The 115343-nt window shown below is 69.9% G+C and carries 90 protein-coding genes, 4 tRNA genes and 1 pseudogene (2 of these 95 running past the window's edge); 75 read left to right on the top strand and 20 right to left on the bottom strand.

What is annotated here, in order from left to right; all coding sequences use genetic code 11:
- Positions 1–560, top strand: partial view of a histidine phosphatase family protein gene (locus tag ACFYWI_RS20105; RefSeq protein ID WP_389233895.1) — the 3' portion only. The gene continues 112 nt to the left of window position 1, outside the view; the window shows 560 of its 672 coding nt (coding positions 113–672); its start codon lies off the left edge, out of view; the stop codon is at positions 558–560.
- Here the strand turns inward: ACFYWI_RS20105 and ACFYWI_RS20100 are convergent.
- Complete coding sequence (locus ACFYWI_RS20100) at positions 484–1917, bottom strand: amino acid permease (protein ID WP_389233892.1); 1434 nt, start codon at positions 1915–1917, stop codon at positions 484–486. The genes ACFYWI_RS20105 and ACFYWI_RS20100 overlap by 77 nt on opposite strands.
- Positions 1918–2054: 137 nt before the next feature.
- A pseudogene (locus tag ACFYWI_RS20095) lies at positions 2055–2441 on the bottom strand (amino acid transporter); the annotation flags it as partial.
- A gap of 327 nt (positions 2442–2768) precedes the next feature.
- Here ACFYWI_RS20095 and ACFYWI_RS20090 point away from each other — a divergent pair.
- Entirely contained in the window at positions 2769–3362 is a 594-nt protein-coding gene (locus ACFYWI_RS20090) for a biotin transporter BioY (RefSeq protein ID WP_389233889.1), read from the top strand.
- A 100-nt stretch (positions 3363–3462) separates the two neighbouring features.
- Here the strand turns inward: ACFYWI_RS20090 and ACFYWI_RS20085 are convergent, their stop codons facing one another.
- Positions 3463–4899 carry an amino acid permease gene (locus ACFYWI_RS20085; protein ID WP_389233886.1) on the bottom strand — a complete coding sequence of 479 codons (1437 nt, stop codon included), beginning with the start codon at positions 4897–4899 and terminating at the stop codon, positions 3463–3465.
- A 195-nt stretch (positions 4900–5094) separates the two neighbouring features.
- Between ACFYWI_RS20085 and ACFYWI_RS20080 the strand changes: the two genes are divergently transcribed.
- Together ACFYWI_RS20080 and ACFYWI_RS20075 are read left to right on the top strand one after the other, a co-directional pair.
- Positions 5095–5580 carry a ribose-5-phosphate isomerase gene (locus ACFYWI_RS20080; RefSeq protein ID WP_389233882.1) on the top strand — a complete coding sequence of 162 codons (486 nt, stop codon included), beginning with the start codon at positions 5095–5097 and terminating at the stop codon, positions 5578–5580.
- A gap of 68 nt (positions 5581–5648) precedes the next feature.
- Complete coding sequence (locus ACFYWI_RS20075; protein WP_389233879.1) at positions 5649–6464, top strand: Fpg/Nei family DNA glycosylase; 816 nt, start codon at positions 5649–5651, stop codon at positions 6462–6464.
- 81 nt (positions 6465–6545) lie between these two features.
- Here ACFYWI_RS20075 and ACFYWI_RS20070 read toward each other — a convergent pair whose 3' ends face one another.
- Together ACFYWI_RS20070 and ACFYWI_RS20065 are read right to left on the bottom strand one after the other, a co-directional pair.
- Positions 6546–8276, bottom strand: coding sequence for a right-handed parallel beta-helix repeat-containing protein (locus ACFYWI_RS20070; protein WP_389233876.1), 1731 nt, complete (start codon positions 8274–8276; stop codon positions 6546–6548).
- A gap of 759 nt (positions 8277–9035) precedes the next feature.
- Entirely contained in the window at positions 9036–10265 is a 1230-nt protein-coding gene (locus ACFYWI_RS20065) for a GNAT family N-acetyltransferase (RefSeq protein ID WP_389233873.1), read from the bottom strand.
- 107 nt (positions 10266–10372) lie between these two features.
- On the opposite strand from ACFYWI_RS20065, the gene ACFYWI_RS20060 reads away from it, so the two are divergent.
- Positions 10373–11518, top strand: a complete 1146-nt coding sequence (locus ACFYWI_RS20060) for a PP2C family protein-serine/threonine phosphatase (protein ID WP_389233870.1) — start codon at positions 10373–10375, stop codon at positions 11516–11518.
- 132 nt (positions 11519–11650) lie between these two features.
- A complete protein-coding gene (locus tag ACFYWI_RS20055) occupies positions 11651–12124 on the top strand; it encodes an HD domain-containing protein (protein WP_389233867.1) in 474 nt (157 codons plus the stop codon).
- Positions 12125–12364: 240 nt separating this feature from the next.
- Here ACFYWI_RS20055 and ACFYWI_RS20050 read toward each other — a convergent pair whose 3' ends face one another.
- A complete protein-coding gene (locus tag ACFYWI_RS20050) occupies positions 12365–13612 on the bottom strand; it encodes an acyltransferase family protein (protein WP_389234131.1) in 1248 nt (415 codons plus the stop codon).
- A gap of 425 nt (positions 13613–14037) precedes the next feature.
- On the opposite strand from ACFYWI_RS20050, the gene ACFYWI_RS20045 reads away from it, so the two are divergent.
- The 3 genes from ACFYWI_RS20045 to ACFYWI_RS20035 all read left to right on the top strand — a co-directional run bounded on the left by ACFYWI_RS20045 (position 14038) and on the right by ACFYWI_RS20035 (position 16935).
- A complete protein-coding gene (locus tag ACFYWI_RS20045) occupies positions 14038–14232 on the top strand; it encodes a hypothetical protein (RefSeq protein WP_389233864.1) in 195 nt (64 codons plus the stop codon).
- A 343-nt stretch (positions 14233–14575) separates the two neighbouring features.
- The gene (locus ACFYWI_RS20040; protein ID WP_389233861.1) at positions 14576–14980 is read left to right on the top strand and encodes a DUF732 domain-containing protein; all 405 of its coding nucleotides are present in this window, start codon (positions 14576–14578) and stop codon (positions 14978–14980) included.
- Positions 14981–15231: 251 nt separating this feature from the next.
- Positions 15232–16935, top strand: coding sequence for a right-handed parallel beta-helix repeat-containing protein (locus tag ACFYWI_RS20035; protein WP_389233858.1), 1704 nt, complete (start codon positions 15232–15234; stop codon positions 16933–16935).
- Positions 16936–17631: 696 nt separating this feature from the next.
- On the opposite strand, the gene ACFYWI_RS20030 is transcribed toward ACFYWI_RS20035, so the two are convergent.
- Together ACFYWI_RS20030 and ACFYWI_RS20025 are read right to left on the bottom strand one after the other, a co-directional pair.
- On the bottom strand, positions 17632–18867 hold the full coding sequence (locus ACFYWI_RS20030; protein ID WP_389233855.1) for a helix-turn-helix domain-containing protein: 1236 nt from the start codon (positions 18865–18867) through the stop codon (positions 17632–17634).
- Entirely contained in the window at positions 18860–19183 is a 324-nt protein-coding gene (locus tag ACFYWI_RS20025; protein ID WP_389233852.1) for a putative quinol monooxygenase, read from the bottom strand. The genes ACFYWI_RS20030 and ACFYWI_RS20025 overlap by 8 nt, the downstream gene beginning before the upstream one ends.
- A gap of 260 nt (positions 19184–19443) precedes the next feature.
- Here ACFYWI_RS20025 and ACFYWI_RS20020 point away from each other — a divergent pair, with 260 nt between their 5' ends.
- Genes ACFYWI_RS20020 through ACFYWI_RS20005 form a run of 4 tightly spaced genes read left to right on the top strand, consistent with a single transcriptional unit; the run spans position 19444 to position 22644 of the window.
- Positions 19444–19872, top strand: a complete 429-nt coding sequence (locus ACFYWI_RS20020) for a hypothetical protein (RefSeq protein WP_389233849.1) — start codon at positions 19444–19446, stop codon at positions 19870–19872.
- A 2-nt stretch (positions 19873–19874) separates the two neighbouring features.
- Positions 19875–21302, top strand: a complete 1428-nt coding sequence (gene repSA / locus ACFYWI_RS20015; protein ID WP_389233846.1) for a replication initiator protein RepSA — start codon at positions 19875–19877, stop codon at positions 21300–21302.
- Positions 21296–21505, top strand: coding sequence for an excisionase family DNA-binding protein (locus ACFYWI_RS20010; protein WP_389233843.1), 210 nt, complete (start codon positions 21296–21298; stop codon positions 21503–21505). Before repSA ends, ACFYWI_RS20010 begins: the two co-directional genes overlap by 7 nt.
- Entirely contained in the window at positions 21505–22644 is a 1140-nt protein-coding gene (locus tag ACFYWI_RS20005) for a tyrosine-type recombinase/integrase (RefSeq protein WP_389233840.1), read from the top strand. Before ACFYWI_RS20010 ends, ACFYWI_RS20005 begins: the two co-directional genes overlap by 1 nt.
- Positions 22645–22715: 71 nt before the next feature.
- Here the strand turns inward: ACFYWI_RS20005 and ACFYWI_RS20000 are convergent.
- A tRNA-Gly gene (locus ACFYWI_RS20000) sits at positions 22716–22789 on the bottom strand.
- 142 nt (positions 22790–22931) lie between these two features.
- Between ACFYWI_RS20000 and ACFYWI_RS19995 the strand changes: the two genes are divergently transcribed.
- The 5 genes from ACFYWI_RS19995 to clpX all read left to right on the top strand — a co-directional run bounded on the left by ACFYWI_RS19995 (position 22932) and on the right by clpX (position 27636).
- Positions 22932–23008: transfer RNA gene (locus tag ACFYWI_RS19995), tRNA-Pro, on the top strand.
- A gap of 147 nt (positions 23009–23155) precedes the next feature.
- Positions 23156–24544, top strand: a complete 1389-nt coding sequence (gene tig, locus ACFYWI_RS19990; RefSeq protein ID WP_389233837.1) for a trigger factor — start codon at positions 23156–23158, stop codon at positions 24542–24544.
- Positions 24545–24850: 306 nt separating this feature from the next.
- Complete coding sequence (locus tag ACFYWI_RS19985) at positions 24851–25456, top strand: ATP-dependent Clp protease proteolytic subunit (RefSeq protein WP_389234128.1); 606 nt, start codon at positions 24851–24853, stop codon at positions 25454–25456.
- Between the two features lie 60 nt (positions 25457–25516).
- Complete coding sequence (locus tag ACFYWI_RS19980) at positions 25517–26206, top strand: ATP-dependent Clp protease proteolytic subunit (RefSeq protein ID WP_389233834.1); 690 nt, start codon at positions 25517–25519, stop codon at positions 26204–26206.
- A gap of 146 nt (positions 26207–26352) precedes the next feature.
- A complete protein-coding gene (gene clpX / locus ACFYWI_RS19975) occupies positions 26353–27636 on the top strand; it encodes an ATP-dependent Clp protease ATP-binding subunit ClpX (RefSeq protein ID WP_389233831.1) in 1284 nt (427 codons plus the stop codon).
- A gap of 63 nt (positions 27637–27699) precedes the next feature.
- Here clpX and ACFYWI_RS19970 read toward each other — a convergent pair whose 3' ends face one another.
- Both ACFYWI_RS19970 and ACFYWI_RS19965 read right to left on the bottom strand, forming a co-directional pair.
- Entirely contained in the window at positions 27700–28653 is a 954-nt protein-coding gene (locus tag ACFYWI_RS19970; RefSeq protein ID WP_389233828.1) for a hypothetical protein, read from the bottom strand.
- Between the two features lie 152 nt (positions 28654–28805).
- Positions 28806–29729 carry a hypothetical protein gene (locus tag ACFYWI_RS19965; protein ID WP_389233825.1) on the bottom strand — a complete coding sequence of 308 codons (924 nt, stop codon included), beginning with the start codon at positions 29727–29729 and terminating at the stop codon, positions 28806–28808.
- Between the two features lie 138 nt (positions 29730–29867).
- On the opposite strand from ACFYWI_RS19965, the gene ACFYWI_RS19960 reads away from it, so the two are divergent.
- From ACFYWI_RS19960 to ACFYWI_RS19840, 25 genes are all read left to right on the top strand, one after another.
- Complete coding sequence (locus ACFYWI_RS19960; protein ID WP_389233822.1) at positions 29868–32504, top strand: valine--tRNA ligase; 2637 nt, start codon at positions 29868–29870, stop codon at positions 32502–32504.
- 86 nt (positions 32505–32590) lie between these two features.
- Positions 32591–34081: a bifunctional folylpolyglutamate synthase/dihydrofolate synthase gene (locus tag ACFYWI_RS19955; RefSeq protein WP_389233818.1), complete on the top strand. Its 1491-nt coding sequence runs from the start codon at positions 32591–32593 to the stop codon at positions 34079–34081.
- A gap of 4 nt (positions 34082–34085) precedes the next feature.
- A complete protein-coding gene (locus tag ACFYWI_RS19950) occupies positions 34086–34433 on the top strand; it encodes a DUF4233 domain-containing protein (protein ID WP_389233815.1) in 348 nt (115 codons plus the stop codon).
- Between the two features lie 86 nt (positions 34434–34519).
- Complete coding sequence (ndk, locus tag ACFYWI_RS19945) at positions 34520–34933, top strand: nucleoside-diphosphate kinase (protein ID WP_389233812.1); 414 nt, start codon at positions 34520–34522, stop codon at positions 34931–34933.
- Positions 34934–35187: 254 nt separating this feature from the next.
- The gene (locus ACFYWI_RS19940) at positions 35188–36207 is read left to right on the top strand and encodes a rod shape-determining protein (RefSeq protein ID WP_389234125.1); all 1020 of its coding nucleotides are present in this window, start codon (positions 35188–35190) and stop codon (positions 36205–36207) included.
- Between the two features lie 136 nt (positions 36208–36343).
- Complete coding sequence (gene mreC / locus ACFYWI_RS19935; RefSeq protein WP_389233809.1) at positions 36344–37384, top strand: rod shape-determining protein MreC; 1041 nt, start codon at positions 36344–36346, stop codon at positions 37382–37384.
- Between the two features lie 11 nt (positions 37385–37395).
- Positions 37396–38064: a rod shape-determining protein MreD gene (gene mreD, locus ACFYWI_RS19930; protein WP_389233806.1), complete on the top strand. Its 669-nt coding sequence runs from the start codon at positions 37396–37398 to the stop codon at positions 38062–38064.
- Positions 38065–38080: 16 nt separating this feature from the next.
- Positions 38081–40246 carry a penicillin-binding protein 2 gene (gene mrdA / locus ACFYWI_RS19925; RefSeq protein WP_389233803.1) on the top strand — a complete coding sequence of 722 codons (2166 nt, stop codon included), beginning with the start codon at positions 38081–38083 and terminating at the stop codon, positions 40244–40246.
- A gap of 3 nt (positions 40247–40249) precedes the next feature.
- Positions 40250–41452 carry a rod shape-determining protein RodA gene (gene rodA / locus ACFYWI_RS19920; RefSeq protein WP_389233800.1) on the top strand — a complete coding sequence of 401 codons (1203 nt, stop codon included), beginning with the start codon at positions 40250–40252 and terminating at the stop codon, positions 41450–41452.
- Positions 41453–41532: 80 nt separating this feature from the next.
- On the top strand, positions 41533–43137 hold the full coding sequence (locus ACFYWI_RS19915; RefSeq protein ID WP_389233797.1) for a CHAD domain-containing protein: 1605 nt from the start codon (positions 41533–41535) through the stop codon (positions 43135–43137).
- A 194-nt stretch (positions 43138–43331) separates the two neighbouring features.
- Positions 43332–45254 carry a TIGR03960 family B12-binding radical SAM protein gene (locus ACFYWI_RS19910; protein WP_389233794.1) on the top strand — a complete coding sequence of 641 codons (1923 nt, stop codon included), beginning with the start codon at positions 43332–43334 and terminating at the stop codon, positions 45252–45254.
- 87 nt (positions 45255–45341) lie between these two features.
- Positions 45342–46562: a hypothetical protein gene (locus ACFYWI_RS19905; RefSeq protein ID WP_389233791.1), complete on the top strand. Its 1221-nt coding sequence runs from the start codon at positions 45342–45344 to the stop codon at positions 46560–46562.
- A 126-nt stretch (positions 46563–46688) separates the two neighbouring features.
- Positions 46689–47468, top strand: coding sequence for a TIGR03936 family radical SAM-associated protein (locus ACFYWI_RS19900; RefSeq protein ID WP_389233788.1), 780 nt, complete (start codon positions 46689–46691; stop codon positions 47466–47468).
- Positions 47469–47701: 233 nt separating this feature from the next.
- Positions 47702–51802, top strand: a complete 4101-nt coding sequence (locus ACFYWI_RS19895; protein WP_389233785.1) for an Rne/Rng family ribonuclease — start codon at positions 47702–47704, stop codon at positions 51800–51802.
- 382 nt (positions 51803–52184) lie between these two features.
- Complete coding sequence (rplU, locus tag ACFYWI_RS19890; protein ID WP_030013082.1) at positions 52185–52505, top strand: 50S ribosomal protein L21; 321 nt, start codon at positions 52185–52187, stop codon at positions 52503–52505.
- Between the two features lie 14 nt (positions 52506–52519).
- Positions 52520–52774 (top strand): 50S ribosomal protein L27, encoded by a 255-nt coding sequence (rpmA, locus tag ACFYWI_RS19885; RefSeq protein ID WP_389233781.1) that lies wholly within the window; start codon positions 52520–52522, stop codon positions 52772–52774.
- A 124-nt stretch (positions 52775–52898) separates the two neighbouring features.
- Positions 52899–54335, top strand: coding sequence for a GTPase ObgE (gene obgE / locus ACFYWI_RS19880; protein WP_389233778.1), 1437 nt, complete (start codon positions 52899–52901; stop codon positions 54333–54335).
- 371 nt (positions 54336–54706) lie between these two features.
- Positions 54707–56734, top strand: a complete 2028-nt coding sequence (locus ACFYWI_RS19875) for a glycosyltransferase family 4 protein (RefSeq protein ID WP_389233775.1) — start codon at positions 54707–54709, stop codon at positions 56732–56734.
- Positions 56735–56946: 212 nt separating this feature from the next.
- On the top strand, positions 56947–58446 hold the full coding sequence (locus tag ACFYWI_RS19870) for a D-ribitol-5-phosphate cytidylyltransferase (protein WP_389233771.1): 1500 nt from the start codon (positions 56947–56949) through the stop codon (positions 58444–58446).
- 156 nt (positions 58447–58602) lie between these two features.
- Positions 58603–60663: a hypothetical protein gene (locus tag ACFYWI_RS19865; RefSeq protein WP_389233768.1), complete on the top strand. Its 2061-nt coding sequence runs from the start codon at positions 58603–58605 to the stop codon at positions 60661–60663.
- 154 nt (positions 60664–60817) lie between these two features.
- Positions 60818–62026, top strand: a complete 1209-nt coding sequence (locus ACFYWI_RS19860; RefSeq protein ID WP_389233765.1) for a glycosyltransferase family 2 protein — start codon at positions 60818–60820, stop codon at positions 62024–62026.
- A 106-nt stretch (positions 62027–62132) separates the two neighbouring features.
- A complete protein-coding gene (locus tag ACFYWI_RS19855; RefSeq protein ID WP_389233762.1) occupies positions 62133–63200 on the top strand; it encodes a glucose-1-phosphate thymidylyltransferase in 1068 nt (355 codons plus the stop codon).
- Positions 63197–64183 (top strand): dTDP-glucose 4,6-dehydratase, encoded by a 987-nt coding sequence (gene rfbB, locus ACFYWI_RS19850; RefSeq protein WP_389233759.1) that lies wholly within the window; start codon positions 63197–63199, stop codon positions 64181–64183. The genes ACFYWI_RS19855 and rfbB overlap by 4 nt, the downstream gene beginning before the upstream one ends.
- 29 nt (positions 64184–64212) lie before the next feature.
- Entirely contained in the window at positions 64213–65079 is an 867-nt protein-coding gene (rfbD, locus tag ACFYWI_RS19845) for a dTDP-4-dehydrorhamnose reductase (protein WP_389234122.1), read from the top strand.
- Between the two features lie 77 nt (positions 65080–65156).
- On the top strand, positions 65157–65951 hold the full coding sequence (locus ACFYWI_RS19840; RefSeq protein ID WP_389233756.1) for a class I SAM-dependent methyltransferase: 795 nt from the start codon (positions 65157–65159) through the stop codon (positions 65949–65951).
- 158 nt (positions 65952–66109) lie between these two features.
- Here the strand turns inward: ACFYWI_RS19840 and rfbC are convergent, their stop codons facing one another.
- Both rfbC and ACFYWI_RS19830 read right to left on the bottom strand, forming a co-directional pair.
- The gene (rfbC, locus tag ACFYWI_RS19835; protein ID WP_389233753.1) at positions 66110–66709 is read right to left on the bottom strand and encodes a dTDP-4-dehydrorhamnose 3,5-epimerase; all 600 of its coding nucleotides are present in this window, start codon (positions 66707–66709) and stop codon (positions 66110–66112) included.
- A gap of 49 nt (positions 66710–66758) precedes the next feature.
- The gene (locus ACFYWI_RS19830; protein WP_389233750.1) at positions 66759–68852 is read right to left on the bottom strand and encodes a glycosyltransferase; all 2094 of its coding nucleotides are present in this window, start codon (positions 68850–68852) and stop codon (positions 66759–66761) included.
- Positions 68853–69353: 501 nt separating this feature from the next.
- On the opposite strand from ACFYWI_RS19830, the gene proB reads away from it, so the two are divergent.
- From proB to ACFYWI_RS19805, 5 genes are all read left to right on the top strand, one after another.
- Positions 69354–70481 (top strand): glutamate 5-kinase, encoded by a 1128-nt coding sequence (gene proB, locus ACFYWI_RS19825; protein WP_389233747.1) that lies wholly within the window; start codon positions 69354–69356, stop codon positions 70479–70481.
- 143 nt (positions 70482–70624) lie between these two features.
- Positions 70625–71173 (top strand): hypothetical protein, encoded by a 549-nt coding sequence (locus ACFYWI_RS19820; protein ID WP_389233744.1) that lies wholly within the window; start codon positions 70625–70627, stop codon positions 71171–71173.
- 64 nt (positions 71174–71237) lie between these two features.
- Positions 71238–72530 carry a glutamate-5-semialdehyde dehydrogenase gene (locus ACFYWI_RS19815; protein ID WP_389233741.1) on the top strand — a complete coding sequence of 431 codons (1293 nt, stop codon included), beginning with the start codon at positions 71238–71240 and terminating at the stop codon, positions 72528–72530.
- Positions 72531–72620: 90 nt separating this feature from the next.
- Positions 72621–73220, top strand: a complete 600-nt coding sequence (locus ACFYWI_RS19810; RefSeq protein WP_389233738.1) for a hypothetical protein — start codon at positions 72621–72623, stop codon at positions 73218–73220.
- Positions 73221–73371: 151 nt separating this feature from the next.
- A complete protein-coding gene (locus ACFYWI_RS19805) occupies positions 73372–74520 on the top strand; it encodes a hypothetical protein (protein ID WP_389233735.1) in 1149 nt (382 codons plus the stop codon).
- On the opposite strand, the gene ACFYWI_RS19800 is transcribed toward ACFYWI_RS19805, so the two are convergent.
- A complete protein-coding gene (locus ACFYWI_RS19800; RefSeq protein WP_389233732.1) occupies positions 74505–75623 on the bottom strand; it encodes a M48 family metallopeptidase in 1119 nt (372 codons plus the stop codon). The genes ACFYWI_RS19805 and ACFYWI_RS19800 overlap by 16 nt on opposite strands.
- A 267-nt stretch (positions 75624–75890) precedes the next feature.
- Between ACFYWI_RS19800 and ACFYWI_RS19795 the strand changes: the two genes are divergently transcribed.
- From ACFYWI_RS19795 to ACFYWI_RS19755, 9 genes are all read left to right on the top strand, one after another.
- Entirely contained in the window at positions 75891–76052 is a 162-nt protein-coding gene (locus tag ACFYWI_RS19795) for a hypothetical protein (protein ID WP_389233729.1), read from the top strand.
- A gap of 33 nt (positions 76053–76085) precedes the next feature.
- Positions 76086–76709 carry a nicotinate-nucleotide adenylyltransferase gene (gene nadD, locus ACFYWI_RS19790; RefSeq protein ID WP_389233726.1) on the top strand — a complete coding sequence of 208 codons (624 nt, stop codon included), beginning with the start codon at positions 76086–76088 and terminating at the stop codon, positions 76707–76709.
- Positions 76710–76728: 19 nt separating this feature from the next.
- Entirely contained in the window at positions 76729–78423 is a 1695-nt protein-coding gene (locus tag ACFYWI_RS19785) for an LCP family protein (RefSeq protein WP_389233723.1), read from the top strand.
- Positions 78424–78515: 92 nt separating this feature from the next.
- Positions 78516–78950: a ribosome silencing factor gene (gene rsfS / locus ACFYWI_RS19780; protein WP_389233720.1), complete on the top strand. Its 435-nt coding sequence runs from the start codon at positions 78516–78518 to the stop codon at positions 78948–78950.
- 116 nt (positions 78951–79066) lie between these two features.
- Positions 79067–79684: a histidine phosphatase family protein gene (locus ACFYWI_RS19775; protein ID WP_389233717.1), complete on the top strand. Its 618-nt coding sequence runs from the start codon at positions 79067–79069 to the stop codon at positions 79682–79684.
- 116 nt (positions 79685–79800) lie between these two features.
- Positions 79801–79873, top strand: a tRNA-Ala gene (locus tag ACFYWI_RS19770).
- 233 nt (positions 79874–80106) lie between these two features.
- Positions 80107–80601 (top strand): hypothetical protein, encoded by a 495-nt coding sequence (locus tag ACFYWI_RS19765; protein WP_389233714.1) that lies wholly within the window; start codon positions 80107–80109, stop codon positions 80599–80601.
- Between the two features lie 239 nt (positions 80602–80840).
- Complete coding sequence (locus tag ACFYWI_RS19760) at positions 80841–81074, top strand: hypothetical protein (protein ID WP_040916346.1); 234 nt, start codon at positions 80841–80843, stop codon at positions 81072–81074.
- Between the two features lie 135 nt (positions 81075–81209).
- A tRNA-Ala gene (locus ACFYWI_RS19755) sits at positions 81210–81282 on the top strand.
- 200 nt (positions 81283–81482) lie between these two features.
- Here the strand turns inward: ACFYWI_RS19755 and ACFYWI_RS19750 are convergent.
- Positions 81483–83078, bottom strand: coding sequence for a ferredoxin (locus tag ACFYWI_RS19750; protein ID WP_389233711.1), 1596 nt, complete (start codon positions 83076–83078; stop codon positions 81483–81485).
- Positions 83075–84739: a hypothetical protein gene (locus ACFYWI_RS19745; protein WP_389233708.1), complete on the bottom strand. Its 1665-nt coding sequence runs from the start codon at positions 84737–84739 to the stop codon at positions 83075–83077. Before ACFYWI_RS19745 ends, ACFYWI_RS19750 begins: the two co-directional genes overlap by 4 nt.
- Before the next feature lie 538 nt (positions 84740–85277).
- Between ACFYWI_RS19745 and leuS the strand changes: the two genes are divergently transcribed.
- The 8 genes from leuS to holA all read left to right on the top strand — a co-directional run bounded on the left by leuS (position 85278) and on the right by holA (position 96195).
- Positions 85278–88130 carry a leucine--tRNA ligase gene (gene leuS, locus ACFYWI_RS19740; RefSeq protein ID WP_389233705.1) on the top strand — a complete coding sequence of 951 codons (2853 nt, stop codon included), beginning with the start codon at positions 85278–85280 and terminating at the stop codon, positions 88128–88130.
- A 158-nt stretch (positions 88131–88288) separates the two neighbouring features.
- Complete coding sequence (locus ACFYWI_RS19735; RefSeq protein WP_389233701.1) at positions 88289–89104, top strand: hypothetical protein; 816 nt, start codon at positions 88289–88291, stop codon at positions 89102–89104.
- An 80-nt stretch (positions 89105–89184) separates the two neighbouring features.
- Positions 89185–90030: a DegV family protein gene (locus ACFYWI_RS19730; protein WP_389233698.1), complete on the top strand. Its 846-nt coding sequence runs from the start codon at positions 89185–89187 to the stop codon at positions 90028–90030.
- Between the two features lie 517 nt (positions 90031–90547).
- Positions 90548–91309 carry a helix-hairpin-helix domain-containing protein gene (locus ACFYWI_RS19725; RefSeq protein WP_389233695.1) on the top strand — a complete coding sequence of 254 codons (762 nt, stop codon included), beginning with the start codon at positions 90548–90550 and terminating at the stop codon, positions 91307–91309.
- On the top strand, positions 91306–93864 hold the full coding sequence (locus ACFYWI_RS19720; protein WP_389233686.1) for a ComEC/Rec2 family competence protein: 2559 nt from the start codon (positions 91306–91308) through the stop codon (positions 93862–93864). The genes ACFYWI_RS19725 and ACFYWI_RS19720 overlap by 4 nt, the downstream gene beginning before the upstream one ends.
- A gap of 194 nt (positions 93865–94058) precedes the next feature.
- Positions 94059–94889 carry an arylamine N-acetyltransferase gene (locus ACFYWI_RS19715; protein ID WP_389233683.1) on the top strand — a complete coding sequence of 277 codons (831 nt, stop codon included), beginning with the start codon at positions 94059–94061 and terminating at the stop codon, positions 94887–94889.
- A 19-nt stretch (positions 94890–94908) separates the two neighbouring features.
- Positions 94909–95154, top strand: a complete 246-nt coding sequence (locus ACFYWI_RS19710; protein WP_389233680.1) for a hypothetical protein — start codon at positions 94909–94911, stop codon at positions 95152–95154.
- Positions 95155–95199: 45 nt separating this feature from the next.
- Positions 95200–96195 carry a DNA polymerase III subunit delta gene (holA, locus tag ACFYWI_RS19705; protein ID WP_389233677.1) on the top strand — a complete coding sequence of 332 codons (996 nt, stop codon included), beginning with the start codon at positions 95200–95202 and terminating at the stop codon, positions 96193–96195.
- A 261-nt stretch (positions 96196–96456) separates the two neighbouring features.
- Here holA and rpsT read toward each other — a convergent pair whose 3' ends face one another.
- Positions 96457–96723 carry a 30S ribosomal protein S20 gene (rpsT, locus tag ACFYWI_RS19700; RefSeq protein ID WP_389233674.1) on the bottom strand — a complete coding sequence of 89 codons (267 nt, stop codon included), beginning with the start codon at positions 96721–96723 and terminating at the stop codon, positions 96457–96459.
- A 213-nt stretch (positions 96724–96936) separates the two neighbouring features.
- Here rpsT and lepA point away from each other — a divergent pair, with 213 nt between their 5' ends.
- The 4 genes from lepA to hemW all read left to right on the top strand — a co-directional run bounded on the left by lepA (position 96937) and on the right by hemW (position 104681).
- Positions 96937–98802 (top strand): translation elongation factor 4, encoded by a 1866-nt coding sequence (gene lepA, locus ACFYWI_RS19695; protein WP_389233671.1) that lies wholly within the window; start codon positions 96937–96939, stop codon positions 98800–98802.
- A gap of 298 nt (positions 98803–99100) precedes the next feature.
- Positions 99101–100990, top strand: a complete 1890-nt coding sequence (locus ACFYWI_RS19690; protein WP_389233668.1) for an AMP-dependent synthetase/ligase — start codon at positions 99101–99103, stop codon at positions 100988–100990.
- 193 nt (positions 100991–101183) lie between these two features.
- Positions 101184–103157, top strand: coding sequence for a SpoIIE family protein phosphatase (locus ACFYWI_RS19685; RefSeq protein WP_389234119.1), 1974 nt, complete (start codon positions 101184–101186; stop codon positions 103155–103157).
- 291 nt (positions 103158–103448) lie between these two features.
- Positions 103449–104681, top strand: a complete 1233-nt coding sequence (gene hemW, locus ACFYWI_RS19680) for a radical SAM family heme chaperone HemW (protein ID WP_389233665.1) — start codon at positions 103449–103451, stop codon at positions 104679–104681.
- 90 nt (positions 104682–104771) lie between these two features.
- Here hemW and ACFYWI_RS19675 read toward each other — a convergent pair whose 3' ends face one another.
- Both ACFYWI_RS19675 and ACFYWI_RS19670 read right to left on the bottom strand, forming a co-directional pair.
- The gene (locus tag ACFYWI_RS19675; protein WP_389233662.1) at positions 104772–105578 is read right to left on the bottom strand and encodes a DUF3097 domain-containing protein; all 807 of its coding nucleotides are present in this window, start codon (positions 105576–105578) and stop codon (positions 104772–104774) included.
- 10 nt (positions 105579–105588) lie between these two features.
- The gene (locus ACFYWI_RS19670) at positions 105589–106311 is read right to left on the bottom strand and encodes an MBL fold metallo-hydrolase (RefSeq protein WP_389233659.1); all 723 of its coding nucleotides are present in this window, start codon (positions 106309–106311) and stop codon (positions 105589–105591) included.
- Positions 106312–106476: 165 nt separating this feature from the next.
- Here ACFYWI_RS19670 and hrcA point away from each other — a divergent pair, with 165 nt between their 5' ends.
- The 4 genes from hrcA to ACFYWI_RS19650 all read left to right on the top strand — a co-directional run bounded on the left by hrcA (position 106477) and on the right by ACFYWI_RS19650 (position 110664).
- Complete coding sequence (hrcA, locus tag ACFYWI_RS19665) at positions 106477–107502, top strand: heat-inducible transcriptional repressor HrcA (protein WP_389233656.1); 1026 nt, start codon at positions 106477–106479, stop codon at positions 107500–107502.
- A complete protein-coding gene (gene dnaJ, locus ACFYWI_RS19660) occupies positions 107503–108639 on the top strand; it encodes a molecular chaperone DnaJ (protein ID WP_389233653.1) in 1137 nt (378 codons plus the stop codon).
- Positions 108640–108850: 211 nt separating this feature from the next.
- Complete coding sequence (locus ACFYWI_RS19655; protein ID WP_389233650.1) at positions 108851–109921, top strand: nitronate monooxygenase; 1071 nt, start codon at positions 108851–108853, stop codon at positions 109919–109921.
- Positions 109921–110664: a 16S rRNA (uracil(1498)-N(3))-methyltransferase gene (locus tag ACFYWI_RS19650; protein WP_389233647.1), complete on the top strand. Its 744-nt coding sequence runs from the start codon at positions 109921–109923 to the stop codon at positions 110662–110664. The genes ACFYWI_RS19655 and ACFYWI_RS19650 overlap by 1 nt, the downstream gene beginning before the upstream one ends.
- Positions 110665–111037: 373 nt before the next feature.
- On the opposite strand, the gene ACFYWI_RS19645 is transcribed toward ACFYWI_RS19650, so the two are convergent.
- Positions 111038–111451 (bottom strand): hypothetical protein, encoded by a 414-nt coding sequence (locus ACFYWI_RS19645; protein WP_389233644.1) that lies wholly within the window; start codon positions 111449–111451, stop codon positions 111038–111040.
- A gap of 84 nt (positions 111452–111535) precedes the next feature.
- Between ACFYWI_RS19645 and ACFYWI_RS19640 the strand changes: the two genes are divergently transcribed.
- Both ACFYWI_RS19640 and ACFYWI_RS19635 read left to right on the top strand, forming a co-directional pair.
- Positions 111536–112102, top strand: a complete 567-nt coding sequence (locus ACFYWI_RS19640; protein ID WP_389233641.1) for a hypothetical protein — start codon at positions 111536–111538, stop codon at positions 112100–112102.
- 59 nt (positions 112103–112161) lie between these two features.
- Positions 112162–115343: the 5' portion of a S41 family peptidase gene (locus tag ACFYWI_RS19635; RefSeq protein ID WP_389233638.1), read on the top strand. 31 nt of this gene lie beyond the right edge of the window; the window shows 3182 of its 3213 coding nt (coding positions 1–3182); it begins with the start codon at positions 112162–112164; its stop codon lies off the right edge, out of view.

Here is a 115343-nt window from a genome sequence, read left to right as displayed (position 1 = left end):
CGCAGCTCGGCGACTGGGCCGCGCGGCACCCGGTCGACGCCATCTGGACGTCGACCCTCTCCCGGGCGATCGAGACCGCAGATCCGGCCTGCCGGGCACTCGGCCTTGTCCCGCACTGCGAACACGAGCTGAGGGAATGCGACTTCGGGGTGCTCGAGGGACGCACCCTCGCCGAGTTCGAGGCCGAACGGCCCGACGCGGCGCAGGCGTTCCGTGCCGACCCGGTGGCGAACCCCTTCCCGGACGCGGAGGACCCCCGGGCCGCGGCGGTCCGGGGGTCCGATGCACTGCGCCGTATCGCCCGCGCACACGAGGGGCAGCGGGTGCTGGTGGTCGCCCACAACACACTGCTGCGGCTGGTGCTGTGCGAGCTGCTGTCCGTCCCGCTCGAGAACTACCGAAGAGTCTTCCCTCGGCTGCACAACACCGCGGTGAGCGAGCTGCGCTTCAGCGACGACGGGCGGCAGGCGGCACTGCTGTCGCTCAATCTGCCGTGCGCTCAGGAGCCGTCGCCGCCGCCTGTGCCTTCCCACGGCTCTTCTGCAGGGCGAAACCGGTGACGGCCAGCACCAGCGTCATCACACCGGTGGCGAGCAGCTGGTCGCGGGTGTCGGGCTGGCGGAGCATGAGGGCGAAGATGCCGACCATGCCCGCGATGGCGACCCAGGTCAGCACCGGGTACAGCCACATGCGTACGACGAGCTTCTCGGGACTCCCGCGCTCGATACGGCGGCGCAGCACCAGCTGGGAGACGGCTACGAAGAGCCAGACGACGAGGATCACCGCGCCGATCATGTTCAGCAGCCACGGGAAGATGTCGTCGGGACGCCAGTAGCTGAGCAGCACGCACAGGAATCCGAAGACCGAGGAGACCAGTACGGCGATCCGCGGCACACCGCCGGAGATCTTGCCGATCGCCTTCGGGCCCTGGCCGCGGGCGACCAGCGAGTACGCCATGCGAGAGGCGCCGTAGATGTTGGCGTTCATCGCGGACAGCAGCGCGACCAGCACGACGACCTGCATCACGATGCCCGCGCCCGGGATGTCGAGGTGGTCCAGGGCAGTGACGTAGGGGCCCTTGTCGGGGTTGGCGACGTCCGGGTCGTTCCACGGGACCAGCGTGACGATGACCGCCATGGAGCCGATGTAGAAGAGCGCGATACGCCACATCGCCGTACGCACCGCCTTGGCGACACCCTGGACGGGGTGCTCGGACTCGGCGGCCGCGATGGTCACCGTCTCCAGGCCGCCGTACGCGAACACGGACGCGAGCAGACCGATGACCAGCCCCTCGGAGCCGTTCGGCAGGAAGCCGCCGTCGCCGGTGAGGTTGGCGGTGCCGGGAGCGTCCGTGCCGGGCAGAAGGCCGAGGATCGCGAGGCCGCCCAGGATCAGGAAGAGCGTGATCGCGCCGACCTTGAGGGCGGCGAACCAGAACTCGAACTCGCCGAAGTTCTTCACCGCGGCCAGGTTCGTTCCGCAGAACACCAGCATGAACAGGGCGACCCAGGCCCACTCGGGGGTGCCGGGGAGCCAGCCGCTGACGATCTTCGCCGCACCGATGCCCTCCAGGCCGACTGCGACGGACAGCAGCACCCAGAAGGACCAGCCGGCCGTGAAGCCCGCCCACGGTCCGATGGCCCGCTCGGCGTGCACCGAGAAGGAGCCGGACGCGGGATTCGCCGCCGACATCTCGCCCAGCATGCGCATCACGAGCATGACGAGCAGACCGGAGACGGTGTAGGCGAGGACGATCGAGGGTCCGGCAGCGGCGATGCCCGCGCCGGAGCCGACGAACAGGCCGGCGCCGATCACACCGCCGAGGGCGATCATCGACAGGTGGCGTTGCTTGAGTCCGTGCGAGAGCGGAGTGCCGGCCTTCTGGTCGACAGGCGCGGGCGCGGAGGTCTGTGACATGGGCGTGCCCTGTTCATTGGCTGAGACGGGGGAGCGGACGCAAGTGTGGTCACGACGCCGGTCACAAGGAACGATTGTCCGCTATACGGTCACTATGCCTACACAAGGTCAACACGCGCACACAGCGCGCCCGTACCTCACCGACGTCCGGTCCGCACCTCGTGCACGGCCGAGACCAGGATCACCGCGCCTGTCGCACCAGCGGACCACAGCACCTGCCCGCGGGTCGAACCATCGGCAAGCATCAGCGCCGACACGCCGGCCATGGCCGCCGGCGCCAGCCAGGTGAGCCAGGGGAAGCCCCACATCCGCAAGGCCGGCGTCGCGGGGGCCTCGCGCTCGATCCTGCGCCGCAGCCGCAGTTGGGAGACGGTGATCGGTCTCCAGACGAACAGCAGCACCGCACCAGCCGAGTTGAGCATGGAGAGGAACACCGAATCCGGCCACCGCAGATTGAGCAGTACGGAGAGGAAGCCGAAGGCGACCGAGCCGAGCACGGCCCGGTGCGGAACCCCGCCCCCGCTGTCCGTGTTCGAGGGGCTCGCTCTCGGTGGCCGGGGGTGTGGGCGTGGGCGGCGCATCGTGCATGGCGCGCGGAACTCCCGGCTTACTCGGAAGGAGTTATGGGGAACCTACAGTCACGCTCGGCCTTCCTCCGCCATGCAAAACCCATCCTTACGCCCCCGGACCTGAGTGATGAGTGTCACGTGATCGCGGGTATGGAGTCTGCTCTTTGTCCGAAACCTACCAAGGCGTCAAGCGCCCCTTTGTGGACGGCTGATGGTGAGCGAGTGATCCTTCCTGGGCTACGGTCACTCTGTTCCGAACTGCCCTCACCCTGCGGAGTCCCGATGAGCACTGCTGCCGCCCCCATCCGATCCGGTGCGGTCCTGGCCGACCTGCTGCCCGCCGCCCGTGCCCGGTACGCAGTGGACGCCGCACTGGTGGCCGGCGGCGCAACCCTCACCGGAATCGCGGCCCAGATCGCCGTCCCGGTCCCCGGCTCCCCGGTCCCGGTCTCCGGCCAGACCTTCGCCGCCCTCCTGGTGGGCACAGCGCTCGGCGCCCGCCGCGGCTTTCTGTCTCTCGCGCTGTACGCGGTGGCGGGCATGGCCGGCATGCCGTGGTTCGCGCAGGGAGCGTCCGGCTATGCCATGCCGTCCTTCGGCTACATCCTCGGCATGCTGCTCGCCGCCACCGTCGTCGGTCACCTAGCCCGCCGCGGCGCCGACCGTTCGGTGCTGCGCACCGCGGGCTCGATGGCCGTCGGCTCCGTGATCATCTACGCGGTCGGTGTCCCGTATCTGGCCCTCGCCACCGGCATGTCGCTGTCCGCCGCCGTCTCGGTGGGCCTGGTCCCCTTCCTCATCGGTGACGCGCTCAAGGCCGCCCTGGCGGTGGGCGTGCTGCCCACCGCATGGAAGGCCGTCGGCCGCCGCGGCTAGTCCGCGCTGGCGCACGCCTCACCCTTCCCTTACGAACGCCGTAGCCCCGGTCCGCACGAAGCGGACCGGGGCTACGGCGTTCACGTGCCTGTGCGGTGGGCTAGCCGGCGGTGACCGATGACTTCCGCACGCGCTCGAGGACCACGCCGATGATCACCACGACTGCCGCGACCAGCAGCGACAGCAGCACGACCTCGCGGTTGGCGTCGTCGAAGAGCATGTAGCCCAGCACGAAGGTGATCATCCCGGCGGTCGCCCAGGTGAGATACGGGAAGAGCCACATCTTCACCGTCACCTTCTCCGGTGCCTCGCGCATCAGGATCCCGCGCATCCGCAGCTGGGTGAGACAGATCACCAGCCAGACGAACAGCGCCACCGCACCCGAGGAGTTCAGCAGGAACAGGAAGACCGTGTCCTTGAACGCGTAGTTGAAGTAGACGGCGGCGAAGCCGAAGACCACGGAGGCAAGGATGGCAGCGGTCGGCACACCCTTGGCGTTGACCTTGGCGAACGCCTTCGGCGCGTCGCCGCGCTCGCCCAGCGAGAAGGCCATACGGGAGGCGGTGTAGAGACCGGAGTTGAGGCAGGACAGAACGGCCGTGAGCACGATGACGTTCATGATCTCGCCGGCGTGCGCGATGCCGATGGAGTCCAGGGCGGCGACATAGGAGCCCTTGTCCACGATCGACTTGTCGTTCCACGGCAGCAGGGTGATGACGACGAAGATCGAGCCCAGGTAGAAGACGGCGATCCGCCAGATCACGCTGTTGGTGGCCTTGGTGACCGCGCGGCGCGGGTTCTCGGACTCGCCGGCGGCCAGGGTGACGATCTCGCTGCCCATGAAGGAGAAGACGACCATCAGCACACCGGTGAGGATGGCGCCCGCCCCGTTCGGCAGGAATCCTCCGGCGTCGGTGAGGTGGGCGAAGCCCGCTCCCGGGTTGTCGGAGCCGGGCAGCACGCCGAAGACGGCGAGCAGGCCGATGACCACGAAGGCGCCGATCGCGACGACCTTGATACCCGCGAACCAGAACTCGAACTCGCCGTACGAGGCGACGGAGGCGAGGTTGGTGGCCGTCAGCACGGCCATCACGATGAGCGCCCAGCCCCACTGCGGGACGGCCGGGACCCAGCCCTCGAGGATCACCGCACCCGCGGTGGCCTCCACGGCCAGGACGACGACCCAGAAGAACCAGTAAAGCCATCCGATCGAGAAACCGGCCCAGCGGCCGAGCGCGCGGTCGGCGTACGCCGAGAACGACCCGGAGTTCGGGCTGGCTGCGGCCATCTCGCCCAGCATCCGCATCACGAAGACGACCAGCACGCCGACGAGCGCGTAGGAGATCAGGATGGCGGGGCCGGCTTTGGCGATTCCCCCGGAGGAGCCGACGAACAGACCGGCGCCGATCACGCCGCCAATGGCGATCATGGAAAGATGGCGGTTCTTGAGACCGGCCTGGAGACCGTCGGAGGACTGCGGCTTACCGGTGTTCCCGGCCTGTCCGCCTTCCTTTGTGAGGGTCGTCTGCGAGCTCATGGACGAATTCCTTTGGTTCGAGAGCGCTCGGGTTACGAGCCCACGCATTCAAACGTGTGACTCATCGGTACGGAAGGCCCCCTTCTGGATCGTGACTCTCCCCACAGTCGCGACACGCCTCGAACGGCTCCGGAGGCGCTCAGGGTCCCGACCCCGCTGCCCGCTACCCCGACTCGCGCGTGCCACACTCGGACCATGCGCGTGTACCTCGGCTCCGACCATGCCGGCTTCGAACTCAAGAACCACCTCGTCGAGTGGCTCACGGCCCACGGCCACGAGCCTGTCGACTGCGGTCCCCACATCTACGACGCCCAGGACGACTATCCGCCGTTCTGCCTGCGTGCTGCCGAGAAGACGGCCGCGGACCCGGACAGCCTCGGCATCGTGATCGGGGGCTCCGGCAACGGCGAGCAGATCGCCGCCAACAAGGTCAAGGGCGTGCGTGCCGCGCTCGCCTGGAGCGAGCAGACCGCGGCGCTCGGCCGCGAGCACAACGACGCGAACGTCGTCGCGATCGGCGGCCGTATGCACACGCTCGAGGAGTCGACCAGGTTCGTCGAGATCTTCCTGAGCACCCCGTACTCGGGTGAGGAGCGTCACACCCGCCGGATCGAGATGCTCGCCGCGTACGAGGCGACCGGCGAACTCCCCCCGATCCCGGCCCACCACCCGCAGGGCTGACCGACTCGTCAGTGACGGGCGGACCGGATCCTGCGGTCCGCCCGTCGCTCGACCACAGGAGACCGGCCGTGCCCGAAGGGCATACGATTCACCGCCTCGCGGCGGATCACCGCGAGCGCTTTCTGGACCGCTCCGTTCGCGTCAGCAGCCCCCAGGGGAAGTTCTCCGACGCCGCCGCGCTCCTTGACCGGCAGGTCCTCGAGAGTGCGGAGGCGCACGGAAAGCACCTGTTCCTGGGCTTCGGACCGTTCGGCTGGATCCACATCCACCTCGGTCTGTTCGGCAAGGTGAACTTCGGCGGCACACCCGCGCCGCCACCCACCGACACCGTCCGGCTGCGGCTCGCGAACACCTCGGCGTACGTCGATCTGCGCGGGCCCACCACGTGCGCCCTGATCACCGACGGCGAGAAGCGGGCGATACACGAGCGGCTCGGTCCCGACCCGCTGCGCCCGGACGACAACCCGGACCGGGCATGGGCCCGGATCTCCCGTTCCCGTACCACCATTGCCGCGCTGCTCATGGATCAGAAGATCATCGCCGGCGTCGGCAACGTCTACCGCGCCGAGGTCCTCTTCCGGCACGGCATCGACCCGTATCGGGCCGGCAGGGATCTCGGCCGGGGCCAGTGGGACGCCATCTGGGCGGATCTGGTGGGGCTGATGCGCGAAGGCGTACGCAACAACCGCATCGACACCGTCCGCCCCGAGCACACCCCCGAGGCGATGGGCCGCGCCCCACGCGTCGACGACCACGGCGGCGAGGTCTATGTCTACCGCCGGGCGCAGCTGCCCTGTCACATCTGTGGCGGCGAGATCCGCACCGCCGATCTCGCCGCCCGCAATCTGTTCTGGTGCCCGGCCTGTCAGCCGTCTCAGGAGTGAGCCTTCGTCAGGTCCTTTGCCGGCCGGACGGTCTCGGGCAGATGCCGTGGGCGGCCGGATCGGCCGCCCACGGCGGGTGTGTCACCCGAAGCAGCCGGGGACGGGGTTGACGCTGGGTGCGCAGTGGGTGGGTACGTTGTCGATGATGGCGTTGTCGCCGAAGCTGTGCACGGTGCCGTTGTTGTTGATGCCTCCGGGGCCGTTGTCGGAGATGTTGCGGGTCACCTTGGTGTCGGTGAGGGTGACGAGGTCGGTGACGCCGTCGATGAAGATTCCGGCGCCACCGGTGGCGACGTCCCCGGGGGTGTGGTTGTCGGAGATCGTGCTGCGGCGGATGGCGACCGAGCTGCCCCCACCGACGTAGATGCCGCCGCCTTCGCCGTTGACGGCCGTGTTCTCGGTGATCTTGGTGTCCTCGATCACCGCGGGGGCGGCGAGGTAGAGGCCGCCGCCGTCGTCGTCGGCGGTGTTGTGGCTCACGGTGCTGAGGCGTACGTGGAGCCCGCCCTGGCTGTAGATGCCGCCGCCGTCGTCGTCGGCGGTGTTGTGGTTGACGGCGGTCCCCTCGATGTCCACCAGGCCGTCGTTCACATAGACGCCGCCGCCGTCGAGTGCGGAGGCGTTGTGGCTGATCAGGCTCTGGCTGACCTTTGCTGTCCCGCCGTCGTTGTAGAGGGCGCCGCCGAGGGCCGTTACGCCGTGGGCGGTGTTCCGGCTGAATTCGCTTGCGCTGATGTCCAGCGTGCCGTCGTCGTTGTAGACGGCGCCACCTGCGTTGGCGGAGTTACCGGTGAAGGTGCTGCTGCGGATGTTGGCGATGCCTTCGTTGTAGATGGCGCCGCCGTCCTGGGTGCTGACCAGGTCGACAGTGTTGTCGGAGAGGGTGACGGAGTCCAGGTCCAGCCGGCCGGCGGGGTTCACGAGGATCCCGCCGCCGTTCTGGCCGACAGCGGCCTTGCCGCGGGAGAGGGTGACGTGGCTGACCTTGAGGTCGCCGCCCGCGGCGACCTCGAACAGACGGAACTGGGCGGCGTTGGCGGCCCGGGTGATGGTCGCGCCGTTGCCGAGGATCGTGATGGGCTGGATGATCCTGGGCAGTCCGTTGCCGGCCTCGTTGGCCGTCAGGGTGTAGGTGCACCCCTCGGTCAGGCTCAGGCTTCCTCCGCCATTGGTGTTCGCCGCAGTGAGCGCCGAGATCAACGCGTTCGGGTCACAGGGCACCTCGGGAGCCGCACCCGGGATGTTCCCACCCGAGGGAGTCTCCGTGCCCTGGTCACCCTCGTTGCCCTGGTCACCCTGGTCACCCTGGTTGCCCTGGTTGTCGTCGGGTGCCTTCCCCATCGGAGCGGTGGCAGTGGCGCTGACGCTGACGCTCGGCGAGGCCGTGCCGTCGGGGAACTTCTTGCCCTTACCGCCGGAGTCCTTCTTGCCGGAGTCGCCCTTGCTCTCACCCTCGGAGTCCTTCTTGCCCTTACCGCCGGAGTCCTTCTCCTCCTTACCGGAGTCCTTCTCCTCCTTGCCGCCCTTGTGCCAGCCGGGGTTGCCGGCGTGCTCGGCCCAGTAGTCGCCGTCGTGCTCCTCGGAGTTGCCGCCGCCGCGGACAGCGGCGGCGGGGGACAGGTTCGTCTTGGCCTTGTCCGTCTGTGCCTCGCCCTTGCCGTTGCTCGCGGCAGCGGCCACGGCCGTTCCGTTGACCGGCATCGTCGCGCCGGTGAGAGTGGCGATACCGGCCAGTGCCACCGCCGCCAACCTCCAGTGACGGTTCAGCGGCGAAGCCTTGGGACGGCGCCGTGCGCCCGGTGTTACACGCATCCGATGTGCTCTCCTTCTGGGTGACGGGTCGTCACAACCCGTCTCTTGAGCCGAAAGTAATGACATCGAATCACAAGAAAAACGGAAAACCGGACAAGCGACGCGAACTGATGGAGTGTCGGATTGGTCCGGGGTGTGTCGGCACCCCCGTCCGGGGGCCTTGACGTGCGGAGAAGCCGCCGCAGTGGGTCGGCGAAAGGCGAGCGCCGCCGCGCCGCCACCAGGCCGGTCCGGCCGGTCGAGGGGGCTGGCGTCCCACAGATGCGACCTCGGCGGCGGGGGGCCGGCCGGCCCCGGTGTCCGGCCGTCGGCCAGGCATACAGGGCGACGAACTCGTGTACCCCCCTGCCGGCCATCGGCCTGCCGCACGCGCCCCCGAACACGACACAGCAGGAGAACAGTGCAGTCCTGCCCGGCCATGTGCCGTCGGCCGGGTGGGAGTCGCCACAGCCGTAACCGACTCTCTGCGAGCTGCGGTTGAGAGGTCGGTGCGCCGGCGCTCGACGGCTCGGGCGTTGGCTGTCGAGCGTGCCGGGGCGACTCGATCGCGGAGGCGACGCACCGTCCCGCGATCGTTCCCGGGACGGTCCGTACGCGGCGGCGGCGCTCACCGTCGCCTTCAGGCCGTCGAGGGCGACATCCGAGCCGGCCCGCCGACGGGAACGACAGCCGCCGCGCCGCCCACAGCCGGAGAATCCCCGGCTCGGGTCACCAGGTCCTGTCCGGGCGATCTTCGAGGATCAGCCCGCGGCGTCAGGCCTAGAAGCCGTGCGGCAACCACGGCGCGATGTCGGAGCCGAAGGCGACGGACGCCTCGGCCAACGTCCCGTCGCGCAGTTCCCGCACCCGGCCCGCGCCGGCCAGTGACCTGAGCGATACACCGCCCAGATACGCCGCGCCCAACTCCCGTACGGAGAGCGCCAGATCGGCGTCGTCACCCGTACGCTTGCAGGACGCGCCCTTGCTGTCGCCGGTCAGCCGCCAGCGACCCTCGTTCCACGGGCAGAAACCGTCCCGGACGTCGAACACCACGTCGACCGGCGTCCGGTACGTACGCGCCTCCAGCGCGGCACCCACATCCACCAGCCGCACATGCAGCGAGTCCCGTACGACGACCGCACAGCGCCGGATGTCCGTGACCAGCTGCAGCAGCGGGTCGTCCACCGGCCTGTTGCGGGACCGGACCGTCGTGGTCAGGTCGATCTCGCACACGAACCGCCACAGCGCCGCATACGCCCCCGGATCCAGCGCGTCGATGTGCCGCACCAGGATCGAGCCGTCCGGTCCCGACCGGTTCCACTGCGGCTTGTTGTGGAAGCGCACATAGCCCACGACCTCGCCGTCCCGCTCGGCCAGCACACACTGCATGGGCGACGCGCCCTCCCGCTCGGCCGGCGGGTCGAGCAGCGGCAGCCGATCCCAGCCGGGACGGCGGGCGAGCATTCCCGGCCGGGTGCCGATCGTGCGCAGATACACCGACTCGCACGCCTCGGCGCTCTCGGCCACCGGCGCGAACCGCAACCGCACATCGTCGGCCCCGGCCGGCACGGCGATCCGCACCCGTGAGGAGTCGATCTCGAGCGACAACTGGTGGGTCGCGATGCCGTATCCGAATCGGCCGTAGATCTCCGGCTCGGACGCCGTCAGCACGGCGAGCGGCTCGCCCCAACCACGGACGTCGTCCAGCTGGCGGCGCATCATCGAGGTGAGTACCCCGCGTCGCCGGTGCGTCGCCGCCACGCTCACCATCGTCACCCCGGCCGCGGGCACGAGCGCACCGCCCGGCACCGTCACGGCGAAGGTGAACGCCCCCGCGGTCCCGACGCACTCATCGCCGTCCCACGCACCGATCGAACGCTCGACCTCCGTCAGCTCGCCCCACAGCTCGCGTTCTTCCGCAGATTCCCCGGCACCGCCGAACGCGAGCTCCAGCTTCCCGTACCAGTGATCCCACTCGGAGCGCCGCAACACCCGCAGTTCTGTCCTCATATGCCATCACTACCAGGCGTGCACAACGGGTCGCGACTCCGATTTCGAACGCAATGTCGCCGGGTCCCCCTGCACGCGGGGCGGGCGGGTGGATAAGGTCCACGACAATGGCCCGCGGCTCTGCAGCAGACTCGTTCACGGCCCGGATGCGCAAGAGGATGCACCGGGCGCGCATCGCGCTGCGCAAGTCCGGGGTCGACTACTTCCGCGGCGACGGCTCCGACTGGATCGCACTGGCCGGGCTGCTGCTGACCGTTCCGGCGATCACCTGGGGCACGATCTCGTCGCCTGTGTGGTGCGCACCGACCGCCCTGGTACTGCCCATCGTGGCCGGTGCACTGCTGCTGCGGCCCGCGAGCCTGATCGGCCTCTACGCCGCGGCCGCGGCGGCCCTGATCGTCGAGTCCATAGCGCTCGGTCCGTACACCGAAGGCCCGGCGCGGGTCACTCCCGGCACCGTCCTGGTCGTCGCGGCCTGCGGCTTCTTCGGTCTGCTCATCGCCCAGTTCCGGGCCAGGGTCGGCGTGCCCTGGCGGCGCGGCGGCACCATGCTCTTCGACCTGCGCGAACGTATCCGGGTGCAGAGCGCCCTGCCACGGCTGCCGCAGGCATGGCACCGCGAGATGGCGCTGCGCCCGGCCGGCGGTCAGTCGTTCTCCGGCGACTTCGTCGTCGCGGCCCGTACCAACGGCGGCCGCACGCTCGAGGTCGTCCTCACCGACGTCTCCGGCAAGGGGATGGACGCGGCCTCCCGGGCCCTTCTGCTGTCGGGCGCCTTCGGCGGACTGCTCGGCTCACTGCCGCCGCACGGCTTCCTGCCCGCGGCCAACGGCTATCTGCTCCGCCAGAACTGGGACGAGGGCTTCGCCACCTCCATCCATCTGGTCCTCGACCTGGACTCGGGCGACTACGAACTGTTCTCCGCCGGCCATCTGCCCGCTCTCCAGCTCCACGCCGGCAGCGGCCGCTGGGAGGAGAAGGGCGCCGAAGGCCCGCTCCTGGGCATCTACGACGGTGCGCAGTTCGACCCGGTCAAGGGCACCCTGCGCCCCGGGGATGTGCTGATGCTGTTCACCGACGGCCTGGTGGAGGCGTCGGGCCGGGACATCGGCGAGGGCATCGACCGGCTCACGGGCGAAGCCGACCGCTATGTGACATCGGGCTTCGAGGGCGCGGCCTGGCACCTCATCGAGGCGGTCGCGAAGGACGTCAACGACGACAGGGCCCTGCTGCTGCTGTGCCGGCAGGCGTGAGGCAGGGCTCGCCCGATCTCCGGTTCCGCCGTCGGCCGCTCCGCCCCGCCGCTCCGTTCGTCCGAGCCGTCGACGTCCCCGGGGCCCGCCCCGGGCACGCCGCCCCGCCCGACGAGCCCGTACAGTCGTGCCATGGCGCAGCAGAACCTGACCCTGGGGGAGATCGAGGCGATCGCCCGCGAAGCCCACGCCGCCCAGCGGGACAAGTCGGGAGCCCCCTACACCGAGCATCTCGCCGCCGTCGCGGACGGCGTGCGCGCGGGGGGCGGAAGCGAAGAGCAGATGGCCGCGGCCTGGCTGCACGACGCCATCGAGGACGGCGTCCTGAGCCGCACGTGGCTGGACGAGGCTCCGCTGCCGCAATCGGTCAAGGACATGGTCCTTGCGCTCTCCAAGGGCGAGGGCGAGGACCTGACGGACTACACCCGGCGCATCCTGGCAACCCCCGGCGCCCGGCTCGTCAAGGAGGCCGACCTCGCCCACAACGCGAATCCGGACCGTCTGGCGGCCCTGGACGAACAGACCCGGGCCCGCCTCACCGAGAAGTACGCGAAAACGAGGGCCCTGCTCGGCCTGCCGGACACCACCGGCCCGCACGAGGCGTAGGGCCTCACTCCTCGGATCCTGACGGGCTCGTGTGCTCCGGCAGGCACGCTGGACCCCGCTCACTGATCCGGTCCGATCCGCGAGAAAGGTCCTGGGCGCTCCGCCGCCTTCGCGGCCGAGGGCGTGTTCAGCGCGCTCCGCAGCGCCGCCGCACTCCGTACGCCCCGCCTGTGCAGCGCACCCGGCACCCGTGGGTCCCGATCGTGGCGGCTACGCGAACCGAACAGCGGCTGAACGCCCCTACCGGCGTGCCTGCGCCGACGTACCGGCCATAGCGGCCCCGGCCCCGTCGGCCGCCCGGGCGGCGGAGCCGCTGCTCCCCGACCCTCCGCCGGCCGACTGCGCCGGTTCCCGCCGGAACGCCCACTTCATCTCCGGCTCGGTCACGCCCTTGAGCAGCTTCCGCACAGGTGGCGTGCACAGCAGGGTCACCGCTACGGCCGCGACCACCGTCACCAGGATCTCGCCGCCCGGCGTGCTCAGCCAGGGGTTCTCCTCGTAGAGACCGGCGTACTCGGCGCCCTTCAGCAGGAACCCGTGCAGCAGATAGCCGCAGATGGTGCCGGTGCCCAGCGCCGTGAACCACGTCCTGCGGCCCGGCACCCAGGCCAGGAAGCCGATCGTCGTCAGCACCGCGCATCCGAAGAGCGCCAGGGTCATGACGCCGCCCGTCCACCACGGAACCCCGAGCTCCTGTCCGGAATCGGTGTGGTAGAACCACTTCTGGTTCATCCGGGGAGCGGCCCAGTAGGCGACAAGCAGCGCGGCCGCGAACATCGGCACCGCGAGCAGCCGCACCTCGCGGCGCCGAACCAGCTGGAAGTGCTCGGGCTTCAGGCACAGGCCCAGCACGAAGAACGGCAGGAACTGCAGTACCCGCTGGAGATTGAGATCGGCTCCGATGCCCGGGGTGACCGACGCGGCCGCGGCGACGGCCAGCGCGACCGGCACCGGCCACCGGATGATCTTCCACAGCGGCGTGGTCAGCCGCCAGATGAACAGTGCGGCCAGGAACCACGTCAGATAAAAGGGATCGAGCAGAGTGATCGGCTGGTCCGGATCGTCGTTCCCGTACCGGTCGAAGAGCGAGTAGGCCACCTCGAAGACGACATACGGCACCGCGATGCCGGTCAGCAGCCGCTTGAGCTGATGGGGTTTGCCGGCGTAACTCCGCGAGAAGTAGCCGGAGATGAGGATGAAGGCCGGCATGTGGAACGTGTACACGACCATGTACAGCGCGCGCGTGGCCCGGCTGCCGTCCATGAGCGGCTCCCAGGCATGGGCCATCGCCACCAGCACGATGGCCAGAAACTTCGCGTTGTCGAAGTAGGCGTCTCGTCTGGTGGACTGCGCGGCCGGCTGCGCAGCGGACTTCCGGCCACCCGCGACAGGGGCGTGCGCTGTCGTCATCGGGGCCGTGGAGACGGGCTCCGTCTCCCGGGTCCGGGGGAGCGGGGCCCTCTGAAAACCATGCGGAGCGTGGAACATCTGAGGCACCTTAGCCTTGTCCATTCGATTTAGTAAATCGCGCTCCGGATGCCCGTCCTTTCGAATCTGAAACCGTGGGTAACGGACCACTATGCCCCGATCAATCCCTCTTAAATGGGGCATATCGGCACGCTCTCGGTCCGACGTGAATTACCTCACGCGGCACCTTCGAATTTCTCGTGACCAATGTGTGGGGACATGGAAACGATCCCGTCCAATTCGTTGCCGCAATTCATCGTGTCGGGTCGACGGGGCAGTCACCGGCCCAGCGCGCAACGGCATCCGGCTGGCGTGATCTTGTCCACGACGATTCATCACGAGGCAGCAGGGGCAGGGGGGTTGATGGCACGATGGTGCAGGCAGGAGCGTGCTGGCCGCGCGCTCCCGGGCCGGCAAGGCGGGACCGACCGAGGGTGTGATCAGTTGTGGCCATTTCACTGTCTGTGGTTCTGCTGTTGGCGATCGTCCTCGTGGTGCTGATCCGCAGTGGGTCCATCAAGCCGGGGCCGGCCATCGTCGCCATGCTCTTCGGCTTCTTTCTCGCATCGACGGGCATGGCGCCGTCGATCAACAGATTCCTGGACTCGATAGCCAAGACGATCAACCAGATCACCTTCTGACGTCGGCGGCCGCCGGCGGAACGACTTCGGGCCCGCCCGGTGAGTGATCACCGGGCGGGCCCGAAGTCATGCGCAGAGCGGGCGACGGGAATCGAACCCGCGTAGCTAGTTTGGAAGACCCCGTAAGCAGATCCGCGCTGAACTGTACGGCTGCTGACCTGCGGGGGAGTGGTCTCGAGACCGCAGTTCCCCGCTGCTTCCCCCTGGTCCCCGGCCCGTCGGGCACGCAGCGGGCACGCGACCGACGGTGGCGGCAACATGGCCAAGATCATGGTGACCGTCGGACCGGTGGGCGGCTGGCTGAGAACTCGCGGCGCCGTTGCTTCCATTTCATGGGTGGAGTGTGACCAAGAACACTAGGCTCACGTCTGTGATCACTCTTATGGGTATACGCAGAAACCGGGCAGTTTGGATCGCGGCAGTTGGTGCTCTGCTGGCCGGAAGTACCGCGTGTGGTGGCGGAGAGAGCGCCGGAAGCGGCGGGCCAACGCGGTCTGCAACGTCGAAGCCCGCCAAGAGCTACGAGGAGCGCAACGCGGACTACATCGCAGCCCTGCCGCCCGACCTCGTGGACAAGGCCGGTCAGCGGCAGCTGACGGACATCGGCTACGACGTATGCGACAAGCTGGAGGGTGGTCAATCAGAGAACAGCATGCTGAATGATCTTGAAGATCGAGATCCCATCTGGTTCGGCTTGTACAACCACGACGTTGTGGATGCTGCGAAAGGGAACCTCTGTGACGGCTGACTTCTACCTCGTCCCTCAGCGGCGAAGGTGTGGTGAACGGCTCCCTAATTCGTAGCTCTAACCGGATCGGCCAGCCACGATCATGTCGGCCACTACGAGGCCCCGAAGGGAGGTAGTGGCCGGGGGCGGTTGCTGAGGCTGCGGTACCGCGCTGCTGTACATCGCTTGGAGATCTCGGCCAGTAGGAATCGGACACCTTACGACTCCCTGTGTGTCAGTATTCACGCGTTGTGATGGGGGAGGGGGATGTCATGCCCGGAAAGCCTGCGGCGTTCATGAGCTATGTCCGTTTCAACGATCAGCATGATGACGGCCTGCTCAGCCAGTTCAGGGAACGGCTTGGTGCCGAGGTGCGGGCGCAGACGGGCGAGGAGTTCGCGATCTTCCAGGATCGCAACGATGTCGCCTGGGGCCAGAACTGGCAGCAGCGCATCGACGAAGCGCTGGACGCGGTGACACTGTTGCTGGTCATCGTCACGCCGAGCCTGTTCCGCAGCCCCGCCTGTCGGTCGGAGGTGACTCGGTTCCTGGAGCGGGAGCGCGATCTGGGCCGCCAGGACCTGATCCTGCCGGTGTACTACATCAGTGCCCAGGAGCTGGATGATCCCGAGCTGCGCGAAACCGACGAGATGGCCCGGGTACTGGCCTCACGCCAGCACGCCGAGTGGCGCGAGCTGCGGTTCGAGCCGTTCACCTCACCGGTGGTCCGCAAGGCCACCGCACAGTTGGCGTCACGTATGCGGGACACATTCTGGAAGCCGCCCGCCATCCCGCGGGCGCGCTCCGCCCGCGTCGCGGAAGCTCCTGAAGAGGCGGCCAGGGCGACGGAACGGACGGGAGGGGAGGCCAGGAGGAGCACGGCCAAGTCCGAGCCGCCGACCCATGTGGTCGACCCCTACCACCGGGGGGACTTCACGACGGTCGGTGCGGCTATCGAGGCCGCGCAACCGGGTGACCGGATTCTGGTCCGGCCGGGCCTCTATGAGGAGGGCCTGGTGATCGACAAACCGCTGGAGGTTCTCGGCGATGGCCCGGTCGCCGACATCCAGATCCGCACCGGCGGCGCCGACGCACTGATGTTCCAGGCCAGCATCGGCCGGGTCACCAACCTGACCCTGCGCCAGACCGGGGGGCGCTGGTACGGCGTGGACATCACCCAGGGGCGACTGGAACTGGAAGGCTGCGACATCAGCAGTCAGGGGCTCGCGGGCGTCGCCATCCGCAACGGCGCCGACCCGCGACTGCGCCGCAACCAGATCCACGACAGCAAGCAGTCCGGCGTCCACGTCTATGACAGCGGTCTGGGGACGCTGGAGGACAACGACATCACCGGCAACACCTCGGGCGTGACGATCAAGGAGGGCGGCAACCCCACGCTGCGCCGCAACCAGATCCACGACAACAAGCAGGCCGGGGTCCACGTCTATGACAGCGGTCTGGGGACGCTGGAGGACAACGACATCACCGGCAACACCGTGTCGGGCGTGGCGATCCAGGAGGGCGGCAACCCCACGCTGCGCCGCAACCAGATCCACGACAACAAGCAGTCCGGCGTCCACGTCTATGAAAGCGGTCTGGGGATGCTGGAGGACAACGACATCACCGGCAACACCTTCTCGGGCGTGGCGATCCAGGAGGGCGGCAACCCCACGCTGCGCCGCAACCAGATCCACGACAACAGCCAGGCCGGCGTCCACGTCTATGAAAGCGGTCTGGGGATGCTGGAGGACAACGACATCACCGGCAACACCTTGTCGGGCGTGACAATCAAGACGCGCGGCAAGCCAACCTTGCGTGCCAACCGGATCAACGGCAACGGATATTGGGCGATGATGATCTATAAGGGGGGTGGTGGTGTGATCGAGGGCAATGATCTGAGGGGCAACAGCAGGGGCGTGTGGGACATTGCAAATGATTGCAAGGACAACGTGTCCCGTGCCCGCAACAAGGAATGAAGGCGAAGCGAAGCTTCGCTCGCCAGGATGCTTGGTTGAACCCTCCTCGGTGTGAGTGCTCGGCATGGCGTGCGTGAGGTCGGCTCCACGGCTTTGGCCGGTGTCCTGCCCGGTTTGGGGTCGTGCATGATCAGGGGGCCGTATGCTTTCCGGCTACTCGGGCAGGCTTGTCCCCTGCCCGCAATGTGTCCGAGTGGCCCCCTGGTCTTGCTCGACGCGGGTCCCGAATCGGGGAGGTGGGTAAAGCCGTGGAGCCGTCCGTCCCCACCCCCGGCCTGGTTCTTTTCGCCCCCTTTGTGGGCGCGGGCGGGCGACGACGTGCGGGCCCGGTGGCGTAGACATGGAGGGGCAAGCGCGGCGGCGTCCGGCCGGCGCCGCCGCACTCCGTGCGGCACCTCGGATCTCTGATCAGACTGCTACCGCAGTTCAGGAGGCCGGGAAAGCAGACGCCCGAGCGTCAACTGTGGTGTTCTCCCGAGCGTCCGCCTCATCCCCCAGGCCTGGTGCGCTGGAGTCCTTGGCATCTTCGGGGGGGGCCACTCGGACGCATGGCAGGCATGGGACAGTGCCGGTCCCGTGTGGCTGGGCTGCGTGTGGCGGCGGGGCTGGCAATGACCTCGCTCGCTGACCGAACTCGGGCAGCGAGCGCAGCGAGCCTTGATCGAGGTAGAGAAACCTGTAACAGGCTCCGAGTGGCTAGCCGATGGCCATGCGCTCGGCAAGTTCTGCCAAGGGCTTGGGGACCCGGTTGCCGGAAACCTGGACAAGATCGCGGACCACGTCACGGGAGGAGTGGTGAGAGTGGATCTGCTCAGGCGCCAGTTTCTCGGCATCGATCAATGCGGCTACCGCCTCGCCGACGTGTCGCCGCTGCGCGTGCGCCCGCGCCACATCAAGCAGGAAACGGGCCTGACGCTCCGAAGAGAGTCCTCGTGGGTCTACGTTGTCGGCGACGTCCAGGGCGAGCCCTGCGTCTCCGAGGTCCACAGCAGTTGCGACGGCGTGCAGTTCGACGTTCGTCGGCCCGAACTCGGTGTCGAAGTCGTTGCGGTCCTCGCCGAGTCGAGCCGCGATCGCGCGGGCCTGCCCGATGTGCTGGTGCGTCGCCGCGCGATGCCCCTCCCGCGCATTGATCACTGCGAGTACGAGATTCATTGCTCCCAAGAGTGACAACTCCTCGGGAGGGCAGGCCGGGGATTCGGCGCGCGGTGTCAGCACCTCGACAGCGGCGGCAGCAGCGTGCTCGGCCTGCTCGGTCCGCTGTTGCCGGATGAAGGCGTGTGCCATCCGAAACAGGCTGGCGACGACTTCCAGTGGCTGTCCGGCAAGTTCGGCCGCTTGAAGTGCTCGATCAGCCGCGATCCATGCAGCGTCCGCCTCGTCCTGACGGACAAAGGCTGCTGCGGCCACCTGGTAGGCGCGAGCCCTCAGTGTGTGCAGCTCACGCCGCTCACTGGCCGGGGCATGGCGAACCGCTGCCTCGATGCTCGGCAGCAGCGTGGAAAGTCGCTCGCTGAGCGCGGCGTACTTCGACGCGTGGGCAAGATCCCAGACTTCGTCAACTTGGGACCGCAGCTCGGCCGCCGTTGCGGTCGAACCTTCCTGAGGCTCATCAAAGAGGCTCCCGAGAGCTGGGTGTCCCGTCAGCGCGACTCGCAGAGCATCGAGGTCATTACTGACAGGCTGCTGCGCCTGCTCGGGTTCCTCCGGCGCTCCCGCATCCGGACGGACGTCGCGTACGGACACACCGAGTGCGTCGGCCAGGGCTTGGAGAATGGACAGCCGCTCAACGGGTTGAACGCCACGCTCGACCTGAGAGACCCAGCTCTCCGAACGATCCATGGCGATGGCCAGATCGCTCTGGGACATGCCCGCGTTGCGACGAAGGTCCTTGATCCGCTGCCCGGTTGCGCGAGGGTCTGTGTCAGCCACCGTTGACCTCGGTCGGGTACTTGCCTGCGTAGGGCGACATGCGGTCGACCTGGGTCTGCGCCACGTATTTGTCCCGCTCGGACAGGAAGTGGCGGGTGTGCTCCTGGCGCTCGTGCTCCTCGAACGCAGCGTGATCCTCGTACAGCTCGAAGAAGATCCGCTCGTTGGGTGCGTCCTCGACGGTGTGGCAGGCGTAGACGAGTGTGCCGGGCTCCTTCGCCTTGATCCCTGCGGTCGTCTCGCGCACCAGGGCGTCGAAGCCGGCCGCCGCGCCGTCCTTGAGCGTGAAGCGGACGAAAAGCCCGAAGTTGCTCATCTTTCCTCCTCTGCGTCGTGTCCCAGCATCGCAGAATCGGAGATTCACTACCAGTCGCAGTTCTTCTGTTGACTCGCAGTTTCTCTGCGAGTAGCTTCGTGTTACTGCTCCACTGCACAAGATCGCCCCGGACGGTGTGCTCTCTGCCAAGATCACCGCACCGTCCGGGGCTTCCCACTAGGGGAGGTCCCATCATGCCTGCGACGCTTACTGCTTCGCACTCTGCTCCGTCCCCCGCTGCTGTGGCTGAACTGCCCGCGGTGTCGTTGATCCTTGCGCTGTACGCCTCGGACTGGGTGAACGAGCGTCGCCCGGACCTGGCGAAGGTCGCCGCCTTCATGGTCGACGGCGTGAACCGCTGGGGCCTGAACGAGATCATCGTTCGGACCTGCGACCTGGTGACCTTCTGGGCCCGCTGTGACAACCGCACCGCTACTCCGGAGGTCTGGGCCGCGCACTACGACCGGTTCGACAACTACCGGATCATTCACTGCTCGCTCACCGGTCGGCAGTTGGCCACGGTTCGGCGTCACCTGATTGCGATGGCCACTGCGGATCGGCCCGGCTCCGCTGAGGGCAACGTGTGCGGAGACTGCGACGGCACAGGGACGGACATCGACACGGACGGAACCCTGACCGGCACAGTCGGCACACCGCTTCTCTGCGCCTGCACGGGGGCCCGCTGGTGACCATGACGTTTCCCGTCTTCCCGGCCGCCGTCGCTGATGTGGCGGCGGCTGTGGGCACCGACCCCGTGACCCTGGCGGACATGCTGAGGGTCGCCAACTCGACTCGATTCGAGCGCTGGCAGGAACAGGTCCGGCGTACTGGCGGCTGTGCCAACCCGATCCATCTGAGCGGCTTCTCACGCACCGTGGACACGCGGACGGGGGAGTTCTTCGAGTACTCCACCAGCAGCGAACCGGGCGGGCGGTTACGGATCGCCTGCGGTAACCGCCGCGCCTCCCGCTGCCCGTCCTGCGCCTGGACCTACGCCGGGGACACCTACCACCTGATCATGGCCGGGCTCGTCGGCGGCAAGGGCATCCCCGACACCGTGGCCGAACGCCCCCGCGTATTCGCCACCCTCACCGCCCCCTCGTTTGGCCCGGTCCACAACCGGCCCGACTCCGGCCGCTGCCGCTGCGGCACCGCCCACCCGGAGGACGATCCCGCACTGGGTACCGCGCTGACCCCTGACGGCTACGACTACGCGGGCGCGGTGCTGTGGAACAACCACGCCGGACAGCTCTGGCAGCGCTTCACCATCTACCTCCGCCGCGAGGTCGCTGCCCGCGCCGGACTCACTCAGGCGGCCTGCAAGGAAGCGGCCCGGGTCTCGTTCGGGAAGGTCGCCGAGTTCCAGAAGCGCGGAGCGGTCCACTTCCACGCCGTCATCCGCATCGACGGACCGGCCGGGCCCGACACCCCGGCCCCGGCCTGGGCCACCGTCGCACTCCTCGATGACGCGATCCGGGCCGCCGCCGCCCGCGCCACCGTCCCGGTCCGGGCCGCCGGCCCATTCCCCGCCCGGACACTGCGCTGGGGAACACAGATCGACGTCCAGCCCATCGGCCAACTCGAAGGACAGGCCGACATCAGCGAACGGGCCGTCGGCTCCTACGTCGCCAAGTACGCCACCAAGGCAGCAGAGACCACCGGCACCCTCGACCGCCGCATCGGAGAACTGAGGGAACTCGACCTGCACCCCCACCTGCCCGACCACACCCGCCGCCTCATCGAAGCCTGCTGGGACCTTGATGGCGACTACCCGGAACGACTGCTCGCGCACTGGTCCCACATGCTCGGCTTCCGCGGCCACTTCTCCACCAAAACCCCGCGCTACTCCACCACCCTCGGAGCGCTCCGCGGAGCACGGGCCGACTGGCGCGCCCAACAGGAACGCCGGGAAAAGGGCCTCGCCCCCATCGACCAGGACGACGACACCACAGAGGACACCACGCTCGTGATCGCGCACTGGGAGTACGCCGGACAGGGCCACACCCCCGGCGAATCCTGGCTCGCTCAATCCATCGCCGACGAGATCAGGCAGAACCGCGAGCTCGCACGAGAGCACCGCGCCGAACTGGACGACGTCGACACCACGGGGGAGTGGTGACCGTGGACCGATTGCTCACCGTTGACCAAGTTGCCGAACTCCTCGGCACCACCGTCCGCTTCCCTCGGCGGCTCATCGAGGAACGCCGGGTCGAGTACGTCAAGGTCGGCCGACACGTCCGCATCCCCGAACGGGCGATCGTGGAGTTCATCGAGGCCAACACCGTTGCGCCGTCTGCCCGACGGCTGAGGAGTGTGGCTTGATGGCAGCCAAGAAGCGGCCCTTCGGCCGTGTCCGCAAGCTGCCTTCGGGCAGGTACCAGGCTCGCTACCTGGCACTGGACGGCATCGACCGCCCGGCACCGCACACCTTCCGCACGAAGCGTGAAGCGGATGACTGGCTTGCCGAGCGCCAAGCCGAGCTGCGCGCGGGGGACTGGACTGACCCGGACGCCTCCAAGGTGCCGTTCGGCTCGTATGCCGCGACCTGGATCACCGAGCGGGGCATCAGCGCATCGACGGCTGACCTGTACCGGTCGCTCCTGCGGAATCACCTCGCGCCGACCTTCGACCGCGTCGTCCTGGCCGACATCACCCCGGCGATGGTCCGGGCCTGGCGCGTCGCTCGCCTGGACGCGGGGGCCGGCCCTTCCTCGGTGGCCAAGTCGTACGCGCTCTTGCGGGCTGTGCTCATGACGGCCGTGGAAGATCGGCTCATCCGGCGCAACCCCTGTCGGGTCAAGGGTGCGAGCGTCGCTCCCACACCCGAGCGCCCCACGGCGACCGTTCAGGAGGTCTACGACCTAGCGGCGGCGATCCAGCCCCGGTACCGCGCCCTGGTCCTCCTGGCCGCGTTCACGGGGCTCCGCTGGGGCGAGCTGGTCGGCCTCTGCCGCCGTGACATCGACCTGAACGGGGGCACCCTCCGGGTGCGCCGGAACGTGGCCGAACTTCACAGCGGCAAGCAGCTGGTGAAGGAACCGAAGAGCGTGGCGGGGAAGCGCACGGTAGCCATCCCGGCCGTAATCGTCACCGATCTGGCTACGCACCTTGCCGTATTCGCTGAGCCGGGCTCGGACGGCCGGATCTTCATCGGGGCGAAGAAGGCGACGCCCCGCCGGAACCACTTCAACAAGCTGTGGCGCAAGGCGTGTGACCAGGCCGGGATCAAGGGTCTGCATTTTCATGATCTTCGCCACACGGGGAACACCCTCGCTGCTGCGACGGGTGCCAGCACACGCGAGCTGATGACCAGGATGGGCCACAGCACCGCCCGTGCCGCGCTGATCTACCAGCATGCGACGGCCGAGCGGGAACGGCTGATCGGCCAGGCGGTGAGCGCCGTCGTCGAGCAGGCTCGGAAGCAAGGTCCCGATCCGAACGGGCACGCAGCGGGCACGTAGGCGGAATCGAAGATCCGAAACGCATCAGGGCCAGGCTGGAGGGTGAACCTCCGGCCTGGCCCTGAGCCATGTGGAGCGGGCGACGGGAATCGAACCCGCGTAGCTAGTTTGGAAGACTAGGGCTCTACCATTGAGCTACGCCCGCATACTCGCACCGCAGGTCACGAGGGCCGCGGCACGAAGAGCATCGTAGCGGGTTCCTGCCGCTCGCCGCACACCCCATGGGCGACGCCGTAAAAACGGACCGGCTCACGGCCTGCGGGCATGTACCCTACGGTTCGCACCGACGGGGTGTGGCGCAGCTTGGTAGCGCGTCCGCTTTGGGAGCGGAAGGTCGTCGGTTCGAATCCGGCCACCCCGACCAGCAAGATCACGTTGTGAGGCTCCTCCTGCTTGCCGTTACTATGCAAGCTGCGTGCCCGTGTGTCTGATGTACCGGGCTCGACCCGCTGAACCGCTGAATCGCAGCCTCAGCGAACCCCAAGAAGTCAGCCACCAAGGAGACCGAACCGTGAAGAGCGCCGTGGAGACCCTGAACCCGACCCGGGTTCGGCTCACTGTCGAGGTGCCCTTCGAGGAGCTCAAGGACAGCCTCGACGCGGCGTACAAGAAGATCAACCAGCAGGTCACGGTCAAGGGCTTCCGCAAGGGCAAGATCCCGGCCCGAGTGATCGACCAGCGGTTCGGCCGTGGTGCGGTGCTGGAGGAGGCCGTCAACGACGCGCTCCCGAAGTTCTACACCGAGGCGGTCAACGAGGCGGAGATCAATCCCCTCGGCCAGCCCGAGGTGGACATCACCGAGCTGAAGGACGGCGAGACGCTGAACTTCACCGCCGAGGTCGACGTCCGTCCGGCCATCGAGATCCCGGACTACTCCGGCATCGAGGTCACGGTCGACGCCGTCGAGGTCAGCGACGAGGACGTCGAGAAGTCGGTGGAGGAGCTGCGTGAGCGGTTCGCCTCCACCAACCCGGTCGAGCGCCCCGCCGCCGAGGGCGACGTCGTGACGCTCGACCTCGAGGCCAAGGTCGACGGCGAGGTCCTCCCCGACGGTGTCGCGAGCGGCGTCTCGTACACCATCGGGTCCGGCGAGCTGCTCGACGGCATCGACGAGGCCGTCACCGGCGTGGAGGCCGGCGGCGAGGCCACCTTCACCTCCGAGCTCAAGGGCGGCAGCGCCGAGGGCAAGGCGGCCGAGGTCACCGTGAAGGTCACCGCCGTCGCCGCCCGTGAGCTCCCCGAACTCGACGACGACTTCGCCCAGATGGCGAGCGAGTTCGACACCCTCGAGGAGCTCAAGGCGGACAGCCGTACGCGCCTGGAGAACATGAAGCAGTACGACCAGGCCACCCAGGCCCAGGAGCGCGTCCTGGACGAGCTGCTGAAGCTGGCGGAGGTCCCGATCCCCGAGAAGCTCCTCGAGGAAGAGATCACCACCCGCAAGCACAACCTGGAGCACCACCAGCTCGGCCAGATGGGCCTCGACCTCGCCAAGTACCTGGAGATCCAGGGCAAGACCGAGGAAGAGTTCGACGCCGAGACCAAGGAGCAGGCGGTCAAGGGCATCAAGACCCAGTTCCTCCTCGACGAGCTCGTCAACAAGGAGAAGCTGAACGTCAACCAGGAGGAGCTCACCGAGCACCTCATGCGGCGTGCCGCCTCCTCCGGCATGAGCCCCGACCAGTTCGCCAAGGCTGTTGTCGAGGGTGGCCAGGTGCCGATGCTCGTCGGCGAGGTCGCCCGCGGCAAGGCGCTGGCCGTGGTCGTCGAGTCCGTCAAGGTCGTCGACACCAACGGTGAGGTCGTCGACCTCGAGGACGAGGACGAGACCGAGACCGCCGCCGACACGGTCGAGGCCGTCGTCGAGGGCGACGCGTCCGAGGAGAAGACCGAGGCCTGAGCCTCGCACCGACCCTGGGACGGGCCCCGGACGCCATCACGCGCGCCCGGGGCCCGTCTGCGCACCCGGAGCGCTCCGGCGGCCACAACGCGCAGCTGGGGGCCGTACGGCCTGCGCTGCAGGACCCCGGAGCGGACCCCTCGCACCTTGCGCTCCGAGCGAACAGTTCGGGAAGCGGGATGGCGGCCGCCCACCTGCGCGTTAGGGTCCATGAATACGAGGGCAGGTCACTGGCCGCCCCGGTACGAAGACGCTGAGACGGCAGGCAGCCGTCAGAGACGAGCAGGTGGATACGTGACGAATCTGATGCCTTACGCCGCCGGTGAACCGTCCATCGGTGGTGGCCTCGGCGACCATGTGTACAACCGGCTGCTCGGTGAGCGCATCATCTTCCTCGGCCAGCAGGTCGACGACGACATCGCCAACAAGATCACGGCGCAGATGCTGCTCCTTGCCGCCGACCCGGACAAGGACATCTACCTCTACATCAACAGCCCCGGCGGCTCGGTGACGGCCGGCATGGCGATCTACGACACCATGCAGTACATCCCGAACGACGTGGTCACGATCGGTATGGGCATGGCGGCCTCGATGGGCCAGTTCCTGCTGACCGGTGGCACCGCGGGCAAGCGCTTCGCGCTCCCCAACACCGACATCCTCATGCACCAGGGATCGGCCGGCCTCGGCGGTACCGCCTCGGACATCAAGATCCAGGCCGAGTACCTGCTCCGCACGAAGAAGCGCATGGCGGAGATCACCGCCCACCACTCCGGTCAGACCGTCGAGACGATCATCCGCGACGGTGACCGCGACCGCTGGTACACCGCTGAAGAGGCCAAGGCGTACGGCCTCATCGACGAGATCATGGCCTCCGCATCGGGCGTTCCCGGCGGCGGCGGCACCGGCGCCTGAGCCCACGCGGCCGGAGCGCCGGCGCACCTGCCACCTCAACGCCCACAGAATGCCACCAGGATGGTGAACCCCGACATGAGCAACTTCCCCGGCCTCTCCGGCGCCGCCAGCGGCCTTTACACCGGCCCTGCGGTGGACAACCGCTACGTCGTCCCGCGGTTCGTCGAGCGCACCTCGCAGGGTGTGCGCGAGTACGACCCGTACGCGAAGCTCTTCGAAGAGCGCGTGATCTTCCTCGGCGTGCAGATCGACGACGCATCCGCCAACGACGTCATGGCGCAGCTGCTGTGCCTGGAGTCGATGGACCCGGACCGCGACATCTCGATCTACATCAACAGCCCCGGCGGCTCCTTCACCGCGCTGACGGCCATCTACGACACGATGCAGTTCGTGAAGCCGGACATCCAGACGGTCTGCATGGGCCAGGCGGCCTCCGCCGCGGCCGTGCTGCTCGCCGCCGGCACCCCCGGCAAGCGGATGGCTCTGCCGCACGCCCGTGTGCTGATCCACCAGCCGTCCTCGCAGACCGGCCGTGAGCAGCTCTCCGACCTGGAGATCGCCGCGAATGAGATCCTGCGCATGCGGGAGCAGCTGGAGGAGATGCTGGCCAAGCACTCCACCACCCCGATCGAGAAGGTTCGCGACGACATCGAGCGCGACAAGATCCTGACCGCCGAGGACGCGCTCGCGTACGGCCTCGTCGACCAGATCGTCTCCACCCGCAAGAGCACGGCCGCAGCGGCCGCCTGAGCGGACCGGCGCCCTTGGCGCGGTACACGACAAATGTGAACCGCGCCAAGGGGGGCCCGAACGGGGGGCTCGGCAAGGTACCGTCGGATATGAGGCACCAGGAGTCGGCTGAACCAAGCCGCTCCCAGGCGAAGGGGAAGCACCTCGTGGCACGCATCGGTGATGGCGGCGACCTGCTCAAGTGCTCGTTCTGTGGGAAGAGCCAGAAGCAGGTGAAGAAGCTCATCGCAGGCCCCGGTGTGTACATCTGCGACGAGTGCATCGATCTCTGCAACGAGATCATCGAGGAGGAACTCGCCGAGACCTCCGAGGTGCGGTGGGAGGAACTTCCCAAACCGCGCGAGATCTACGAGTTCCTCGAGGGCTATGTCGTCGGGCAGGAGCCCGCGAAGAAGGCCCTCTCGGTGGCGGTCTACAACCACTACAAGCGCGTCCAGGCAGGCGAGAACGGCGGCGCGCAGGGCCGGGACGACGCGATCGAGCTCGCCAAGTCCAACATCCTGCTGCTGGGCCCCACCGGCTCCGGCAAGACGCTGCTGGCCCAGACACTGGCCCGCATGCTGAACGTCCCGTTCGCCATCGCCGACGCGACCGCGCTGACGGAGGCCGGCTATGTCGGCGAGGACGTCGAGAACATCCTGCTCAAGCTGATCCAGGCGGCCGACTACGACGTCAAGAAGGCCGAGACCGGGATCATCTACATCGATGAGATCGACAAGGTCGCCCGTAAGAGCGAAAACCCGTCGATCACCCGGGACGTGTCCGGCGAGGGTGTCCAGCAGGCGCTGCTCAAGATCCTGGAAGGGACCACCGCCTCCGTCCCGCCGCAGGGCGGACGCAAGCACCCGCACCAGGAGTTCATCCAGATCGACACGACGAACGTGCTCTTCATCGTGGGCGGCGCGTTCGCCGGTCTGGAGAAGATCATCGAGTCGCGTGCCGGCGCCAAGGGCATCGGGTTCGGCGCCACGATCCGCTCCAAGCGCGAGATCGAGGCGAGCGACCAGTTCCAGGAGGTCATGCCGGAGGACCTGGTGAAGTTCGGGATGATCCCGGAGTTCATCGGCCGCCTCCCGGTACTGACCTCGGTGCACAACCTGGACCGCGAGGCGCTGCTCCAGATCCTGGTCGAGCCGCGTAACGCGCTGGTGAAGCAGTACCAGCGGCTGTTCGAACTGGACGGCGTGGAGCTGGACTTCGACCGCCCGGCGCTGGAAGCGATCGCCGACCAGGCGATCCTGCGCGGCACCGGCGCGCGTGGCCTGCGGGCCATCATGGAAGAGGTCCTCATGTCGGTGATGTACGAGGTCCCGTCCCGCAAGGACGTGGCCCGCGTCGTCATCACGCAGGACGTGGTCCACAACAACGTGAACCCGACGCTGGTGCCGAGGATCGTGAAGGACGACGGCCGCCACGAGAAGTCGGCGTAACGGCAGACGTACGAAGGGGCGCCCGGTCATCGACCGGGCGCCCCTTCGTACGTCGTTGCGCGATCAGACCTTGGTGCGCGAGGTCTTGTACAGCTTCGCCGCCAGGCTCGCGACCTGGTCCTGGGACAGGCCCTTGCCGCCGGTACCCATCATCTGGGCCAAGTCGATGGCGGTCACCTGGGCAATGGTGCTGTAGTCCGCCCAGACGCAGATCGGGACTTCGAACTCCTTCGGGCCGGCGGCCGAGGAACCCGCGGTCGGCTTGAACTTGGCGCTCTGGCACTTCATCAGGGCGCCCTCGAAGCCGGCGGGCGTCACATCGGCGGGGCTGCCGATGAGTTCGATGGTGACGCTCTCGTCCTCCTCGTCGCCCTTCTTGATGCTGTTGAAGTAGCCGTCGAGGGCCTTCTCCGGGTCGCTGACGTCGCCCCACAGGCCGCTGATGCTGAGGACCTTGCCCTTCAGCGGCTCGCTCTCGTCACCGGCCTTGTAGCTGGCGCCGACCTGCTTCGGGTCCTTGATCCCGAGCGCGTCGGCTTCCTTCTTGTCCTTGTCGGACAGGGGCTCCGACTTGTCGCCGCTCGAGTCCTTCTTGTAGTCGTCGACCGTTGCCGCCGGGGTGAGTTTGTACCCCTTGCTGCTGTCGGCGACATCGCTGTTGCCGCCGCCGCTCGTGAGGAGGTACGCGCCACCGGCGATCACCGCGAGCGCCACGACCGCGGAGGCGATGATCAGGCCCGTCTTCTTCTTCGGGGCCGCGGGCGGCGGCGGGACCTGGCCGTAGGGCGCCTGCTGGCCGTACTGGGGCTGCTGGCCGTACGGGCCCGGCTGCTGGGGGTACCCGTAGCCCTGCGGCGGCTGGGGCTGCTGGGGCGGAACACCCTGCGGGGCCTGCTGCGGATACCCGTAGCCGGGCTGCGGGGCCTGCGGCTGCTGGCCGTAAGGTCCCGGCTGGCCGTACGGCCCGGGCTGCTGAGGCTGCTGCCCGCCGTACGGGCCCGGCTGGTTGTAGCTCATTACGGGTTTCCCCCTCGTGGTGTTTATGTGTTTCGAACATCCTGGCCCAAGCCGACGGCCGATGGGACGGCGGGGGCCACACCGTTACGGAAGTGTCGAGGTGAACAACGTGAAGCGCCCGGCCGGTTCACCGGCCGGGCCCGTTGCCGACACTAGAGCCTGACGCGCACGTCGTTGCGGAGCTTGGCGGTGATGCTTGCCGCCTCCTCGGGCGAGCCGGCCGAACCACCCACTGCCGAGGCGATGTTGATGGGCAGTACCGCTGCCATCGTGCTGTGGTCGGCCCAGACGCACATCGTCATCGTGAACTCCTTGGGGCCGGAGCCGGAGGAGGCGCTGTCGGGCTTGCTCTTGACCACCTGGCACTTCAGTACGGCGCCCTTGAGCTCGGCCGGCTCGAAGGCCTTCGGCTCACCGACCAGCTCGGCGTCGCTGTCCTTGTTCTTCTCGACATCCGCCCGCATCGAGTCCAGGGCCGCGTCGACGACCTTCTCCGGCTCGGAGATCTTTCCGTAGACACCGCCGAAGCTCAGGGCCTTCTGCGACAGCGGGTTGTCCTTGTCCCCGGCCGTGTAGCCGGCGGTAACCTGCTTCGGGTCCTTGACGCCCCACTTCTCGGCGTCCTCGAAGTCGCTGTCCTCCCAGGCGCTGTCGTCGCCGCTGCCCTTCTTGTACTCGGCGTTGATGACTGTCGCCGGCGTCGTGAGCTTGTGCGGTCCGTCGTCGGCGACGTCGCCGCCACCGGTGCCGCCGAAGAGCAGGTACGCGCCGACGCCGAGTGCGGCGACGACGGCGACCCCACCGATGATCAGGCCGGTCTTCTTCCCGCCGCTCCGAGCGGGCGGCGGGGGCGGCGGGTAGGCGCCGTACTGGGGCTGCTGGCCGTACGGGCCCGGCTGCTGGGGGTACCCGTAGCCCTGAGGCTGCTGGGGCGGAACACCCTGCGGGGCCTGCTGCGGATACCCGTAGCCGGGCTGCGGGGCCTGCGGCTGCTGGCCGTAAGGTCCCGGCTGGCCGTACGGCCCGGGCTGCTGAGGCTGTTGCCCGCCGTACGGGCCCGGCTGGTTGTAGCTCATTACGGGTGTCCCCCTCGCGATGTTTACGTGTCCCCGACATCCTGGCCGAAGCCGGGGCCCTCGGCAGGCGGCACGGGTCACACCGTGAGGGACGTCTCCCGTTTCGGTCCGGCTGCGTGACACCTCTAAACTGGCCCCGTGACCGAGAACACTCAGCAGCAGACAGCCAGCAACCCCACTGTCCCTACCAAGGACCTGCCGACCCAGTACGCGCCGGCCGAGGTAGAGGGGAAGCTGTACGAGCGCTGGGTGGAGCGCGGGTACTTCGAGGCGGACGCGAAGAGCGAGAAGCCCGCGTACACCATCGTCATCCCGCCGCCGAACGTCACGGGCAGTCTCCACCTGGGCCACGCCTTCGAGCACACGCTGATCGACGCGCTCACCCGCCGCAAGCGGATGCAGGGTTACGAGACGCTGTGGCAGCCGGGTATGGACCACGCCGGTATCGCCACTCAGAACGTCGTCGAGCGGGAGCTCGCCAAGGAGGGCAAGTCCCGCCACGATCTGGGCCGTGAGGCGTTCGTCGAGCGCGTCTGGCAGTGGAAGGCCGAGTCCGGTGGTCAGATTTCCGGACAGATGAAGCGCCTTGGCGACGGCGTCGCCTGGTCGCGCGAGCGCTTCACCATGGACGACGGGCTGTCCCAGGCCGTCCAGACCATCTTCAAGCGGCTGTACGACGACGAGCTGATCTACCGTGCCGAGCGCATCATCAACTGGTGCCCGCGCTGCCTCACCGCCATCTCGGACATCGAGGTGGAGTACCAGGACGACGACGGTGAGCTCGTCTCCATCCGGTACGGCGAGGGCGACGCGTCGATCGTCGTCGCCACCACCCGTGCCGAAACGATGCTGGGTGACACGGCTGTCGCCGTCCACCCGGAGGACGAGCGTTACAAGCACCTCATCGGCACCGAGATCGAACTGCCCCTCACCGGCCGCCGTATCCCGGTCGTCGCCGACGAGCACGTCGACCCGGAGTTCGGTACCGGCGCCGTCAAGGTGACGCCAGCCCATGACCCGAACGACTTCGAGATCGGCCGGCGTCACGGTCTTCCGAGCCTCGCCGTCATGGACGAGCACGCCATCATCACCGCCCACGGCCTCTTCCAGGGTCTGGACCGGCTGGAGGCGCGGTCCACGATCGTGGCTGCGCTGCGCGCCGAGGGCCGGATCGTCGCCGAGAAGCGTCCGTACACCCACTCCGTGGGTCACTGCTCGCGCTGCAAGACCACCATCGAGCCGCGTCTGTCGATGCAGTGGTGGGTCAAGGTCGGCCCGCTGGCCAAGGCGGCCGGCGACGCGGTCCGCGACGGCCGGGTCACGATCCATCCGCAGGAGATGGAGAAGCGCTACTTCGACTGGGTCGACAACCTGCACGACTGGTGCATCTCGCGCCAGCTGTGGTGGGGCCACCGCATCCCGGTCTGGTACGGCCCGAACGGCGAGGTCGTGTGCGTCGGACCGGACGAGCAGCCGCCGAGCGGAGAAGGCTGGACCCAGGACACCGACGTCCTGGACACCTGGTTCTCCTCCGGCCTGTGGCCCTTCTCCACGCTCGGCTGGCCCGAGCAGACCGACAGCCTCGCGAAGTTCTACCCGAACTCCGTGCTGGTCACCGGCTACGACATCCTCTTCTTCTGGGTCGCCCGGATGATGATGTTCGGCCTGTACGCGATGGACGGCACCCCGCCGTTCCACACCATCGCCCTGCACGGCATGGTCCGTGACCAGTTCGGCAAGAAGATGTCGAAGTCCTTCGGCAACGCGGTCAACCCGCTGGACTGGATGGACACCTACGGCTCCGACGCCGTCCGCTTCACGCTGGCCCGCGGAGCCAACCCCGGCGTCGACGTCCCGATCGGCGAGGACTGGGTCCAGGCGTCGCGCAACTTCGCCAACAAGATCTGGAACGCGACGCGCTTCGCGCTGATGAACGGTGCGACGGTCGAGGGCGAACTGCCGCCCACCGAGCGGTTGTCGGCGACCGACCGGTGGATCCTGTCCCGGCTGAACAAGACGGTGGCCGAGGTCGACGCGTACTACGAGGACTACCAGTTCTCGAAGCTGTCGGAAGCTCTCTACCACTTCGCGTGGGACGAGGTCTTCGACTGGTACGTCGAGCTGTCCAAGACGACCTTCTTCGCGGGCGGCGAGGCGGCCAAGGTCTCCGGCCGGGTCCTCGGCGAGGTCCTGGACGTCATGCTGCGGCTGCTGCACCCGGTGGTCCCGTTCGTGACGGAGACCCTGTGGACCACCCTGACGGGCAGCGAGTCCGTGGTCATCGCCGACTGGCCGGCCGACAGCGGTTTCCGTGACGAGGCGGCCGAGGCGGAGATCGAGAACCTCCGGCGCGTCGTCACCGAGGTTCGCCGGTTCCGCTCCGACCAGGGACTGCAGCCGGGGCAGAAGGTCCCGGCCCGGCTCACCCTGGACGGCACCGCACTCGCGCCGCACGAGGCGGCCATCCGGCAACTGCTCCGGCTGCAGCCGGAGGGCGAGGGCTTCAGCGCGACGGCGACCCTCCCGGTCGCGGGCGCCACGGTCGCTCTCGACCTGTCCGGCACGATCGATGTGGAGGCCGAGCGCAAGCGGCTGACGAAGGACCTGGCCGCCGCCGAGAAGGAGAAGGCCCAGGCGACGGGCAAGCTCGGCAACGAGGCGTTCCTCGCCAAGGCACCGGACAACGTGGTCGACAAGATCCGTACCCGCCTGGCCAAGGCCGAGGAGGACATCGCGCGGATCACCAAGCAGCTGGAAGGCCTGCCTCGGTCCTGACGGCGAACGAGCGGACGGGAAGGCCCCGGGGGACGTCCCCCGGGGCCTTCCCGTCCTTGTCGGTGCGTCTCCGTAGACTGGACCCCGTGAGTGAGCAGCCCGATCCTTTCGACGAGATCGTCGACGCAGAGACCGACCGTGACCCCGACCTGGCGGTGATCGAGGCCGGCAGCCGCACCCTGCGCGCACAGGCCGGGTCGCAGCTGAGCGACCACGCGCCCGCCCGGCCCGCAGACCCGGAGGTGGACAAGGCGCTGCGTGAGGTCGAGGCGGACCTGGCGACCCGGTGGGGCGAGACCAAGCTGGAGCCGTCGGTCAGCCGGATCTCGGCCCTGATGGATGTGCTGGGCGAGCCCCAGCGCGCGTACCCCTCGATCCACATCACGGGGACGAACGGCAAGACGTCCACGGCCCGCATGATCGAGGCCCTGCTCGGCGCCTTCGAGTTGCGCACCGGCCGGTACACCTCGCCGCACGTCCAGTCGATCACCGAGCGGATCAGCCTGGACGGTGCGCCCATCGCGGCCGAGCGCTTCGTCGAGACGTTCCAGGACATCAAGCCGTACGTGGAGATGGTCGACTCCTCGCAGGAGTTCCGCCTCTCGTTCTTCGAGGTGCTCACCGGCATGGCCTATGCCGCGTTCGCCGACGCGCCGGTGGACGCCGCCGTCGTCGAGGTCGGCATGGGCGGCAGCTGGGACGCGACGAATGTGATCGACGCGTCGGTCGCCGTCATCACCCCCATCGCCCTGGACCACACGGACCGCCTCGGCGGGACGCCCGGCGAGATCGCCGGGGAGAAGGCCGGGGTCATCAAGCAGGGCGCGACGGTGATCCTGGCGCAGCAGCCGGTGGAGGCCGCCCAGGTGATGCTGAAGAAGGCGGTCGAGGTCGACGCCACGGTCGCGCGTGAGGGTATGGAGTTCGGCGTTGTCTCCCGCGAGGTCGCGGTCGGCGGCCAGCTGCTGACCCTGCGCGGACTCGGCGGCGAGTACGAGCAGATCTTCCTCCCGCTGTACGGAGCCCACCAGGCGCACAACGCGGCGGTGGCGCTGGCAGCGGTCGAGGCGTTCTTCGGGGTGGGCGCCGAGCAGGCCCGCATGCTCGATGTGGACACCATTCGCAAGGCGTTCGCATCGGTGACCTCGCCCGGCCGTCTGGAGGTCGTGCGGCGCAGCCCCACGGTCGTGCTGGACGCCGCGCACAACCCGGCCGGCGCGCGGGCGTCGGCGGACGGCATCACGGAGTCGTTCGGCTTCTCGCGGCTGATCGGCGTGGTCGGCACCAGTGGCGACAAGGACGTCCGCGGTCTGCTCGAGGCCTTCGAGCCGATCTTCGCCGAGGTCGTCGTCACGCAGAACTCCAGTCATCGCGCCATGGACGCGGACGAGCTGGCCGCGATCGCCGTGGAGGTCTTCGGCGACGAGCGGGTGGTGGTGGAACCGCGCCTCGACGACGCGTTGGAGGCGGCGATCACGCTTGCCGAGGAGGAGTCGGAGTTCGCGGGCGCGGGTGTTCTGGTGACCGGCTCGGTGATCACGGTCGGCGAGGCCCGGCTGCTGCTGGGAAGGGGCTGAGCCGATGCGTACGCTGTGTGCATCCACCTTGATCAGTGAATTCTTCGTGATCGGGTTTGCCGGTCTCGTTGCCATGAAGTCGGACGACGTCGCGATGGCGACGGTCTGGACGGTCTGCGGCGTCGTGATGCTGGTGTCGCTGCTGCTGTGCGGGATGATCACCCGTCCAGGTGGGATCCAGCTCGGCTGGGCGCTGCAAATCGCGCTGATCGCCAGCGGATTCGTGGTGCCTGCGATGTTCTTCCTCGGCGTGCTGTTCGCGGCGCTGTGGTGGGCGTCCGTGCACTACGGCCGCAAGATCGACGCGGCGAAGGCGCGGTGGGCCGCCGAGGCCGAGGCCCAGCCGCAGTAGGTCCGGGTCCGGGTGCCGCCCTTCGGGGGGCACCGGGTAGCCTCGGGCCAACCGCACACATCCTGGCCTGCAAGGAGCCGCACACCATGACTCAGCGCACCCTCGTCCTTCTCAAGCCGGACGCCGTCCGTCGCGGACTCGTGGGCGAGGTCATCGGCCGCATCGAGCGCAAGGCCGGCTGGCAGATCACGGCGCTGGAGCTGCGTCAGCTCGACCGCGCCACCCTGGAGCAGCACTACGCCGAGCACGTCGGCCGACCGTTCTACGAGCCGCTCGTGGAGTTCATGCTGTCCGGTGCGGTCGTCGCGCTCGTCGTCGAGGGAGAGCGGGTCATCGAGGGTGTGCGCCAGTTGGCGGGGCCGACCGACCCGATCGCTGCGGCCCCGGGGTCCATCCGTGGTGACTTCGGCACGATCGTCCGGGAGAACCTGATCCACGCCTCGGACTCCGAGGAGTCCGCCATTCGGGAACTGAAGATTTTCTTTCCCGGCCTTTCCTGATAGAGCGTCAGCCGAACAGCGCTCATGACCTGGGGCGACCGAAGGAATTTCGGTCGCCCTTCGGTATAGGAGTGCGCGTTGCGGGAACGCATCGCTCCGACACCTCGTCACCATTACTGGGGTGGACCACCGCTGCGTGTTCGTCCAGGCGGCACTACGATGGAAGCCTCCACGCCACAGCACCCACCTCGCCGTCCTAATAAGCCATCAATGCTCGATTTGGGAAGGCCAGACGCATCCTCATGGGGAACAACATGTCGTTCATCGGCCGTGACATGGCTGTCGACCTCGGGACCGCCAACACGCTGGTGTACGTCAGAGGTCGGGGGATCGTTCTCAACGAGCCGTCCGTCGTCGCGATCAACACCAACACGGGCGGCATTCTCGCGGTCGGCGCCGAGGCGAAGAAGATGATCGGCCGGACTCCGGGCAATATCGTTGCCGTCCGGCCGCTGAAGGACGGCGTCATCGCCGACTTCGAGATCACCGAGCGGATGCTCCGCTACTTCATCCTGAAGATCCACAAGCGCCGCTATCTCGCCCGCCCGCGTGTGGTCGTCTGTGTCCCCTCCGGCATCACGGGCGTTGAGCGCCGCGCGGTCATCGAAGCATCGACGCAGGCGGGCGCCCGGCAGGTGCACATCATCGAGGAGCCGATGGCCGCAGCCATCGGCTCCGGGCTCCCCGTCCACGAGGCCACCGGCAACATGGTCGTCGACATCGGCGGCGGCACCACCGAGGTCGCCGTGATCTCCCTCGGCGGAATCGTCACAGCTCAGTCGATCCGGGTCGCGGGCGACGAGTTGGACAATGCGATCATCCAGCACATCAAGAAGGAGTACTCGCTCCTGCTCGGTGAGCGGACCGCCGAGAACATCAAGATCACCATTGGCTCGGCCTACGAGATGGACAAAGAGGAGCACACCGAGATCCGCGGCCGTGACCTCGTCTCCGGCCTGCCCAAGACCGTGGTCATCTCCGCCGCCGAGGTCCGCAAGGCCATCGAGGAGCCGGTCAACTCCATCGTCGACGCCGTCAAGACCACTCTCGACAAGTGCCCGCCCGAGCTGTCCGGCGACGTCATGGACCGCGGCATCGTGCTGACCGGCGGCGGTGCGCTGCTGCGCGGCCTGGACGAGCGGCTGCGGCGCGAGACCGGTATGCCGATCCATATCGCCGAGGACCCACTGGACTCGGTGGCGCTCGGAGCGGGCAAGTGTGTCGAGGAGTTCGAGGCCCTCCAGCAGGTGCTGGACGCCCAGCCCCGCCGCTAGTGGACACCACTCACGGAACCCGAGTGCGGAACCTGCGGAACCTGCGAATCCGTCGTATGGGGGCCTGCCGACCCGTACGGCGGATCGTTGATATACAGACACCCATATTCCAACGAGGAAGGCACGGCCGCCGCACGTGAGGGACACACGAGAGAGCCGGCTGCTCCTGGTGCTGCTGATTGCCATCGCGTTCGCACTGATCACGGTGGACATCAGAGGCGGCGAGGAGTCACCGGTCGACGGCGCCCGGCAGGCCGCCGCCACGGTCTTCGGCCCGGTCGAGAGCGGCGTCGCATCGGCTGTCGACCCGATCGGCAACGCCATAGGGGCCGTACGCGACGCGGGCGAGCGCCACGACCGCATCAGCGTCCTGGAGCGGGAGAACGCCGAACTCAAGGCGCGACTCGGCAGCGACGACCGCAACCGCAGCCGGGTGCGTGAACTCGACGGCCTGCTCAAGAAAGCAGCCGCCGGCCAGTACGGCATCAAGGGCGCCGAGGTCATCGGGATAGGAGCGGCCCAGGGCTTCTCCTGGACGGTCACCATCGACATCGGCTCCCACGACGGCATCCGGCGCGACATGACCGTCATCAACAGCGACGGACTCGTCGGCCGCGTCACCACCGTCGGCCCGAACACCTCGACCGTCCTGCTCGCCAACGACCCGGACTTCACCGTCGGCACCCGGATGGAGAAGACCGACGAACTCGGCTTCGCCACCGGCCAGGGCGACCGGCCGCTCTCGGTCCAGCTGCTCAACGGCAAGGCCAAGGTGAAGAAGGGGGACCGGCTGGTCACCTTCGGCTCGCAGGGCAACCGGCCGTTCGTGCCAGGGGTCCCGGTCGGCGAGGTCGTGGGCGTGGACCCGCTCGGCGGCGACCTCACCCGCAACATCTATGTGCGCCCGTACGTCGGCTTCACCAAGCTCGACATCGTGGGCGTCGTCGTCCAGGCGCCCCGCACCGATCCGCGCGACACGGTTCTGCCGCCCAAGCCCGCCAAGTCCGCCAAGCCGAAGCCCACACCGACCGTCACCGTGACGGTCACGCCCGGCCAGGTCCCGCCGAGCGGCGAGGCCCAGGAGGACGCCGGGGCACAGGCGCAGGACAACGGTCAGCCGCAGGACAACGGTCAGGCCACCCCCACGCGTGACGCCGCCGCCCGGAACGACGAGTAGGAGCCTGCGTCATGCGCTTCAACCGGATGCTGCTCTCCACGACCCTCGTCGTGGTCGCCCTCGTCGCCCAGGTCACTGTCCTCGCCCGCCTCCAGCTCCCCGGCGCCGTACCCGACCTGCTCCTGCTCGTCGTCCTCGGGCTCGCCATGGTGTACGGCCACATGGCGGGCGCGTTCATCGGCTTCGGCGCGGGACTGCTCGCCGACCTCGCCCCGCCGGCCGACCATGCCGCAGGACGGTACGCGCTCGTGCTGTGCGTCATCGGATATCTCGCCGGCCTCGCGCGACCCGACAGCGGCCAGCTCAGGTCCGCCGCGGGACCGATGATCGTGGTCGTCGCCGCAGCCATCGGCTCCACGCTCCTCTACGCAGGCGTCGGCGCCCTCGTCGGCGACACCGCCGCCCGCCATGTGGGCCTCGGCAGCCTGCTGTTCACCGCCGCCGTCTACGACCTGCTCCTCGCGCCCTTCACCGTCCCGCTGATCATGGCCCTGGCCAGACGCGGCGAGAACGACCCGCTCGCCGACGCCCAGAGCTCGTCCGGCGCCGATATGGCATCGGGCTGGCTCTCCTCCGGCACCGGACTGCGCATCGGCCGCCAGCGCAGCGGACTGCGGGTGAAGGCGGCCAGGAGCCGTGCGGCACGGGCCGGACGCATCAAGGGAGTCAAGCGACTGTGACCGAGGGGGCAGCAGCGTGAGCAACATTCCGGAGACCGGCCGGACCCCCCGGGTCCAGATCCGGCTCGTCATCATCCAGGTACTCGTCTTCTCGCTGCTGCTCACTCTCGGCGGCCGCCTCTGGTACCTCCAGATCCGCAACGGCGACGAGTACACGGACGAGGCGAAGAGCAACCACGTCCAGCAGGTCGTCCAGCCCGCCGTACGCGGCTCGATCCTCGACGCCCGCGGCGTACCGCTGGCCGACAACGAGACGCGGCTCGTCGTCTCCGCGTCCCGTACCGAGCTGTTGAAGATGAAGGACGACGGCAAGGGCGTCCTCACCCGGCTCGCCGGTGTCCTGGGCATGAAGCCCAAGGACGTCATGGACAAGGTCCGGCTGTGCGACTCCGAGACTCCCCAGCCGTGCTGGAACGGTTCCCCGTACCAGCCCATCCCGGTCACCGACGAGGCCACGACCCAGCAGGCTCTGCAGATCCGCGAGCGCGCCGAGGACTTCCCCGGCATCACCGCGGAGCCCACCGCCGTACGCCGCTATGCCGCCCCCGGCAAGGCAAACACCGCCCAGGTCCTCGGCTATCTCTCGCCCGTCACCGACGAGGAGATCGAGAAGGCCAAGGACACCGACTCGCCGTTCCTGCGCTCCGACCAGGTCGGCCGCTCGGGTCTGGAGCGCACCTACGACAAGGCGCTGCGCGGCAAGGCCGGTGTCACACGCTACGAGGTCGACAATCTCGGCCGGGTCATCGGCGAGGCCGAGCGGGACGAGGCCAGGGCCGGAGCCAACGTCGTCACGTCCATCGACGCCCGCGTCCAGGCGGTGGCCGAGTACGAGCTCAACAAGGCGATGAAGGCCGCCCGCCTCGAGATGGACCGCAACACCAACGAGAGGTACAAGGCCGACGCCGGCGCCGTCGTGGTCATGGAGAACAAGACCGGCCGCATCATCTCGATGGCCTCTCAGCCGACGTACGACCCGAACTCCTGGGTCGGCGGTATCTCGGCCAAGGACTACGCCAAGCTCACCGGCAAGAAGTCCAACTTCCCGCTGCTCAACCGCGCCATCCAGGGCCAGGCCGCCCCCGGCTCGATCTTCAAGGTGATCTCGTCGACCGCCGCGGTCAACGCCGGATACGAGTTCGACGGCAACTATCCGTGCCCCAGTTCGTACTCCGTCGGAAGCCAGGTCTTCAAGAACTTCGAGTCCAAGGGCTACGGCAGCATCAGCCTCGGCCGTGCCCTGGAGGTCTCCTGCGACACCGTCTACTACGGACTCGCCCACCGCGAGTGGCAGAAGGACGGCGGCACCAAGCCCAAGAAGAAGGCCAACGACTGGTTCTACAAGACCGCCCACCAGTTCGGCCTCGGCAAGGAGACCGGCATCGACCTCCCCAACGAGGTCACCGGGCGTGTCCCCGACCGCCAGTGGAAGCAGCGCTTCTGGGAGGCCAACAAGGACGGCTGGTGCAAGCAGGGCAAGAAGGGCGGGACGTACGTCGAGCGGCTCGCGTACGAAGGCTGCCTCGAAGGCAACCTGATGCGCGCCGGTGACTCCGTCAACTACTCCATCGGACAGGGCGACACCCTCGTCACCCCGATACAGATGGCGACGATCTACTCGGCGATCGCCAACGGCGGCACGCTGTACAACCCCACCATCGGCAAGGCCATCATCAGCGCGGACGGCAAGACGGTCGAGCCGATCAAGCCCGCGTCGCACGGCAAGCTGCCGATGGACCGAAAGACCCGCGACCAGATCGACAAGGCCCTCGCGGGAGTCACCACCGTCGGCTCGGCCGCCTGGCGCTTCGGCGGCTGGCCGCAGGACAAGATCCCGATGCACGCCAAGACGGGTACCGCGGAGGTCTACGGCAAGCAGACGACCTCCTGGTTCGTCTCGTACACCTCCGACTACACGATCATCATGACCATCGCCCAGGGTGGTACGGGATCCGGTGCCTCCGGTCCCGCGGTGCGCAAGATCTACGAGGCGATGTACGGCCTCGACGAGGAGGGTAATCAGGACCTCAAGTCCGCCCTGCTGCCGAGGCCCCAGCAGAGCCTGCCGAAGGTCGGCACGGACGGCACCATCGACGCCCCGACCATCAAGCCGTACAAGCCCAGGAAGCCGAAACCGGCCGACGGCCAAGTGCTCGCGGGCGCGCCCGCACGGAGGGACTGAGACATGGCCGGCGCCAATGGCTTCTCCGTCTCCGGCTACGGCCCCGAGCGCGGCGGACTGTGGTCACAGCTGACCGCCCGCGGCTCGGTGGTGCGCAAGCTGGACTGGCCCATGCTGTTCTCCGCGCTCGCGCTGTCGTTCATCGGTGCGCTGCTGGTGTGGTCGGCGACCCGCGGCCGCACCGAGCTCAACCAGGGCGACCCGTACTACTTCCTGTTCCGGCACGTCCTCAACACCGGCATCGGTTTCGCGCTGATGATCGGGACGGTCTGGCTCGGGCACCGCACCCTGCGCGGCGCGGTGCCGGTCCTGTACGGGCTCTCCGTCGTCCTCGTCCTACTGGTGCTCACCCCGCTGGGCGCCACCATCAACGGCGCGCACGCCTGGATCGTGATCGGTGGCGGCTTCTCCCTCCAGCCCTCGGAGTTCGTGAAGATCACCATCATTCTGGGGATGGCGATGATGCTGGCCGCCCGGGTGGACGCCGGGGACCTGGCACATCCCGACCACCGCACGGTCGCCAAATCGCTCGGTCTCGCCGTGCTGCCGATGCTGATCGTCATGCTGATGCCGGACCTCGGATCCGTGATGGTCATGGCGGTCATCGTCCTCGGCGTTCTCCTCGCGTCCGGCGCCTCCAACCGATGGATCCTCGGACTGCTGGGCGCCGGAGCCGCGGGAGCGGTACTGGTCACCACGCTCGGACTGCTCGACGAGTACCAGATCAACCGCTTCGCCGCATTCGCCAACCCCGAGCTCGACCCGGCCGGTGTCGGCTACAACACCAACCAGGCACGGATCGCGATCGGCTCGGGCGGGCTGCACGGCGCCGGACTGTTCAACGGCCACCAGACGTCGGGCCAGTTCGTGCCCGAGCAGCAGACCGACTTCATCTTCACCGTCGCGGGCGAGGAACTCGGGTTCCTCGGCGCCGGCCTGATCCTCGCGCTGCTGGGCGTCGTCCTGTGGCGCGCCTGCCGTATCGCCCGCGAGACGACCGAGCTGTACGGCACCATCGTCGCCGCCGGGATCATCGCCTGGTTCGCCTTCCAGGCCTTCGAGAACATCGGGATGACGCTCGGCATCATGCCGGTCGCCGGTCTGCCGCTGCCGTTCGTGTCCTACGGCGGAACCTCGATGTTCGCCGTCTGGATCGCGATCGGACTGCTCCAGTCGATCAGGGTGCAGCGGCCGATAAGCGCATAATCCTCCGCGGGGCGTCTCGTATGGGCGCCCGGCCCGGTCGTGGGGTGCCGTCCGGCGACCGGGCCGACTAGGTTCGATTCATGGCGGACACGAAGCGCGAGATCGAGCGGAAGTACGAGGCCACCTCCGACAGCCGGCTGCCGGACCTGACACGCGTGCCGGGTGTCTCGGCCGTCGTCGGCAGAGGGGTGGTGGAACTCGACGCCGTGTACTACGACACTGCGGACCTGCGCCTCTCCGCCGACGGGATCACCCTGCGGCGCCGTACCGGCGGCGACGACGAGGGCTGGCATCTGAAGTTCCCCGTCTCGACCGGCATCCGCGACGAGATCCGCGCCCCGCTCGCGGACACCCTCCCGCACTCACTGGCAGGGCTGATCCGCTCCCGTGCCCGCGACGCGGCCGTCGTCCCCGTCGTACGGCTGAGGTCCTCGCGGGACGTCAGCCACCTGCTCGGCGAGAGGGGCGAGCTTATCGCCGAAGTCAGTGTCGACTCCGTCCGCGCCGAACGCCTCGCGGACGGCGGCGGTTCGGCGTCCTGGACCGAGATCGAGGTCGAACTCGCCGACGACGCCGACCCCGCACTGCTCGACGCGGTCGACAAACGCCTGCGCAAGGCTGGCGTCCGCCCCTCGTCGTCGGCGTCCAAGCTGGCGCGGGCACTGGCGGAAACGGCCCCGGGGGGCCCGGTCCCGGGCGGGCAGGAGGACGCCGCCTCCTCGGAGCGGCCGGCAGGCAAGGCGCCGAAGGCGGCCGAGGCCGCGAAGTCCGTCAGGGACAGGGGCGCCCGGCTGGAGGAGAAGTACGCCGGCGAGTACGTCCTCGCATATCTGCGCGGGCAGCGGGACGCGATCGTGGCGCTGGATCCCGCCGTACGCCGCGATCTGCCCGACTCCGTCCACCAGATGCGCGTCGCCACCCGCCGGATGCGCAGCGCCTTCAGGACGTTCGGAAAGATCGTCGACCGCGGCGTCACCGACCCGCTCGGGGACGAGCTCAAGTGGCTTGCCGGCGAACTCGGCGTCGCCCGGGACCAGGAGGTGCTGTCCGAGCGCCTGCGGAAGCGGATCGAGGCACTGCCCGGGACGTTGGTGCTCGGTCCGGTCCGAGGGAGGCTGAAGATCTGGGCGACCGCGCACCGGGCGGACGCGCGTCGGCGCTCCGTCGCCGTGCTCGACAGCGAGCGCTACCTCGACCTGCTGGCCGCGCTCGACGCCCTCCTCGACGAGCCGCCGCTTCTCAAGGCGGCCACCGCCAAGCCCGGCGTCGCCCTCCCCAAGGCGGTGAGCAAGGACTACAGGAGGCTGGCCGCACGGGTGGAACACGCCCTCGACCTCCCGGCGGGCCACGACCGTGACCTCGCCATGCACGACGCCCGCAAGGCCGCGAAACGAGCGCGGTACGCCGCCGAGGCCGTCACCCCTGCCCTCGGCAAGCCCGCCAGAAAGTTCGCCAGGAGGATGAAGGCGGTGCAGACCGTACTCGGCGACCACCAGGACAGCGTCGTCGCACGCGATGCCCTGCGCACCCTCGCGATCCAGGCGCATGCGGCCGGCGAGTCCGCGTTCACCTGGGGACTTCTCCACGGACTGGAAGAGGGCCAAGCGGCGGAGCGGGAGCGGGAACTCCCTCAGGTGTGGGAGCGGGCGTCGCGGCCCGAGCTGCGCAGCGCACTCAGGGCGTAACCGCACGGGCGGCCGGTCGTTTTGTCGGTGCACGGCTCCCCCCGGCACGCGGGGGTGACCGGGTCTCAAGGCCACCGGTTGTGAAGAGCCGGCTTGCTCCCCGCCGGTGCGGGGGTGTTGTGATCGCCGTGCTGGGGCGACTCTCGATCGGGTTACGCTTGAGAGTCGCCCCAGCCAGCTCACGAAGGTTCGAGATGTCCGAGTCGGTCTTCCCACAGCTCGAAGCTCTGCTCCCGCATGTGCAGAAGCCCATCCAGTACGTCGGCGGAGAGCTGAACTCCACGGTCAAGCCGTGGGAGAGCTGCGATGTCCGCTGGGCGCTCATGTACCCGGACGCGTACGAGGTCGGACTGCCCAACCAGGGCGTCATGATCCTCTACGAGGTACTGAACGAGCGGGAAGGCGTGCTGGCCGAGCGTACGTACAGCGTGTGGCCCGACCTCGAAGAGCTGATGCGCGAGCACAACGTGCCGCAGTTCACCGTGGACAGCCACCGGCCCGTCAAGAGTTTCGACGTCTTCGGCCTGAGCTTCTCCACCGAGCTCGGCTACACCAACATGCTCACTGCGCTCGACCTCGCGGGCATCCCGCTGAGCGCAGCCGACCGCACCCTCGACGACCCGCTCGTCCTCGCCGGCGGCCACGCCGCCTTCAACCCCGAGCCGATCGCGGAGTTCATCGACTGCGCGGTCATCGGTGACGGCGAGCAGGCCGTGCTCGACATGACCGAGATCATCCGGGCCTGGAAGGCCGAGGGCCGTCCGGGCGGGCGTGAGGAAGTCCTCTTCCGGCTCGCCAGGACCGGCAACGTCTACGTGCCCCGCTTCTACGACGTCGAGTACCTGCCCGACGGCCGCATCGGCCGCGTCGTGCCCAACAGGTCCGGCGTGCCGTGGCGCGTGTCCAAGCACACCGTGATGGACCTCGACGAGTGGCCCTACCCCAAGCAGCCGCTGGTCCCGCTCGCCGAGACCGTGCACGAGCGGATGTCCGTCGAGATCTTCCGCGGCTGCACCCGCGGCTGCCGCTTCTGCCAGGCTGGCATGATCACGCGCCCCGTGCGGGAGCGAAGCATCACCGGCATCGGCGAGATGGTCGACCGTGGGCTCAAGGCGACCGGCTTCGAGGAGGTCGGCCTGCTCTCCCTGTCCTCCGCGGACCACAGCGAGATCGGCGACATCGCCAAGGGCCTGGCGGACCGGTACGAGGAGGACAAGATCGGTCTGTCCCTCCCGTCCACCCGCGTCGACGCGTTCAACGTCGACCTGGCCAACGAGCTGACCCGCAACGGCCGCCGGTCCGGTCTGACCTTCGCACCCGAGGGCGGCTCCGAGCGCCTGCGCAAGGTCATCAACAAGATGGTCTCGGAGGAGGACCTGATCCGCACGGTCGCCACCGCGTACGGCAACGGCTGGCGTCAGGTGAAGCTGTACTTCATGTGCGGTCTGCCGACGGAGACCGACGAGGACGTGCTGCAGATCGGCGACATGGCGGTCAACGTCATCGCCAAGGGCCGCGAGGTCTCCGGCCAGAACGACATCCGCTGCACGGTGTCCATCGGCGGCTTCGTGCCCAAGCCGCACACGCCGTTCCAGTGGGCCCCCCAGCTGAGCGCCGAGGAGACCGACGCCCGGCTGGAGAAGCTGCGCGACAAGATCCGCGGCGACAAGAAGTACGGCCGCTCCATCGGCTTCCGCTACCACGACGGCAAGCCCGGCATCGTCGAGGGCCTGCTCTCCCGCGGTGACCGCCGCATCGGCGCCGTCATCCGCGCCGTCTACGAGGACGGCGGCCGCTTCGACGGCTGGCGCGAGCACTTCTCGTACGACCGCTGGATGGCCTGCGCCGCCAAGACGCTGCCTGAGTACGGGGTCGACGTCGACTGGTACACGACGCGTGAGCGTACGTACGAGGAGGTCCTGCCCTGGGACCACCTGGACTCCGGTCTCGACAAGGAGTGGCTCTGGGAGGACTGGCAGGACGCGCTCGACGAGACCGAGGTCGAGGACTGCCGCTGGACGCCGTGCTTCGACTGTGGCGTCTGTCCTCAGATGGACACGAGTATCCAGATCGGTCCGACGGGCAAGAAGCTTCTGCCGCTCACCGTCGTCAAGTAGAGCTCGGGGGAGGCCCGGCCGCGGGGAATCCCGAGGCCGGGCCTTCTCTCATGCATCCGTACAGGGCTGTCGTGCGTCCTGTCTGACATGGAGCTCGAGAAGTCCCCGCAGACGCCACCCCCCGCGCCGTACGAAGGGGGTGAAGGCTGCCTGACCGCGGCGATCAGGATTCCGGTCCGGATCGTGGTGCTGGTCCTGGTCGTGCCCGTACGCATGCTGTGGGATCTGCTCGTCGTCTGTGCCCGCGCGATCGACCGGCTCCTGCTCCGGCCGGTGGGCAGGGCCCTGGGTTGGCTCGGTCGGACCCTTGTGGTCATCCCGGTGACCTGGCTGTTCGAGAAGGTCCTCACCCCGCTGGCGCTGGGCGCCTTCTGGCTGGCCGCCTTCGTCGCCAAGGCGTTGTTCGTGTGGCCGTGGGTGGCGCTGTGGCGGTTTGTGGTGGTGCCCGTTGTGACGTACGGGCTCGTGGTACCGGCGACGTGGATCTACCGGCAGCTGCTGACGCCGCTGGGGCACGGGATCGCCTGGGCGGTGTCGAACCTGTTGGTCGCACCCCTGGTGTGGATCTACCGCACGCTCCTCACCCCCGCCGGTCACGGCATCGCCGCCGCTCTGGCCTTCGTCGCCAAGGCGTTGTTCGTGTGGCCGTGGGTGGCGCTGTGGCGGTACGTGGTGGTGCCCGTGGTGACATACGGGCTGGTCATACCCGCGATATGGATCTACCGGCAGCTGCTGACCCCCATCGGCCACGGCATCGCTTGGCTCCTCCGCACGATCGGGCACGGCTTCGCCGTCGTCTGCCGTGGGCTGTGGGCCGCGGCCGCCTGGCTGGTCATGACCCTGCTCGTGGCGCCCTTCGTCTGGATGTACCGGCGCATCCTCGCCCCCGTCGGCCGGGAGATCGTCGCGGCGTTCGGCGTCGCCTGGCGTGTCGCCGGATACATCTCGCGGGCCGTCGGCCGGGCCCTGAGGTGGCTCGCCTGGAATCTGGCAGGCCGCCCGGTCAGCTGGTTCTACCGCAGCGTGTGCACCCCGGTCGGACACTTTGTGCGCGACGCCGTGTGGCGGCCGGCGAAGCAGGTCGCCGTCGAGGCCGGCCGCCAGGCCCGGGCCGCGCTGGCCTCGGCCCGGGACACCGTGCGCCAGGCCCGCCGCGATGCGTGGCGCGCGCTGGTCGGCGGGCCCCGGCAGCCCGAGGCCGTGCCCCCCGCACCGCGGCAGGCGCGTAACCTGGGTGGTACGCAACACACACAGACCGTTCCCGGCGTGGCGGCCGGCCCCGAGATCTCCCTGCACAAGCGGGGGTGAGCCGGTCGGCCCCCAGGGAGCATCCCCCGCATTGACGAGGGCGGCGCGCCACCCGCGCCCGCTCCGCACCGAGGAGAAGAACCACTGGGCAAGCGACAGCCCGAAGGCCCGCCGCCCGCACCTGCGGTGCAGCGCATCCGACTGCGCTACACCAAGCGCGGCCGCCTCCGGTTCACCAGTCACCGTGACTTCCAGCGCGCCTTCGAGCGTGCGTTGAGGCGTGCCGAGGTGCCCATGGCGTACTCGGCGGGCTTCACACCGCACCCGAAGGTGTCGTACGCCAATGCCGCCCCCACCGGCACGGGCAGTGAGGCCGAGTATCTGGAGATCGCCCTCACCGAGTACCGCGACCCCGACAAGCTGCGCGAGCTGCTCGACGAGTCGCTGCCGGGCGGTCTCGACATCACCGACGCCGTCGAGGCCCGCACCTCGGGTCTCGCCGACCGGCTCACCGCATCCGTGTGGGAGCTGCGGCTCGACCAGGTGGAGCCCGCGGCCGCCGAGGCGGCCGTCTCCGCGTTCCTCGCAGCGGAGACCGTCGAGGTCCGGCGCAAGACGAAGAACGGCATCCGGACCTTCGACGCGCGAGGCGCCGTGGCAGGCCTGCAGGTGGGTCGTCCACAGCCCGATAGGCCGGGAGAGGGGCCCTGTGCGATACTGCGGCTGGTTGTGCGGCACGTGACACCTGCCGTGCGACCCGACGACGTCCTGTCCGGTCTCCGAGCTGTGGCCGACCTGGCGCCGCCGGTCCCCGCAGCGGTGACCAGGCTGGCGCAGGGGCTCTTCGACGAGGAGTCCGGCACGGTGACCGACCCGCTCGCGCCCGACCGCGAGGCAGCCCCGGCCGCTCCACAAACGGCCGCCGGGATCGCCCCTGCGACGGCGCCGGAAGGTCCCGCCGCGTAAGGACGGTCGTCAAAGCGCTGCCCTCGTACTCGGGAGCCACCTGGGACGGGCCGCGCTGAGACACAGGAGACTTTCGCCAGGCCGTGCGTACATCGCGTAGGGAACCGGCGAGCCAGACATCAGCTCCCGTGCGGCGCCCGCGCCCCGGACGGCGGCACCGCGGACATCACGCGGGCCGCGGCCGGACCGGATTCAGGCGCGGCGCCCGGGAGCGCGACGGGAGAACCGCCCGCATGCTCGAAATGAACGGACCCGGCACCGCCGGGGACAACAAGAACGAAGACAACAACAACAGCCCCAGCGACACGCTGCCGCCGCGCCGCAGGCGCCGCGCCGTGTCGCGCCCCGCAGGTCCGCCGACCGGCGCCGCGGGGACCGACGTCACGGACGCCGCCCAGGTCACCGACCAGGAGCCGGTCGCTGCCGAGGCAGAGGTGCCCGAGCCGGAGACCCCGGCGGTAGTGGAGGCCGCCGAGCCCGAGGTTGTGGAGGCCGCTGCCGAGGAGGCGCCTGCGCCGCGTGCGCGTCGTCGTGCCACCCGTAAGGCCACCGCGCCCGCCGGTGCGCCGAAGGCCGAGGCTGGCGAGGTCGAGAAGGCCCCGGAGGCAGATGCGGCCGCCGAGGCCGAGGTGGAGGAGGAGGCAGCGCCCGCGCCCCGTGCGCGTCGTCGTGCCACCCGTAAGGCCACCGCGCCCGCCGCCGAGCCCGAGACCACCGCGCCCGCCGCCGAGCCCGAGACCACCGCGCCCGCCGCCGAGCCCGAGACCACCGCGCCCGCCGCCGAGCCCGAGACCACTGAGACCGCTGCCGAGCCCGAGGTCGCAGAGGTCGTGGAGGCCGCTGCCGAGGAGGCGCCCGCGCCGCGTGCGCGTCGTCGTGCCACCCGTAAGGCCACCGCCCCGGCCGGTGCGCCGCAGACCGCCGCCGAGCCGCAGGTTCCTGCGGAGCCGGAGCCGGTCGCGGCTGAGACCGCCGAGACCGCCCAGGTCGCCGAGGCCCCCGCGCCGCGTGGCCGGACCCGCCGCCGGGCGTCCGCTCCCGCCGGTGCGCCCCAGGCCGTCGAAGCCGTCGAGGCCGAGGAGGTCGCCGAGGTCGCCGAGGTTGTGGAGGCCGCTGCCGAGGAGGCGCCCGCGCCGCGTGCGCGTCGTCGTGCCACCCGTAAGGCCACCGCGCCTGGCGGTGCGCCGAAGGCTGTCGAGGCCGACGAGGACGAGGTTGCCGCCGAGACGGGCGAGGCGCTGCCCGAGAGCGCGGTCGCACAGATCGCCGTCGACGGGCCCGAGGTCGCGGCCGCCGGGAAGGCCGCCACCCGGGGCCGTACGCGCCGGCGTGCCGCGTCGGCCGAGACCACCCCCGCGCAGCCGGTGACCCCGGCCCCCGGCGAGAAGGCCGAGCAGGCCCAGAAGCCGGAGAAGGCCGAGGCGCCCGCGCGTGGCCGCCGTGCCGCGCGGCCGGCCGTGGCCGTCTTCCAGGCCCCCGTGTTCACCGAGCCCATGTTCCAGACCCCGGAGACGGCCGCCGCCGAGGCAGCTGCCGCGCGGCGCCCGGAGCCGGCGGACGAGGTGGAAGAGGCTGTCGCCGAGGCGCCCGCCGAGCCGGCCGGCCGTCGCCGTCGCCGTCGCCGTGGTGAGCAGGCCGAGCCTGTCGAGGCGCAGCCCGCGGCCGTCGAGGAAGAGGCCCCGGAGGAGGCCGAGCCCGAGCCCGAGCAGGCCGCCGAGAGCGAGTCGGACGAGTTCGAGGACCGGCCGTCGCGTCGTCGCCGCCGGGGCGGTCGCCGCCGTCGTCGTGGCGATGCCGCGGACACCGACGAGTCCGCCGAGGAGCGGGCCGAGGACACCGAGGCCGCTGCCGAGGAGCTCGAGGAGGACGAGGGCGAGGACGAGGAGCAGGGCGAGACCGAGACCCCCTCGGCCGCCGGCACCAGCAGCAGCCGTCGCCGTCGTCGCCGTCGCCGTCGCAGCGGTGACACCACTGACCTGGTGGCCGAGGACGAGCCGGAGCGCACGGTCGTCAAGGTCCGCGAGCCGCGCGCCCCGCGCAAGAGCGAGGAGCCGTCCGACGAGGTGCAGTCCATCAAGGGCTCGACCCGTCTGGAGGCGAAGAAGCAGCGCCGTCGCGAAGGCCGCGAGCAGGGCCGCCGCCGGGTGCCGATCATCACCGAGGCGGAGTTCCTGGCGCGCCGCGAGGCCGTCGAGCGCGTGATGGTCGTCCGCCAGCACGGCGAGCGCACCCAGATCGGCGTCCTCGAGGACAACGTGCTCGTCGAGCACTACGTCAACAAGGAGCAGGCCACCTCGTACGTCGGCAATGTCTACCTGGGCAAGGTGCAGAACGTTCTGCCGTCCATGGAGGCCGCCTTCGTCGACATCGGCAAGGGCCGCAACGCCGTCCTGTACGCCGGTGAGGTCAACTTCGAGTCGCTGGGCATGGCCAACGGCCCGCGCCGTATCGAGTCCGCCCTCAAGTCCGGCCAGTCGGTCCTCGTCCAGGTGACCAAGGACCCGATCGGCCACAAGGGCGCCCGTCTGACGAGCCAGGTCTCGCTGCCCGGCCGCTACCTGGTCTACGTGCCCGAGGGCTCGATGACGGGTATCAGCCGCAAGCTGCCCGACACCGAGCGCGCCCGGCTGAAGACCATCCTCAAGAAGATCGTCCCCGAGGACGCGGGCGTCATCGTGCGCACCGCCGCAGAGGGTGCGAGCGAGGACGAGCTGCGCCGTGATGTCGAGCGGCTGCAGGGGCAGTGGGAGGAGATCCAGAAGAAGGCGAAGGCGTCTTCGACGAGTTCGCCGAGCCTGCTCTACGGCGAGCCGGACATGACCGTCCGGGTCGTCCGCGACATCTTCAACGAGGACTTCTCCCAGGTCGTCGTCAGCGGTGACGAGGCGTGGGAGACCATCCACGGCTATGTCTCGCATGTCGCGCCGGATCTGGCGGACCGCCTGCAGCGGTGGACCAGCGAGGTCGACGTCTTCGCGGCCAACCGGATCGACGAGCAGCTGATGAAGGCGCTGGACCGCAAGGTGTGGCTGCCGAGCGGCGGTTCGCTGGTGATCGACAAGACCGAGGCCATGGTCGTGATCGACGTCAACACCGGCAAGTTCACCGGTCAGGGCGGCAACCTCGAGGAGACCGTCACCAGGAACAACCTGGAGGCGGCAGAGGAGATCGTGCGCCAGCTGCGGCTGCGCGACCTGGGCGGCATCGTCGTCGTCGACTTCATCGACATGGTGCTGGAGTCCAACCGGGACCTGGTCATGCGCCGACTGCTGGAGTGCCTGGGCCGGGACCGTACGAAGCACCAGGTGGCCGAGGTGACCTCGCTGGGTCTGGTCCAGATGACCCGTAAGCGGGTCGGCCAGGGACTGCTGGAGTCGTTCTCGGAGACCTGTGTCCACTGCAACGGCCGCGGTGTGATCGTGCACATGGAGCAGCCGAGCGTCGCCGGTGGCGGGGGCGGCGGCAAGCGCTCCAAGAAGCGCGGCCGCGGTGCCGGTGCGGAGCACGTCCACGAGCACGAGCTTGTCGAGGTGACGGGCGAGACGGAGGCCGAGGTCGCTGCCGAGGCCGCCGCTCCGGCGGCGCTCCCGGAGCCGGAGTTCGTGCCGGACGAAGAGCTGTACAGCAGTGCCGCGGAGGCGGAGGCGGCAGCGGTGCGTGGCCGTGGCCGCCGCCGGGCGACCCGTAAGGTGTCCGCCCCGGCAGGTGCGCCGAGGGTCACCGAGCCCGTGGCCGAGCCGCAGCCCGAGCCGCAGCCGGTGGCCGAGGCCCCGGCTCCCGTCGAGCCGGTGCCCGCGCAGGAGGCGGCCCCCACGGGCCGTGTCCGTCGCCGGGCAACCCGCAGGGCGTCGGCTCCGGCCGGTTCCCCGGTGTCGTCCGAGCCGGCGGTCGTGGAGACCACGGTCAAGGCCCCCGAGCCCGAGGCACAGCCCGAGCCCGAGGTGGTGGAGGCGGCTTCCGCCCCCGTCGCCGATCAGGCTCCGGCAGCGGCTCCGCCGCGTGCGCGCCGCCGGGTGACCCGCAAGGTCACCGCTCCCGCGGGTGCGCCCTCGGGTGCGCAGGAGGCCGAGGTCGTCGTGGTGGCCGCGCAGGCGGACACGAAGGCGGAGGAGGGCGCGGCCCCGGAGCCCGAGGCCGACGAGGCCGAGGTGGGCGCGCCGGCCAAGAAGGCGGCCCGTAAGACCGCCAAGAAGGCAACGGCGAAGAAGGCCGTTGCCAAGAAGACCGCTGCGAAGAAGACGACGGCGAAGAAGACGACGGCGAAGAAGGTCGCGAAGAAGACCTCGGCCGCCGAGCAGGCGTCGCTTCCGGGAGTCTCCGCGGACGCCTCGTAGACGTCACGCGGCCCGCATGGAGTCCTGTGGGGCTCCTCCCGTGAGGGAGGAGCCCCACAGGGCGTTCAAGGGGGCTCTGAGCGCCCGCGGCCGCCGGAACGCGCCCCGGGGTCGTCTGTCCCGCCGGCCCCGGCCTGGGCTCCGTACACGGCCGGGACCCGGCCGGCCGGGGCGCGCTTGCCGAGGACCTGGTACCCGGTTTGACCCGCCGGACGGCTGTCCGTAACCTTGACCCTCGGCGTGTTTCCTTATACGCCCATCCCTGAGCACCTCCCTCCCGGTCCGCCGGGAGAGGCCGCTCGTCCATTCGGATCATCCCGGGCCCCGGCCCGTGTGAGCGGCTGGCATCAGGGGTTTCGTTCCGAGCGAGAGTGAGATCCGCGTGTACGCCATCGTGCGCAGCGGTGGTCGCCAGCACAAGGTTGCTGTCGGCGACATCGTTGAGGTTGACAAGATTTCCACTGCCAAGGTTGGCGACACGGTCGAGCTCTCGACCCTGCTCGTTGTCGACGGCGAGGCCGTGACCAGCGACCCGTGGGTGCTGGCCGGTATCAAGGTCACGGCCGAGGTCGTGGACCACCACAAGGGCGCGAAGATCGACATCCTGCGCTACAAGAACAAGACCGGCTACCGCCGCCGCCAGGGTCACCGTCAGCAGTACACGGCGATCAAGGTCACCGGCATCCCCGCGGCTGCGAAGTAAGGGACTGAGGAGAGATGGCACACAAGAAGGGCGCATCGTCCACTCGGAACGGTCGCGACTCCAACGCTCAGCGGCTCGGCGTGAAGCGCTTCGGCGGTCAGGTCGTCAACGCCGGTGAGATCCTGGTCCGCCAGCGTGGCACCCACTTCCACCCGGGCGCGGGCGTCGGTCGCGGTGGCGACGACACCCTGTTCGCGCTGCTGCCCGGTGCGGTGCAGTTCGGCACCCACCGCGGCCGCAACGTCGTGAACATCGTTCCGGTCGCCTGATCCAGGCACCAGTAGAACGAATCTTCGTGGAGGGCGGACCTCACTTCCCGTACGGGAAGCGGGTCCGCCTTTCGCGTGTTGGACAGTAGACATTCTGTACGTATTACTCACTGGAGGCACTTCCATGACCACCTTCGTGGACCGCGTCGAGCTGCATGTCGCCGCGGGTAACGGAGGCCACGGCTGCGCCTCCGTTCACCGGGAGAAGTTCAAGCCGCTCGGCGGCCCCGACGGCGGCAACGGCGGCCGTGGCGGTGACGTCATCCTGGTCGTCGACCAGTCGGTGACCACCCTGCTCGACTATCACCACAGCCCGCACCGCAAGGCCACCAACGGCAAGCCCGGCGAGGGCGGCAACCGCTCCGGCAAGGACGGCCAGGACCTGGTCCTGCCGGTCCCCGACGGCACGGTCGTCCTCGACACGCAGGGCAACGTGCTCGCCGACCTGGTCGGCCAGGGCACCACGTACATCGCGGCCGAGGGCGGCCGTGGCGGCCTCGGCAACGCCGCGCTGGCCTCCGCCCGCCGCAAGGCCCCCGGCTTCGCGCTGCTCGGCGTGCCCGGCCGCTCCGGCGATATCGTCCTGGAGCTGAAGACCGTCGCCGATGTGGCGCTGGTGGGCTACCCGAGCGCCGGCAAGTCCTCGCTCATCTCGGTCCTCAGCGCTGCCAAGCCGAAGATCGCGGACTATCCCTTCACCACGCTGGTCCCGAACCTGGGCGTGGTGACGGCGGGCTCGACCGTCTACACCATCGCGGACGTACCGGGCCTGATCCCTGGCGCCAGCCAGGGACGTGGCCTGGGACTTGAATTCCTGCGCCATGTGGAGCGCTGCTCGGTCCTGGTGCACGTGCTGGACACCGCGACGCTGGAGTCCGACCGTGACCCGGCCTCCGACCTCGATGTCATCGAGGAGGAACTGCGGCAGTACGGCGGCCTCGACGACCGCCCGCGCATCGTCGTGCTCAACAAGGTCGACATCCCGGACGGCCAGGATCTCGCCGAGATGATCCGCCCGGACCTGGAGGCGCGCGGCTACCGCGTCTTCGAGGTGTCCGCCGTGGCGCACCAGGGCCTGAAAGAGCTCTCCTACGCACTGGCCGAGATCGTCGCCGAGGCGCGCGCGGCCAAGCCGGTGGAGGAGGCGACCCGTATCGTCATCCGCCCGAAGGCCGTGGACGACGCGGGCTTCACGGTCACGCGGGAGGAGGACGGCCTGTTCCGGGTGCGCGGCGAGAAGCCGGAGCGCTGGGTGCGCCAGACCGACTTCAACAACGACGAGGCCGTCGGCTATCTGGCGGACCGCCTCAACCGTCTGGGTGTCGAGGAGAAGCTGATGAAGGCCGGTGCCCGGGCGGGCGACGGCGTGGCGATCGGGCCCGAGGACGACGCGGTCGTCTTCGACTGGGAGCCGACGGTGATGGCGGGCGCGGAGATGCTCGGCCGCCGCGGCGAGGACCACCGCTTCGAGGCGCCGCGTCCGGCGGCACAGCGGCGTCGTGACCGTGATGCGGAGCGGGACGACGCGCAGCGGGAGTACGAAGGCTTCGAGCCGTTCTAGGTGGCTGCGCCGGGTCCTCGGGACCCGGCGCAGCCACCCGAAGCCGCCGGTGAACCGGCACGTTCGACCGGAACGTCGCGATGCGCGGCGTTCCGGTCGTTTGTGGTGCTCGTTTCTCCCGGTGTTGTGCAACGCACACACTCCGGTCACCTCTCGATACAACCCTCCACGCCCCGTACCCGTCTCTCTGGGTGAAGGTGGGGGGACCGGTCGCGCGGTCACGGGAGGGACGTCTCGTGACAAAGCGGACAACTTCACACATGCCGTAAAATTCCGGCTTGGGGTGCTCTCGCCAGGACACATGTCACGGAGCCTGACGAGCCGCGACGGGACAGCCCGTTCGTCCCCGAGCCGAATTGAACGGAGAACCGATGAAGATCTCATTCCTCATCCACAGCATCTACGGCATAGGCGGCACCATCCGCACGACGCTGAACCTGGCTGAGGAACTGGCGAACCGCCACGAGGTCGAGATCGTTTCCGTCTTCCAGCACCGCGACACCTCGGCGTTCGCGATCGACCCCCGTATCACCGTCGTGCCCCTTGCCGACACCCGTCCCGGCAGCCCGGGCAACGACAAGCAGAACCCGCTCTTCTCCCAGCCGTCCAAGGCATTCCCGCGCGCCGAGGCCCGCTACAAGGAGTACAGCGAGCTCATCGACGAGCGGGTGCGCGCGTACTACGCCGACTCCGACGCGGACATCGTTATCGGGACCCGGCCCGGACTCGTCGCGTACGTCGCCCAGTTCGCCCCCGCCGGCGCCGTGCGTATCGGCCAGGAACACATGACGCACAACCACCACAAGGCGGCACTGCGCGAGGAGATGTACGAGCATCTCGACGCGATCGACGCCTTCGTGACGGTCTCCGAGGGTGACGCGGCGGTCTGGCGGGAGAGGATGCCGCTGCCCACCACCCGTGTGCTCTCCATCCCCAACAGCGTTCCCGAACCGCCGGTTGCTCCCTCGGACGGGACCGGCCGGACCATCGTCGCGGCCGGCCGGCTGGCGGCCGAGAAGCAGTACCACGTGCTCCTCGACGCCTTCGCCGAGGTCGCCCCCGCCCGCCCCGACTGGGTGCTGCGCATCTACGGGTCGGGTGACCAGCACGAGCGGCTCCGCAGACGGATCGAGGAGCTGGCGCTGTACAACAGGGTCCACCTCATGGGCGCCCACTCGCCCATCGAACCCGAATGGGCCAAGGGGGCCATCGCTGTCTCCACCTCCCGTCATGAGTCGTTCGGTATGACGCTGGTCGAGGCGATGCGCTGCGGCGTGCCCATGGTCAGCACCGACTGCGACTACGGACCGCGCGAGATCATCCAGGACGGCGTCGACGGACTGCTCGTCCCGGTCGGTGACGTCCGCGCCATCGCCCAGGGGCTGCTGCGGCTGATCGACGACGAAGCGCTGCGCCGCCGGATGGCCAAGGCCGCGCTGGAGAACGCGCGCCGCTTCGACCCCGGGGTGGTCACCAAGCAGTACGAGGCGCTGTTCGCCGAGCTGGCCGCGGTCGTCTCGCAGCGCGAGAGCGTCCCGGACGTCGAGCCGGTCGCGGACGTCGTGGTCGCCGGCGACGGCGCCGTCACCGTCACGCTGGAGGCCCCGCTCCCCACGGGTCTGGAGCAGGGGGCCCGGCTGCTGTGCACGCGCACCGGCGCCCACTCCGAGGTCCGTGCCTTCGACTTCAACGACGGTGGTTCGGCGACGATCCCGGCCGGTGAGATCTTCGACGAGGGCCACTGGAACGTCTTCGTCGAGATGACCGCGACCCGGACGCGCGGCCGCGTCACCGCCCGTTTCATCGACCAGCGTGGCGCCATGCACGCGGGACAACGGCTCGCCCCGGGCGAGGCCGTCCGCAACCTCGTGCCGTACGAGAACAAGGCCAAGGGCAATGCTCTGATGCTCCGCGCCTGGTCCCGGCCCGTGCACGCGGAAGCCGACGACATCCGGGTCGACGGCACGCACATCACGCTCTCCGGGAGCCTGTTCGGCGCGGCGGCGGTGTCGGAGACCCCGACGCTGCTGCTGCGCCGTCGCGGCAAGCCCGCCGACGAGCTCTCGTTCCCCGGGGAGAAGCAGGGTGCGCACGGCTTCGGCTTCACGTTCACCCCCGTCGAGGCGGCCGCCGCACAGGTCACCCAGCACGATGTATGGGACCTCTTCGTCCGCTACGCGCCGAAGGCCCAGCCGGTCAGGATCGGCGGAGTGCTGGACGACATCGTGATGAAGAAGGACATCTACACCTATCCCCGGATCATTCTGCCCAAGCGGCGTACCGGTGGTCTGGTGCGTGCCGTGGCCAAGAAGGCGCTGCGCAGACAGCAGGCCCAGGTCCGGGCCCGGGTCTACTACACGGTCTCCAATGACCTCGCGCTCAATGTGGTGGACCTGTAGCGCCCCCTGTCCCGCTCATGGGTGGTTCATGCCACTCACCTGTGTGGCGTCCGTCACTCGGCTGGGGCGGGTGTGTACGGTCAAGTGCCCTGATCACCGGGTGAACAGGAGGTTTCCCCGGTGGAGGGGATGGGCGACACCCGCCTTGCGGGACGGTAACGGAGGGTGCAACCATCAGTTTTGTTCCCCAGCCCTCGCAAGGTAGGTCGTCTGTGTCTGTGCAGCACATAGCCAAACCCCGAACCACAGCAGTCGTGCTCGCCGGTGGCACCGGTCAGCGCGTGGGTCTGTCGATCCCCAAGCAGCTGCTGAAGATCGCCGGCAAGGCCGTCATCGAGCACACACTGTCGATCTTCCAGCAGGCGGACTCCATCGACGACGTCATCGTGCTGATGGCGCCGGGCTATGTCGCCGACGTCGAGAAGATCATCGCCAAGGCCGGGCTGACCAAGGTCACCAAGGTCATCGAAGGCGGCTCGACCCGCAACGAGACCACCGAGCGCGCCATCGCGGCCCTCGGTGAGGGCCTGGCCGAGGGCGAGGACCGCAACGTCCTGTTCCACGACGCCGTGCGCCCGCTGATCTCCGAGCGCGTGATCCAGGACTGTGTGGATGCCCTGGACCGCTACCAGGCCGTCGACGTCGCCATCCCGTCCGCGGACACGATCATCGTGACCCGCACCCACGGCGAGGACGGCGAGTTCATCACCGACGTGCCGGACCGCTCCCGGCTGCGCCGCGGCCAGACCCCGCAGGCCTTCAAGCTCTCCACGATCCGCAGGGCGTACGAGGTCGCGGCGGGCGACCCGAACTTCCAGGCCACCGACGACTGCTCGGTCGTGCTGAAGTACCTGCCGGACGTGCCGATCTACGTCGTCGCGGGTGACGAGTACAACATGAAGGTCACCCAGCCGGTCGACGTCTTCATCGCGGACAAGCTCTTCCAGCTCGCCTCCACCGCCGCTCCGCGCCAGGCCGACGAGGCCGCCTACCGTGAGCTGCTCGGGGGCAGGACCCTGGTCGTCTTCGGCGGCTCGTACGGCATCGGCGCGGACATCGCCACGCTGGCCGAGTCCTACGGCGCCACGGTCTACGCACTGGGCCGCTCCACCACCGGCACCCACGTGGAGAACCCGGAGCACGTCGACGACGCCCTGTCCAAGGCGTATGCCGAGACCGGCCGTATCGACTACGTGATCAACACCGCGGGCGTGCTGCGCATCGGCAAGCTGGCCGAGACGGACAACACGACCATCCAGGAAGCGCTGAACGTCAACTACCTGGCACCGGTCCAGATCGCGCGCGCCTCGCACAAGTACCTGGCGGAGACCAAGGGCCAGCTGCTGCTCTACACCTCCAGCAGCTACACCCGCGGCCGCGCCGAGTACAGCCTCTACTCCTCCACCAAGGCCGCCATGGTGAATCTCACCCAGGCCCTGTCGGACGAGTGGGCGAGTGACGGGATCCGCGTGAACTGCGTGAACCCCGAGCGCACCGCCACGCCGATGCGCACGAAGGCTTTCGGCACCGAGCCCGCGGGTTCGCTGCTGTCGTCCGAGGCCGTGGCCCGTACCTCGCTCGACGTGCTGCTGTCCGAGCTGACCGGCCATGTCATCGACGTACGGCAGCAGGACCCGACCCGCGGTGCGTCCGAGGCGTCGGGCTTCGAGCAGGCCCTCGCGTCCGTGCTGGACCGCCAGGAAGATGTGTAATACTTCTTCACATTCAAATTCGGGCCTCTGTAGTCGCCGTTATACAGCGCACTGCGGGGGCCCGAATCCGTGGAGGTCTTCCTTCACACCTCCTTCGCAAGGCAAACAGTCGGTCACTCCTGGAGCAGGTTCTTCGTGATTTCCAAAGCGATTCGCATGGCTCGTGTGGGCAGCGGATCCGAGCTGGCCGCCGCACTTCTTCTGGTGCTGGGATTTCCCTGCGTCATGCTCGCCGCGATAATCCCCAGCCTCTGGTTCTTTGCGGCAGCGGTTGCGGTGACATATCTGTCGGACCAGTTTCTGCACCGGCGCTCCAGCTATCTGATCAACCGTCTCGCCAAGGTGCGCGCCGGCCTGTCGATCCGCTTCCTGGTGCGCCAGCTGCTGGTCGTCCTGCTGATGGCCCGCATGGGCCTCGCGGACGACATGGTCTTCTATGTGACGGTCGCCTGTCTGCTCGGCTTCTACGGGCTCCAGGCGCCGCACGGCGCGATGGTCACCATGCTGAGGCTGCGTCGCAGGATGCCGGTCGTCACCCGCAACATCGACCTGAATCACCTGCGCATCCCGGACGCGCCGCCGAAGCGGCTGCTGGACCGTTCCGCGGAGAAGATGCTGCACCTGGACGTCTTCGCGGTCGTGGGCGTGATCGTTGCGATCGCGACCGGCATGAACGTCTTCGCCTATATCGGGCTGTCGATCACTCTGGTGCTCGCCATCGGCTATCTGGCCGCGCTGCTGCCCTATCTGCGCACCAGCCGGCTCGTGCCGCCCGCGGACAAGGTGCTCGAGGGCATCGACCGCTGGCTCGGTGAGTACAAGCCGACCGTGATGCTGTACTTCTCCGGCTCCAAGGACTCGGCGTACCAGGTCAACATGTGGCTCCAGACGATGGCGCAGGTCGAGGGGCGGCCGGTCATCTTCCTGCGCGAGCGCAACATCGTGCCGCAGCTCGCCTCCACCTCCGTGCCCGTGGTGTGTGTGCCCGGGGGCGTGCATCTGATGAACATGGACCTGTCGTCCGTGCGCGTCGCTCTGTACGCGGCCAACGTCGGCAAGAACATCCACCTGCTGCGCGTACCGACCATGAAGCATGTCTTCATCGGTCACGGGGACAGCGACAAGCTCGCCAGCGTCAACCCGTTCAGCAAGGCCTACGACGAGGTGTGGACCGCCGGCCGGGCCGGCCGCGACCGGTACGCCCTCGCCGACGTCGGCGTGCGCAGCGAGGACATCGTCGAGGTGGGCCGGCCCCAGCTCGCCCCGATCAAGACGTGGACCGGCTCGCCCAAGCACCCCATCCCGACCGTGCTCTACGCCCCCACCTGGGAGGGCTGGGACGACAACCCCGGCAACACCTCCCTGCTGCTGGCCGGCGAGAACATCGTCACGCGGCTGCTGGCCGCCGAGCCGCCGGTCCGTGTGATCTACAAGCCGCACCCGTTCACCGGCACCCGCAGCGCCCGGGCGAAGGCCGTGCACGAGCGCATCACCGCGCTGGTCGAGCGGGCCGCGGCGGCGCGCGCCACCGACCCCCGGTGGGGGAAGGAGGCCGCATCGCACGCCCAGGAGCAGGCCTCGGCCCGCGCCGAGCTGCATCGGATCCAGGCCGGCCTCGCCCAGCTGTCGGGCACGTCCCGGATCGGCAGGGACGAGGCCGAGGAGGCACGCGACTCGCTGGCCGACCCGGCACGCGAGGCGGAGACCGCCAAGCTGAAGGACGAGTGGAACGCCGCGTACTGGCGCTCCTTCGGCTGGTGGGAGCACAAGGTCATCACCGGGCCCGAGCCGCGTCTGTACGACTGCTTCAACGAGTCGGACGGCATGGTCTCGGACATCTCCAGCGTCGTGTCGGACTTCATCGCGAGCGGCAAGCCGTACGCGGTCACCGACTCCGCGGAGCTGGGCGAGGCGGAGTTCAAGCGCCAGAACACCGCGGTCCGGGCCGCCGTGGTCCTCTCCAACAGCGCGGCCGAGCTCGACGAGCTGCTCGCCGCCGTCGCCGACCGGACCGCCGACACGCTGTCGGAGGCACGGCACGAACTCAAGGAGTACCTGCTCGGACCGGACGAGCCGACCTCCATGGAGCAGTTCAACGCGGCGGTGCGAGCGCTGGCCACCAAGGCCGAGGCGCGCAACGTGGGCGTGGCGCAACGGCTGGCCGAGTCGGAAGCGGAGCCGGCTCCGGGGCTCGACGACACGCCCGTGGGCGGCTGACACCACCGCACCCGCACCCGGCATCACAACGGCCCGGCGGCGTCCCTGAAGGGGCGCCGCCGGGCCGTTTGCGGTCTCATATGGGTATGTGCCCCGATTGCCCGGAGAGTGGTGCAGGGCAACCTTTGTTCATGCAGGGTTGTCCCGTATGGCGATGAATGACAACTCTGTGCCTGACGTCACGGTTGTCGTCGGCGCCTACGAAGCCATGCCCTATCTGGTCCGCTGCCTGGAGTCCGTGGAATCCCAGACCCTCGGCGCCGACCGCATCGAGATCGTCGCGGTCGACGACGGGTCGAGCGACGGCACCGGTGAGTACCTGGAGCAGTTCGCGGCCAGGTCCGCGGTCCCCACCACCGTCATCCGTCAGCCCAACTCCGGCGGCCCCAGCGGCCCGCGCAATGTGGGTCTGCGCCGTGCCCGTGGCCGCTATGTCTTCTTCCTCGACGCCGACGACTACTTCGGCGACGAGGCCCTGGAGCGCATGGTCTCCATGGCCGACCGCGCCGGAACGGATGTGGTGCTCGGCAGGATGGCCGGGGTCGGCCGCGCCGTGCCCCGGTCCATGTTCACCCGCACCCTCGAACACGCCGATGTGCACACCTCCCGGATCATCTACGCGCTGAGTGCGCAGAAGCTGTTCCGGCGCGCACTGCTGACGCGGCTCGGTCTGTCGTTCGACGAGACACTTGCGACCGGCGAGGACGCGCTGTTCACCATGGAGGCGTATCTCCGCGGCAACGGTGTGTCCGTCGTCGCCGACTACGACTGCTACTACCTGGTCGGCCGCGAGGACGGCAAACACGCGACCGCAAAGGGCGGTTACGCCGCACGCTTCGAGGCGATCCACGCCCTGATGCGGCTGATCGCCGCACTCGAGCCACCGGGGCGGAAGCGCGATCTGCTGATGGTCAGGCCCTTCACCGTGGGTCTTCTGCAGCAGTTCGGGCCCCGACTGCTGGGCAGGCCCGAGCACGAGCAGCGGCACAGGCTGGAGCTGGCCGGTCCGATGACAAAGGCGTACTGGACCAAGGGCGTTGCCGACCACATCAAGGTCGGCGAGCGGCTCGTGCTGATCTGCGTCGCCCTGGGCCGACTCGATCTGCTGAAGGATCTGCTGGAGTTCGACCGGGCCGGGTCGGCACCGGAAGTGGTCCGCCGCGGCCCCGCCGGCCATCTGCATCTGCGCTATCCGCACTTCGGGGACGCGGGGGCGGGCATCCCCGAGTCGGCGTACGCGGTCACGGTGCCGGACTGGTCCGGCAGCCGCCGTGTCCTGCCTCCCGGGCCACGCCCGTCACGCGTGCGCAGGGCGGTGCGCGGGATCCGGCGCCGTGTACGGCGTCTGAGATCCCGGATCTAGCATCGGTGGTCCGGACCGTGCGTCCGGACGCGGCAACGGTGGGTAAAGTCGAAGCGGCTGAGCGGTATCCGCTCGGAAAACCTCACTCGACTCGAGGACGGGCATCGTGAAGGCACTCGTACTCTCCGGAGGAGCGGGCACCCGCCTGCGTCCCATCACGCACACCTCGGCCAAGCAGCTGGTCCCCGTGGCGAACAAGCCGGTGCTCTTCTACGGACTGGAAGCGATTGCGGAAGCCGGGATCACCGAAGTCGGCGTCATCGTGGGTGACACGGCGGAGGAGATCGAGGAGGCGGTGGGCGACGGTTCCCGGTTCGGGGTGAAGGTCACCTACATTCCGCAGGAGAAACCGCTCGGACTCGCCCATGCCGTCGTCATCGCAAGAGAATTCCTGGGCGAGGACGACTTCGTGATGTATCTCGGCGACAACTTCATCGTCGGCGGCATCACCGGACTCGTCGACGAATTCCGCACCGAACGCCCCGATGCGCAGATCCTGCTCACCAAGGTCCCCAACCCGACTTCTTTCGGTGTGGCGGAGCTCGACGACAACGGCCGGGTCGTGGGCCTCGAGGAGAAGCCGAAAGAGCCCAAGAGCGATCTCGCCCTCGTCGGCGTCTATCTCTTCACTCCGGCCGTCCACGAGGCCGTCCGTGCCATCAAGCCGTCCTGGCGCGGCGAGTTGGAGATCACGCACGCACTCCAGTGGCTGATCGACCAGCAGCGCGACGTCCGCTCCACCACGATCTCCGGCTACTGGAAGGACACCGGCAACGTCACCGACATGCTGGAGGTCAACCGCTCGGTGCTGGAGACCCTCGAGCCCCTCAACGAGGGCACGGTCGACGAGCACAGCGAGATCATCGGCCGCGTGCGGGTCGAGGCGGGCGCGCGGATCAGCCGCAGCCGCATCATCGGCCCCGCGATCATCGGTGCCGGTTCCGTGATCAGCGACGCCTACGTCGGCCCGTTCACCTCGGTCTCCGAGGGATGCCGTATCGAGGACAGCGAGATCGAGTACTCCATCGTGCTGCGGGGCTCGTCCATCACCGGTGTGCGCCGTGTGGAGGCGTCGCTGATCGGCCGCGACGTCGAGGTCACCCCCGCCCCCCGTAACCCGTCCGCCCACCGACTTGTGCTCGGCGACCACAGCAAGGTGCAGATCTCCTCATGACAACCAAGATCCTGGTGACCGGTGGCGCCGGCTTCATCGGCTCCCACTACGTCCGTACGGTGCTCGGCCCCGGCGGAGCGGGCGATGTGGCCGTCACCGTGCTGGACAAGCTCACCTATGCGGGGAACGAGGCCAACCTCGACGAGGTCCGCGAACACGCCGGATTCGCCTTCGTCAAGGGCGACATCTGCGACCCCGAGCTCGTCGGCCGGCTCATGTCAGAGCACGACCAGGTCGTGCACTTCGCCGCCGAATCGCATGTGGACCGGTCCATCGACGGCGGTGCCGAGTTCGTGCGGACGAACGTGGTGGGCACCCACACCCTGATCGACGCGGCCCACCAGGCCGGCATCAAGACCTTTGTGCACATCTCCACCGACGAGGTCTACGGCTCCATCGACCACGGGTCCTGGCCCGAGACGCACCCGCTGCAGCCCAACTCCCCGTATTCCGCCGCCAAGGCCTCGAGCGACCTGATCGCGCTGTCCTACCACCGCACCCACGGTCTGGACGTGCGGGTGACCCGGTGCTCCAACAACTACGGGCACCACCACTTCCCCGAGAAGGTCATCCCGCTGTTCATCACCAACCTCCTGGACGGCAGGAAGGTCCCCCTGTACGGCGACGGCGGCAACGTCCGCGACTGGCTGCACATCGACGACCACGTCCAGGGCATCGAGCTGGTACGCACCAAGGGGCGCGCGGGGGAGGTCTACAACATCGGCGGCGGCACCGAGCTGTCCAACAAGGAACTCACCGCGTTGCTGCTCGAGGCGTGCGGGGCGGACTGGGACACCAGCGTCGAGTACGTCACCGACCGCAAGGGCCACGACCGGCGCTACTCGGTCGACTGCACCAAGATCCGTGAGCAGCTCGGCTACGCGCCGCGCAAGGACTTCGCGGCCGGCCTCGCCGAGACCGTGCAGTGGTACCGCGACAACCGCGCCTGGTGGGAGCCGCTGAAGGAGCGTGCCGCGCTGTGAACAGCTGGCTCGTCACCGGGGCCCGCGGCATGCTGGCCCAGGACGTCCTCGGCAGGCTGGCGGCCGACGGCACCGCGGCCGTCGCCACCACCCGGGCGGACCTCGACATCACCGACCCGGACGCGGTACGCGCGGCCCTCGCCGAACACCGGCCGGCCGTGATCGTCAACTGTGCCGGCTGGACGGACGTCGACGGGGCCGAGGAACAGGAGGAGGACGCGCTCGCCGTCAACGGTACGGGCCCGCGGGTCCTGGCCGAGGCGTGCAAGGAGAGCGGTTCCGTACTGCTCCATGTCTCCACCGACTACGTCTTCGCGGGCGACGGTGCCCAGCCGTACACCGAGGACGCGCCCACCGGGCCGCGCAGCGCGTACGGGCGCACCAAGCTGGCCGGGGAGCGAGCGGTGCTGGACATCCTCCCCGGGGCCGGCCATGTGGTCCGTACCGCCTGGCTGTACGGCGCGGGCGGCCCGAACTTCGTGCGCACCATGATCAGGCTCGAGGCGGTCAAGGACACCCTGGACGTCGTCGACGATCAGCGCGGCCAGCCCACGTGGACCGTGGATCTGGCCGACCGGCTGGTGCGACTGGGTCAGGGCGCGCTGGCCGGCACGGTGAAGGGAGGGGTCCGCCACGGCACCAGCGGCGGCGCGACCACCTGGTTCGGCTTCACCCGGGAGATCTTCCGGCTGCTGGGCGCGGACCCGGAGCGGGTGCGTCCGACGACCAGCGAGGCCTTCGTGCGGCCCGCGCCCCGGCCGTCGTACAGCGTGCTCGGACACGAGGCGTGGCGGGGGACCGGAATCGAACCGATCCGCGACTGGCGTGCGGCGCTCGCAGAAGCGTTCCCCACGCTGCTGGAAGCGGAGCGCGACATGGGTGCTACTGGCCGGTAGATGTTTACGTGCAGGCGGCGTACACGCTAACTTCGCTGGGAATCAATCAATTTGATTCCCAGTGAAGGGCTCCATCGGTGGACCGCCACGGTTTCCTGCGTCAACTGCACCGCACCTACAAGCCCCGGAACTATCTCGAGATCGGGGTCAACGACGGGCGCAGCCTGGCGCTTTCCAGGGTTCCCTCCGTCGCGATCGACCCGGCGTTCCGGGTCGTGACGAGCATCAGCTGCGATGTCCATCTGGTCAGAGCCACCAGTGACGACTTCTTCGCCCGCAAGGACCCGCTGGTCCACCTGCGCAATGGCCGCAATCCGTTCCGTGCGCTGGCCCGCAAGGACCCGATGAACATCCTGGGCGGCGAGCCGAGGCTGGAGCTGTCGTTCATCGACGGAATGCACCTGTTCGAGTACGCGCTGCGCGACTTCATGAATGTCGAGCGGCATTCGCGCTGGTCGAGCGTGATCGTGCTCGACGACATGCTGCCGCGGAGCGTGGACGAGGCCGCCCGTGACCGGCACACCAAGTTCTGGGCCGGCGACGTGTACAAGGTCGTCCAGGTACTGCGGAAGTACCGGCCGGATCTGGTGGTCGTCGAGGTGGACACGGCGCCGACCGGAGTGGTGGCCGTCTTCGGTGCCGACCCCGAGAACACCGTGCTCAAGGACTCCTACGACAAGATCATCGAGGAGTACGTCGTACCGGACCCGCAGGACGTTCCCGACGAGGTGCTGGTGCGCAAGAACGCGGTCCGGCCCGAGGCGCTGCTCGGCGCGGACTTCTGGCCGGGGCTGATCCGGGCGCGCACGCTGCGCCGCCCGCGTTCCGCGTTCGCGCCCGTGCGCGCGGGCATCAGGAAGATCACGGGCTAGCGTCCGGAGCAGCAGCGCTCGAGGCCGGCGAGCCGAGTCGCACCGGCGGGCGCGGAAGCCCCCGAGGGTCCTCGTCGACCTCGGGGGCTCTTCGGTGAGGGGCCCCGCGGCGGGCCGTCCTTCGGTGAGCGGGCCCCGCGGCGGGGAGCCGGACCCTGTCAGCCGCGTGCGCGCAGCTGCGCGTAGTACGCCGCGCATTCCTCGTACCGCGGCAGCAGGCCCTGCTCCTCGGCCTCGGCCAGCGTGGGCGCCGCGGCGTCCTTGTCCGACAGCAGCGGGGGGATGCCCTCGGGCCACTCGATGCCGAGGGCGGGGTCGAGCGGGTTGATGCCGTGCTCGCGCCCGGGGGCGTACCCCTCGGAGCACAGGTAGACCACCGTCGCGTCGTCGGTCAGGGCCATGAAGGCGTGCCCGAGCCCCTCGGCGAGGTAGACGCAGTGGTGGTCGACGTCGTCCAGGCGCACGGCCTCCCACTGCCGGAACGTCGGGGAACCGGTCCGGATGTCCACGATGACGTCGAGCACGGCACCGCGCACGCACTTGACGTACTTGGCCTGGCTCGGCGGCACATCGGCGAAGTGGATGCCGCGCAACGTGCCCCGGCTGGAGACCGAGCAGTTGGCCTGCTCGAGCCGCAGCCGGTGCCCGGCCGCCTCGGCGAAGTCGGGCGCCTTGAACCACTCGTGGAAGCTGCCCCGGCTGTCAGTGAAGATCTTGGGTTCGTGCACCCAGGCTCCGGCGATGGAGAGCTGCCGCATCTGTTCACGTCCTCGCTTTCGAATTCACGTCCCGCATTGCACCGACAGGTCAGCCGAGCAGTCGCGCCGCCATTCGGCGGACCCGCTTGCGGGCGGCCGGGGGCAGACGGCGCACGAGGGGACCCACAACGGCCCGCACGGCACCGCGCACTGCCGCCCGTCGGCGCTGCACGGACAGTGTCCTCAGCAGATGGGCGTCGGGCGCGGGGAGGGTGTCGTCCAGCTGGAGCCGTCCGGCGCTGTCCACGTTCACCCGGGACAGCGGCAGGTCGGGGCCCTTGGCGCCGTCCAGCCGCACGGAGAGCTGCCAGGTGCCTGCCGGGGCGTCCGTGACCTGGGCCGGCACGGTCAGATGGGCCCGGCCGTGGACGGGACGCAGCGCGGTCGGGAAGGAGTGCACGACGGACACGTCGGAAGCCGGTGTGCCTGGGGGGCCGGCCGCGGCGGACGGGGAGGCATCCGGGGTACCGGACCGGTCAGGAAGCTCGCTCAGCACCAGCTCGGCCTCGCCGGGACCCGTGGAGCCCGTGGTGAGGACATCCAGCCGCAGCCGCACCTGACGGCCCGGCATCCGCAGCACCGGACGCCCCTCGAGGCGAGGAACGACCTTCTTGGCGCGCGCCGCGACATCGAGGGTGAGATTGCTGTGCGGATCGGTGAAGTACGGGATCACCGGGCGGGCCGGAGTGGACAGCAGTGCGGGCAGGCACTGGCCGTCGACGTGGGGCGCGCGGTCGGCGCCGAGGCGGGCCTTGCGTACGAGCCCCAGGCCGCGCACGGTCACCCATGCGTCCCAGAAGCCGCGCGTCAGGCTCTCGCGCCGGGCGCGGCCGCCCTCGGAGGCGAGTAGTCCGGTGCCGCGCAGCACGACCTCGCAGGTGCCGTCGCCCAGGTCCTCGACGTGCGCCTCGACCGTGACCGGACAGAGCCACTCGACCGCTGTCTCACGGTTGCGCAGTGCGAGCTCGGCGTTGAACCCGCCGATGTCGTCCGTGATGTCCAGGAGCTCGCCGTCGGGCAGCAGGTCCGCGGTGATGTCGGGGTGCAGATGGACCCGGCCGTCACGGCGCAGCACGGTCAGGGGGCGGCGGTCGTCGCCGTACACGAACCGTCCGGCGATCTTGACCGCGATCCGCCCGTCCGGCTGCCAGGCGAAGTCCTCGAGCCGTACGGCGCCCTTGACCGAGGAGGCGAAACGGGCGAGCCGGACCATGCCCTCGGGGTCGTCGTTGCGCAGCAGGGTGGAGCGCAGGCGCAGCAGCGGGCCGAGCCCGTCGTGCACGGCACTGTCCATGAAGTCCATGGCCAGGGGCCGTACGGCGTCGGTCATCTCGCGGAGGTAGCCGGCGTCGTACCTCAGCACGGCCGGTTCGCTCAGCCGCCCCAGCATTTCCACGCGGTAGAAGCGGCGCAGCACGCGGTCCCGCAGAGCGCCGGGTTCGGTGTTGGCCACGACGACGTCGAGGACCTCGCGGAGGTTGCCGTAATAGCCGGCCGGTACGAGCTTGGCGGATCCGGCGTTCTTTCCGTCGTCGCGCTTCGAGTAGTGGTAGCAGGTGTACGACCCGAGGATCGAGACGACCTCGGCAGGGAAGTACGCCTTCATCATGTACAGCTGGTCCTCGAGGCGGCGCTTTCCCTCGGGGTAGGCGATGCCGTGCTCCCGCAGAAACGCGGTCCGGAACATCTTGTGCGGTGTGAGGCTGTCGTACAGCGGGGCGCTGCGCAGGGTGCACTTCTCGCGGTCCTGCCGGAAGACGCCCTGCGGCACGCCGCGGAAGTTGCTGGCCACCTTGCCGATGACGATGTCGGAGCCGTTGCGGTGGCCCATCTCGTACAGACGCCGCAGCGCGTCGGTGCCCAGGTGGTCGTCCTGGTCGAGGAACTGGACGTATTCGCCTTCGGCCTGGGCGACGCCGATGTTCCGCGGCTTTCCCGGCCAACCGGAATTCGGAATGTGAATCACACGGAAATTCGGGTGCTGAGCCGCGAGGCTGTCGAGCCTTTCCGGGGTGTCGTCGGTCGATCCGTCATTGACGAAAAGTACTTCGAATTCCTCTGCGGGAAGTGTCTGGCCGACCAGGGAGTCGATGCAGGGATCGATGTACCTACCGGGGTTGTAAACCGGAATGACGACACTCACTTTGACCGACACCACTGTGTCCCGTCTCTTGTGGGAAGCCTGGATTCGAAGGCGGGGGCCGGAGACAGGCCGACACGGGCCGCCACCCACTGCCACTCTATCGGTTGTCCGGAACCCGCTGTTCGCAATCAGGGGACGCGGGGTGTCCTCCGCGCATACCTGGCCTGCCGATCCGTCAGAGAGTGCAGGTGAAACGCCTTACGGGCCATTCACACGCATGAGAACCAGCCGAAACACCGGCTTCCCTATTTCTTTGTCCTGCGACCCGATTCTGGCTCAGGCCCGACGGTCGGTCCCTCGCGACCGGTCGTTGACATGCCGTCAACCGCACGCCGGCGGTCGCCCGCGGCCGGACACATCTGGAGCCTGCGCCTCGACCGGACCACGGCGCATCCCGGCCGCGACGTGCCCAGCGCGCGGCCGCTCCGGCGGCGGGGCAGGATGTCCCAGCGGGCGGAACGGGCGCGCACGCCGGGCGCGCACTGACATAGATTCGGCCTTGTGACAGTGGCAAGACAGCAGGTAACCCAGGCCCGCAGGATCGTCGTCAAGGTCGGCTCGTCCTCCCTGACCACCGCCGCCGGGGGGCTCGACGCCGACCGTGTGGACGCGCTCGTCGACGTACTCGCCAAGGTCCGGAGCGGGGGTGAGAAGGAGATAGTGCTGGTCTCGTCCGGCGCCATCGCCGCCGGCCTCGCGCCGCTCGGACTGGCCCGCCGCCCCAAGGACCTGGCCCGGCAGCAGGCCGCCGCCAGCGTCGGGCAGGGACTGCTCGTCGCCCGCTACACCGCCTCCTTCGCCCGCTACGGCGTACGCGTGGGCCAGGTGCTCCTCACCAGCGACGACACCAGCCGCCGCTCCCACTACCGCAACGCCTACCGGACTTTGGACCAGCTGTTTGCCATGGGCGCCGTTCCGGTCATCAACGAGAACGACACCGTGGCCACGGACGAGATCCGCTTCGGCGACAACGACCGCCTCGCCGCCCTCGTCGCCCATCTCGTACGGGCCGATCTTCTGGTCCTGCTCTCCGACGTCGACGGCCTCTACGACGGCGACCCGTCCCGGCCCGGCACGTCCCGTATCGAGGAGGTGCGCGGCCCCGGCGACATCGCCCACGTCCAGATCGGCAGCGCCGGCAAGGCGGGCGTCGGCACCGGGGGCATGGCCACCAAGGTCGAGGCGGCCCGGATCGCCGCCGCCGCCGGTGTTCCCGTCGTACTCACCTCCGCCGTCCGCGCCGCCGACGCACTCGCCGGACGCGCCACCGGGACGTACTTCCACCGCACCGGACGCCGCTCCGCCGACCGGCTGCTGTGGCTCGCCCACGCCTCCACCCCGCAGGGCTCGCTGACGCTGGACGACGGCGCGGTCGAGGCCGTGGTGCAGGGCAGGAAGTCGCTGCTGCCGGCCGGGATCGCCGCGGTCGAGGGCGAGTTCAGCGCGGGGGACCCGGTGGAGCTGCGCGACTCGGCTGGCCGGGCCGTGGCGCGCGGACTGGTCAACTTCGACGCCAAGGAGATCCCGCAGCTGCTCGGCCGCTCCACCCGCGAGCTGGCGCAGGAGCTGGGACCGGCGTACGAACGGGAGGTCGTACACCGGGACGATCTGGTGGTCCTCGTCCCCTGAGACAACCAGGAAACGGCGGAAAGTCCTGTCATCCGGGAGAGACCTTTACCAAAACCGCCCCACGTTCCGCCGCGGGCTGGTCAACTTTGTAGCGGGGGAATAGCGGGGGCAGGGCAACACAACGCAGCAACAGGAGGCCGCCGGTGAGACGAGCGCGCCCTGGGGACATGACCCGAGGGAGCGGGGGACTGCCCCGTAACCGCAGGGCCGTGGGCGAGGAACGAGCCCTGACGAGCGTCGCAGCGGGCGCCGCAGCGGAGACGGACACCCGTGCACCGGCTCCTGAGGGAGCGGCGACGGAGGTCGGCATGCAGGGCCGAGCGGAAGCCGCCCGCACCGACGAACAGCCGTTGTCCAGGCTGTGGCACATCACGCTCAGTGTCTCGGGCACGGAGGCCCCGTTGAAGGAGGTCCGCCGCGGACTCGAACAGCTCGCCCACGACCACCCCTTCCTGCTGACCAGCCGGTACGCCAACGACCACGCGGAGATCCGCTACTGGGAGGAGGCACGGGACCTGCACGACGCGGCCGCCGTGGCACTGCGGCTGTGGGGTGAGCACCGCTCCAGCGCCAAACTGCCGCCGTGGGAGATCGTCGGACTCGAGGTCATCGACCGCGAGACCTACCACCAGCGCATCGCGGAGGGCTACGGACCGCCGCCGGCCGCCCCGGTGGGGGTACACCCCTTCTGAGGCTTGTGTCTCGCAGTACGGGATACGTTCCGGGTGCCCGCGGGAGGCGCATTACCCTGCGGGTATGACGTCGCTCTCTTCGGTCACGCCTTACGACAACATGTCCCCGGTCACCCAGGCCGCCTACCGGGCCCGCGCCGCCGCCGCCGATCTCGCGCCACTTCCGCGCTCGGCCAAGGACGACGCCCTGCTGGCGATCGCGGACGCGCTCGAGGTCCGCACGAGCGAGATCGTCGCCGCCAACGCCGAGGACATCGCGCGTGCCCGCGAGGCCGGCACCAGCGAGTCGATCATCGACCGGCTCACGCTGACCCCGGAGCGGGTGCGGGCGATCGCCGCCGACGTCCGCGACGTGGCCGCGCTGCCCGACCCGGTCGGCGAGGTGGTACGCGGCTCGAGGCTGCCCAACGGCATCGATCTGCGCCAGGTCCGCGTCCCGCTCGGTGTCGTCGGCATCATCTACGAGGCCCGCCCGAACGTCACGGTGGACGCCGCGGCCCTGTGCCTCAAGTCCGGCAACGCCGTACTGCTGCGCGGCTCCTCCTCCGCCTACTCCTCCAACACCGCGCTCGTGCGAGTGCTGCGCGACGCCGTCGGAGGATCCGGACTGCCGGCCGACGCGGTGCAGCTCGTGCCCGGCGAGAGCCGGGAATCCGTACGGGAGCTGATGCGCGCCCGCGGCATGGTCGACGTCCTCATCCCGCGCGGCGGCGCCTCTCTGATCCGCACGGTCGTCGAGCAGTCCACCGTCCCGGTCATCGAGACCGGCACCGGCAACTGCCACGTCTACGTGGATGCGGAGACCGACATCGACATGGCCGTCGAGATCCTGATCAACTCCAAGGCGCAGCGGCCGAGCGTCTGCAACGCGGCCGAGACGCTCCTGGTCCACCGGGACATCGCCGCCGAGTTCCTGCCGCGCGCCCTGGACGCCCTCGCGGCGGCCGGGGTGACCGTGCACGGCGACGAGCGGGTCGTCGAGTACGCGGACGCCACCAAGGCCACGATCGTGCCGGCCACCGCCGACGACTGGGAGACGGAGTACCTCTCCTACGACATCGCGGCCGCAGTCGTCGAATCGCTGGACGCGGCCGTCGCCCACATCCGGCTGTGGTCCTCCGGTCACACGGAGGCGATCGTCACCACCTCGCAGGCGGCTGCGCGCCGATTCACCCAGTTGGTCGATTCCACGACAGTCGCTGTGAACGCGTCCACGCGTTTCACCGACGGCGGTCAGTTCGGATTCGGCGCGGAGATCGGCATCTCCACCCAGAAGCTGCACGCACGCGGCCCGATGGGGCTTCCCGAGCTGACCTCGACGAAGTACATCGTGACAGGGGACGGCCACATCCGGTGACCGTCAGCGGGGGCGGGGGCACCGTCACCCGGGCGGGGAGAGTTCGCACTCTCCCTGACCAAACCCACCGGCCAGGTCTACTCTGAAGGCGTGCCGGACGACGTGGGGGGCAGGCCGTTCCAGGACGGTTGGGAGCCCGACGACGACCGCGGGGGCGCTGACGAGGACTTCGCCGCCGTGGTGTTCGACGAGGACTTCGTCCGGGCCGCCACGATCCATGAGCCGACCGCGGTGGAGCGACTGCTCGCCGCGGCAGAGGCGCGTGCCGAGGCCGAGGCCGCACGCGGCCGTTCCCGCGGCTCGGCGCCCGAGGACGACCTCTACGACGAGGGATACGGCTCCGGGGGCTACGCCCTCGGCCGGGGCTACGAGGACGACGACGACCTCGACGACGACTGCTCCGGTCCGTACGGGAGGCACGGCGGTGCCCTGCGTCCCTACCGCGGCACCGCACGCTGGCACCGCCCGGTGGCCTGGGTGCTGGCCCTGTTGATGGGCATCGGCATGGTCGCCCTCGCGTTCACGGCCGTCTACCGCGGCGCCTCGGGCAATCGCCAGGACCAGGTCCCTGCGCCCGCCACGACAGGCGTCGACGCCACCCCGACCGGCGCCACCGCCAGCGGCCATGGTCCCGCCGCCTCCGACGCCCGTTCGAGGCCCCCGGTCCCCGCCGAACAGCGCAGCCCCTGATCCCTGCGTCGCCGGGGCGGCGACCGCTGCGCAGGGCGAGTCCTGACCACGGAGTAAGAATGCGTCGCAAATGCCTCGGCACCCGTCGCGTACCGGAACTTGTCACGCATCTCAGCGTTTACCGTGCCCCTGTCAGACCTACCCTGAAAGTATGGCTGGGCGCGGAGACCCGCCCGAGGGGACACCCGAGGGGCTCCCCGGCGGTGGTGAGGACGAGTACCGATCCGTCGTCTTCGACGAATCGTTCGTGCGGGCTGCCCGGGTGCAGGAATTCTCCGCGGTGGAGCGGATGGGCGAGCACGCGCCGGCCGTGCGCAGCCTGCCCGCCTGGAGCGGCAGACGTGCTTCCAGGCAGGCTCTGCTGCTTGTTCTGCTGGTGTTGGTCGCCTTCGGCACCGCGATCTATCTGGGCGTCCGCCACCCGTACCAGTCGACAGCCGTCAGGCAGGGCGAGCCGATGCGCATCACCGTGATCCCGCTGGCTCCGCGCGGCCCGGTCCCGGGCGGCACCCCCGAATCGCTCTACGCGCGCAGTCCCGCCGCCCAGTTCCGTGTCGGAGCCTCCGGGATCACCCTGCCCGCCGTGCGCCGCACCGCGCACTTCTCCGAGGGACAGGTGATGACCGCGCTGACCACCGTCAAGGACTTCCTCGTGGAGTCCTCGCTCGACCCCGATGTGCTCACGGGCGGCGCGGTGCGGCCTGTGCGGGTGCTGCTCCATCCCGACCAGCTGCCCCAGTTCGACCGGAGCATCGCCACCCCCGCCGCCGACGGGCGCCATGCGGCCACCGGCTGGCTGGTCCGCTTCGACCCGCAGAAGGTGGCACTGGCCGACCCGGAGGTGCGGGTACGCGGCACGCTGCGCGTCACCGAGACGGGAGGCGACACCCTGGAGGTGACCTCGGACCACACCTTCGTCTACGCGCTGAGCCCGGCCGACGCCGGCGGATCGCGGGCGGGCGGCACCGGCGGGCAGAGTGCGGACGAGGTGAGGGGACCGGAGGCGGACGAGGTGAGCGGTCCCCGGGCGGCCGATGCCTCGCTCTTCACCGTCCGCCGCGAGCTGCACTTCCGCTTCGACCGCGACGACCTTCAGCACCGTCGCCTCGAACTGCTGGCCAGCTATCTCCAGGCCGGACCGCAGGCATGCTCCTCCGATACGTCGGACGCCCTGCAGCCCCTGCTCGCCGGTGAGCGGGCCGGCTCGGACGGGCCGGCCGGCACCGATCCGTATGCGAGGGGACAAGCCACCGCCGCACTGTGCGGGGTGCTGTCCCCCGACGCTCAGCCCTCGCCCTGACCTCCTTCTCCGCTGCCCGCCGAACCGCTTCCCTTGCTCCCGTTTCCAGTGCTGCCGCTGTTGCCGGCGCCCGAACCCGAGCCGGCAGCGCCCGTGAACTTGTCGCGCAGCTTCCCGCCCAGGTCGCCCGCACCGCCGGCTATGTCACCGACCAGCTTTATGAGCGGGTCCTTGCTGGTGCGCACCGACTCCGCGTAGTGCGATGCGGACTCACGGAAGGAGTCGCTGACCGAGGTGTCCTTGTCCTGCGAGCGGCGCGGGTAGTGGCCGTCCATGATTCGCTGGTAGTCGCGGCTCTCCGCCCACTTCTTCAGCTCGGCCGCACGCACCGTGGTGAACGGGTGCGAGCGCGGAAGCATGTTGAGGATCTTCAGTACCGAGTCACGAAGGTCGCCCCCGGCCTCGTACTCCTCGGCCTGCTCGAGGAACGCGTCGACATTCATCTCGTGCAGATGATTGCCACCGGCGATCTTCATCAGACCGCGCATCGACGCCTGCAGGTCCTGGCCGACGAGCAGACCGGCGCGGTCCGCCGACAGCTCCGACTTGCGGAACCACTCGCGCAGCGCCGTGACGATCGCCATGATCGCCACATTGCCGAGCGGGATCCAGGCGACCTTCAGCGCCAGGCCGGTGAGGAAGAGCAGGATCGTGCGGTAGACGGAGTGGCCGGAGAGCGCATGGCCCACCTCGTGCCCGACGACCGCGCGCATCTCCTCCTCGTCGAGCAGCTCCACCAGCCCGGTGGTGACCACGATGATCGGCTCGTCCAGGCCGATGCACATCGCGTTGGGACGCGGGTCCTGCGTCACATACATCGCCGGGACCTTCTCCAGGTCCAGGATGTAGCAGGCGTCGCGCAGCATGCTGTGCAGATGCGCGAACTGGGCGTCGCCGACCCGCACCGAGTCGGACAGGAACAGCAGTCGCAGGCTGCGCTCCGGCAGCAGTCCGCTCAGTGTCTTGAACACGGTGTCGAACCCGCTGAGCCTGCGCAGCGCGACCAGCGCCGAGCGGTCCGCGGGATGCTCGTATGCCCGTGAGGAGATGCCTGGGAAGCGCGTGCGCTGCCTGCTCGGCACGTTCTCATGGGTGTCGCTCATGGTGCCCCCTGTTGTGCTGCCAGTCGTTCTCGTCCCCCTGACGGACTCAGCGTAGGTGCTGGGGCCGCGGCGCGGCGGGGGCTGTGGATAACCGCCGAACGACCGCCGAACGACCGTGGATCCACCCCGGAACGACCGCGGGCGCTGCGACGACGGCGCCGACGGGAATCCCAACGACTGAGTCGGCGTGAGCGTGCCCGGGCCGCCCGCATACGATGTGCGCGAAGTCTCTCCGCTCCGACTCCCGATCGATAGGTCCTGCTGAAGATGAGTCTCGCCAGCACCGCCGCCAACCTGGTCACTCTCGCCGAGGGCGCCGAGCACGGTGGCAATCACGAAAGCCTCAGCCCCTACCTCACCGGCGGCGGCGCCCTGTTCGTGCTGCTCCTGCTGCTCTGGATCACCACCCGCTTCAACCGCGACCGCTGAGTCCGGTAGCCCGTACCAGTAGGCTCTGCACGCATGGGAGAGCAGAACGTGGCTACGGGTTCCGCTTCCGCCAGGCGCCGACTCGGTGTGATGGGCGGGACGTTCGACCCGATCCACCATGGGCACCTGGTGGCCGCCAGCGAGGTGGCCGCCCTGTTCCACCTCGACGAGGTGGTGTTCGTACCGACCGGACAGCCGTGGCAGAAGACCCACAAGATCGTTTCCCCGGCCGAGGACCGCTATCTGATGACGGTCATCGCCACGGCGTCCAACCCGCAGTTCTCGGTCAGCCGTATCGACATCGACCGCCCCGGTCCGACGTACACCATCGACACACTGCGGGATCTGCGCGCCCTCAATAACGACGCAGACCTGTTCTTCATCACGGGCGCCGACGCGCTCTCCCAGATCCTCGGCTGGCGGGATGCCACCGAGCTGTTCTCGCTCGCCCACTTCATCGGGGTGACGCGGCCGGGGCACGATCTGACGGACGACGGACTGCCGGAGGGCGGAGTCTCGCTGGTGGAGATCCCGGCGATGGCCATCTCGTCGACCGACTGCCGCGCGAGGGTCGCCAAGGGAGACCCGGTCTGGTATCTGGTGCCGGACGGTGTGGTGCGCTACATCGACAAGCGCCAGTTGTACCGGGGCGAGTGAGCCACGGAGAGGGGCACCGGTGAACGACCAGCACAATCCGTACGACCCGTACTACCCGCAGCCGCAGATCATCGGCTACGACCAGTACGGGCAGCCGGTGTATCAGCAACCTCAGCAGTACGACCCGTACGCCCAGCACGACGAGCAGCAGGACCAGTCCGGGCAGCAGGGGCAGCAGGGGCAGCAGGGGCACGGGCAGCCGTACGGATACGACCCGTACGCCCAGTCCTACCCCCAGCAGCCGCAGACGCAGCAGCCCCAGACCCAGGGGTACGGCTACGGCAGCTACGACGGATACGGCTACGACACAGGCACTCAGCCCTCGGCCGTCGACACCACCCAGCAGTGGAACATCCCCCAGCAGCAGGCTGCGCCGTCGGCCCCGTCCGGGCAGCAGGCGCCACGGGTTCGCCCCGAGTCGCCCGTGGTCCCGGAGCAGCGCCGGCCCGCGCCCGAGCGGGACTACCGGACCGAGCAGTTCTCGTTCATCGAGGAGCCGGACGATGACTCCGAAGACGTCATCGACTGGCTGAAATTCACCGAGAGCCGCTCCGAGCGGCGTGAAGAGGCCAAGCGCCGCGGCCGCAACCGTGTCGTCGCCCTTGTCGTCACGATGGCCCTCGTCCTGGTCGGCGGCGTCGGATACCTCTGGTACGCGGGCAAACTGCCCGGCCTCTCGGACTCCGAGGGCACAGGCAACACGGCGACCGGGCCGCAGAAGCGCGATGTGATCGTCGTGCACCTGCACAACACCAAGAAGGCGGGCACCTCCACCGCGCTGCTGGTCGACAACGTCACGACCAAGCAGGGCACCACGGTCCTGCTCCCCAACGCGCTCTCGGTCGCCAACGACGACGGCACCGCCACCACCCTCGCCAAGTCCGTCGAGGACGACGGATCCACCGGCACCCGGGAGGCGATCGGCACCCTGCTCGGGGCCAAGATCACCGGAACCTGGCGGCTGGACACCCCGTATCTGGAGAACCTCGTCGAGCTGGTCGGCACGATCGACCTGACCACCGACACCGAGGTCCCCGGTGCGAAGAAGGGTGAGGACCCGCTGGTGAAGAAGGGCGAGAACCAGACGCTCAACGGACGGATGGCCGTCGCCTACGCCACCTATCTCGGGCCCGGAGAGGCCGAGGCGAAGCAGCTGCAGCGGTTCGGACAGGTCATGCAGAGCGTGCTGAAGAAGTTCCCGGACGACCCGAAGTCCGCGACCGTCGTCGTGGAGACCCTGGCGCAGATCCTCGACCCCTCGCTGGACGAGAACGACCTGGGCGTCTCGCTGGCGGGTCTCGCCCAGAACGCCAAGGGTGGCGACTACAGGACGGCAATGCTGCCCGTGCAGGAGGACGGCACGCTCACCGACCAGGCCGCGAGCAGTGTGGTCAAGGACATCCTGGGCGGATCGGTCAGCGCTCCCGACAAGGATGCCGCGGTCCGCGTGGGCATCAAGAACGCCAGTGGCAATCCCAAGGCCACGGAAGCCGCGAGGATCTCGCTGGTCAACGGCGGCTACTCGGTCGTCGACGGCGGCAAGTCCGGCATCGCGTCGTCCTCGCAGGTCACCTATGGTGACGAGGCGGCCAGGGCCAAGGCGGCGGAGGTCGCCAAGACCCTGGGGCTGCCGGCGAGCGCGGTCAAGAAGGGCAAGGCCGCCACCAACGCCGATGTGTCGGTCGTCCTGGGCTCCGACTACAAGATCGAGTAGCCGGCGCGGGGCGGCCGGAGCAATCACTTGGTGGCCCGTCGGCGGTCCGTGAGACCCTTGAAGGGTTCCCGACCGCCGACGAAAGCCTGCTTGTGACCGCTACGGACCGCTCCATCGAGCTCGTCAACGCCGCTGCCCAGGCGGCAGCCGACCGGCTCGCGCACGACATCATCGCTTACGACGTCAGCGACGTGCTGTCGATCACCGACGCCTTCCTGCTCGCCTCCGCGCCCAACGACCGCCAGGTCAAGTCGATCGTCGACGAGATCGAGGAGCGGCTGAACAAGGAGCTCGGCGCCAAGCCGGTGCGCCGCGAGGGCGACCGCGACGCCCGCTGGATCCTGCTGGACTACGTGGACATCGTCGTGCACGTCCAGCACAGCGAGGAGCGCGTCTTCTACGCCCTCGAGCGGCTGTGGAAGGACTGCCCCGAGCTGCCGCTGCCCGAGGACGCCCTGAAGACCCGTGGCAAGGCTCAGGAGCACGCGCAGCTCTCTGCCGGTGCTCCGGACGGTGAGCTGAGCTGAACGGCAGCACCAGTGGGAGCAGCGCCGGGGCCACCACCGGCTCCGGCGCGGCCGGGTCCGGGCCCGGCAGCGACACGGCCGAGAGCAGCAGGCGGGGCGGCCGAGGCCGCCGTGTCGTGCTGTGGCGCCACGGTCAGACCGCCTGGAACCTCGAGCGCCGCTTCCAGGGCTCCACGGACATCGAGCTGACCGACACCGGTCTCTCCCAGGCACGCCGCGCCGCACGGCTGCTCGCCTCGCTCAAGCCGGACGCGATCGTCGCCTCCGACCTCAAGCGGGCCGCTGCGACGGCCGGCGAGCTGGCCGGGATCATAGGGCTCGACATCTGCTACGACTCGGCACTGCGTGAGACCTACGCGGGCGTCTGGCAGGGCCTGACGCACGACGAGATCGTCGGGCTGTACGGCGAGGAGTACGCCGCCTGGAAGCGCGGCGAGCCCGTGCGGCGAGGCGGCGGTGAGCTGGAGACCGAGGTCGCCGACCGGGCCGCTCCGGTCGTGCTGCACCACGCCGACAAGCTGCCCGACGACGGCACGCTCGTCGTGGTCAGCCACGGCGGCACCATCCGCACCACCATCGGCCGGCTGCTCGGTCTCGAGGCCCACCACTGGGAGAGCCTGGGCGGGCTGTCCAACTGTTGCTGGTCGGTCCTCGGCGAGGGCGCGCGCGGCTGGCGGCTGCTCGAGCACAACGCCGGCACCCTTCCCGAGCCGGTGCTCGGCGACGACACCTGAGCCCCGGGTGGCCCCGGCCTTCACCACCGGAGACTGCCCCGGGGCCGGATTTCACTTTCCGGCAGGTCGCAGGCTAAAGTTCTTCTTGTTCGCAGCGCGGAGCGCGAAGAACACGCGGGGCTATAGCTCAGTTGGTAGAGCGCCTGCATGGCATGCAGGAGGTCAGGAGTTCAATTCTCCTTAGCTCCACAGACAAGATCCCGTCCTCGTCAGGGGGCGGGATTCTTTGCGTCTGCACGAGGTGCCCGCAACAGGGGGCGCTCTGGGCGCTCTTCACCTCACTGTCCCTCGCCGGCGGACTCGCCGCGGACACCGGCCAGTTGTGCCGAGGCAGAACGCCTCCGCGGTGATCTTCGGCCTTGTTTCGCCGGACGCATCGTGACCGGCCGGGCGGGGGCGGCGCCCCGCCGAGCGCTCCGCGGGTGCCGCGTACACCCGGCATCGGCCTTGCGGCCGTGCGGACCAGCTCGGTGAGTGCCGGCTTCCTCTTCGCCCTCACCCTCCATGTCCAGAGTGGTCTCGGTCACAGTGTGCCGCGTGCGGGGACGATGTCCGCACCCGCCCCGGTGGTCTTCGGGGCGGTCCGGTCGACCCCGTGTTACCGGTCCGCCTGTCCGCAAAAGGCCCTGGTGCAGGGCGGGTTCGTGCTGATCGCGCTCGCCGGTGCCGCGGGCGGGCGCGGTGCTGCGGGGCCGCTGCACGGCCGTCCGGCCCCGTACACGGCCTTCCTGGGCGTCGGAGACGGCCCGGCGCTCGCCCACGGCCCCACCGTCGACGGTCGCACCCGCTACGTCCTGCAGCGGGCCGCCACGGACGCCCTGTGGGTGACCCTGCTTGCGTCGGCAGCCGGGGGCGTGGTGGGCGCCGCCGACTGCGCGGTGCGCGTCGTGGCCGATCTCCTTCGCAAACGCCGCTGACCCTCTTGCGTGGTCATGGCAGAATCGGACGGCCGGAGGGGACACCGGCCGTACGGGAGGGAGTGCGCGATGTCCGGCGGCGAGGAGGCCCATGAGGCCGACGACCTGCTTGCCACGGCAGCGGCATGCGCTCGCCTCAGTTGTCCGTCCTGCGGTTCGGCCCATGTCGCCCAGGTCCTCGGTGACAATGGCGGCGTGTCCTACGTGTGCACGGCCTGCGGCCACAGCTGGAGCTGACTATGGGTGCACACAGGCGTAAATGTGATTGGTGCGGCAGTGGTACGCCGATCGTCCGTGACATGGACCCGATCAACCCCGAGTACCAGTACTGGTGCGAGGAGTGCGCGCGGGCGCTGATCATAAAGGGCGACCCCATCGAGACGTACCGGGAGCTCGAGGGCGAGCCGATCTACGGCCGGCTGCTCGACGAGCACTGCACTCTCAAGCGGTTCTACTCGTTCGCCACGGCCTGACCCGTCGTCACGAAAAAGGGGCGTTACTGTCCTTGTCGAGGCAGAACGGAAACGATTTGGTGATGCGTGAGCGGGGACGTTAATGTTGTCCACGTCGCCGCGGGGGAAACCCGGGAACGGGGCGGCGCATCGCAAGGGGCTATAGCTCAGTTGGTAGAGCGCCTGCATGGCATGCAGGAGGTCAGGAGTTCAATTCTCCTTAGCTCCACAGCAGGAGAACACACAAGGAAGCGGGCCACCCGGATCGGGTGGCCCGCTTCCTTGTGCACGGGCCGGTCGGCCAGGGGCCTCTCTTTCGGATCCTGCGGGTTCGCGTGCCCTGGCACGCTCCCCCACAGCCTTCGGCGTGGGAGATGCCCCCAGCACCGGACCCCGGTCACTGATCCGGCCTGATCCGAAAGAAAGACCCTAACCGCGGCCGGGGCCGAGGGCCTTGCGGCCGGAGCTCGGCAGCTCGGGGCGCGAGGAGGGCTTCGGCGGCGTGGGGGGCGCTGTCTGCTCGATACGCATCGCCAGCGCGGGACAGCGTCGTACGGCGCGCTGGGCGCGTCCCCGCATGTGCATCGGCACCACCGCGTCGGCCACCGACGGGAAGCCGTCCGGGTTGATCCGGATCAGCTCGGGGACGATGTCCGCGCACAGTCCGTGGCCCTGGCACAGCGTCCAGTCGATGAAGACCTTCTCGCCGCTCGGGATCGACTCCACCTCGTCCTGGTAGCCCTCGCCGGGCAGCGGCAGCACGCCGACCGTCTCACGCCCGCAGCCGCCGTCGAGCACATGCGCGGCCAGGTCGTCCGTGAAGGCGGACAGCGTCGACTGGAAGAACCGCACTGAGCCGTCCGGGTGCTTGCACGCCCCGCGGCCCTTCACGGCCTGTGTGACCTCGCGCAGCGCCTCCAGAGCGGCCGGTCCGCCGCCGTTGATGACATCCGACAGGCCGCCGGCCGCGGCGGGCAGGCCGAGCCGGCAGGGGCCGCACTGGCCTGCTGTCTCGGCGGCCAGCCAGTTGGCCACCCGCAGCGCCTCTCCCAGCGGACAGGTCTCGGGGCCGATCGGCAGGATCGCGCCCGCGCCCAGGGCCCCGCCCACGGCCGCCAGCGACGCCTTCGAGACGACGGACTCGTGGACGCCGATCGAATCGATCCAGTTGCCGTGGTAACCGCCGGTGAGCACGCCCTGGGGGAGCGGCGGGGCGCCGGCCAGCTGGAGCACGTACCGCAGCGGAACGCCGGTGGGCACCTCGATCACCATGGGGCGCGCCACCGCGCCGGAGATCGTCAGCATGACGGTGCCCGGCTCGGAGTCCAGGCCGGTGTTGCGGTAGCGGCGGGAGCCGATCCGGGCGGCCACGGCCAGCTGCGCGAAGGTCTCGGCGTTGGACAGCAGTGTCGGGGCGCCGCCCACACCGGACTCGGCGGCACGCTCGCGGCGTCCGGGGGGCATTGCGGGGCCACCGTTGACGGCGCGGATGACCGAGGACGCCTCACCGGAGACCATGCGCTCGGGGGTGCGCACCACGCGGGCGCGAAGAGCCTGCCCGCGCCGGTCGGACAGTCCACGCTCGGCCAGCGCTGCGCGGATGGAGACCTCGGTGGAGTTCCGGGTCACGGCCACGACCAGGGTGCGCGCGCCGAGCGCCTCGGCGGCCAGCAGGGCGCCGTCGAGGATGAGGTGGGGCGCGCGGTTGAGCAGCACCGTGTCCTTGCGGCAGGGGGGCTCGCCCTCGCTCCCGTTGACCACGACGACAGGTCGCACGCCGCGCCGGATCGCGGACTTGGCCACGGCACGGAGCTTCTTGGAGAAGGGGAAACCCGCGCCGCCCCGGCCGGTGAGGGATATCTCCTCGGCGAGCTGCGCCAGTCGCTCACCGCTCACCGGCTCGAGCGGTCCGTGCACCTTCAGGTGCATCGGCAGATCGAGCCGGTCGACCAGGTCGAAGCCCTGGGTCAGCTGGGGAAGGCCGACCACACGGACTTCTGGGACATCGGGGAGCGGGGCGTTCACGGTCGTTCTCCTGCGGGTGCGTGCCAGGGTTCACCGGCCGGGGGCTGGAAGAGTCCGGGCATGGCTGTTGTGTCCTCGTACACGGGGGTGCTGCCCGTCTCGTACGAGGGCGGTGTGTACGGGTACGTGGCCTCGTTCGAGGCGGCGGGGTCGTACGAAGGACCGGCGTCGTACGAGGGGGTCGGAGCGTACGCCGCGGTGGCGTCGTACCCGGCGGTGGCGTCGAAGCCGGAGGGCGCGGTGCCGTAGCCGGTGAGCGGGTCGTCGAAGCCGCCGGACGGGGCGTCGTAGCCGGTGGACGCGGTGTCGAACCCCGCGGACGTGGGGTCGAAGCCGGCGCCGGTGGCGCCGTACGGGGCGCTGCCGGTCTCGTACGTGGGCGGGGTGTCGTACGAAGGGGCCGTCTCGAACTGTGGCGGGGGCGGGGTGTCATAGGTGGGTGCCGTGGACGGCGCGGGCCGCACGGCCTGGGCCGGCGGCGGCGGTGAGGGGGTGGGCCAGGATCCCGGAAGGGGACCCGTCTCGGACACCACGGGTATCTCCTCGGTCATCGGCACCCGCTCGGCGAGCGGAGCCTCGCCCCCGAGGGAGACCGCGCGGTAGGCGGCGGCCATGCCGGGGCCACGGCCGCCGCTCAGGCCGCTGCCCGAGGTCGTGGTCGTGGTGGTCGGCTCGGGCTCGGCCGGGCGCGGGGCTTCGTACAGCTGCGGTGAAGGGGCGGCGATCCGCGGGGGCTGGGCACGCGCCTGGCCGAGGGGTGGCTGGAAGTCCTGTTCGTACGGGCGCTGTGACGGAACGCCGCCCATGCCGCTCATGCGGTCCATACGATCCATACCCGCGGATACGGTCGAGCGGCGCCTCCCGTTCACACCGCCCTCCGCTTTCACGCCACTGACGCCCGGCAGCGGGGCGGTCATCAGGTCGCGCTGAGCCTGCTCGTCGGCTGCGGCCGGTCCGTCCCCTGCGGCTCCGGTCAGCGTCATGATCTTGGCGGCGATGCGCCGCTGCACCGGCCTCGGCAGCAGCCGTACGGAGACGGCGGCGGCCACTCCGCCCAGTGCGAGGCAGTACATGGTCACGACCCAGGTGGCGGCCGGCCGGCCGGTGTACAGGCCGTGGACCAGCGCCGAGCACCAGGCCGGGTACGCCAGCATGTGCAGCGGCCGCCAGCGGCCCGCGACGCGGATGTTGCCGGCCAGGGCGCTGCGCAGCACACCGGTCGTGGCGGCGACCACCATCAGGAATCCGGCGAGCGATCCGAACCCGATGAGCGCGGACGTGCCGGTGACCCCCAGCCCGAACGGGATGAGGGCGCCGATCAACTCCACATGTCCCAGGGAGACCTTCACGGTGCCGTGCAGCAGCAGGAAGCCGAGCGAGGCCATCGCGGTGGTCCGGTGGATGCCCTGGGCCAGCAGGCGGTGGCGGGGGGAGAGCAGCAGCCGGTCGGTGGCGAGGAGGCCCCACGCGATAGAGGCGGTCAAGGACACCAGGGACAGGACCCCGGTGGTGAAGTCGAGCGTGGCGCGGAAACTGTCGCTGCCTCCGATGGCGAGCAGGGGTATGAGCACCAACGCGGCCACGTAAAGGCCGCCTTGCACCGGGCGGCTGAGTCCGGGGCCCGAGTCGGGCGACATACGCATCTTGAGACGAGGGTTCATGGGGCGACTCCGAATGGTGCGGGAAAGCTGTCCCGTTGACGCACTCTAGGTCGAGGCATACCAGCTGGTAGGGAGTTTCGGCGTTTATGGAGGTGAACTACGGGCAACTGACTTTGGGGTTGCCCTGGATAGGGTTGATACGCGGAGTAACCCGGACGGCTTGATCCTTACTGTCGGGAAGCCGCGGTGGTGTTCGCGGTCTCCGAGTGATCTACGGGTGGCATCGCCCCGGCGTTCAAGTGGCGCCGGTGTGATGGCGATGTGGTGCCGATGTGCTGCGGCGATGATCCCAAAAGGGCGTCCAGGGGCTGTCGCCGGGTGCCTCGGGGTTTCCTCCATGCGACCGGTTCCTCGGCTGCGGTACCCTGACGCCATGCGTGCCGTACGCCTTCTGCTTAGCGAGCCGCGCTGATCAGTCCTGACGGATGAAAGATCCGGTCGGAATCGGCGCGGCGTCCCCTCCTGTGCGAGGGGCTTTTTCATTTCACCGGTGGATGACACAGCGCAGGCAGAGACGATCGATGGAGCTTTAAGGATCATGAGCGAGATGAATTCGGCTGCCGAGGCGGCAGCCCCGCATCGTTACACGGCTGCCATGGCGGCCGACATCGAGGCACGCTGGCAGGACATCTGGGACGCCGACGGGACGTACGAGACCCCCAATCCGAGCGGTGATCTGGCCGGGGACGCGGCCCTGGCGGCCAAGCCCAAGAAGTTCGTCATGGACATGTTCCCCTACCCCTCGGGTGCGGGCCTGCACGTGGGGCACCCCCTGGGTTACATCGCCACCGACGTCTACGCCCGCCACCAGCGCATGACCGGGCACAATGTCCTGCACACCCTGGGCTTCGACGCCTTCGGTCTGCCGGCCGAGCAGCATGCGGTGGCCACCGGTACGCACCCGCGGGTGTCGACCGAGGCGGCCATGGAGAACATGAAGCGCCAGCTGCGCCGGCTGGGTCTGGGCCACGACAAGCGCCGGTCGGTCGCGACGATCGACCCGCAGTACTACAAGTGGACCCAATGGATCTTCCTGCAGATCTTCAACTCCTGGTTCGACGAGGCGGCGAACAAGGCCCGTCCGATCGACGAGCTGGTGGCCCGGTTCGAGAGCGGTGAGCGTGCCGTTCCCGGGGGGCGTGCCTGGAGTGAGCTGAGCGCCACGGAGCGTTCCGACGTGCTGGGCCAGTACCGCCTGGCGTACGCCTCCGACGCGCCGGTCAACTGGTGCCCGGGGCTGGGCACCGTGCTGGCCAACGAAGAGGTGACCGCCGACGGCCGCTCAGAGCGCGGCAACTTCCCCGTCTTCAAGGCGAAGCTGCGCCAGTGGAACATGCGCATCACCGCCTACGCCGACCGGCTGCTGGACGACCTGGACGCGCTGGACTGGCCGGAGGCCATCAAGCTGCAGCAGCGCAACTGGATCGGCCGCTCCGAGGGCGCGCGCGTCCACTTCCCGGTCGAGGGCCACGACGACGCGCAGATCACCGTGTTCACCACCCGCCCCGACACCCTGTTCGGCGCCACCTACATGGTGCTGGCGCCCGAGCACGGCCTGATCGACTCCATCGTCCCGGACGAGTGGCCGCAGGGCGTCGAGGAGACATGGACCGGCGGCGCGGCCACTCCGGCCGACGCCGTCTGCGCCTACCGGAAGCAGGCGCAGACCAAGAGCGACGTCGAGCGCCAGACCGAGCACAAGAACAAGACCGGTGTCTTCAGCGGTGCGTACGCCCGTAACCCGGTCACCGGCGAGCGGATCCCCGTCTTCGTCGCCGACTACGTGCTGATGGGGTACGGCACCGGCGCGATCATGGCCGTCCCCGGCCAGGACGAGCGCGACTGGGAGTTCGCCGAGGCCTTCGGGCTGCCCATCATCCGTACCGTGCAGCCCCCGGAGGGCTGGGAGGGCGAGGCGTTCACCGGACAGGGTCCGGCGATCAACTCGTCCAACGACGAGATCTCGCTGAACGGTCTGGGCGTCGCCGAGGCCAAGAGCAAGATCATCGAGTGGCTGGTCGCCAAGGGCGTCGGCGAGGGCACCATCAACTTCAGGCTGCGCGACTGGCTGTTCAGCCGGCAGCGCTACTGGGGCGAGCCATTCCCGATCGTCTACGACGAGGACGGCGTCGCCCACGCGCTGCCCGAGTCGATGCTGCCGCTGGAGCTGCCGGAGGTCGACGACTACTCGCCGCGCACCTTCGACCCGGACGACGCGGACACCCGGCCCGAGACCCCGCTGTCGCGCAACGAGGACTGGGTCGATGTGGAACTGGACCTGGGCGACGGCGTCAAGCGCTACCGGCGCGAAACCAACACCATGCCGAACTGGGCCGGTTCCTGCTGGTACGAACTGCGCTACCTGGACCCGCACAACGACAGCAAGCTGGTCGACCCCGAGATCGAGCAGTACTGGATGGGGCCGCGCGAGGGGCAGCCGCACGGCGGCGTCGACCTGTACGTCGGCGGCGCCGAGCACGCCGTACTGCACCTGCTGTACGCACGGTTCTGGTCCAAGGTGCTGTTCGACCTGGGCCATGTCTCCTCGGTCGAGCCGTTCCACAGGCTGTTCAACCAGGGCATGATCCAGGCGTACGTCTACCGGGACGGCCGTGGCTTCCCGGTGGCCGCCGCCGAGGTCGAGGAGCGGGACGGTGCCTTCTACTTCGAGGGCGAGCCCGTCAAGCGCGAGCTGGGCAAGATGGGCAAGTCCCTGAAGAACGCCGTCACTCCGGACGAGATCTGCGCCGAGTACGGCGCGGACACGCTGCGTCTGTACGAGATGGCCATGGGCCCGCTGGACGTCTCCCGGCCCTGGGACACGCGTGCCGTGGTCGGCCAGTACCGGCTGCTGCAGCGGCTGTGGCGCAACATCGTCGACGAGGCGACCGGCGAGATCACGGTCGTCGACAGCGAGCCCGACGAGGGGACGCTGCGCGCCCTGCACAAGGCCATCGACGGTGCCGGAGGGGATCTGGCGGCCCTGCGCTTCAACACGGCCATCGCCAAGATCACCGAGCTGAACAACCACCTGACCAAGGCGGGCGGCCCACTGTCGAGGAGCGTGGCGGAGCGGCTGGTGCTGCTGATCGCGCCGCTGGCCCCGCACATCGCCGAGGAGCTGTGGCACAGGCTGGGCCGCACCGACTCGGTCGTGCACCAGGACTTCCCGGTCGCCGACCCGGCGTACGTCGTCGACGAGACCGTGACCTGTGTCGTGCAGATCAAGGGCAAGGTCAAGGCGCGGCTGGAGGTCTCCCCGTCGATCTCGGACGAAGAGCTGGAGGCGCTGGCGCTGGGTGACGCGGCGGTCGTCGCGGCGCTGGACGGTGCCGGCATCCGCAAGGTGATCGTGCGCGCGCCGAAGCTGGTCAACATCGTGCCCGCGTAACGCGCTGTGCCGGAGCTCTGGGGGCTTTCCCCTACGGGCAGGTTGGGGGTCTCGATGGAACCCTCGGCCTGCCCGCTCCGTTTACGGTTGAGGGACCACAGTCGGACCGGAAGGGCCGGAAGGACTGGACAGATCGCATTCGATGCCGGAGGGCGCACATGGAAGCCGTGATTCTCATCCTGGCGCTGCTCTTCTTCGCCTTCGTGGCATTGGGTGTCTTCGTCACCGTGAAGGCCGTCCAGGCCGCCAAGCGCGGTGTGGAGCGCACGGTCACCCAGGCGCGCCGGACCGTCGAGGAGACCGCACTGCGCGCGAAGAGCTACGGACAGATCGGCGTGACCGGCGAGCTGGCGCAGCTGCGGCTGTCGCTGCGTACGTCGATGAGGGCGACCCAGGATGCCCTGCAGGCGGGCGTGGCCGAGGACGCCTCACTGTCCGAGTCCCTGGCGCTCTTCCGCCGGCTCAGTGCGCACGGGCATGAACTGGACGGCGAACTCAAGCGGCTGGAGCGCGAGCCCGACCGGGCGACGGTGGCCTCGCTGCTTCCCGGACTGCGTGAGCGTACGGAGCGCATCACGCGGTCCGCCGAGTCGCTGCGATGGGCCGCGCGTGACCGGGCGCAGAAGTTCGCCGAAGACGACCTGGACGCGCTGAGCACGCAGATCGACATGGAGGCGGGGGCGCTGCGGCACTGGTCGGCGCCGGACGAGGGCGATGCGGCGGATACACCGGGTGCGGATGATGCGCCGCGTCCGGCGGGAGCCGGTACGGGCACGGCATCGCCCGGGAGCGGTCAGGAACCGGCGTCCTGGCCCCAGGCCGGGCAGGTCGCGGACGGGGCGGCGCCCGAGCAGACATGGCCGGACGGGGAGCGGCCGGTGGCCGGTCAGCCGCAGGCGATCACCGCGCGCGATCCACGAGCGCAGACCACGTACCCGTGGCAGAAGTCGCCGCGCCCCGAGACGTCGAACTGACCGCTCACCGCGGTCCTTGGGGATCATCGGGGGCGGGCCCGGGCTGCCGTCCGGTGGCCCCGGCGGGTAACCTCCCGCTCATGTCCCGCCATGTCGCGATCGTCACCGATTCCACGGCCTACCTGCCACACCCGGCGATGGAGCGGCACGGCATCACCGCGGTGCCGTTGACCGTCGTGCTCGGCGACCGAGCACTGGAAGAGGGCACCGAGATCTCGGCCCGCTCGCTGGCCCTGGCGCTGCAGAAACGACGCCCGGTGACCACCTCACGGCCCAGCCCCGAGATGTTCGCGGCGGCATACCGCGCGAGCGCGGAGGCCGGCGCGACCGGGATCGTCTCGCTGCATCTGTCGGCGGAGTTCTCCGGAACCTACGACGCGGCGGTGCTGGCCGCCAAGGACGCTCCGGTGCCGGTGCGGGTGGTGGACACGGGGATGGTCGCCATGGCCCAGGGATTCTGCGCGCTGGCGGCCGCGGCGACGGCGGAGGCGGGGGGCTCGCTCGACGAGGCGGTGGCCGCCGCGGAGAAGCGGGCCGCGGGCACATCCGCGTACTTCTACGTCGACACCCTCGACTATCTGCGCCGCGGGGGCCGCATCGGGGCGGCGCAGGCGCTGCTCGGCTCGGCGCTCGCCATGAAGCCGCTGCTGCAGCTGGAAGGTGGCCGGATCGGGCCGCTGGAGAAGGTGCGCACGGCTTCGAAGGCGATCGCCAGGCTGGAGGAGATCGCCGTCGAACGGGCGGGCGCCAGCCCGGTCGACATCGCCGTGCACCACCTGGCCGCGCCCGAGCGGGCCGCGGCGCTCGCGGACCGGCTGCGCGCGCGGGTGCCGGGGCTGGCCGAACTGCATCTCAGCGAGGTCGGTGCGGTCATCGGGGCGCACACGGGACCGGGACTGCTGGCGGTCGTGGTCTCGGCGCGCTGACGGACGCGGTGGCGGTCACTCGTAAGGGTGGCCGAGTTGTACACAACGGCGCGGTTATCCACCGGAATTGGGGCCCCTCGGCGGGTTCGGGCGAATGTGCCTACCGTCCTGAGGCATGGCTCTTCGATCACATTCCGCAACCAGTGGGCCGGGCCGCGCCCCGGCCTCTGACAGCCGCGCTCGTCACGGCCGACGTCACGGCCGAGGTCATGGCCGACGTCTTGGCGGACGTCATGGCAGACATGCTTCGGCCGCGGGGGCCACCGCTCTGCGCCGACGTGCGGATGAGCTGTTCGGCGGTGTGGCGGGTGCGGGCGCAGGCCAGGGCCGGAGGCCTGTCGAGCCCATGAGGCCGCCCGCGGCTTCGGCGGTGCCCGGCGCGTCCGAGGTGTCCAGGCTGTCTGAACTGTCCGAGGTGGCGGTGCGCAGACCCGTCGGACATCGGGGCGGCGCCGGTACCGGGCCCGGCAGGACCGGCGGGTCGAACCGGGGACGGGTGGCAGTACTGGAGCGGACCGTGGCAGCCGCGCCACCGGACCTGGGGCGGGGTACGGCGGGCGCCGGGGCAGACGTGGATACGGAGCCGGCCGGGTCCGAGGTCCGGGGCGGGGGCCGCGAGCGGATGTGGCTTGCGCTGCGGGAGCGGCTGCCCCTGTGGGTGCAGCTCAGATGCGGGCTCGAGCCGCGAACGCTCGCCGCGCTCGCCGTGGTCCTCGTAGCCGCGGCGGTGTTCGCGGCCCAGCACTTCTGGGTGGGCAGGCCGCACTCCGTCCGGGCACCGGAGCTGGTCCACCAGGGCGCTGCCGCCCCGCCCGAGCCGCCATCGGGACAGCCGGCGCCGTCGCCCGGTCCGCCGCCCGCCGACGCACGGCCGACGGCCCGGATCGTCGTCGATGTGAGCGGCAAGGTACGCAGGCCCGGGGTGCTCCGGCTGCCCGCCGGCTCACGGGTCGCCGACGCACTCGCCGCGGCCGGAGGCGTCAGGACCGGCACGGACCTGACGGACGGCGAACAGGTGGCGGTGGGCGTGCCGGCCGCACCGGGGACGGGTGGGACGGGCGCCCCGGCGGCGGCCGCGCCCGCGGCGGGGCCGGTCAGCCTCAGCGTGGCAACCGTGGAGCAGCTCGAAGCACTGCCCGGGGTCGGCCCGGTGCTCGCCCAGCACATCGTCGACTACCGCACACGCAACGGCGGTTTCCGGTCGGTGGAGGAACTGCGTGAGGTGAACGGGATCGGTGAGCGGCGCTTCGCGGACCTCGAGAACCTGGTGCGGCCATGACGCGCGCAGCGGTTCACGCCCAGTCCGGGCACCGGCTGGGCGCGTCCGACCCCCGCCAGGACGGGCCCATGGATCTGCGGCTCGTCCCCCCGGCGGTGGCGGCCTGGGCGGCTGCGGCACTCGCCCTGGGCGCGCCCGGCCGGTGGACGGTGATCGGCGTGACGGGAGGCCTGGTGACGGCACTGCTGCCGCTGTCGGCGGCCGTGAGCCGTGCGCGGGCCGGTCCGGTCGGTGCGGTGGTGGGGACCGACAGAGGGAGACGGGTGCGTCGGGAGCGTCGGGGGCGTCGGGAGCTCAATGTCACCGCTGCCGCCGCGGTGCTGCTGTGCGCCTCCGCAGGGGCCGCATCCGCCGGGCTGCACGGCGCGGATCTGCGTCGCGGGCCGCTCCCCGAGCTGGTCGGCCGCAATGCCTACGTAACCCTGGAGTTGACCGTATCGACGGATCCGAGGCCCGTCCGCCCCAAGGTCGTCGGGGACCGGGTGGCGGCCGGAATACTCGTTCTGGACGCCGAGGCCGGACGCGTGACCGTGCCGGGCGGCGCGGTCACCGAGACGCGCACACCCGTCCTGGTGACCGTACGGCCTGGCGAGGCGGGCAAGCTGTGGCGGCGGCTTCTGCCGTCCACCAGGCTGCGGGTGACGGGCCGGCTCGCGCCGCCGCTGCGCCCCGACGACAGGTTCGCCGCGGTGCTCAGGGCCTCGGGGAACAGCCCGCCGCGGATCACCGGCCGGCCGACCCGCCTTCAGCGTGCGGCAGGCGATCTGCGTGCGGGGCTGCGCAAGGCGACCGATGAACTGGCCCCGGACGCCCGAGCCTTGCTGCCGGGACTGGTCGTGGGGGACACCTCACGTGTCCCTCCCGACCTGCACGCCGCGTTCGAGGCGACCGATCTGACCCATCTGCTCGCCGTGTCGGGGAGCAATCTCACGATTGTGCTCGTCCTGCTGATCGGTCCGCCCGGCACCGCCCTGCTGGCCGAACGGCGGGGCCTCGCACCCCGGTTGGGCATCACCCTGCGCGCAACCGCGCTGCTCGGCGGCGTTCTCACCCTGGCCTTCGTCGTCGTGTGCCGACCGGAGCCGAGTGTGCTGCGCGCGGCCGCGTGCGGGTCGATCACCCTGCTGGCCATCGGCACGGGACGGCGCAGGTCGCTCGTTCCGGCCCTCGCGGCCGCCGTGCTGCTGCTCGTGCTGTACGACCCGTGGCTGGCGCGCAGTTACGGCTTTCTGCTCTCCGTCCTGGCCACCGGCGCTCTGCTCACGATCGCCCCGGTCTGGAGTGCGGCGATGCGGCGGCGACGGGTGCCGCCGCGGCTCGCCGAGGCGCTGGCGGCGGCAGCGGCTGCGCAAGCGGTGTGCGCCCCTGTGGTGGCGGTGTTCGCGGCACGGGTCAGCCTGGTGGCGATCCCGTGCAATCTTCTCGCCGAACTCGCCGTCGCTCCTGCCACGGTCCTCGGGTTCGCCGCTCTCGCCGCGGCGCCTGTGGCGATACCGGCCGCCGAGCTGCTGGCGCGCCTCGCCGCCTGGCCCGTGGGCTGGATCGCCGACGTCGCCCGGGCCGGGGCCCAGCTGCCCGGTGCTCAGGCCCACTGGCCGGGCGGCTGGCGCGGCGGGCTGCTGCTCGCGTTCGTCACCGTCTTGGCCGTGCTCGTCGCGCGCCGGCTGTGGCGACACCCATGGGCAGCCGGGGTCTGCGTAATGCTGCTCCTGCTCACTGTGGTGCGGCCGGCTCCCCTCACCAGGGTCATCAGCGGCTGGCCGCCGCCAGACTGGGCGTTCGTGATGTGTGATGTCGGGCAGGGCGACGCCATGGTCCTCGCGGCGGGTGACGGCGCGGCGGTGGTCGTGGACGCGGGGCCGGATCCCGAGCTCGCCGACGGGTGCCTGCGGGAACTGGGCGTCAAGGAAATCCCGTTGCTGCTGGTGACTCACTTCCACGCCGACCATGTCGCGGGCCTGCCGGGCGTGCTGCGCGGCCGGTCGGTCGGCGCGATCCAGACGACGACGCTCGAAGAGCCCCCCGAGCAGGCGGCGTTCGTGCGGCGTGAGGCGACGGGGGCCGGGGTGCCGGTGATCCGTGCGTGGCCCAGGGAGCGGCGCCGCACGGGACGGCTGGACTGGCAGGTGCTGTGGCCGGACTCCGTCCCGGGCACGGGGCGGGGTAGGGCACCGGACGGGCCGAACGACGCGAGCGTCGCCCTGCACGTCCGTGCCGCGGGCGGCCTGACGCTGCTGCTCCTCGGGGATCTGGAACCGCCCGCCCAGCAGGGGCTGATACGGGCGCACCCGGCCCTGCCCGCGGTGGATGTGCTCAAGGTCGCCCACCACGGCTCGGCGTATCAGCATCCCGGGCTGCTGGCCGGGGCAGGGCCACGGCTGGCCCTGATCTCCTGCGGCCGTGACAACCCGTACGGCCACCCCGCGCCGCGCACCTTGGGCGCGCTGCGGGACCGGGGAGCGCTGGTGCTGCGTACGGACCTCGACGGGGCGATCGCGGTGACGGGGGCGGGAGCGAAGCTGCGGGCCGTGGCGCGTGGTGGCCGGACCGCGTGACGGCGGGCCCGTGAGGAGACCGTGCAAAGCCATGCTCGGGCTGATCCACGGTTTCCGCCCGCTCGGTGCGCTGACCGCGGCCGCCGTCCGGCCCCCGATCGGACGGCCCGGGCCGAAGGCTTAGGACCAGCGGTGCAGGGCACCTCGGCCAAAGGAGCATGGCGCGGCGTGGAAGGGCCGACCAGACTGTGTCCATGGACACGCCATCGCAGCCGCATCCCGCGCCGCCGCCCCCGCCGTCGGCCGAGACCGTCGACGCCTATCTGCGCCGTATCGGAGCAGCCCGGCCCGAGCGTGCGGATGCCGCGGCCCTGCGTGAGCTGCAGCTGCGGCACTTGTCCGCCGTTCCCTTCGAGAACCTTTCGATCCATCTGGGGGAAAGTCTGGTCCTGGAGGACAAGCCGCTGCTCGACAAGGTCGTCCGGGCCCGCCGGGGCGGGTTCTGCTACGAACTCAACGGCGCGTTCGCCGCGTTGCTGCGCGGCCTCGGCTTCGGCGTGACACTGCTGCAGGCCCGGGTCTTCGGACCGGGCGGGCGGCTGGGTATCCCGTACGACCACCTCGCCCTGCGCGTGGAGACCGCGGACGGCACAGGCCCCTGGCTGGCCGATGTCGGATTCGGCGATCACAGCCACCATCCGCTCGCGCTCGAGGAGCGGGGTGAACAGAGCGATCCGGCCGGTACGTTCCGGATCGTCGGGGCGCCCGACGGGGACCTCGACGTACTGCGGGACGGCGAACCGCAGTTCCGGCTCGACCAGCGGCCGCGCGAGCTGGCCGACTTCGAGGCCGGCGCCTGGTACCACCGGACCTCGCCTGCCTCCCACTTCACCCAGTCCCTCGTCTGCTCCCGGCTCACGGAGGACGGCCGCATCACCCTCAGCGGCCGCACGCTGGTCACCACCGTGCACGGCGAGCGGGCGGAGCGGACGCTCGGGGACGACGCCGAGGTGCTGGCGGCGTACCGGGACCGCTTCGGCCTGGAGCTGGACCGGGTCCCGGAGGTCAGGCCGGCGCACGGCTGAGAAACGGCACAATGTTGCGGTGGACGATGTGAGACATGTGCTGGTACTGCCCGACCGTGATGCCGCGGAGGAGGTCGCCGGTGCCATCGGCGACCGGTTCGGCGTGGCCGAGGAGCCCCAGCTGGTACGGGACGCCCTGGCCGGTGAGGACGACGCCGAGGACGCCCAGTGGCTGGTGGTCGTCGAGGACCCGGAGGGCAGGCTGGAGGCGGCCGCCCTGGACGAGTTCGTCGCCGACTGGGACGGCTGGCGTGAGGCGCTCTGACGGTCCCCCCGGGGCTGTCGGTGGCCCGTGGGATGCTTGACCGCGATGACCCGCTCAAGAAGCCAGCAGAATCCGACCGACGATCCACTCGGCCCCGTCACGCTCGCCGTGGGCCAGGAGGACCTGCTCCTGGACCGCGCCGTGCAGCAGGTGGTGGCGGCCGCCCGGGCCGCCGACGCCGACACGGACGTGCGCGACCTCACCGCCGACCAGCTCCAGCCCGGCACGCTCGCCGAGCTGACGAGTCCGTCGCTCTTTTCGGAGCGCAAGGTCGTCATCGTGCGCAATGCGCAGGACCTCTCGGCCGACACGATCAAGGACATCAAGGCGTATCTCGGCGCTCCGGTCGAGGAGATCACGCTGGTGCTGGTGCACCCCGGCGGCGCGAAGGGCAAGGGGCTGCTGGACGCGGCCCGCAAGGCCGGGGCGCGCGAGGTCGCGTGCCCCAAGACGACCAAACCGGCGGAGCGGCTCACTTTTGTACGTGCGGAGTTCCGTGCGCTGGGCCGGTCCGCGACACCCGAGGCGTGCCAGGCCCTGGTCGACTCCATCGGCAGCGATCTGCGGGAGCTGGCGAGTGCGGTCTCCCAGCTGACCGCGGATGTCGAGGGGACCATCGACGAGGCGGTCGTCGGGCGGTACTACACCGGCCGCGCCGAGGCCTCGAGCTTCAATGTGGCCGACCGGGCGGTGGAGGGACGCGCGGCCGAGGCCCTGGAGGCGTTGCGCTGGTCGCTGTCGACCGGGGTCGCCCCAGTGCTGATCACCAGCGCGCTGGCCCAGGGGGTGCGGGCGATCGGCAAGCTGTCCTCGGCCCGCGGCGGCCGGCCCGCCGATCTCGCCCGTGAGCTGGGCATGCCGCCGTGGAAGATCGACCGGGTCCGCCAGCAGATGCGCGGCTGGACCCCGGACGGCGTGGCGCTGGCGCTGCGGGCGATCGCCGAGGCGGACGCCGGGGTGAAGGGTGGCGGGGACGACCCGGAGTACGCCCTGGAGAAGGCTGTCGTGACGGTCGCGAGGGCGGCGCGCCCGCGGCGCTAGGAGGCAGTGAGGGGACCGCGCGGCGCGCGGTGTCCGGCAAGAAGCCCCGTGTACTCCACAGTCAGCACGGACGACAACGGCCCCACGCACGACAAAGGCCCCGGTTCGCCGTCCTGGGGAAGGACGGTGGCCGGGGCCTTCGTTTTCAAGCTTGGTGCGCCGCACCCGCGTGGCGAACGCAGGCCGCGTGCAGCGCGAGGGTGCCGGTCGGGAGCGGATGAGAGGGCCCGCTGGGTCCCTAACGGCGATCAGTCAAGATGCTCAGCCCTGGAGGGAGCCAACCTTGGCAGCCAGCGCCGACTTCTTGTTGGCGGCGGCGTTCTTGTGGATGACACCCTTGGAGACGGCCTTGTCGAGCTTGCGGGACGCCTCACGGACGGCCACGCCTGCCTTCTCGACGTCGCCGGCGGCGACAGCCTCACGGGCCTTGCGGATCGCGGTCTTGAGCGAGGACTTGACGGCCTTGTTGCGCAGGCGCGCCTTCTCGTTCGTCTTGTTCCGCTTGATCTGGGACTTGATGTTCGCCACGAAAGAGCCTTTTCAGGTTCGATGATCTCTGAGGTTGTGTCGTGTGCACGAGAGCGCACGAGACACAGCTGCCCAGGCTACCAGTCGCTGGTTGGACGGCCCAAACCGGGCGCAGTCCCGCACCCGTGGGACGATGGAGGCCTACGTATCGATCCGACATCGCCCCGACGAGCTCCAACCGACCCGGCGTCTGCCAAAGAATCAGGACCCTGCGTGCCCGCGACTCCTCCTCACGTGCCCGAGCCGAGCCGTACCGACCCGGCTCTGATCCGCAATTTCTGCATCATCGCGCACATCGACCACGGCAAGTCCACGCTTGCCGACCGGATGCTGCAGCTGACCGGTGTGGTCGACCAGCGGCAGATGCGTGCCCAGTACCTCGACCGGATGGACATCGAGCGCGAGCGCGGCATCACGATCAAGTCCCAGGCGGTCCGTCTGCCGTGGGCGCCGACCGAGGGTGTCGGCCAGGGCAGGACCCACATCCTCAACATGATCGACACGCCGGGGCACGTGGACTTCACCTATGAGGTCTCCCGGTCCCTGGCCGCGTGCGAGGGGACCATCCTGCTCGTCGACGCCGCCCAGGGCATCGAGGCGCAGACCCTCGCCAACCTCTATCTGGCGATGGAGAACGACCTCGCGATCGTCCCGGTCCTCAACAAGATCGACCTGCCGGCCGCCCAGCCGGAGAAGTTCGCCGAGGAGCTGGCGAACCTGGTCGGCTGCGACCCGGACGACGTGCTGCGGGTCTCCGCGAAGACCGGTATGGGTGTCGAGGCGCTGCTGGACCGGGTCGTGCGCGAGGTCCCGCCCCCGGTCGGCGTGGCGGACGCCCCCGCCCGCGCGATGATCTTCGACTCGGTCTACGACTCCTACCGCGGTGTCGTCACGTATGTACGAGTCATCGACGGCCAGCTCAACAAGCGCGAGCGCATCCGGATGATGTCCACCGGTGCCACCCACGAGCTGTTGGAGATCGGCACCAACTCCCCGGAGATGCTGCCGGCCGACGGCCTCGGCGTGGGCGAGGTCGGCTATCTGATCACCGGTGTGAAGGACGTCCGCCAGTCCAAGGTCGGTGACACCATCACCACCTTGCACAAGGGCGCCACCGAGGCCCTCGGCGGCTACAAGGACCCGAAGCCGATGGTCTTCTCGGGTCTGTATCCGCTGGACGGCTCGGACTATCCCGAGCTGCGCGAGGCGCTGGACAAGCTGCAGCTCAACGATGCCGCGCTGGTCTACGAGCCGGAGACCTCCGCGGCCCTCGGCTTCGGTTTCCGTGTCGGCTTCCTGGGCCTGCTGCACCTCGATGTGATCCGTGAGCGCCTGGAGCGCGAGTTCGGCCTCGATCTGATCGCCACCGCCCCCAACGTGGTCTACCGCGTGGTCATGGAGGACGGCAGCGAGCACACGGTCACCAACCCGAGTGAATTCCCCGAGGGAAAGATCTCCGAGGTCCATGAGCCGGTCGTACGGGCCACGATCCTGGCGCCGAGCGAGTTCATCGGCTCGATCATGGAGCTCTGCCAGACCCGCCGCGGCACCTTGCTCGGCATGGACTACCTGTCCGAGGACCGGGTCGAGATCCGCTACACCCTGCCGCTCGCCGAGATCGTCTTCGACTTCTTCGACCAGCTGAAGTCCAAGACCCGGGGTTACGCCTCCCTCGACTACGAGCCCACCGGCGAGCAGGCCTCCAGCCTGGTCAAGGTCGACATCCTGCTGCACGGCGACAAGGTCGACGCCTTCTCCGCCATCACCCACAAGGACGCGGCCTATGCCTACGGTGTGCGGCTCGTCGCCAAGCTGCGCGAGCTCATCCCGCGGCAGGCGTTCGAGGTGCCCATCCAGGCGGCCATCGGCTCGCGGGTCATCGCCCGCGAGACCATCCGCGCCATCCGCAAGGACGTCCTGGCCAAGTGCTACGGCGGTGACATCTCCCGTAAGCGGAAGCTGCTGGAGAAGCAGAAGGAAGGCAAGAAGCGGATGAAGATGGTCGGCAGCGTGGAGGTCCCGCAGGAGGCCTTCATCGCCGTGCTCTCGAGCGACGAGGGCGGCAAGAGCAAGAAGTAGCCCGTGGGAGGCCGCATCCCGCCGCGGCTGTCCCGTTCTGTCCCACCCGTCACGACAGGCGCCCGTCCATCACCCGGACGGGCGCTTTTCGGTCACCTGCGCATATGCCATTCGTTACATGTATCGTGCACCGACCAACCGCTCATGAGAGCCGACCTGCACTCTGTTCGTTATGAAGCGGCAGCCCGCAGGCTCTTACGCGCCGGTCCTGTGCGCTCTACCCTGATCACGGCTCGATGGTTACTCACCAGTTAAACAACCAGCCAGTTGCAGTGCTGCCGCAGGCCCGGAGGACGTCGTGAGCGATACCCAGACCCTGATCGAGAACCGACCGCCGTCCGTGGCGGTCCTGTTCACCGAGCGCGTCGGGGCCACGCCCGACGGCGAGGCGTACCGCTATCCGGTGCCCCCTGCCTCGGGATCGGGCCCCGACGATTGGAAGTCCCTGAGCTGGGCCCAGGCCGCCGAGCGGGTCTACGGCATCGCGGCCGGGCTGATCGACCTCGGGGTGGGCTCCGAGGAGCGCGTCGCGCTCGCCTGCGCCACCCGGGTCGAGTGGATCCTGGCCGACCTGGGCGTGATGTGCGCGGGCGGAGCGACCACCACGATCTACCCGTCGACCAATGCCGAGGAGTCGGCGTACATCCTCTCCGACTCCGAGAGCCGGGTGCTGATCGCCGAGGACGCCGCGCAGCTGGCCAAGGCGCGCGAGCGCCGGGCCGAGCTGCCCGAGCTGCGCCATGTCGTGGTCATCGACCCGGCGGGTGTGGAGCCGGACGCGTCCGACCCCGAGGGCTGGGTGCTCACGCTCGCCGACCTCGAGGCGCGCGGTGCGAAGTACCTCGAGAAGCACCCGGAGGCCGTCAAGGAGCGGGTCGGGGCGATCACCTCCGACCAGTTGGCGACGCTCATCTACACCTCCGGCACCACCGGCCGGCCCAAGGGTGTGCGGCTGCCGCACGACAACTGGTCGTACATGGCCAAGGCCATGACCGCGACCGGTCTGATCGGCAAGGACGACGTCCAGTACCTGTGGCTGCCGCTTGCGCACGTCTTCGGCAAGGTGCTGACCTCCGGGCAGATCGAGGTCGGACACGTCACCGCCGTCGACGGCCGGGTCGACAAGATCATCGAGAACCTGCCCGTCGTGCAGCCGACCTACATGGCGGCCGTTCCGCGGATCTTCGAGAAGGTCTACAACGGGGTCGCGGCCAAGGCGCGGGCCGGCGGCGGCGCCAAGTACAAGATCTTCCAGTGGGCGGCCGGGGTGGCCCGTGAGTACGCCAGGACCACCCAGGACAACTTCCGCCGCACCGGCAGCGCCACCGCGCCCTTCGGCCTGAGCACCAAGCACAAGATCGCCGACGCGCTCGTCTACTCCAAGCTGCGTGAGGCGTTCGGCGGCCGGCTGCGCGCCGCGGTCTCCGGCTCGGCGGCCCTCGCACCCGACATCGGCTACTTCTTCGCCGGCGCCGGGATCCACATCCTGGAGGGCTACGGCCTCACCGAGTCCAGCGCGGCCTCCTTCGTCAACCCGGGCGAGGCCTACCGCACCGGTACGGTCGGCAAGCCGGTGCCCGGGTGCGAGGTGCGTATCGCGGACGACGGCGAGATCCTTCTGCGCGGCCCCGGCATCATGGACGGCTACCACAAGCAGCCCGAGAAGACCGCCGAAGTCCTCGAGCCCGACGGCTGGTTCCACACCGGCGACATCGGCGAGCTGTCCGCCGACGGCTATCTGCGGATCACCGACCGCAAGAAGGACCTGATCAAGACCTCCGGCGGCAAGTACATCGCACCGGCCGAGGTCGAGGGCCAGTTCAAGGCGGTGTGTCCGTTCGTCTCCAACATCCTGGTGCACGGCGCGGACCGTAACTTCTGCACCGCGCTGATCGCCCTGGACGAGGCGACGATCCTCGGCTGGGCCAAGGAGAACGGCCTGGACGGCAAGTCCTACGCGGAGATCGTGGCGTCGCCGCAGACCGAGCAGCTCATCGAGGGCTATGTGAAGCGCCTCAACGAGGGCCTGCAGCGCTGGCAGACCATCAAGAAGTTCCGTCTGCTGCCCCGTGATCTGGACATCGAGCACGGTGAGCTGACGCCCAGCCTCAAGCTGAAGCGCCCGGTCGTCGAGCGCGAGTACAAGAACCTGATCGAGGAGATGTACGACGGATCCCGCGAAGCGTGATCCCGCGAGCGTGGTCCCGCGGAGCGTGATCCTCGCGACCCGCTCGACCACGCACAAGCAGGCATAACGGGACAGGGCCCCACTCACTTCGGTGACTTCGCGCTTATGAACGGGCGCGGTCTGTCACTCTGTCGGTGTCATCAAGCGGCGCATTGCCAGCACCGACCAGGAGCCGTACGTGGGGTCCCTTCCGATGCAGCGAGACACCGGTGCACGCTCAGCACCCGTGTACACCGCGCGAATCGACGTGTGCCCAGTGGCCCGGACCAGTCTTCCGGGCACCCTCCTCGCGCCCTCCGCCGCGCGCCGGTTCGTGCGTGCCGCGCTCGCCGACTGGGCCGGGCTCGGGCTGCTCGGGCTCTGTGCGCTGTGTCAGGGCGGTGCGGGCTGCCCGCCGGGCGGTCACAGCACCGACCGGTTCGTCGACGACGTCGTGCTCGTCGTCGACGAGCTCGTCACCAACGCCGTCGTACACGCCGGCACCACCGCCGAACTGCTCTGCAGGTTCGAGGCATCGACACAGCAGGCGCCCGCGGCCGTGGTGGTCGAGGTCTCCGACCACCATCCCGCCAGAACCGTCAACAGCGAACCGGACGGCGCCGACCAGTCGGGCATCCCCGAGTACGGACGGGGCCTGCACCTGGTCGGGGCGATGGCCGAGCGCTGGGGCATCACCTTCCACGCCGCCCTCAAGACCGTCTGGGCCCGGCTGCCCGTCGACGGCTGGGACACCCGCTCACTGCCCGCTGGCGACCCGGTGGCAGGCCGCGGGTCGGCAGGCGCCGAACTCCTTGTGCCCGGCAGGCAGCGGGCCGGGCGCGACGACCGGGACTGGGAGGGCCGCGGCGCCCTGTCGTTCCTCGCCGAGGCATCCGATCTGCTCGCCGGGCAGCTCGACGAGGACATGGTTGCGGCCCTGGCCGGACAACTGCTGGTGCCACGGCTCGCCGACTGGTGCGCGATCTGGCTCGACGGCGAGTCCGGGCGGTCCGTCGGCGGCAAGGGGCCGGGCGGGGGCTCGCCGCGGCTCGCCCGGGTCTGGCACAGCGACGAGTCCCGTATCGAGCAGCTGCACGAGGCCCTGGACCGTGAGCCGCCGTCGCTGCCCGGCGGGGTGCGCAGCGGGACCGTCCCGATCGCGTGGCCGCCGGCCGGAGAGCCCGGCTCCGGGGACGGCACGGCGGCGCTGGCCTGCCCGCTCGTCGCGGGAGGACGCGCACTCGGCGTGCTGCTGATCGCGCGCCACGGGCTCCTCCCGGTGCCCGGCGAGATGACATCGCTCATCGAGGACTTCGCCCGCCGCGTGGCCCTGGCGATCAGCGCAGCGCGCCAGTACACCCGGCAGGCCACCATCAGCCAGGTCCTCCAGCGCGGGCTGCTGCCCAGCAAGGTCGGTCAGATCCCGGGCGTCGACTCGTTCCTGGTGTACGAGCCGAGCGACGACGGGGTCGCGGGCGGCGACTTCTACGACATCTTCCCGGCCGGGTCCGGCGGCCGATGGTGTTTCATGCTCGGCGACGTCCAGGGCAGCGGCCCGGAGGCCGCCGTCGTCACCGGGCTCGCCAGGCCCTGGCTGCGGCTGCTCGCCCGCGAGGGCTACCAGGTCGCCCAGGTGCTGGACCGGTTGAACGGACTGCTGCTCGACGACGCGACCGAAGCGGCGGAGGCGGCCGCACTGCTGGTCGCAGCCGCGTCCGCCGCCTCCTCCGGCGGGCAGGGCGTGCAGGAGGGGCCGCAGGCCCGTTTTCTGTCCCTGCTGTACGGCGAGGTCGTGGCCTCGCCCGCGGATGCCGGCGGCGGAGGGGGCGTGCGGTGCACCCTCGCCAGCGCCGGACATCCGCTGCCGCTGCTGCTGCGTCCCGACGGGACCGTGCACGCCGCGGCCGAGCCGCAGATGCTCCTCGGGGTCGTCGACGACGTCGCGTATCAGAGCCGGACGTTCGAGCTCGAGCCCGGAGACACCTTGCTGTGCGTGACCGACGGGGTCACGGAGCGGCGGTCGGGATCGCGGATGTTCGACGACGAGGACGGGCTGGCCAAGGTGCTCGCCGGGTGTGCCGGTCTGCCCGCGCAGGGGGTCGCGGAACGGATCAGGGCGGCGGTGTACGAGTTCGCGCAGGCGCCGCCGAAGGACGATCTGGCGCTGCTGGTGCTCCAGGCCCGGTGAAACGACCCCCGCGGGGCCCACAGACCGGTTTCGACCCGGGGCGTGGGCACGGGGCAGGTCAGGGCGGTCGGCGGGCCGGGCCATTGCGGGTGGCGTGCCGGGCGGTGGGTCACGGAGAGGTCCGGGGCCGCTCACGGGGCCGCGGGGCCGTTCCGCCGGGCCCGGGGGTGACGCGGGCGCAGGCTCGGGGGCGCCGTTCCGCCGGGTCGCCGGGCGGCGCGTGCGGGGCGGCCGAAGCCTCTGGCCCGGCGCCGTGCCGGGCCACCCGGCCGGTGACGGACAATGGGGGGCATGCCTTCCGTACTGCCCGATGGCGAGCCCATGCCCGAGGACGGCGCGCTGCCCGCGTCCGCCCTCGACGGTGCCGGGAACCGGCCGCTCGCCTTCTACCTGCACGTGCCGTACTGCGCGACGCGCTGCGGCTACTGCGACTTCAACACCTACACGGCCACCGAGCTGCGCGGATCGGGCGGCGTGCTGGCCTCCCGCGACAACTACGCGGCCACCTTGGCGGACGAGGTACGCCTCGCCCGCAAGGTGCTCGGCGACGACCCGCGGCAGGTACGGACGCTGTTCGTCGGCGGGGGTACGCCGACCCTGCTGGCCGCCGGCGATCTCGTGCGGATGCTGGACGCGGTGCGTGAGGAGTTCGGGCTCGCGGACGACGCCGAGATCACGACCGAGGCGAACCCGGAGTCGGTCGATCCCGCGTATCTGGCGGAGCTGAGGGCCGGCGGCTTCAACCGGATCTCCTTCGGCATGCAGAGCGCCCGGCAGCATGTGCTGAAGGTGCTCGACCGCACCCACACTCCCGGCCGGCCCGAGGCATGCGTCGCGGAGGCGCGCGCGGCCGGCTTCGACCACGTCAATCTCGACCTGATCTACGGCACACCCGGCGAGAGCGACGACGACTGGCGGGCCTCGCTCGACGCGGCGGTCGGCGCGGGGCCGGACCATGTGTCGGCGTACGCGCTGATCGTCGAGGAGGGCACCCAGCTGGCGCGCCGCATCCGGCGCGGCGAGGTCCCGATGACGGACGACGACGTGCACGCGGATCGCTATCTCATCGCGGACGAGGTGCTCGGCGGGGCGGGCTTCGACTGGTACGAGGTCTCCAACTGGGCCACCTCGAAGGCGGGCCGCTGTCTGCACAACGAGCTGTACTGGCGCGGCGCGGACTGGTGGGGCGCGGGACCGGGCGCGCACAGCCACGTCGGTGGCGTGCGCTGGTGGAACGTGAAGCACCCCGGCGCGTACGCGGCGGCGCTGGCGCAGGGACGGTCTCCGGGTGCGGGGCGCGAGGTGCTGGCGGCGGAGGACCGCCGGGTGGAGCGGATCCTGCTGGAGCTGCGCCTGCGCGAGGGCGTGCCGATGTCGCTGCTGCGCCCGGCGGGGCTGGCGGCGGCGGACCGTGCGCTGGCGGACGGGATGCTGGAGCCCGGGGCGTACGGGGAGGGGCACGCGGTGCTGACCCTGCGGGGGCGGCTGCTCGCGGACGCGGTGGTGCGAAACCTGGTGGACTGATCACTCTCCGGAGTGAACCCCTCCGGACCTGCCCATCGACGTGCTCGATCTCACCCCGGAGACCTCCGGGGTGCGGGCTCTTCCCGGCATCTAACCCGGGGTCGTGACGAAGTCGATCAGCTCCTCGACGCGCCCCAGCAGTTCCGGCTGCACGTCCTTGTACGAGTGCACCGTGGACAGGATGTGCTGCCACGCCGCGCCCGTGTTGGCCGGCCAGCCCAGTGCCTTGCACACGCCCGTCTTCCAGTCCTGGCCGCGGGGGACCGCCGGCCAGGCGGGGATGCCCAGCGAGGACGGCTTCACCGCCTCCCACACGTCGATGTACGGATGGCCGACGACCAGGACGTGCGGGTCCGTCACCGCCGCCGCGATACGGGATTCCTTCGAACCCGGCACCAGGTGGTCGACCAGGACGCCCAGGCGCGCGTCCGCGCCGGGGGCGAACTGCGCGACGATGGCCGGGAGGTCGTCGATGCCCTCCAGGTACTCGACCACCACACCCTCGATCCGCAGGTCGTCGCCCCACACCCGCTCCACCAGCTCCGCGTCGTGGCGCCCCTCCACGTAGATCCGTCCCGCGCGCGCGACGCGTGCGCGGGCGCCGGGGACCGCGATCGAGCCGGAGGCCGTACGGGCGGGGCGGGAGGCGCCCGACGGGGCCGGGCGGACCAGGGTGACGACCTTGCCCTCCAGCAGGAAGCCGCGCGGGTCCAGGGGAAAGACCCGGTGCTTGCCGAAGCGGTCCTCCAGGGTGACCGTCCCCGCCTCGCAGCGGAGCACCGCGCCGCAGAAGCCGGTGGTGACCTCCTCCACGACCAGATCGGGCTCGGCCGGGACCTCGGGAGCGGGGCCCGATCGCTTCCAAGGGGGCGTCAGGTCAGGGCTGTAGCTGCGCATTTCGCCGACGCTACGACACCCCGAAGCGCTCCGCCAGCGCGTCACGCTGCCGGCGAACGAAGGCCGCGTCGACCACCGCCCCGTGCCCGGGGACGTACACCGCGTCCTCGCCGCCGAGTGCGAGCAACCGGTCCAGCGCGGCCGGCCAGCGTGAGGGGATCGCGTCCGGGCCCGCCTGCGGCTCGCCGGACTCCTCGACGAGGTCGCCGCAGAAGACGACCTCGGGGTCGCCCGGTACCAGCAGGGCGAGATCGTGGCCCGAATGGCCGGGGCCGACGTTGGCCAGCAGGACCTGCAGGCCGCCGAGCTCCAGCGTCCACTCCCCGCACACCAGGTGGTGCGGCGCGACGAGCAGGTCGGCGGCCTCCGCGGCCTCGGCCGCAGGGACCTTGTGCCGTACCGCGTCGCCGCGGATCGCGTCCCGCTCCCGCCGCATCAGCGCATCGACCCCGACCGCGCCGTAGACCTCCGCCCCGGCGAACGCCGCGGTCCCGAGAACATGATCGAAGTGCGGGTGGCTCAGTGCGATATGCGTCACCCGGCGGCCGCCCAGCAGGGCCTGCGCCTGGGCGCGGATCTCGGCGCCCTCGCGGATCGTCGAGCCCGTGTCGTACAGCAGAACGGCGTCCGCACCGGCCACCAGACCGATGGTCGCGTCCCAGATCGGCATCCTGCGGCGGCCGACTCCGTGGCCGAGTCGTTCCCAGCCGGAGTCTTCCCAACTCACGTCCATACGGCGACGCTATCCGCATCGACCAGCGCAGTCTCCCGAATGGGTGCCCGTCCGCCCTTGCTAGGCGTATACCCGGCGGCCGTACACTGGCGAGGGGAATGCTGGCACTCGGGATCGCCGAGTGCCAGGTGAAAAACCGAGGAACCACAGCTGGAGGTGCGCGCGATGCTCAGCGAACGCAGACTCGAGGTGCTGCGCGCCATCGTCCAGGACTATGTCGGCACCGAGGAGCCCGTCGGCTCCAAGGCCCTCACCGAGCGGCACAAGCTCGGCGTCTCCCCGGCCACCGTCCGCAACGACATGGCCGTGCTGGAGGAGGAGGGTTTCATCGCCCAGCCGCACACCAGCGCCGGGCGGATCCCCACCGACAAGGGATACCGGCTCTTCGTCGACCGCCTGGCCGGCGTCAAGCCGCTGTCGTCGCCCGAGCGCCGCGCCATTCAGAACTTTCTGGACGGAGCGGTCGACCTCGACGACGTCGTGGGCCGTACGGTGCGGCTGCTGGCGCAGCTGACCCGGCAGGTCGCCGTCGTCCAGTACCCTTCGCTGACCCGGTCCACGGTCCGGCATGTGGAGCTCCTCCCCCTCGCGCCCGCCCGTCTGATGCTCGTGCTGATCACGGACACCGGACGGGTCGAACAGCGCATGATCGACTGCCCCGCGCCCTTCGGCGACACCTCGCTCGCGGATCTGCGGGCCCGGCTCAACAGCCGGGTCGTCGGACGCCGCTTCTCGGATGTGCCGCAGCTGGTGCAGGACCTTCCCGAGTCCTTCGAGCTCGAGGACCGCAGTACCGTCTCCACGGTGCTCTCGACTCTGCTCGAAACCCTGGTCGAGGAGACCGAGGAGCGGCTCATGATCGGCGGAACAGCCAATCTGACCCGCTTCGCACACGACTTCCCACTGACCATCAGGCCGGTGCTCGAGGCGCTCGAGGAGCATGTGGTGCTGCTCAAGCTGCTCGGCGAGGCCAAGGACTCCGGCGACATGGGCATGACCGTACGCATCGGTCATGAGAACGCTCACGAAGGCCTCAACTCCACGTCCGTCGTCGCAGTCGGCTACGGTTCGGGCGACGAGGCAGTTGCCAAACTCGGCGTGGTCGGACCGACCCGCATGGACTACCCCGGAACGATGGGAGCGGTACGCGCAGTGGCACGTTACGTCGGACAGATCCTGGCGGAGTCGTAAGTGGCCACGGACTACTACGCCGTACTCGGCGTGCGCCGCGACGCATCACAGGACGAGATCAAGAAGGCCTTCCGCAGGCTCGCCCGTGAACTCCACCCGGACGTGAATCCGGACCCGAAGACGCAGGAGCGCTTCAAGGAGATCAACGCCGCCTACGAGGTGCTGTCGGACCCGCAGAAGAAGCAGGTCTACGATCTCGGCGGGGACCCCCTGTCGCAGTCGGGCGGCGCGGGCGCGGGCGGTTTCGGAGCGGGTGGCTTCGGCAACTTCTCCGACATCATGGACGCCTTCTTCGGCACGGCGTCGCAACGCGGCCCCCGCTCGCGCACGCGGCGCGGCCAGGACGCGATGATCCGCCTCGAGATCGAGCTCAACGAAGCGGCCTTCGGCACCACCAAGGACATCCAGGTCGACACGGCCGTGGTCTGCACCACCTGCAGTGGTGAGGGCGCGGCGCCGGGCACCTCGGCGCAGACGTGTGACATGTGCCGCGGCCGCGGCGAGGTCTCGCAGGTCACCCGGTCCTTCCTGGGCCAGGTCATGACCTCGCGGCCGTGCCCGCAGTGCCAGGGCTTCGGCACCGTCGTGCCGACCCCGTGCCCGGAGTGCGCCGGCGACGGCAGGATCCGCTCGCGCCGCACCCTGACCGTGAAGATCCCGGCAGGTGTCGACAACGGCACCCGGATCCAGCTCGCGGGCGAGGGCGAGGTCGGCCCGGGCGGCGGTCCCGCCGGTGATCTGTACGTCGAGATCCATGAGCTGCCGCACCCGGTCTTCCAGCGGCGCGGGGACGATCTGCACTGCACGGTGACGATCCCGATGACGGCGGCGGCTCTGGGTACGAAGTGCCCGCTGGAGACGCTCGACGGCGTGGAGGAGATCGACATCCGGCCCGGTACGCAGTCCGGCCAGTCGATCCCGTTGCACGGGCGCGGCATCACACATCTGCGGGGCGGCGGCCGTGGCGATCTGATCGTGCACGTCGAGGTGACCACACCGACCAAGCTGGACCCGGATCAGGAGCGGCTGCTGCGCGATCTGGCGAAACTGCGCGGCGAGGAGCGACCGTTGGGTCAGTTCCAGCCAGGGCAGCAGGGGCTGTTCTCGCGCCTGAAGGACGCGTTCAACGGGCGTTAGGCCCGGGGCGGCCAGGGCCCGGGGGTGACCCCCGGGCCGGCGCCGTCGGCCCGGAGGGCAGGGGCTGGTTCCGCCCCCCAGGACGCGGCGACGGGCGCCCGCAGTTACGGGAGCCAGGCGTGTGAGCGCCTGGTGCCGCGGCCGTGGCGGGGGGTCGGCACGGCGGAATGCTGGATTCGGTGGTGCGCCGGGGACATGGCACGATGCGTTCATGTCCTCCGCACTGACCGATCTTTGTCGTTATCCGATCGTGCAGGCCCCCATGGCGGGCGGTGCGTCCTGCCCGCAGCTGGCCGCGGCTGTGTCCGAAGCCGGCGGCCTCGGGTTTCTCGCCGCCGGGTACAAGACGGCGGACGGCATGTACCAGGAGGTCAAACAGCTCCGCGCGCTGACCGGTCGGCCTTTCGGCGTCAACCTCTTCATGCCCCAGCCCGGTACCGCCGACCTCGGGGCCGTCGGTGTCTACATGCATCAGCTCGCCGGCGAGGTCACCTGGTACGAGACCCCGCTCGGTGATCCCGACAGCGGACGGGACGACGGCTACGACGCCAAGCTGGCGATTCTGCTCGACGACCCGGTCCCGGTCGTCTCCTTCACCTTCGGCTGCCCCAAGCCCGCTGTGCTGCGGTCCTTCGCCAAGGCGGACACCTTCACCGTTGTGACGGTCACCACGCCCGACGAGGCGCAGGCCGCGCACCGGGCCGGTGCCGGCGCGGTGTGCGTCCAGGGCATCGAGGCGGGCGGCCATCAGGGCACGCACCGCGACGATCCCGCCGCCGACGGGTCCGGGATCGGGCTCCTCACGCTCATCGAACTCGTCCGTGAGGCCGTGCCGCTGCCGGTGATCGCCGCGGGCGGGCTGATGCGCGGCGCCCAGATCGCCGCCGCACTGGCGGCCGGCGCAAGCGCGGGGCAGCTGGGCACGGCGTTCCTCGTGTGCCCCGAGTCCGGGGCGAACCCGCTGCACAAGCAGGCCATGACCGATCCGCTGTTCGTACGCACCGAGCTGACCCGTGCGTTTTCCGGGAGGCCCGCGCGAGGCCTGGTCAACCGCTTCATGCGCGAGCACGGCCCGTACGCCCCCGCCGCCTACCCCGAGGTCCACCATCTGACCAGCGGGCTGCGCAAGGCCGCGGCGAAGGCCGGGGACCCGCAGGGCATGGCGCTGTGGGCCGGCCAGGGCCACCGGCTGGCGCGCGAACTGCCCGCCGGCCATCTGGTGGAGGTGCTCGCCGCCGAAACGGACGCCGCGCGGGCCGCGTTGGCCCTGGGGGGTGTGTGATGACCGCACCCGTCTTCCTCACCGACTCGCTCGACGGCGTGGGCCCTGGCGCCGCCGTCACCCTGGAGGGCCCCGAGGGCCGCCACGCCGTCTCCGTACGCCGGTTGCAGCCGGGCGAGGAGATCGTCCTCACCGACGGCCTGGGCCGCGGAGCCGCGGGGGTCGTGCTCCGTACCGAGGGCAAGGACCGGCTTGTCGTCGAGGTGCACGCGTGCCCGGCCGAACCGGAACCGGCCCCCCGGATCACCGTCGTCCAGGCGCTGCCCAAGGGGGACCGCGGCGAACTCGCCGTCGAGACCATGACGGAGACAGGCGTGGACGCGATCGTGCCGTGGGCCGCCTCGCGCTGCATCACACAGTGGAAGGGCGAGCGCGGCGCCAAGTCGCTCGCCAAGTGGCGGGCCACGGCGCGCGAGGCGGGCAAGCAGTCGCGCCGGCTGCGCTTCCCGGAGGTCGCGGAGGCGGCAACGACCAGACAGCTGGCGGCACTTGTGGCGGCCGCGGACTTCGCGGCGGTACTCCACGAGGAGGGCGCGGAGCCTCTGGCCACGGCCGACCTTCCCGCCGAGGGCTCGATCGTGCTGATCGTCGGCCCGGAGGGCGGAGTCTCCCCGGAGGAACTGGCCATGTTCGCACAGGCAGGCGCCAAGCCCTACCGGCTGGGCCGCAGTGTCCTGCGCACATCGACGGCGGGCACGGCCGCGACGGCACTGCTGCTGGGCCGCACGGGCCGCTGGTCCTGAGACCGGACGGCCGCGTGCGTCGCCGTTGGGCGAACGGCCGCTTGCGCCACCGGTGAGTGAACGGGCGCGTCCGCACCGGCGGGTGCACGGCCCCCGTCCCTCGCCGGTGGGTGAACGGCCGTGTGACCGCGGTGGATTCCACGGTTTCACGCCGTGCCGGTATTCGGTTGGACCGCGGTCCGGCGCGGACGGTCGCGTGCGCCATCGGTGGGTGAACGGCCGCGTGCGTTACCGGTGGGTGAACGGCCGCGTGACCGCGCCGGGATCCGACGGCCTGCGCCCTGCGGCATGCGACGTGCCCGTCCGGCGCAGTCGGCTGTCGGCTCGGCGGCGCCGCTGCCGAGCGGCGGAGCCGTGATCACCCGCGGGGGCGTCACACGGACTGTGGCGGGGACGACGGTGCTCCCGCGGGCACCGTGGCGGGCACCGCGTCGTACAGCAGCCAGCCGTCGACCTCGGTCGTACCGCGAGCAGTCGGGAGCAGACCCCGCTCCGTCGCCGCGTCCACCAGGCGGCGGGCCACCCCCGGCTCATACAGGTTGTGCCACTCGCCGCCGGTGGAAGCCACCGCGCCCGAGTGTGCGAAGCCCTCGGAGATGATCCGGCCCGGGCCTTCGCGGAACGTGACATCGAGGCGCTCCTGGGTGCCCTCGCGCCGCAGGGCGAGCACCGTCCGGCATCCCTCGCGGGTGTTCCCGTTCCCGCTGTGCCTGTGGCGGACCGACCACATGTAAACGGTCTCCGTGTCGACAACGAGCCGGCGAGTCCCGGTCAGTTTCCTTGCCATGCCCAGACCGTAGGCGGCAAACAGTGGCCGCAACCACTCTTTTGTCGCCGGGGCCGCGGTGGCAGTCTGCCTCTCATGGGGGCCATGAGAAGAGCGCGGCGCGCCCTGGCCGTGACCGCCGCTGCCGGAGCAGCACTCGCCTCGGTCGTGGCATGCGAGCCGGCCTCGGCGGACGGGCTCACTTCGGTCGGCGTCGCCGTCACCACCGACAAGACCGCCACCAGCGCGTTCGAGCGGCTCGGCATCGACGTGCGCTGGCTCAGCTGCACCGCGACCATCCGCGGCCGCGGCAACCCGCCCGGGGGCGCGACCGGAACCCCGTCACCCGGCGGATCCGCCGCCGTCGACTGCAGGGGCGAGACCGACGCCGGCGGCGACATCCGCATCACGGGCAAGGTGACCGATGAGCGCGCGGGCAGGTGCGTACGCGGAGATCTGACCGCCAGGATCGACGGCAAGATCGCCTTCCAGGCCACCATGCTCGGCAACTGCGACGGTGCGGCTGCACCCACCCCGACCCGCTCCCACCGCCCGACGAGCGCGCCGCGCCCCACCGCCACCGGGACCGTCACCCCCAGGCCTCCCGTCACTCCGCCCGTCACGGTCACGGCCACCGTGACCGTGACCGCGGATCCGTCGTCGGCGAAGTGATCCGGTCGAGCGGTCCAAAACCCCTGTCCGGGAGGCCCAGCGCTGCTTAGGGTGATCGAATGACGCACCCTGCCTACCTCCGGTTTCCGCATCTCCACCGCGAGTTGATCGTCTTCACGGCCGAGGACGACGTCTGGGCCGCGCCGCTCGACGGCGGCCGCGCGTGGCGCGTCAGCGCCGACAACATGCCGGTGTCCCACCCGAGGATCTCGCCCGACGGGGCGCACATCGCATGGACCTCGTACCGGGACGGTGCCCCCGAGGTCCATGCCGCGCCGCTCGACGGCGGCCCGTCGGACCGCCTGACCCACTGGGGCAGTTACAGGACGTCGGTCCGCGGCTGGACCCCCGACGGACAGGTCCTCGCGCTCACCACCCACGGCCAGGCGTCGCTGCGCCGCACCTGGGCACGGGCAGTGCCGCTCGACGGCGGGCCAGGCTCCGCCTTGCCGTACGGGCCCGTCGGCGATGTGGCCTTCGGTCCGCGGACCCTGCTGCTGTCGGCCACGATGGGCCGTGAGGCCGCCGCCTGGAAGCGCTACCGAGGCGGCACGGCAGGAAAGTTGTGGATCGAGCGGGACGAGGGCCCGGGCGACGACGGGGAGTTCGTACGCCTCCACGACGACCTCGACGGGAACATCGAGTGCCCGCTATGGGTCGGCGAGCGGATCGCTTTCCTGTCCGATCACGAGGGCGTCGGGGCGCTGTACTCGTCCCTGCCCGACGGATCGGATCTGCGCCGCCACACCCCGGCCGAGGGCTTCTACGCCCGCCACGCCGCCACCGACGGCACCCGGGTCGTGTACACCTCGGCGGGTGAACTGTGGCTCCTGGACGACCTGGACGCCGCCGAGCCGCGCCGCCTGGACGTCCGGCTAGGCGGCCAGCGCATCGACATGCGTCCCCGCCCTCTCCCGGCCGAGCACTACCTGGGTACCGCGGCTCCCGACCACACCGCCCGAGGCAGCGCCGTCGAGATCCGCGGCGGTATCCACTGGGTCACCCACCGCGAGGGGCCCGCCCGCGCGCTGGCCGCGCAGCCCGGCGTTCGGGGCAGGCTGCCGCGCACCTTCCGCGTGGACGGCGAGGAGCACGTGGTCTGGGTGACCGACGCCGAGGGGGAGGACGCCCTGGAGTTCGCCCCGGCGACCGGGCCCGCCGCCGGCGCCCCGCCGCGCAGGCTCGCCGCGGGCCGCCTCGGCCGCGTACTGAGCCTCGCCGTCGCGCCGGACGGCAGCCGCGCCGCCGTCGCCTCGCACGACGGCCGCGTGCTGCTCGTCGAGCGTGAGTCGGGCGAGGTGCGCGAGGTCGACCGCAGCGAGCACGGTGACGCCGACGGCCTTGTCTTCTCGCCCGACTCCGGCTGGCTCGCCTGGTCGCACCCCGGCCCGAACCCGCTGCGCCAGATCAAGCTCGCCCACACCTCGGATCTGACCGTCTCCGAGGCGACGCCGCTGCGGTTCGCCGACTTCCAGCCCGCGTTCACGCTCGACGGCAAGCATCTGGCGTTCCTGTCCGAGCGGGCCTTCGACCCGGTCTACGACACCCATGTCTTCGATCTGGCCTTCGTCGGCGGCTGCCGTCCGCATCTGATCACGCTGGCCGCCGCCACCCCCTCGCCCTTCGGTCCGCAGCGCCACGGCCGGGCCTTCGACGCGGACGACGACAAGGACCAGCAGCAGGGCGGCGACGAGAACGGCGTGCCCGTGACCCGTATCGACCTCGACGGGCTCGCCGACCGCATAGTGCCCTTCCCCGTCGAGGCCGCCCGCTACTCGACACTGCGCGCGGCCAAGGACGGACTGCTGTGGCTGCGCCATCCGCTGCGCGGCGTCCTCGGCACCACCCGGGCCACGCCCGACGACCCGTGGCCGCAGACCTCGCTGGAGCGCTACGACCTCGCCGAGCTGCGTGTCGAGGAGCTCTGCTCGGACGCCGACGACTTCCGGGTCAGCGGCGACGGCAAGCGGGTGCTGCTGCACACGGACGGCAAGCTCAAGGTGGTACCGAGCGACCGCAGGGCCTCGTCGGACGAGGACAGCGACACCAACATCACCGTCGATCTGGCCCGGGTGCGCGCCACGGTCGACCCCGGTGCCGAATGGCGGCAGATGTACGCCGAGGCCGGCCGGCTGATGCGCGACCACTTCTGGCGTGAAGACCTCGGCGGTGTCGACTGGGACGGTGTGCTCGAGCGCTACCGTCCGGTCCTGGACCGTGTCTCCACCCACGACGACCTGGTGGACCTGCTCTGGGAGGTGCAGGGCGAACTCGGCACCTCCCACGCGTACGTCACCCCGCGCGGCGGACAAGGCGACCGCTCCACCCGGCAGGGGCTGCTCGGCGCCGACATCTCCCGTGCCGAGGACGGGATGTGGCGCATCGACCGGATCCTGCCGTCCGAGACGTCCGACCCCGACGCGCACTCCCCGCTCGCGGCGCCGGGCGTCGCGCTGCGGGCCGGCGATGCGCTGCTCGCCGTCGACGGTCTCCCGGTGGACCCGGTCACCGGGCCGGGACCGCTGCTCGTGGGCGCGGCGGGCAAGCCCGTCGAGCTCACCGTCTCCCCGGCGGGGGGCGGCGATCCGCGGCACGCCGTCGTCGTCCCGCTCGCCGACGAGGAGCCCTTGCGCTACCACGCCTGGGTCGCCGACCGGCGGGCGTACGTCCACGAGAAGTCCGGCGGCCGCCTCGGTTATCTGCACGTCCCCGACATGCAGGCGCCCGGCTGGGCCCAGATCCACCGCGATCTGCGGGTCGAGGTGGCGAGGGAGGGGCTGGTCGTGGACGTACGGGAGAACCGCGGCGGTCACACGTCGCAGCTCGTCATCGAGAAACTGGCACGCCGGATCGTCGGCTGGAACCGGCCGCGCGGAGAGCAGCCGTACAGCTATCCGCTGGACGCTCCGCGTGGTCCGGTCGTGGCGGTGGCCAACGAGTTCTCCGGCTCGGACGGCGACATCGTCAACGCCGCGATCAAGGCGCTGGGCATCGGCCCGGTGGTGGGCACGCGCACCTGGGGCGGTGTGATCGGTATCGACAGCCGCTACCGGCTCGTCGACGGCACGCTGGTGACGCAGCCCAAGTACGCCTTCTGGCTGGAGGGTTACGGCTGGGACGTGGAGAACCGGGGCGTCGACCCGGATGTCGAGGTGGTGACCACGCCCCAGGACTACGCGGCAGGCCGCGACCCGCAACTGGACGAGGCGGTCCGGATGGCCCTGGCGGCCTTGACGGAGAA

The sequence above is a fragment of the Streptomyces sp. NPDC002889 genome, assembly GCF_042888425.1.
Taxonomy (GTDB): domain Bacteria; phylum Actinomycetota; class Actinomycetes; order Streptomycetales; family Streptomycetaceae; genus Streptomyces.
Note: the sequence above shows the minus strand (reverse complement) of the source record. Positions and strands in the feature narration are given on the sequence as shown.

What these genes read in the sequence shown, in the direction of transcription:
- rfbC (WP_389233753.1), bottom strand. Translation starts at nt 66,709, where the DNA reads ATGCGGCAGCTCTCCATCGCCGGAGCCTGGGTGCACGAACCCAAGATC.
- obgE (WP_389233778.1), top strand. Translation starts at nt 52,899, where the DNA reads ATGACCACCTTCGTGGACCGCGTCGAGCTGCATGTCGCCGCGGGTAAC.
- ACFYWI_RS20035 (WP_389233858.1), top strand. Translation starts at nt 15,232, where the DNA reads ATGCCCGGAAAGCCTGCGGCGTTCATGAGCTATGTCCGTTTCAACGAT.
- ACFYWI_RS19685 (WP_389234119.1), top strand. Translation starts at nt 101,184, where the DNA reads ATGCAGCGAGACACCGGTGCACGCTCAGCACCCGTGTACACCGCGCGA.
- repSA (WP_389233846.1), top strand. Translation starts at nt 19,875, where the DNA reads ATGACGTTTCCCGTCTTCCCGGCCGCCGTCGCTGATGTGGCGGCGGCT.
- ACFYWI_RS19645 (WP_389233644.1), bottom strand. Translation starts at nt 111,451, where the DNA reads ATGGCAAGGAAACTGACCGGGACTCGCCGGCTCGTTGTCGACACGGAG.
- ACFYWI_RS19640 (WP_389233641.1), top strand. Translation starts at nt 111,536, where the DNA reads ATGAGAAGAGCGCGGCGCGCCCTGGCCGTGACCGCCGCTGCCGGAGCA.
- ACFYWI_RS19985 (WP_389234128.1), top strand. Translation starts at nt 24,851, where the DNA reads ATGCCTTACGCCGCCGGTGAACCGTCCATCGGTGGTGGCCTCGGCGAC.
- rfbD (WP_389234122.1), top strand. Translation starts at nt 64,213, where the DNA reads ATGCTGGCCCAGGACGTCCTCGGCAGGCTGGCGGCCGACGGCACCGCG.
- ACFYWI_RS19805 (WP_389233735.1), top strand. Translation starts at nt 73,372, where the DNA reads ATGGCTGGGCGCGGAGACCCGCCCGAGGGGACACCCGAGGGGCTCCCC.
- ACFYWI_RS20050 (WP_389234131.1), bottom strand. Translation starts at nt 13,612, where the DNA reads ATGTTCCACGCTCCGCATGGTTTTCAGAGGGCCCCGCTCCCCCGGACC.
- ACFYWI_RS19745 (WP_389233708.1), bottom strand. Translation starts at nt 84,739, where the DNA reads ATGAACCCTCGTCTCAAGATGCGTATGTCGCCCGACTCGGGCCCCGGA.
- hemW (WP_389233665.1), top strand. Translation starts at nt 103,449, where the DNA reads ATGCCTTCCGTACTGCCCGATGGCGAGCCCATGCCCGAGGACGGCGCG.
- ACFYWI_RS20060 (WP_389233870.1), top strand. Translation starts at nt 10,373, where the DNA reads ATGGCCCGCGGCTCTGCAGCAGACTCGTTCACGGCCCGGATGCGCAAG.
- ACFYWI_RS19670 (WP_389233659.1), bottom strand. Translation starts at nt 106,311, where the DNA reads ATGGACGTGAGTTGGGAAGACTCCGGCTGGGAACGACTCGGCCACGGA.
- ACFYWI_RS19980 (WP_389233834.1), top strand. Translation starts at nt 25,517, where the DNA reads ATGGTGAACCCCGACATGAGCAACTTCCCCGGCCTCTCCGGCGCCGCC.
- ACFYWI_RS20080 (WP_389233882.1), top strand. Translation starts at nt 5,095, where the DNA reads ATGCGCGTGTACCTCGGCTCCGACCATGCCGGCTTCGAACTCAAGAAC.
- ACFYWI_RS19905 (WP_389233791.1), top strand. Translation starts at nt 45,342, where the DNA reads ATGGAGCTCGAGAAGTCCCCGCAGACGCCACCCCCCGCGCCGTACGAA.
- mreD (WP_389233806.1), top strand. Translation starts at nt 37,396, where the DNA reads ATGCGCTTCAACCGGATGCTGCTCTCCACGACCCTCGTCGTGGTCGCC.
- ndk (WP_389233812.1), top strand. Translation starts at nt 34,520, where the DNA reads ATGACTCAGCGCACCCTCGTCCTTCTCAAGCCGGACGCCGTCCGTCGC.
- ACFYWI_RS20025 (WP_389233852.1), bottom strand. Translation starts at nt 19,183, where the DNA reads ATGAGCAACTTCGGGCTTTTCGTCCGCTTCACGCTCAAGGACGGCGCG.
- ACFYWI_RS19940 (WP_389234125.1), top strand. Translation starts at nt 35,188, where the DNA reads ATGTCGTTCATCGGCCGTGACATGGCTGTCGACCTCGGGACCGCCAAC.
- ACFYWI_RS20085 (WP_389233886.1), bottom strand. Translation starts at nt 4,899, where the DNA reads ATGAGCTCGCAGACGACCCTCACAAAGGAAGGCGGACAGGCCGGGAAC.
- ACFYWI_RS19795 (WP_389233729.1), top strand. Translation starts at nt 75,891, where the DNA reads ATGAGTCTCGCCAGCACCGCCGCCAACCTGGTCACTCTCGCCGAGGGC.
- ACFYWI_RS19655 (WP_389233650.1), top strand. Translation starts at nt 108,851, where the DNA reads ATGTCCTCCGCACTGACCGATCTTTGTCGTTATCCGATCGTGCAGGCC.
- ACFYWI_RS19720 (WP_389233686.1), top strand. Translation starts at nt 91,306, where the DNA reads ATGACGCGCGCAGCGGTTCACGCCCAGTCCGGGCACCGGCTGGGCGCG.
- ACFYWI_RS19730 (WP_389233698.1), top strand. Translation starts at nt 89,185, where the DNA reads ATGTCCCGCCATGTCGCGATCGTCACCGATTCCACGGCCTACCTGCCA.
- ACFYWI_RS19800 (WP_389233732.1), bottom strand. Translation starts at nt 75,623, where the DNA reads ATGAGCGACACCCATGAGAACGTGCCGAGCAGGCAGCGCACGCGCTTC.
- hrcA (WP_389233656.1), top strand. Translation starts at nt 106,477, where the DNA reads ATGCTCAGCGAACGCAGACTCGAGGTGCTGCGCGCCATCGTCCAGGAC.
- ACFYWI_RS20100 (WP_389233892.1), bottom strand. Translation starts at nt 1,917, where the DNA reads ATGTCACAGACCTCCGCGCCCGCGCCTGTCGACCAGAAGGCCGGCACT.
- ACFYWI_RS19865 (WP_389233768.1), top strand. Translation starts at nt 58,603, where the DNA reads ATGGCTCGTGTGGGCAGCGGATCCGAGCTGGCCGCCGCACTTCTTCTG.
- holA (WP_389233677.1), top strand. Translation starts at nt 95,200, where the DNA reads ATGACCCGCTCAAGAAGCCAGCAGAATCCGACCGACGATCCACTCGGC.
- ACFYWI_RS19875 (WP_389233775.1), top strand. Translation starts at nt 54,707, where the DNA reads ATGAAGATCTCATTCCTCATCCACAGCATCTACGGCATAGGCGGCACC.
- ACFYWI_RS19650 (WP_389233647.1), top strand. Translation starts at nt 109,921, where the DNA reads ATGACCGCACCCGTCTTCCTCACCGACTCGCTCGACGGCGTGGGCCCT.
- ACFYWI_RS19760 (WP_040916346.1), top strand. Translation starts at nt 80,841, where the DNA reads ATGGGTGCACACAGGCGTAAATGTGATTGGTGCGGCAGTGGTACGCCG.
- rfbB (WP_389233759.1), top strand. Translation starts at nt 63,197, where the DNA reads ATGACAACCAAGATCCTGGTGACCGGTGGCGCCGGCTTCATCGGCTCC.
- ACFYWI_RS20065 (WP_389233873.1), bottom strand. Translation starts at nt 10,265, where the DNA reads ATGAGGACAGAACTGCGGGTGTTGCGGCGCTCCGAGTGGGATCACTGG.
- ACFYWI_RS19895 (WP_389233785.1), top strand. Translation starts at nt 47,702, where the DNA reads ATGCTCGAAATGAACGGACCCGGCACCGCCGGGGACAACAAGAACGAA.
- ACFYWI_RS19910 (WP_389233794.1), top strand. Translation starts at nt 43,332, where the DNA reads ATGTCCGAGTCGGTCTTCCCACAGCTCGAAGCTCTGCTCCCGCATGTG.
- leuS (WP_389233705.1), top strand. Translation starts at nt 85,278, where the DNA reads ATGAGCGAGATGAATTCGGCTGCCGAGGCGGCAGCCCCGCATCGTTAC.
- ACFYWI_RS19735 (WP_389233701.1), top strand. Translation starts at nt 88,289, where the DNA reads ATGGAAGCCGTGATTCTCATCCTGGCGCTGCTCTTCTTCGCCTTCGTG.
- ACFYWI_RS19715 (WP_389233683.1), top strand. Translation starts at nt 94,059, where the DNA reads ATGGACACGCCATCGCAGCCGCATCCCGCGCCGCCGCCCCCGCCGTCG.
- ACFYWI_RS19675 (WP_389233662.1), bottom strand. Translation starts at nt 105,578, where the DNA reads ATGCGCAGCTACAGCCCTGACCTGACGCCCCCTTGGAAGCGATCGGGC.
- ACFYWI_RS19950 (WP_389233815.1), top strand. Translation starts at nt 34,086, where the DNA reads ATGCGTACGCTGTGTGCATCCACCTTGATCAGTGAATTCTTCGTGATC.
- ACFYWI_RS19815 (WP_389233741.1), top strand. Translation starts at nt 71,238, where the DNA reads ATGACGTCGCTCTCTTCGGTCACGCCTTACGACAACATGTCCCCGGTC.
- ACFYWI_RS19965 (WP_389233825.1), bottom strand. Translation starts at nt 29,729, where the DNA reads ATGAGCTACAACCAGCCGGGCCCGTACGGCGGGCAACAGCCTCAGCAG.
- ACFYWI_RS20090 (WP_389233889.1), top strand. Translation starts at nt 2,769, where the DNA reads ATGAGCACTGCTGCCGCCCCCATCCGATCCGGTGCGGTCCTGGCCGAC.
- rpmA (WP_389233781.1), top strand. Translation starts at nt 52,520, where the DNA reads ATGGCACACAAGAAGGGCGCATCGTCCACTCGGAACGGTCGCGACTCC.
- ACFYWI_RS20055 (WP_389233867.1), top strand. Translation starts at nt 11,651, where the DNA reads ATGGCGCAGCAGAACCTGACCCTGGGGGAGATCGAGGCGATCGCCCGC.
- ACFYWI_RS19970 (WP_389233828.1), bottom strand. Translation starts at nt 28,653, where the DNA reads ATGAGCTACAACCAGCCGGGCCCGTACGGCGGGCAGCAGCCTCAGCAG.
- rodA (WP_389233800.1), top strand. Translation starts at nt 40,250, where the DNA reads ATGGCCGGCGCCAATGGCTTCTCCGTCTCCGGCTACGGCCCCGAGCGC.
- ACFYWI_RS20070 (WP_389233876.1), bottom strand. Translation starts at nt 8,276, where the DNA reads ATGCGTGTAACACCGGGCGCACGGCGCCGTCCCAAGGCTTCGCCGCTG.
- nadD (WP_389233726.1), top strand. Translation starts at nt 76,086, where the DNA reads ATGGGAGAGCAGAACGTGGCTACGGGTTCCGCTTCCGCCAGGCGCCGA.
- ACFYWI_RS19915 (WP_389233797.1), top strand. Translation starts at nt 41,533, where the DNA reads ATGGCGGACACGAAGCGCGAGATCGAGCGGAAGTACGAGGCCACCTCC.
- ACFYWI_RS20005 (WP_389233840.1), top strand. Translation starts at nt 21,505, where the DNA reads ATGGCAGCCAAGAAGCGGCCCTTCGGCCGTGTCCGCAAGCTGCCTTCG.
- ACFYWI_RS19860 (WP_389233765.1), top strand. Translation starts at nt 60,818, where the DNA reads ATGAATGACAACTCTGTGCCTGACGTCACGGTTGTCGTCGGCGCCTAC.